Below are 109898 nucleotides of genomic sequence, written 5' to 3'. Positions count from 1 at the left end.
GCGGCTGATCCCGGTGAGCGAGATCAGGTAGCGCCCGTCGCCGGTCTCGGCATATTGCGTGATCCGGCCGGCGCAGCCGACACGGTAGAGCTTCGGGTTCAGGCCGCCCGCATTCTCCGGATCGGGCTGGATCATCCCGATGATCCGGTCGGTCCGCATCGCGTCGTCGACCATCGCCAGGTAGCGGGGCTCGAAGATGTTCAGCGGCATCTGTCCCCGCGGCAGCAGCAGCGCACCCGAGAGGGGAAAGACCGGGATCACCGCGGGGCAGTCCGCCGGGCCCTTGTAGCTCGCATGGGTGCTCATGGCGCCTCCCAGAGGGGCGGACGGGTGGGCCGGAGCGCGAGCCGGCGCCTCACGAGAACAGAAGCGCCGAGAGCTTGCGTCGCCCGCGGATCGTGTCGGGATCCATCACGCCCCAGGCTTCGAAGAATTGCAGGAGCTGCTTGCGCGCCCCGTCGTCGTTCCAGTCCTTGTCGCGCTTGCGCAGCTCGATCAGGTGATCGACCGCCTGACCGCGCTCGCCCCGCGCCGCCAGGGCCAAAGCGAGGTCGAACCGCGCCTGATGGGCATCCGGATCGGCCTCGACCGCCCGCTGCAGGCCCGCGAGATCACCGAGCGAGGCGGCCTGCTCGGCGAGTTCCAGGGCGGCCCGGATGCCGGCGAGCGCCGGGTCATTGGCCTTCGCCTCCGGAACCATCGCCAGCACGCGCTTGGCGTTCTCGACCTCGCCGGCATCGAGCTGCATCTTGGCGAGCCCCGCCAGCGCCGGGACGTTGTCGGGCTGCTGCTCCAGAACCGCCGCGTAGATCTCGGAGGCGCCCGCGAGGTCGCCCTCCTCGATCAGGGCCGCCGCATCCGCGAGCGCGGCCTCGACCGGATCCTGGACCGGCCCGGCCACCCGCCCGATCAGCTCCTTGATCTGGCTCTCCGGCACCGCGCCCATGAAGCCGTCGACCGGCTGGCCCTTCTGGAAGACGATCACCGCCGGGATCGACTGGATGCCGAGCTGACCCGCGATCGAGGGGTGCTCGTCGATGTTCATCTTCACTAGGACGACCGCGCCCGCGGCCTCCTTGACGACCTTCTCCAGCACCGGCGTGAGCTGTTTGCAGGGTCCGCACCAGGGCGCCCAGAAATCGACCAGAACGGGCCGGTTCATCGACTCGGCGAGCACATCCTGACGGAAGCTCGCGGTGGTCGTGTCCTTGATCAGGGCGCCGGTGTCGCTGGCCGGCGGCGTGCCTCCGGCGAGGGTGTCGTTGAGCATCGGTCTGGCTTCGGAACTTTTTTGCTGGAGCCCCTTAAATGGGGCTTCCGAAGCCGTCTGACCAGCCCGGATCGGGTTACCCTGCTCAGCGCGCCGGCGGGGCGGCCGGCGCGCCGGCGGCGGCTTTGGCGGCCGTCACGAAGGTCCCCGCGAAGGCGCGCCCGTCGGCCGCGCGCGCCTCGCAGGTGATCGCCGTGCGCCCCGGTTCCGGCGTGGAGAACCGGCAGGCGCCGATCGCCAGCGTCGGGGCGGCGTCCTGGCCGAGGGTCACGACGTTGATCGGCTGCAGCGGATCGGTCTCCTCGGTGGCCTCCTGCTGGGCACCGTTGCCGCTGAAGCTGAGACTCTGGCCGTCCGAGGTGGTGAAATCGAAGCGCGTGCGGTTGCGGCTGACCGCGTTGGTCAGGACCGGGCTGCAGGCGGCGCTCAGATCCTGCGTGCCGATGACGAGTTTCTCGCAGGTCCCCTCCAGCCGCAGCGCCGCCTGGGCGTGCGCGGCTGCGGGCAGGCTGACGAGGGCGCAGAACAGGGCAAGGCGCAGGCGGGTCGTCATGGCGTGTCGGGCGTCCTCCGGTTGCAGGCCGAACTAGGCTCCGCAGGGCGGACGTCGAGGGCCACGGCGGCGCGGACAGCCGTCGGGCCGCCGGACGGGCACGCCGAGTTATGCCGCGAATCGCAGGGCCCGGTCGTTGGGCGCGGACAAGTCGAGTTCCGGCCCGAGCGGCACGATCCCGGTCGGATTGATGGTCGGGTGGCTCTCGTAATAGTGCCGCTTGATATGCGTGAGGTTCACGGTCGGCGCGACGCCCGGGAGCGCGTAGAGGTCGCGCAGGTAGTTCGACAGGTTGGGATAGTCCGCGATCCGGCGCCTGTTGCACTTGAAGTGGCCGACATAGACCGCATCGAACCGCACCAGTGTGGTGAACAGGCGGATATCCGCCTCGGTCAGCCGGGCGCCGCAGAGATAGCGGCCGCGGTCGAGGCGTGCTTCCAGCGCGTCGAGTTCCGCGAACAGGGCCTCGAAGGCGTCCGCGTAGGCCGCCTGCGCGGTGGCGAAACCCGCCTTGTACACGCCGTTGTTCACCCGGTCGTAGATGCGGGCGTTCAGCGCGTCGATCTCGGGACGCAGATCCTCCGGATAGAGATCGGGCCCGATGCCCCCGAAGGCGCCGTTCAGCATCCGCAGGATCTCGGCGGATTCGTTCGACACGATGGTGGCGCGCTGCCGGTCCCAGAGCACCGGCACCGTCACGCGGCCGGTATAGGTCGGCTCCGCCGCCAGATAGACCTCGTACAGGCGCCGGGCGCCGTGGATCGGGTCGGGCGTCGCGCCCGGCGTGTCGCCGAACACCCAGCCCTCCGCGCCCATATGCGGATCGACCACCGAGACGCCGATCGCGTCCTCCAGCCCCTTCAGCGCGCGGCCGATCAGGGTGCGGTGGGCCCAGGGGCAGGCCAGCGAGACGTAGAGGTGGTAGCGGCCCGGCGTGGCGGGAAAGCCGCCCTCCCCCGAAGGCCCCGGCGATCCATCGGCCGTGACCCAGTTGCGGAAAGCTGAGGCCTGCCGCTCGAAACGGCCGCCCGTGGAGGCGGTGTCGTACCATTGGTCGCGCCAGACGCCGTCTACCAGAAGGCCCATCGTCGTATCCTGCCAGCCCGCGATCCCGCGATCAGATGGGTCTCGCGGCGTTCGCGGGAAGGCGCCGGGCGCGTTTCACGCGGCGCGCGACGCGTTCCCGCCAGCCCGCGATTTCTGCGCAAGGCAGGCTTGCGCGCGCCCTTCTGTTGCAGTGCAACAAAATCCGGCATTCCTCCCCGACCCAGTCGCGGCCGGACCGGTCGCGTGACGCATGTATGGAGGTGGAGTGATGTCGTTCGCGCTGGTGCCCGTCGCCGAGGCGGCCCTGTTCACGTTCGGATGCTTGGTGATCCACGCTCTGAGACGCCACGCGGACGTGGTCACGGCGACGCTGGCCTGCCTCGCCACCCTCCTCGTCCTCATGATCGGGATCGCCTGCGCACCGGAATCCTTCGCCAAGTATCAGGCGGCCGGCATCAACGATTTCGCCCGCCTGGACACGGCGATCTACTGATCGGCGCCCACCCGCGGTTTCAGGCCGTCCCGCCGGATCTGCGCGAGGCGCCCGCCGGTCCCGCGCTGGCCCGCGACCGTGACGTCGAAATCGTCCTTCGGCAGACGCGCCAGGAACCGCTCGGCCACTTCGAAGAGCAGAATGTCGGGGCGCACGCGCTCGATATAGGGCCAGTCCAGGCCCGACGACCAGACGAAGTGAACCTCGCAAAAACTTTCGGCGAGGAGCCCGGTCAGCATGAACGGGTCGAAATGCGCGCAGGAATCGCCGAACAGGACGAGCCGGCGCGGATCGGCGGTGGACGCGTCGTTCCGGTAGACGACATGCGCGCCGACATGCACCTCCCGGTCGCGCCCCGCTGTCTCGTAGGCGGCGAGCAGCGGACCGGTCTCGACCCGGCGTGAGTCGCGCTGCAGCCCGAAGCGCTCGATGCGCTCCCGGGGCCGCTCGCGGAGTTTCTCGCCGAGATCCATCAACTCGTCCGAGACGATCTTCGGGCGTGCGCCGATATCGGCGGGCGGGATCGCTCCGAGCACCCGCATGATCTCGCGATAGGCCAGCAGGCAGCCCTGCGCGGTCCAGTGGGTGTCGGTGCGCAGGTAGAGCGGCACCGGCCCGTTCCGGGCGGCCCGGAGCGGAGCGAGCAGATCGAGATAGGCGGGATGGCGCGCGAGAAGCCGGGCGAGACGGCGGGTCGAGGCCCCGGCCGGATCGTAGCGCAGGCCGTCGGTCCGGTCGTCGTAGACCGACAGCTTCTCCGGCACGATCACGTGGAGGCAGCGGATGCCGAGGCTTTCCGCGCGCCGGGCGCGGGCCCGGATCAGCCGCGCCCAGCTCCGCAGCAGGAGCCAGTGCCGCAGGCCGCCCCGGTAGCGGTCCAGGACCCGGTTGGTGCCCCCGATGAGAAACAACCAGCCGTCGCGGCCGACATGAACGCTCTCCCTGCCTGCAGACATGGCGGTGCTTTAGCCGCACCGCGACCGGGCGACTAGGCCGGACCCGCCGCGTGCAGCCGCGCGTTCGACTGGGATGCCGCCCTCCTCCGTCCTGGCCCTCGAAGAGCCCGTCGAAGCGCCACGCCCGGCCCGCCTGTGGCGCCCGCGCCGGGTGCTGGTGACGCCGGCGGCGCTGGAGCACGCCCACGGCCGGGCGATGCTGGCACGTGCCGAAGCGCTGGGCTTGGCCGTCGAGCGCCTGTCGGCCAACCGCCTGCCGAGCCCGCGCGAGCCGGACCCGCGCCGCGCCTACGCGGCCGCCAAGGCGACCCTCGCGCTGACGGTGGCGCCGCCGACCAAGCTGCGGCTCCAGCCGATCCCGCCCTCCGCCGACTGGCGCTTCGACCTCGCCGAGGGCTGCCCGGCCCATTGTCAGTACTGCTACCTCGCGGGCTCGCTGCAGGGGCCGCCGGTGACGCGCGCCTACGCCAATCTCGACGCGATCCTGGGCAATCTCGACGCCTATGCGGGGCGCGGCGCCGTGACCTCGGCCTCGGCCGAGCGGGCGCAGGAGGGCACCACCTTCGAGGCCTCGTGCTACACCGATCCGCTCGGCATCGAGCACCTCACCGGTTCGCTCTCGGCGGCGATCCGGCATTTCGGGGCCTGGGATGCGCCGGTGCAGTTGCGCTTCACCACGAAATTCGCCGCCGTCGCGCCGCTCCTCGATCTGCCCCACAACCGGCGCACGCGCATCCGTTTCTCGGTCAATGCCCGGCCGGCCGCCCGCTACGAGGGCGGCACCGACACCCTCGATGCGCGGCTCTCGGCTTTGGGCCAGATGGCGCGGGCGGGCTACCCCGTGGGCCTGACCATCGCGCCGATCCTGCCGGTTCCGGATTGGGAGGCGGCCTATGCCGGGCTGATCCGCGACGCCGCCGACGCGCTCGCCGGCGTGCCGGATCTCGACCTCACCGCGGAGCTCATCACCCACCGCTTCACCCCCGGCTCGAAGGCGGTGCTGCGCGGCTGGTATCCGGGCTCGAACCTGCCCCTCGACGAGGCCGAGCGCGTGGAGAAGCGCACCAAGTTCGGCTCGGTGAAGCATGTGTTCCCGAAGCCGCTGATGCAGGCGATGCGCCAGCATCTCACCGCCTGTCTCGCCCGGGACCTGCCGGCGGCGCGGGTGCTGTACTGGACCTGAGGCTCGCGGGCGCCATCTCGGCCCGATGCAAGACGCGGCCCCCCTGATCCTGACGCTGGCCTTCGACGAGCCGACCTTCGCGCGCTTCGACGGCGAGCGCCGCCGGTTCTTTCCCGAGGCGCTGAACGTCATCCCGGCCCACGCGACGCTGTTCCACCACCTGCCGGGGGATCGGGAGCGCGGTGTCATCGAGGCCATTACCGCCCTCGCCCGGACGCTCCCGCCCCCGGAGGTCGCCGTGACGGGCGTCCGCTTCACCGGCCGCGGCGTCGCCTACGCGCTCGAATCCGAGGCGCTGTCGGGTTTCCGCAGCCGGCTCGCGAAGGAATTCGGCCCGCACCTCACCGCGCAGGACCGGCAGGGCTGGCGTCCGCACGTGACGGTGCAGAACAAGGTCGATCCCGCGACGGCGCGGGCGCTGCACGCCGATCTCCAGGCCGGCTTCGCGCCGTTCCGCTTCACCGCCCCGGCGACGCTGCTGTGGCGGTATCTCGGGGGGCCGTGGGAGGAACTGGCCCGCCTGCCTTTCGGTGAGAATGCCTGATGCGACATCCGGAGACCGCGCCGTGAAGGTCCCCGGCACCCTGCGGCACAGCCGCCTGATCGAGCCCGCCACGGCATTCTGGCTGCGGCTGCGCCTCAACGAGGTCGGGCCCCTCGTGGCGCTCCTCGGCCTCAGCATCCTGGGCTACGGCTTCTTCTTCCTCGCCCACGAGGTCGGCGAGGGCTCGACCGCCGCCCTCGACCGCCGGATCCTGCTGGCTCTGCGCAACCCCGCCGATCTCTCCGACCCGATCGGGCCGCCCTGGCTCGAAGAGACGATGCGCGACATCACCGGTCTCGGCAGCGTCTTCACGGTGCTGTTCCTGACCTGCGCGGTGGCAGCCTATCTGGCGGCCGCCGGGCGGCGGCGGATCGGCCTCTACGTGCTCGCCGCGGTGGGCAGCGGCGAGTTGGTCTCGACGGTCTTGAAGCTGTTCTACAACCGGCCGCGGCCGGACCTCGTCCCGCACGGCATGGAGGTGTTCACCGCGAGCTTCCCCAGCGGCCACGCGACCATGTCGGCCATCGCTTACCTGACGCTGGCCACCCTGGTGGCGCGGGTGGAGCAGAACCGCCGCGCGAAGGCCCTCCTGATCGGGCTCGGCGTGAGCGTGACGCTGCTCGTCGGGCTCAGCCGGATCTATCTCGGCGTCCATTGGCCGAGCGACGTGCTGGCCGGCTGGTGCATCGGCGCCGCCTGGGCGTGCCTGTGCTGGTTCGTCGCCCTCCAGCTGCAGCGCCGCGGCAATGTCGAGGCTCCGGATCCTCCGCCCCCGGCGTGACCGGCGCGTCCGCGCGCCGCGGGAAACAGCCTGAAGCCTGGTGGCGTTCTCCGAACGGACGGATCCGCCCATGGCGGTATCCGCCCCCTCCCCGGCGCCCCGGCGCCGCCCCTCCGACCAGCGATACGGCGAGGCCCATGGCGGACGACGACACACGGCTCTCTCGACGCACCCTCCTGGCCGCGGGCAGCGCCCTGGCGGGCGCGGCGATCGGCGGCAACGGCGCCCAGGCGGCTCCGCCGGCGCCCTCGGTCCCGGCCGATACCGGCGCGGTCCAGGGCGGCCGGGTGATGTTCCCGAACTGGCGCGGCTCGGGCGACCGTCCGCCGGCGCCGACCCCCGCGCCGCAGCCCCCCGGCCAGCGCGTCGGCTACTGCGTCGTCGGCCTCGGGCGGCTGAGCCTCGACGAGATTCTTCCCGCCTTCGGCGAGGCCAAGCGCTCGCGGCTCGCCGCGGTGATGTCGGGCTCCCCCGACAAGGCCAAGCTCGTGGCCCGCCAGTACGGCCTGCCGGATGACGCAGTCTACGGCTACGACGAATGGGATCGGCTCGAGGCCAATCCGGATGTCCACGCGGTCTACGTGGTGACGCCGAACGGCGTCCATCGCGACAACGTCGTGGCGGCCGCGGCCGCCGGCAAGCAGGTGCTCTGCGAGAAGCCGATGGCGGTCTCGTCGCAGGAATGCCGCGACATGATCGCGGCCTGCGCCAAGGCCAACGTCAAGCTGATGATCGCCTATCGCTGCCAGTACGAGCCGCACAACCGCGCGGTCATCAAGCTCGCCCGCACCGGCGAGTTCGGCAAGCCGAAGCTGATCCAGGCCTTCAACGGACAGACCACCGGCCTGCCGGAGCAGTGGCGCCTGCGCAAGGCGCTGTCGGGCGGCGGCTCGCTGCCGGATATCGGGCTCTACTGCCTCAACACGACCCGTGCGGTGCTGGGCGAGGAGCCGGACCAGATCCAGGCGCAGATCCATTCGCCGCCCGACGATCCGAAGTACCGCGAGGTCGAGGAGACGGTGAATTTTACCATGCGCTTCCCCTCGGGGGTGATCGCGCAGTGCCAGTCGAGCTACGGCGTCTACGAGGCGCGCAGCCTGACGCTTCACACCAGCAACGCCTCGATCGATCTGCAGAACGCCTTCGCCTATCAGGGCCAGCGGCTGTTCGTGGGCCACCGGGACGGCAAGAATGCGGCCCGGGACGAGAAGATCCTCAGCCCGAAGAACCAGTTCGCCCTGGAGATGGACCACTTCTCCCGGTGCGTTCAGGAGAACCTGCGCCCGCGCACCCCCGGCGAGGAGGGATTGCAGGATCAGGTGTTGATGGAGGCGATCTACGAGGCCGCCCGCACCGGGGCGCCGGTGAAGGTCGGGCCGCCCGTGGGCGCCGGCTCCGGCCTCGACGTCACGCGCGGGCCGGACCCGGAGGAGGCGGGATAGCGAGCGGCGCTCAATGCGACGCCGCGTCGAGGCTGAGCTGGGGAGATTTTCGCAGCTCGGTGCTGATAAGCGTGAAGATCTGTTTGGCTGCCGCGGTCAGGCCTGTCATGTGAATACAGGCGTGCACCATTCCTTCGAGTAATATCAATCGTGTTGCGACGCCGGATCGTTCGAGTTTGCGTGCATAATCGGATCCTTCGGAACGAAGCGGATCGAATTCGCATACGAGAATTGTAGCGGGTGGTAGCTGGTGCGTCGCGGCCCGCCCGGGAACGGCATAGTCGGGTGCGCCATCGTCGAGGCTGCCAAGATATGTCGTCCAGCAGAGTCGCATGATGTCAAGCGTCAGATAATAGCCTTCCATGAATTGCTGATAGGATGGCGTGCCAAAATCAATATTGAGTGCGGGGTAGATCAAGATCTGATGGGCGATCCTGGGGGCTCGGCGGTCTCGCGCCACGAGCGTCGTAGCGGCGGCAAGGTTGCCGCCGGCGCTGTCCCCTGCCACGACGATGCGGTTCGGATCGATGGCCAGTTCGGCGGCGTGCTCGGCCACCCAGCACAAGGCCGCATAGACATCGTCCAGCGGCGCCGGGAACGGATGTTCCGGCGCGAGACGGTAATCGATCGCGAAGACGACGCAGCCGGTCGCGTTCGTCAGGGCGCGGCACGGCGCATCATAGGCGGCCAGCGAGCCGAGGCACCACCCGCCCCCATGGGCGAAAACGATGGCCGCCATGGCTTCGTCCCCATCGACGGGCCAGTAGGCACGGATCGGGACAGGAGACGCCATCGCCGTGTCGCCCGGGCGGAAGTCGCGGACGCGCGCGACGGCTTCGGGCGCCGCTTGCAGCGCGACGAGCGAAGCCTCGGTCTGAGCGCGCAGTTCGGCCAGCGAGTCGGGTGCGGCGCCTGTATCCCGCGCCAGAAATGCGGCGATGTCTGGATCGAGCGCCATCGTAAGCCTAAGCCTCCCTCAGGAACGGCAGAAGTTCTGTACAGAATTCATTCGAGCATTCTTCCATGATGAAATGTCCACAATCAGCGATGATGCCGCCGCGCAAGTCGGCCGCGTGTGGACCAAGCGTCGACATCGGGGCGTCCGCCGTGGCACAATCGGCGCCAAGCGCAAGAACTGGCATGCTTAATGGCCGTTTTGCGCGCTCGACATTCTGTCGAATCGTCTCGGGAATCGCGCGGTAGTAGGAGAGCCCCGACCGAATTCCGCCGGGGCTGGCATAGGCTTGAACATACACGTCAACGGCCACGCGGTCACGGCGGTGGGCCCAATTATCGAAAATGAACTCCAAGTATCCTTTTTCCCGTCCAGCGATCAAGAATTCCGGCAGGTCACGAACTTGGTTGAACATGAAATGCCAGAGGAAGATGTTTTCGGCCGGGGACGCAAAGATCGTCGGCGCTGAAGCAAGACCGGGAATGACCGCTTCGGTCAAGGCGAGACGGCTCACGGCGTCCGGATAGTCGCTCGCGAGGGCATAGCCCACCCACATGCCGACATCGTGACCGACAACCTGATAGCGTTCATGCCCGAGCGCCTGCATCAGCCGATGGAGCTTCGAAGCGGCCGCACCTGTGTCGTAGCCGGCATCCGGACGGCTCGAAGAGCCGGTGCCGACCGGATCGACCGCTATGGCCTCGAAGCCGTTCGCCGCGAGAACCTGCATGATATGGCGCCACGCATACCAAGTCTGTGGCCACCCGGGGATCAGCAGAACCGGCCGCCCGTCGCCCAGGATGGCACAATGCAAGCGCGCATCGTCAATGCGAATATAGCAATGCTGCGCGGATTCCGCCTGTAACTCTGTTTTCATGTCGAAGATCCTCCCTGATCAGGCGATGCCGAGCAGCGTGTTCACGCCAGCCGGGTCGAGCGGGGTGCCCGCAAAGTCATCGAAGATCCTGTCGGTGACCCGGATGATGTGGTCCTGGATGAAGTCCGCGCCTTCACGCGCACCATCGTCCTGATTCTTCAGGCAGCATTCCCATTCGAGGGTCGCCCAACCGCCGAAGCCGTACTGCGTGAGCTTCGAGAAGATGCCCTTGAAGTCGACCTGTCCGTCGCCGAGCGATCGGAATCGTCCGGCCCTGTTCGCCCAGGATTGATAGCCGCCGTAGATTCCCTGGCGGCCGGTTGGAATGAACTCCGCATCCTTCACATGGAACATGCGGATTCGCTCGCGATAGATGTCGAGGAAATCGAGGTATTTGAGCTGCTGCAGGACGAGATGACTGGGATCGAAGAGGATCCCGCAGCGGGGATGGCCGCCGACACGGTCGAGCAGCATCTCGAAGGTCACGCCGTCATGCAGATCCTCACTCGGATGGATCTCGTAGCAGAGATTGACGTCCTGCTCGTCGCAGACATCCAGGATGGGCCGCCATCGCCTAGCTAATTCGTCGAACGCTGCCGTGACGAGACCTTCGGGACGTTGCGGGAACGGGAAGACGTAGGGCCACGCGAACGATCCCGAGAAGGTGCCCATCTCGGTCAATCCCAGCCGGCGGGAGGCCCGGGCAGCCAATTGGATCTGATCGAGAGCCCACGCGGTGCGCGCAGCGCTGTTTCCGTGGACGGCCTCCGGCGCGAAGGCATCGCAGAGCGCGTCGTAGGCCGGGTGGACAGCCACCAGTTGACCGAGAATGTGCGTGGTCAGCTCGCTGATCGCGAGGCCATGTTGTGCGACGACGCCGGTGATTTCGTCGCAGTAATCGCGGCTCTCCGCGGCTGTTCGCAGATCGAGCAGGCGCGCGTCCCAAGCGGGGATCTGCAGCGCTTTGAAGCCGCGCTCGGATGCCCATGCGGCCAGCGACCCGAGGCTGTTGAATGGCGGTTGCGCGTCGCTGAACTGCGCGAGGTGGAGGCTCGGACCCTTGATCGTTCGCATAGGCGGACCATTGTTTGTTGATCAACAAAGAATGGTCCGCCTATCTCAGTCCGTCAAGCATGTTGTTTGTCGATCGGAAAAAAATTGGTGGAGCGATGGCGGGTCGGCCACGGGAATTCGATCGGAATGTGGCTCTCGTAAGGGCTCAGCGGGCGTTCTGGACGCGCGGCTACGAGGGGACGTCCATGGCAGACCTCGTGAACGCGCTCGGCATCGCGTCGGCTCGGATCTACGCGGCGTTCGGTTCGAAGGTGGCGCTCTTCCGCGAAGCCGTGGAGCATTATGAGGCCGGCGCCGGCGGCTTCGCGACCCGTGCGCTCGCTGAGGAACTGACGGCTCGGCAAGCGATCGAGCGCCTGCTGCGTGAAGCTGTTGAACTTTACACGCGCGGCGATGGCCCGAAGGGGTGCATGGTCGTTGCGGCAGCGACCAATTGCGCTGCCGAGAACGACGCGGTGGCCGATTGGCTGGCTGAGCGTCGCCGGCTGCGCACGGCGTCGATTGTCGAGCGCCTGGAGCGCGCGGTCACCGAGGGTGAGTTGCCATCCAGTTCCGACGCGGCAGCATTGGGCGACCATTACGCCGCCCTGCTGCACGGATTGTCGGTTCAGGCCCGCGATGGGGTTCCGCGGGAGCGCCTGCTCGCTCTGATTCCCCCGGCCCTGACCCTTCTCGGACCGACGACACCGGATCCGATATGACGGCGATCATGCCGACGGAGGCCCCTCAGAACGGCAGCAAAATATCCACGATCTGCTGGCCGTAGCGCGGCTGCTGTACGTCGGTGATCTGGCCGCGGCCGCCATAGGCGATGCGGGCCTGGGCGATCTTGGCCGAGTCGATGGTGTTGTCCGACTCGATGTCCTCCGGCCGGACCACGCCGGCCACCACCATCTCGCGGATCTCGAAATTCACCCGGATCTCCTGCTTGCCCTCGACCACGAGGTTGCCGTTGGGCAACACCTGGGTGACCACCGCGGCGACGTTCGTCGTCACGGTCTCGGCCCGCTGGACGGAGCCGGCCCCGTCGTTGGCGGTCGCCGAGGTGGCGGAGAGCAAAGCCGTGCTGCCGACGCCGAAGGACTTGCCGACCGCGTTGTTCTCCAGCCCCAGGGCGTTCGGCAGGCCGAAGCTCTCGGTGTTGGCGCGGCTCCGCTTCGTTTCGTTGCTGATGTTGGCCTGATCGGTGACGTTGACCTTCACGGTCAGGATGTCGCCGAGCCGGGCGGCGCGCTGGTCCTTGAAGAAGGCGCGCGAGCCGGTGCGCCAGAGCGAGTTCGGCGCGTAGGAGACCGGCTGCACGTCGGGCATCGGCATCCGCACCGGTTTGTAGCCGGGCTGCGTGGTCGGGTCCTCGATCGCCGACAGGGCCGGGGTCGCGCCGACCTGCGAGAGCCGGTCCGCGGTGTTGCAGGCGCCGAGCGCACCGGCGATCAGCGCGGCGGCGAGGGGCTTGAAGGCGGTGCGAGGGGCCATCGGGGTACTCATGAACGCGTGCGGAACGGGCGATCAGCGCAAGGACGCGGTCGCCTGGATCGGGGTCGCGGAGGCCTGCTGCAGGGGCGCGGGGCTGGGGCCGACCGAAACCCGGCCGGGGCCGACCACGGTCGCCTGAAGGACCTTCTGGGAGGCGGTGTTGACGACGTTGACCACGGCGCCGAGGCGGCCGCCCTGGTTGGCGAGGCCGCGCATCGCGAGGCTGATGCTCGGCGTCTCGTACACGATGGTCACGCTCTCGCCCCGGACTACGAGCTCGGGCGGGGCGGTGTCGCTGATCCGGAGCACCGTGCCGGCCGCCAGCGCGTGCTGGGCGACCTCGCCGACGGCGCCGGCGCTCGCCTGCGCGTCCGACGGGACGGTTTCGCGCGGCCGGCGTTCCAGGGCGAAATCGCCCTCCTTCATCGTCTCGCCGCGGTCGAGGGACCGGGTGAGCACCGCCACGTCGCGCATCTCGAGAACGATTCCGGAGACGCGCAGCGAGGCCTGCCGCTCGCCGATGCTGACGAGGCCCGCGACCCGGCGGGAGCGCGCATCGTAGGTCAGGTCGAGGGCCGCGGCCTGTCCCGCAAGATCGGCCGGCGCCAGCAGGGTCGGGCCCTCGCCGTCGAACCGGATCGACACATTGGCCGGGGCGAGGCCGTAGCCGGTCTCCAGCCCGCGCTTGAGCGCGGCCTCGATCTCCGGCGGCCCGATGCGGCGGGCGGCGCGCTGGACGGCGATCTGCATCCGGCCACCGGTCTCCAGGCCGGTCAGGCCGAGGGCTGCGGCGGCCTCGACGATCCGGCGGCTCTGGATCGTCCCGGTGGCGCCCAGGGCCGGCGAACGGAACAGCGGCCGCCCGGCGAGGCCGGCCGGCGCCCCCTCCACGAGGTCGGCGAGGGTCAGGATGTCCCCGCGGGCGGTCACGTCGCCGCGCAGGCGCAGGCCGTCCGCCCGCGCCATGGCGGGGATCGCCAGCGCCCCGAGCGTCGCGAAGGCCAGCACGGCCAGCAGCGTCCGGAGCAGCACGGCCATGCCGAGCGGCGCCACCCGCGGCCGGGGCCGGCGGACGATCGGGCTGAGGTCGCTCTCGTCCGCCGCCGTGCTGACGAGCGGCAGGACGGAGGTCTCGAAGGCGGAGTCCACGGAGGCGGAATTTTGGGGCAGGCCGGCATACATCGTCGGAAATCTCAGCGGCGCGCTTAGCTGCGGAACATCTGCGAGGCGGTGGAGAGCATCTGGTCGGCGGCGGTGACGACCTTCGAGTTCATCTCGTAGGCGCGCTGCGCCGCGATCAGCGACGAGATCTCGGTGACGGCGTTCACGTTGGCCTCCTCCAGGTAGCTCTGCTGGAGGTTGCCGAAGCCCTCCGACCCCGGCAGCGCGCTGATCGCCGGGCCGGAGGCGGCGGTCTCCACGAACAGGTTGTCGCCGATCGATTCGAGGCCGACCTTGTTGATGAAGCGCGAGAGCTGGAACTGGCCGAGCGCCTGCGGCGCGGTCTGGCCCGGCAGCGTCGCCTGCACGGCGCCGGTGGCGCTGATCGTCACCGAGGTCGCGGTCTGCGGCACGGTGATCGCCGGATCGAGCAGGTAGCCGTCGCGGGTGACGAGCTGGCCCGAGGCCGAGAGGTCGAAGGAGCCGTCCCGCGTGTAGGCGGTGCGCCCGTCCGGCATCGTCACCCGGAAGAAGCCCTCGCCGCGGATGGCGACGTCGTAATCCTTCTCGGTCGAGGTGAGCGTGCCCTGCGACATCACCCGGGCGGTGGAGGTCGTCTTCACGCCCGAGCCGATCGCCAGCCCCGCGGGGAGCTGCGTGTTCTGCTCGGAGGTCGAGGATCCGGCTCGGCGCAGGTTCTGGTAGAGCAGATCCTGGAAATGCACCTGCTGGCGCTTGTAGCCGGTGGTGCGCAGGTTCGCGATGTTGTTGGAGATGACCTGAACGTTCAGTTCCTGGGCCGCCATGCCGGTGGCGGCTGAGTAGAGGGCGCGCATCGCTCAAGCCCCCTTACGCGACGTTGGCGAGGCGGCTGATCGCCGAGCCCCGCAATTCGTCGAGGCGCGAGATCATGCTCGACACCATGGTGTAGGTGCGGTTCACGTCCATCAGCCGGGTCATCTCGATCACCGGGCGGACGTTGGAGCGCTCCAGCGCCCCGGATTCCAGGCGTCCCTCGAAACCGGCCGGGCTGCCGGCCTCCTGCGTCGCGTAGAGGTTGCCGCCCTCGTTGGTGAGCCCCTGCGGGTTGGCGAAGGTCACGAGCTTGATCCGGCCGCGGATGCCGAGATTGGTCGAGACCGTGCCGTCGCTGCCGATGGCGAGCCCGGTTTCCTGCGCGTTGATGGTGATCGGGCCGCCGTCGCCCGCCACGGGATAGCCGTCGCTGGTCACCAGCGTGCCCTGCGGATTGATCTCGAAGGCGCCGTTGCGGGTGTAGCGCTCGCCCTGGGGCGTCTGCACGGCGATGAAGGCCGAGCCCTTGACGGCGACGTTGAGCGGGTTGCCGGTCTGCTCGATCGGGCCCTGGCCGAGGTCGAGGGTGGTGCCCTGGTCGATGACGTAGGAGAGCTTCCGGTCCGGACGGGCGAAGGAATCCGCGCTCGCCACCGGCATCAGGTATTCCTGGAAGCGGCTGCTGCGGGACTTGAACCCGTTGGTCGAGACGTTCGCCATGTTGTTGGCGATCACGTCCAGCTCGCGCTGGAGCGCCACTTGGCTCGACACGCCGATGAAGAGGGCATTCTGCATCGTGAACTCTGGGACTCGCCGCCGCGGTGGCGGCAACGATCCGTTCAGCATGCGCCGTGCCAGCGGTGCCGGGGCGGATTTCGTTATAAATCTGAATGGTTTGGCGAGGGATCCGTTTGCCCTTCCCGGGGGCCGTGACTGCGTTGCGGCAAACATGGCCCGGCAGGAATTGCCCGCTTAACGGCACGTTAACCGTGATGCTTCGATATCGGGGCGTACCCGAGCGCGGATATCCGCGAGAGAGCATTATTCCATGGCCAAGAAGCCCAAGAAGGCCTCTGCCGAGGAGGGCGAGGCCGGAGCCGACAGCGCCCCGAAGGGCAAGAAGAAGCTCATGATCATCGTGGCCGTCGCGGTCCTGGCGCTCGCTGGCGGCGGCGGTGCGTTCCTGCTGATGGGGCGTGGCGGCCACGGCGACGGCGCCGAGGCCTCCGCGGGTGGGCATGGCGGCGGCCACGGGGGCGCCCATGGCGACGCCGCCACCGGTCCGGACGGCAAGAGGCCCGTGGTCTTCGTCGACGTCCGCGAGATGCTGCTGAACCTCAGCCCCGACCTGCCGCAGGACAAGACCAAATACGCCAAGGTGCGGCTCGCCCTCGAACTGAAGGATGCCAAGGTCGAGGAGGAGGTGAAGCCTCTGATGCCGCGCGTCGAGGATGCGCTGCAGGTCTACATGCGCGAGCTGCGCCCGAGCGACCTCACCAGCTCGCTGGGCCTGTTCCGGCTGCGCGAGGAACTGCTGCGCCGCGTCAACATCGCCCTCTATCCGGTCCGGGTCGAGGCCGTGCTGTTCAAGGATGTGATCGTCCAGTGACCCGCCCCCTTCCCGTCACCGTTTCGGCGCGCGTCTGATGGATCCCGAGGACGAACTCCCGGAGGACGATTGGTCGGCGGCCCTGCTGGAGCAGGGGGCCGAGGGCGGCGATTCCTCGCTCGCCGAGGAATGGGGCGCGGCCCTCGCCGAACAGGGGACCACGCGCAACGCAGGCGACGTCGCTGCCGAATGGGCGACGATGATCGAGGACGGGGAGAGCGACAATCTCCCCGAACTCGCCGGCAACGACCGGGTGCTCAACCAGGACGAGATCGACAGCGTCCTCGGCTTCTCCATGCGCGAGCTCTCGGCCTCAGGGGCCGGGGGTGTGCAGGCTATCGTCGATTCGGGCGTCGTCCAGTACGAACGCCTGCCGATGCTGGAGATCGTCTTCGACCGGATGATCCGGTTGCTGTCGACCTCCCTGCGCAACCTGTTCCAGGACAACGTCGAGGTGACCCTCGACAACATCACCTCGGTGCGCTTCGGCGACTATCTGAACGCGATCCCGCTGCCGACCCTGCTCGGCGTGTTCCGGGCCGAGCAATGGGAAAATTCCGGCCTCGTCACGGTCGATTCCAACCTCGCCTACGCGACCTTCGACCTGCTGCTCGGCGGCAAGCGCGGCGGCACGTCGAGCCGCCTCGACGGGCGGCCGTTCACCGCCATCGAGATGACGCTGGTGCGCCGCCTCGTGGAGATCGTGCTGGGCGATCTGGAGCTGTCGTTCCAGCCCCTCTCGCCCGTGACCTTCGGCATCGACCGGATCGAGACCAACCCGCGCTTCGCCACCATCACGCGGCCGGGCAACGCCGCGATCCTGATCAGCCTGCGCCTCGACGTCGACGGGCGCGGCGGCATGCTGCAGATCCTGTTCCCCTACGCGACGATCGAGCCGATCCGGGAACTGCTCACCCAGAGCTTCATGGGCGAGAAGCTCGGCCGCGACCAGGTCTGGGAGGGCCACCTCGCCACGGAGATCTGGCAGGCCGACGTGACCATGGAGGCGGTGCTGCACGAGATGATGCTGCCCCTGAAGCAGGTCATGAGCCTCAAGGTCGGCGAGACGCTGATGTTCGACGCCAAGCCGTCGGACCTCATCACCGTGCGCTGCGGCGACTGGGCGCTGACGCAGGGGCGGATGGGCCGGGTCGACGGCCACATCGCCGTGCAGGTCACCCGTCCGCTGCGCCGCTCGCGCACGACGATCCAGGCCTACGAGGCCTCGATGAACAACCGTTCGGACAGTTAGGGCCGATGAGGGTCGCGTCATGAGTCTCTTCGTCACCCTCGCCGCCGACATCCTGGTGGCGGTCCTGCTGGCGGCCACCATCGTCTCCTCCCTGCGGCTGTCGCGCCGGATCGGCCAGCTCAAGGGCGACGAGGCGGCGCTCCGCCAGACGATCGGCGATCTGATGGTCGCCACCGGCACCGCCGAGCGGGCCATCGCGGGCCTGCGCGCCGCGATCGATGAATCCGATCGCACCCTCAACGCCCGCCTGGAGGCGGCGAGCGCCCGCGCCGCCGAACTGACCGAGCAGGTTGAGGCCGGCGAGACGGTGGTGGCCCGGATCGGCGCGATCGTGGCGCAGATGCGTGCCGTGCCGGCCCGGCAGGAGCCGGCGCCCGTCGCACCGGCGGCACCGGAGCCGGCGCCGTTCCGGCCCGAGCCCGTGAGCCCGAACGGGGAGCGCCTCGGGGCCGCCGCCGCGGCCGCGCTCGCCATGAGCGAGCGCGCGCTGGCCCGCGTCCGGGCGCGCGCCGCGTGACCGGAGTCAAGGCCCCGAAGATCCCGCCCCCGAAGCCGGATCCTGAGGAGAAGCTGCGCCGCGCCGCCATGGCGCGGCGCAGTGCGCCCCCCACCCCCAAGCCGGCGCGGCCGATCCGGCTGCGCCTCGTCGACGCCGTGGCCATCGCGGCCGGCGGGCTCCTCGTGCTCAAGCTGCTCAGCCTGCTGCAGGCCGGACTGCCGGAAAGCGGCGCGCTGCCGGAATTCGGACGGGCGGTGGCCCGGGCCCGCACCGGCTTCGACGTCCCCGACCCCGTCACCACGGGATCGGTGGGCGCCAAGGAGGACAAGGCTGCGCCTGCCGAGGCTCTGTCCGAGAAGTCTCCCGAGAAACCCCCGGAGGCGCCGCCCGCCGCGCAAGGGTCGGGCTCGCCGACCGAGCGCGTGCTCCTCGAAAAGCTCGGCGCCCGGCGGGACGCCCTGCGCCAGAAGAGCGACGAATTGGATCTGCGCGAAAAGATGCTGGGCGAGGCCGAGCGGAAGCTCGAGACCGGGCTCGGCGACCTCAAGAAGGCCGAGGACAAGGTCGAGTCGGTCGCCAAGGCGAAGGAGGAGGCCGAGAAGCAGGGGCTGAAGAACATCGTCACGATGTACGAGGCGATGAAGCCCAAGGACGCGGCCCGGGTGTTCGATAGGCTCGGCCATGACGTTCTGGTGCCGATCGTGCTGGCCATGAACCCGCGCAAGATGGCCGAGGTGCTGGCGGTGATGCAGCCCGAGGCGGCCGAGCGCCTGACGGTGGCGCTCGCCAACCGCGCCCGCGGCACGGCCGGCGCGCAGGCTCAGGCCGGCGCGGGTCTGCCGGCGAACGAGCTGCCGGCGATCGATCCGGGAGCGCCGGGGCGGTAGGGCGAAGCGCTCCGCCGACCGGGCTCGCGGTACACCTTTGACCGGTGGTGCCGATTTGTCGGCGCGGTGTAGAATCGGGCGCAAACACAGATGCCGCCATTCCCGAGCGGCGCCCTGGGAGACGCCGGATGTCCGAACTCGCAACCCTGCGCGGCCTCTCTGGCCTCAGCCGGGAGCCCGCCCCCCTGAAGGGCTCGGCGCTCGTGCTCATCGACCTGCAGCAGACCTACCGCGCGGGAATCATGCGCCTCGACGGGGTCGAGCCCGCGATCCGCGAGGCGGCGGATCTGCTGGTCCGGGCGCGGCAGGCCGGGATCCCGGTCTTCCACATCCGCCACGATGCCGGGCCGGGCTCGCCCTACGACGTGACCGCGCCGATCGGCCAGATCAGCCCCGAGGTGGCGCCGCAGGGCGAGGAGCCGGTGATCACCAAGGCCTATCCGAGCTCCTTCTTGGGCACCGACCTCCAGGCGCGGCTGGAGGCGGCTCGCGTGAAGGACGTCGTCCTGGCGGGTTTCATGACGCATATGTGCGTGAATTCCACCGCCCGCAGCGCCTTCAATCTCGGCTTCCGGCCGACCGTCGTGGCCTCGACCACGGCGACGCGGGACCTGCCGGGGCCTGACGGGTCCGTGGTGCCCGCCGCCCAGCTCCAGGCCGCGAGCCTCGCTGCCCTCGGCGACCTCTTCGCCGTGGTGGCGCGCCGGCAGGCCGACATCCCGGATTGAGATGAGCAAGGCGGTGACGGTGGCTGGACTCAGGCCGTCATCTGCCCCAGCGCGGCGACCACCTCCGTCAGGACCGGCCGCCGGATCGGGTCGGGCTGCGTGCAGGCCTGCTCCAGCGACCGCAGCTCCACGGACGGCGCATCGCAGCGGTCGAGGAGTTCACCGAGCAGGGTCCCGAAGGCCCGCGCCTCGATCCGCGCCAGCGCCGCGCCTTCCGGCCCGTCCGGCAGCGCCGAGGCGGCCCCGAAATCGCTGAGCACGGCCGCGCCGGTCTCGGCATCCCAGAGCGTGTTGTGGGCGTAGAGATCGCCGTGGATCAGGCCGCGCCCGTGCAGGTGAGCTGCCGCCTCCGCCACGGATCGCGCGATCCGCAAGGTCCGCGCCGGATCGAGCCGGAGATCCGGGTCGTAGACGTCGCGGCTGCAGCTCGCGAGGCTCGGCGGGCCGGCGAGCACGGTCCAGTGCGGCGGCAGGAGCCGGAGCAGGAGACCCTCCGCACTCTCGGGGTGGCCGTCGAGCCGGCCGACCGCCCCGGTCAGCGCCGGATGCGTGCCGGCGGCGAGGCAGGCCTCCATCTCGCGCGCCGGCAGGCCGTCGCTCGTCATCGCGCCCTTGAACAGCTTCAGCGCCACGGCCTGCCCGCGCCAGACCGCCCGGTGGACCCGGCCCGAGGCCCCCTCCCCGAGCAGGTCGCCGACCTCCAGTTCGGCCCAGGGCACCCGCGCCGCCGGGGCCGGCTCCGTCGCCGGCTCGGCAGGATTGCCCGCATAGGCGGTCCAGGCGAGGCGCGGCAGGCGCGTCAGCCAGGGCGGCAGCGCGTCGAGGCGGTTGCAGGCGAGCCGGATCAGTTCGAGGTTGCCGGCCGCCGACAGGCTGTCGGGCAGGGCCGCGATCCGGTTGCCGGCCAGCATCAGTTTTTGCAGCAGCGGCCGCTCCCCGAGGGCCGCCGGCAGGGTCTCGATCCGGTTGTCGGTCAGCGTCAGCCAGCGCAGGTCGCGCGGCAGCGACTCCGCCGGCACCGCCTCAATGCCGCAGCCGCGGAAGCCGAGCTGGCTCAAGCTCGGGCAGTCGCCCAGCACCGGCGGCAGGCGCGGGAACGGGTTGCCCGAGGCGAACAGCACCCGCAGGTTGCGCAGCCGCCCGAGATCGGCCGGCAGGTCGGTCAGGCTGCCCCGGCCGAGATCCAGAACCTCCAGCGTGTCGGCGAGCGCGAAGACCTCCGGGGGTACCTCGGTGAGCCCGTCGGGCAGGCGCAGCTCGCGTGCGCCGGCGAGGTCGCCGCGCCGCAGGGCGGCCAGCGTTTCGGTCCGGTCCAAGCCTCAGCCCCGCTTGAAGAAGGCGTCGGCCGCCCCCTGCGCCGCCTGCTTGGCCGCCCGTGCCGCCTCAATCCGGGTGATTTCGGCCCGCAGCAGCGCGATCCGCGCGTCGAGGTCCGAAAGCGAGAGCGTATCCAGCGGCTGCCCGATCTCGTGGGACACGGCCCTGCGCGGCCGGTCGTCGTCGTCCCGCATATGTCCTCCTACAGGAAGGGTCGTCCGGCGCCGTCCCAGGGCAGGCCGAGATGGGCCGCCAAGGTGGCGCCGATATCCGCAAAACTGTCCCGCCGGCCGATGGCGCGCCCCGCCATTCCGGGGCCGAAGGCCAGGACCGGCACCTGCTCGCGGGTATGGTCGGTCCCGGTCCAGGTCGGGTCGTTGCCGTGATCGGCGGTGATGAGCGCGAGGTCGCCCGGCCGGAGCGCCGCCCGGATCTCGGGAACCCGCGCGTCGAAGGCTTCGAGTTCGGCGGCGTAGCCCGGCACGTCCCTTCGGTGGCCGTATTCGGTGTCGAAATCCACGAGGTTGACGAAGATCAGGCCGCCATCGGGCAGGTTCTTGAGGGCGTCGAGCCCGGCCGTGAGGCAGGCCGCGTTCGGCCCCGGCTTGATCTCGCGGCCGGTGGCCCGGTGGGCGAAGATGTCGCCGATCTTGCCGACGCTCACGATGCTGCGGCTTGCCGCCTCGGCCCGGTCGAGCAGGGTGCGGCCGGGGGGCTCGACCGCGAAATCCTTGCGGTTGCCGGTGCGGCGGAACCCCGCCTCCGCCGAGCCCACGAAGGGCCGGGCGATCACCCGGCAGACCCGGTAGGGATCGCACAGGCGCCGCGCCACGCGGCAGAGGTCGTAGAGCCGCTCCAGCCCGAACGCTTCCTCGTGGGCGGCGATCTGGAAGACGCTGTCGGCCGAGGTGTAGCAGATCGGCTTACCCGTCCGGACGTGCTCGGGACCAAGGTCGTCGATGATGGCGACGCCCGACGCGTGCCGGTCGCCCAGGATGCCGGTCAGGCCGCCCTCGGCGATCAGGGCCTGCGTGAGTTCGGGTGGGAAGGTCGGCCGCGTCTCGGGGAAGTGGCCCCAGGGCTGCGACAGGGGCAGGCCGGTGATCTCCCAATGGCCCGACGGCGTGTCCTTGCCGGCGGCCGTCTCCACGGCATGGCCGTAGGCCCCGTCCGGCTCGCCCGCGGGCGCGAGGCCGGGCGGGATCCGGCCCGAGGCGCCGGCGGCCGCCAGCCCGAGCCCGAGGGATGCGAGGTGCGGCAGGCGCAAGGGGCCGGCGCGCAGGCCATCCCGGTCGCCGCGGCCCGCCGCGCAGGCTTCCGCGATGTGCCCGAGCGTGTCGGAGCCGGCATCGCCGTAGGCTTCGGCATCCGGCGCCCCGCCGATGCCGACGGAATCGAGGACGATGAGCAGGGCGCGCGGCACGGTCAGGCGGGCTCCAGCTCTGCGGCCAAGTCGCTGTCGAGGGCGAAGGCGGCCTTGAACAAGGCGCGGGTGTAGGCGGTCTGCGGCTCGGAAAAGATCGTCTCGGCGGGGCCTTCCTCGACCACCCGGCCGTTCTGCATCACCATCACGTAGTTGGCGAGCGCCCGGACCACCTTCAGGTCGTGGCTGATGAACAGGTAGGCCAGCCCGCGCTCCCGCTGGAGGTCGCGCAGCAGCGTCACGATCTGCGCCTGGACCGAGCGGTCGAGCGCCGAGGTCGGCTCGTCGAGCACGACGAAGCGCGGGTTCAGCACGATGGCCCGGGCGATGGCGATGCGCTGGCGCTGGCCGCCCGAGAATTCGTGCGGGTAGCGGTCCATGGCGGCCGGATCGAGCCCGACATCGGCGAGCGCCTTCGCGACCACGGCCCGGCGCTCGGCCCGGGAACGCACGGCGCCCTGCACCACCAGCCCCTCGGCCACGATATCGGCCACCGACATGCGCGGCGAGAGCGAGCCGTAGGGATCCTGGAAGACCACCTGCATGTCCTTCCGCAGCGGCCGCATCTGCGCCACCGTAAAACCGTCGATCGCCCGGCCCAGGAACACGATCGGCCCCTCGGAGGCCGTCAGCCGCAGCAGGGCGAGGCCGAGCGTCGTCTTGCCCGAGCCGGATTCGCCCACGACCCCCACGGTCTCCCCGGCGCGGACCCTGAGCGAGACCCCGTCCACGGCCTTCACGTGGCCGACGATCCGCCGGAGCAGGCCGGCCTTCAGGGGGAACCAGACCTTGAGCGGACCGGCTTCGAGGAGCGGCGCGGCGTCGGGCGGGACCGGATTGGCGCGGCCCTTCGGCTCGGAGGCGATCAGGCGGCGTGTGTATTCGTGCTGCGGATTGGCGAAGACCGCTTTGGTCGCGCCGGCCTCCACGATCTTGCCCTTGAGCATCACGCAGACCCGGTCGGCGATCCGCTCGACGATGCCGAGATCGTGGGTGATGAACAGCATCGCCATGCCGAGCCGCTTCTGCAGATCGGCGAGCAGCGCCAGGATCTGCGCCTGGACGGTGACGTCGAGCGCCGTGGTCGGCTCGTCGGCGACGAGCAGGTCCGGCTCGCAGGCCAGCGCCATGGCGATCATCACCCGCTGGCGCTGGCCGCCGGAGAGCTCGTGCGGGTAGGCGCCCATGCGGCTCTCCGCGTCGCGCAGGCCCACGAGATCGAGGAGTTCGAGGATCCGGCGCTTGGCCGCCTTGCCGGTCAGCCCGCGATGGAGACCCAGCACCTCGCCGATCTGCCGCTCGATCGTGTGAAGCGGGTTGAGCGAGGTCATGGGTTCCTGGAACACCATGGTGATGTCGGCGCCGCGCACGTCGCGCATGGCGCGCTCAGGCAGGCCCACGAGGTCGCGGCCCTTGAACAGGATCCGCCCGTCCTGGCGCGCCGCCCCGTCGAGGAGTCGCAGGATGGCGAGCGCCGTCACCGATTTCCCGGAGCCCGATTCGCCGACCAGCGCCACGGTCTCCCCGCGCCGGATGGTGAAGCCGATACGATCGACCGCGCGAGTCTCGCCCTCCCGCGAGCGGAAGGTGACGGACAGATCCTCGACGGCGAGGAGCGGCTGGGTTTCATCCGACGTCATGCGGCCCTTATAGCGCGCCGGGCCGGCGGCCATAGTCTATCCTGCAGCCACGAAGGTCCGCCCGGCTCCGGGGACCGCAGGGGAGATCGCGATGACGGCCGGTGCCCACGCTTTCGCTGCCCGGATCTGGCGGGCGCTCGACGGGCCGTCCGGCGCCCTGGATGCTCTGCGTGTCACAGGGACGGGCGCCCTGCCCTCCGCCTTCGCGGTGAGCGACCTCGCGGCCGGTTCGGTCGGGGCCGCCGCACTGGCGCTGGCTGAAGTCGCGGGGTGGACGGGTCCCGTCACCGTGGACCGGCGGCTCGCGTCGTTCTGGTTCGCGACATCGCTGCGGCCCGAGGGCTGGCGCGTGCCGGATCCCTGGGACCCGGTTGCGGGCGATTACGAGACCCGGGACGGATGGATCCGCCTTCACACCAACGCGCCGCATCACCGGGCGGCGGCCGAGCGCGTGCTCGGCCCGCAGGTCGATCGCGCCGGCATGGCGCGCGCCGTGTCGGGCTGGACCAAAGCCGAGCTGGAGGAAGCGATCCTGGCCGCGGGCGGCTGCGCGGCCGAGATGCGCGGGCTCGCCGAATGGGCGGTGCATCCGCAGGGACGTGCGGTGGCGGCCGAGCCGCCGGTCCAGGTCGATCCGAGCGGCGACCGGTCGGGATCGCAATCTGAATCCCTTTGGGCACCCCGGCCCGGGCGACCGCTCGCCGGCCTGCGCGTGCTCGACCTGACGCGGGTGATCGCCGGGCCGGTGGCGACGCGCTTCCTCGCGGCCTTCGGGGCGGATGTGCTGCGGATCGACCCGCCCGACTGGAACGAGGCCGCCATCGAGCCGGAGATGACCCTCGGCAAGACCTGCGCCCGGCTCGACCTGCGCCGCGACGCCGACCGGGCGACCTTCGAGCGGCTTCTCGCCGCGGCGGACGTGCTGGTCCACGGCTATCGGCCCGGGGCGCTGGACGGGCTCGGATACGGCGCGCAGGCCCGGCGCGCCCTGGCGCCCGGCCTCGTCGAGGTCTGCCTCGACGCCTATGGCTGGACCGGACCCTGGGCCGGACGGCGCGGCTTCGACAGCCTCGTGCAGATGAGCACCGGCATCGCGCAGGCGGGTCAGGACTGGCGGCAGGCCGAAAAGCCGGTGCCGCTGCCCGTCCAGGCCCTCGACCACGCCACCGGCTACATGATGGCGGCGGCGGTCCTGCGGCTGCTGGCGCGCCGGCTCGCGGACGGAGCCGGCGGCGGCGCGCGGCTCTCCCTCGCGCGCACGGCGGCGCTGCTGGTCGAGGCCGGTCCCCCGGAGCCCGAGCCCCCCTGCCCGGCCGGCGTGCCGGAGGATCTCGCCCCCGAGATCGAGGCGACGTCGTGGGGACCGGCCCGGCGGCTGCGGCCGCCGGTGGCGATGGTCGGCATCCCGATGCGCTGGTCGCGGGCGGCGCGCTGCCTCGGGGACGACGCGCCGGAATGGGCGGCGGACGGTGCGGCGACGTGACGGTGCCGCTGCGCGGCGCTTTTCGTGCTGGGTCCCGGGACGCATTCTGCTGGCGCTGCATGCGCCCGGGAAGGGGGCCGTCTTATCCGGAACCAGCCCATTCGCGGACAGGTGGAGCGTCAGAGGAACCTGATCCGGGACCCGGCACAAGAACAAATCGCGCCAGCAGCCCGACTGGACCACCTGTCCGAGCCTCGTGCGGCAACCGGGATCAATGGATCCGCAACCGAAGATCGCTACAACGCCGGTGTGAACAGCTCACGCCTGCGCCGTGCCGCGCTCCTCACCCTCCTGCTCGTCGCGGCGCGTCCGGCCATGGCCGTCCCGTCCGAGGGGGCGACCGAGACCGTGGAACAGGCCCTCTGCCGCCTGATCGATGCGTCCGCCAAGGCCCGAAACCTGCCCATTCCGTTCCTGACGCGCCTGATCTGGCGCGAGAGCAGTTTTCGCGTCGGCGTCGTGAGCCCCGCGGGCGCGCAGGGCGTCGCGCAGTTCATGCCCGGGACCGCCCGGGAGCGCGGGCTCCTCGACCCGTTCGACCCCGAGCAGGCGATCCCGCACGCCGCCCATCTGCTGGCGGACCTGAAGAACCAGTTCGGCAATCTCGGCCTCGCGGCGGCGGCCTATAACGGCGGCGCGGGGCGGGTGAGCAAGTGGCTCGCGGGCGATGGCGGCCTGCCCGAGGAGACCCGCGCCTACGTGGCCGCCATCACGGGCGTCCCCGCCGAGGATTGGCGCACCGGCCCCGCCAAGTCGATCGAGTACCCGGAGGGCGGCGCGCCCGCGAAGCCGGACGCGAAGGACGGCAAGGAAAAAGAGGCCAAGGGGGAAACCAAGGGGGAAACCAAGGGGGAGACCAAGCCGGCGCCGCCGCAGACCTGCCTTCAGGTCACCGCCAGCCTGCGCATCCCGTCCCGCGGCGACCGCTTCGCCCTGGGACCGAACGAGGGCCCGGCCGCGCCCTGGGGCATCCAGCTCGCCGGCAATTTCTCCAAGTCGCTGGCGCTCCAGAGCTTCAACCGGGCGCGCAGCGCCTATGCGGGGGTGATCGGCGAGGTGCGGCCGATGATCATCGGGACGCGCCTGCGCAACCGCGGCACCCGGGCCTTCTACCGGATCCGCATCCCGGCCCAGAGCCGGCAGGCCGCCGACGACCTGTGCGGCCGCATCCGGAAGGTCGGCGGTGCCTGCATCGTGCTGCGGACCTGATTTTTCGCGCTCTGCCGCGCCGCCGTCATCAATCCGCCCCGAGAACGGTGCCGTATGCGCCGATCGCGACAACCGGACGGGATATGACACGACTCCTCACCGCGCTGGCGAGCCTCCTCTGCCTCGGGCTCGCCGCTTTCGGCTTCAGCGCGGCCTCGCCGCTGGCCCTGTTCGACGCGATCGGCCCGCGCGATCCCGGCGGGCGCCTCGCCGCGAAGGACGAGCCCTTCGGCGAGGGCTCCCGGCGGCGCCTCGACGTCTACGTTCCCACGGCGGGCGCCGAGAACGCCCCGGTGCTGGTGTTCTTCTACGGCGGGTCCTGGCAGAGCGGCGCGAAGGACGATTACGCCTTCGTCGGCCACGCGCTCGCCGCGCAGGGCTTCGTCACCGTGCTGCCGGATTACCGGCTCTACCCGGAGACGGCGTTCCCGGGCTTCCTCGAAGACGGGGCGGCGGCGCTCGCCTGGGTGCGCGACAACATCGCGGCTTATGGCGGCGACCCGCGCCGGATCGTGCTGGCCGGCCATTCCGCCGGCGCCTACAACGCCGTGATGCTCGCCCTCGACCCGCGCTACGTGACGGCGGCCGGCGTCGATCCCAAGGTGATCAAGGCGGTGGCCGGCCTGTCCGGCCCCTACGACTTCCTGCCGCTCGATCAGGATACGACGATCAAGGTGTTCGGCAAGGCGCCCGATCAGGCGGCGACCCAGCCGGGGCGCTTCGTGGGTCCGCTTTCGCCCCCCGCCTTCCTGGCGACCGGCGATGCCGACACGGTGGTGAAGCCCCGGCACACGGTGAGCCTCGCCGCAAGGCTGCGCGCCGAGCACGTGCCGGTGCAGGAGCGGATCTATCCGGGCCTCGACCACAAGGACACGCTGCTCGCCCTGTCGGTGACCTTCCGCTCCAAGGCGCCGGAACTCGCCGAGATGGCGTCCTTCCTGATGCGCCAATCGGCCGGCCGCTCGCAGTACACGATGCGGCGCTGAGGCAAGCAGCCCTTCGTCAAGGTTATCGCGCGATCGCTGGGCGCAACTTTTGATTTGCCGTCGCCCGGAGCACAGGCGCAGCTAAGATGAGGATGCGGCTGACCACGCGGCTCACGACGGGAGCGAGGAGCGTCCAACCCAATCCCCTCATCCTGAGGTGCCGGAGCGCAGCGGAGGCCTCGAAGGAGACCTCCAGCAACCACTGCGATCCCTTGAGCCCTCCTTCGAGGCCCGCTGACGCGGTCACCTCAGGATGAGGGGAATGGGTGGGATCACCCGGGCGCTCTGCCGGAACCGCGCGGGTCGCAGGCTCGGCGGTGGAACACGACATGGCTTCTGCGGACGCGGCGATCGGCATCCCGGCTGACGGACGGCAGCGCGGCCTCGCGGGCCGCGACGTGCCGGATGCGGTGCGCGTGCTCCTCAACGGGGCGGTCTTCGTCCTGCTCTGGAACCATGTCTGGCTGAAGGACCTGTCCGACCGGTCGATCCTGGCGGCCTCCGAGGACGGGAGCCTGCTGACCCAGGTGCTGTTCCTCGCCGCCGGCACCGCCATGGCGCTGGCGATCCGCCGGATCGGAATCCGGCACCTCCAGCCGCTGATGACCCGGCCGCTCCTGCTCTGCGCCGTCTGGCTCGGCCTGACGACGCTGCTCTCGATCGAGCCGAGCCTGTCGCTGCGCCGGCTGGCGCTGTTCGGGATCGCCGCGATGCTCTCGGCGGGGGTGCTGATCGTCGCCCGCTCCCCGCGGCAGCTGGCGCTGAGCCTCGCCGGGGCGGCCCTGGTGATCGTGCTCTCCTCCTATCTGGCGGTCGCCTTCGTGCCGAGTCTCGCCATCCACTCGGCCTTCGACGTCAATTCCGACCCGAGTCATCCGGGCCTCTGGCGCGGGATTTTTCCGCAGAAGAACGAGGCCGGGGCCGCCATGGTGATCCTGGTGATCGTGGGCCTCTACGTCGCCACCGCCGCCAGCCGGGTGCTCGGCTGGGCGATCGTGCTCCTGGCGGCGGGGTTCCTGCTGGCGAGCGGCTCCAAGACCGCGATCCTGCTGCTGCCGGTGATCCTCGCCGTGACGGGCCTCTGCCAGGTGCTGAAAGGTGGGTTCGCCCGCGGCCTGCTGCTCCTCGGTCCGGTGGCCGGGTTCTCGCTGATCTCCATCGGCTCCGTGCTGGTGCCGCCGATCCAGGAGGCTGTCGGGGCGCTGCTGACCGACGCGACCTTCACGGGCCGCAGCGAGATCTGGCAATTCGCCATCGACAACATCCTGATCCGCCCCTGGCGCGGCTGGGGGATCGGCGCCTTCTGGATGACCGAGCGGACCATGTATGCCGGCTCGGAGGAACTGACCTGGGTCAACACCGTTGACCACGCCCACAACGCCTATCTCGACACGGCGCTGATCGGCGGCCTGCCGTTCCTCGTGCTGACCGTGGTGGCCTTCGTGCTGGCGCCGGTGCGCGACCTGCAGCGCGTGGCCGGCGGCGGCCGGCTCGACGCGGAGACGATGCTGTTCCTGCGCCTCTGGTTCCTCGGGCTGGTCTCGGCCTCGTTCGAGACGGTGCTGTGGAACGGCAACAACGCCACCTGCTGCATGTTCATGATGGCGGTGTTCGGCCTGCGCCTGCGGACGCGCTACGCCCTCGCTGCGGATTGAGGGGGAGCCGGCGCCCGTGTGTAACCCGCCGTCATCGCAGATGCGGCGAAGCGCGACGGCTGCAGCCCTGTCTCGACCCGTTCCACCGCCCTTGCTCGGTCGGTCAGGTCACGGGCGCCGTCTCCCGTGCGAGCCAATCGATGACCGCCTTCAACGCCACGCCCTCGCTGGCACCGCCGTCCAGGGCGCCGGTGTAGGCCGCGAGCTGGCCTGCTGCACTGGAGCCTTTTCGCGCGATCACCTTGGCGTGCGCCACCTGCGCCGTGCAGCCCAAAGCGGACGCGTCCTCGGCGATCAGGTCGAGCAATGCGTCCAGGGCGTCGGTTACGGGAACGGCGCGCTCGGTCGCCTCATCGATCAGCGAAGCGGCCGTGCCGTCGCGCTCGGCCCGCCACAGGTTCTCCATCACGAACCCCCGTGAGGCGCCGGTCAGGCCGGCATGGATGTCCGGCCGCCGGTCGAGCAGGCGGACGAGGCAGCGGTAGAGCTGGGCGACGGTCAGGGTGTCGTCGAGCCGCGTGCAGCTGTCGGCGACGCGCAGCTCCAGGGTCGGGTATCGGATCGAGGGGCGGATGTGCCACCAGAAGTACGTCGGATCGGGCACGGCGCCGGCCGCGGTCATGACCCGGACATACCGGCCGTAATCGCCGTCGTCATTGAACAGCTCCGGGAGGCCGGTGCGCGGCAACTCGGCGTAGGCCCGCAACCGGTAGCCGTGGAGGCCTGTGCGACGGCGATCGTAGAACGGCGAGGACGTCGAGAGGGCGAGCAGCAGCGGCAGGAACGGGTAGATCCGCCGCATGATGTCGACCCGTTTCTCGGGATGCGGCACCTCGACATGCACGTGCATGCCGGCGACCACGGAGCGACGCCCGGTGATCTGAAGGTCGTCCATCATGCCGCGATAGCGCGGTTTGTCCGTCTCCTTCTGGATCGACCAGACGGCGGTGGGGTGCGTGCCGGCGGCGAACAGCTTGAGACCGTGCGCGCGGGCGGTCGCCTGGAGCTTGTCGCGCAGATCGCCGAGCGCCGCCCGTGCCGCGTCGACGCTTTCCGTCGGCTTCGAGCAGATCTCCACCTCATTCTCGAGGAGTTCCCGCTCCACCGAACCCAGGCGTTTGGCCGCGTCGTGAAACCCCTGGATCGACATGCGCGGCGCGCTCCGCGAGCGGGCGCTGGCCAGGAAGAACTCTTCTTCGATGCCGAACTTGAAGTCGTGTCCCGACCGCTGCGCCATCGTGTGGTTCCAATCCCTGGACGTGCGGCCGCCAGCCACGCGCGCCTCGGACCGGCACCGCTGCGAAAGCCAGATCGACCGTCACCATGCGCGATCCGGGCCAACTTGTTAGGCGGCGATCCGCGGACCTCAACGGGAATGCCGCAATCGACTCCGCGGTCTGAATCTCTCAGGCGGGGCAAAGGCGGATTTGCATCGCCGGCGATCCGGCTCAGATGCCGCTCACCTCCGGCGGTACCGGCCGCGGGCGGCGGTCCTCGCCGATCGCCACGAAGGTGAAGGTCGCCTCCGTCACCTTCATGGTCGCCTCGCTCGCCCGCTCGCGCCGCCAGACCTCGACCTGGATGCGCAGGGACGAGCGGCCGACCTTCACGAGCCACGCGTAGAGACTGACCTCGTCGCCGACGAAGACTGGGTGGTGGAAGGTGATGGCGTCGACCGCGATGGTGGCGCAGCGCCCCCGCGCCCGCCGGGCCGCGACGTTGCCGGCGGCGAGATCCATCTGCGCCATCAGCCAGCCGCCGAAGATGTCGCCGGCCGGGTTGGTGTCGGCCGGCATCGCGATGGTGCGGATCACCGGCGGTCCGCGATCCGTCGGCTGGGAACCGGCAACCCCGCCTTCCGTGCTCTGCACGTCTGTCATCGTCCCGAAGAGCCCCCGCCACCGGCTGGAACCCTTCCCGTCAAGCTCGGCCACGGTCAATCGGGCAGCGTGAAGACCAGCAATGCGTCGCCGGTGCCGAAGCCCGATGCCTTCGTGTAGGACGCGCCGCCCGCGGCCACCGCCACGTACTGCTTGCCGTCCAGCGCGTACGTCATGGCCGGCCCGCTGATGCCGGCGCCGCATTGGAAGCGCCAGAGCACCCGGCCGTCGCTTGCATCGTGGGCGTCGAGATGGCCGTCCGCCTCGCCGGAGAAGACGAGCCCGCCCGCGGTCGCCAGCGTGCCGCCGGAGAGCCGGCTCGCCGCGCGGACCGACCAGGCGATCCTGCCGCCTCCGTCGAGATCGACCGCGGTGAGCGTGCTGAAGGCGGGCTCGCCCTTCGCCTCGCTGGTCTCGGTGTAGCGGATCTCCGGCCGGCCCGCGGCGGCCGGCACGGTCTTCACCGTGTAGGTCGTGGCCCCGTGGCGGACCTGGACGTAGGCGAGGTGCCCGTCATAGGCGGTGGGCGGCCACGACACCGCACCGAGGGGGCCGGGCGCGACCACCGTGCCCTGCGGCGTCGGCGGGGAAAACAGATTCTTCTGGTCGAGGAGCGGCGCCGAGCGTTCGAGGAGTTTTCCCGTCGCGCGGTCGTGGACGTAGATCCAGCCGGTCTTGCTCGCCGAGGCCACCGCCTTGGCGCCGCCCGGCATGTCGAGCAGGAAGGGCGGCGCGGCGACGTCGTAGCCCCACTCGTCATGCGGCACCTGCTGATAAAACCAGCGCAGCGCGCCGGTCTTCACGTCCAGCGCCACGAGGCTCATCGTGTAGAGGTTGTCGCCCGGCCGCGAGAGGCCGAAATTCTGCGGCGCCGGGTTGCCGGTGCCGAGGAAGATCAGGCCGAGATCCGCGTCGTAGGCCGGCGTCATCCAGAGCGACCCGCCGCCGACCCGCCACGCGCCGCGATTGGCGGGTGCGGCCGCCTTCTCGGCGGCGATGTCCCGGTGGAGCGGCGTGCCGTCGGCGGTCTTTTCGACAAAACCGCCCTCCCAGCCCTCCGACGGCGTGACGTACCAGCGCCAGCGCTCGGCGCCGGTCTTCGCGTCGTAGGCCGCGAGCCAGCCGCGCCTTCCGTAGCCGCCCTCGATCCCGACCACCGCGCCGCCGTCGAGGCCGCCATGCGCGTCCGCGATATGGAGGCCGTAGCCCGCACCGGTGACGCCGACGATCACCAGCCCGTCCGCCACCAGCGGCGGCATCTTGAAGCCGAGCCGGCTCGATCCCTGCACCGGCTTGCCGCCGAGCGTCGCCGCCAGTCCCGAGGCGGTCTCGGTCTCGCCCTCCTCCGGGCGGACCGCCTCCCTGTCCCAGACGATCCGACCGGTCTTGGCGTCGAGCGCGATCAGGCGCCCATCCATGGTCGCCTCGAAGACGAGGCCGCCGGACACCGCGACCCCGCGATTCGAGGGCGGCCCGAAGATCTTTTCCGTGCGCGGCGTGTGCGTGTAGGTCCAGAGCGGCGTGCCGGTCTTCGCGTCGAGGGCCGCGACGTTGTTCTGCGTGGTGGAGAGGTAGAGCGTCCCGTCCACCATGACGGGCTGGGCCTGGAAGTAGCCGGTGATGCCGGTCTGGAACATCCAGGCGGGGCGCAGACGGGCGACGTTGCTACGGTCGATCTGGGTCAGCCCGGAAAAATTGCGGTTGCTGGGGTCGTGGCCGAAGGCCGGCCAGGGGGTTTCCGAGGCGAAGGCCGCGTACGGCGCCGCGATCAGCGCCAAGCAAGCGAAAGATCGTCTCGTTTCCTTACGGATGGCGTGAGACACGGCGTTTCATCTCCCTGGTTCGTGCGGCTGCTCGGTCTCGGGACCGATCAAAGTCCACGGCGGCGTCCGGTGTCTTGATACAGTTTGTATCTTATGGGATACCGTCGCGTGCCGCAGATCGTGACCACGGCGGAGTTCGAGCGATGGATCGATCATCTGCGCGACCGGGTCGGCCGAGCCAGGATCCTCCGGCGGATCGTCCGGTTTCAAGAGGGCAATCCGGGTCGGGTGGCACCTGTCGGCGGTGGGATCAGCGAGATGAAGATCGACACCGGTCCCGGCTACCGGCTCTATTTCGCCCGGCGCGCTGACGGCACGATCGTGATCCTGCTGTGCGGCGGAGGCAAGAGTACGCAGGCCCAGGACATCGCACGCGCCCGCGAACTCGCGCAGACGCTGTGAGGAGGTTGCACATGGCCGGATCCACCATCCAGACGCGGCCCTTCGATGTCGCGCGTCACCTTCGCTCGCCGAAGGATGCGGCTGCCTATCTGTCGGCAGCCCTGGAGGAGAACGACCCTGCCGCCTTCCGCAGGGCCCTCGGCGATGTGGCCCGGGCCCGAAGCATGGCGACGGTGGCCGAGGCGAGCGGCCTCGGCCGCGAGAGCCTCTACAAGGCCCTCTCCCCGGCCGGAAACCCGAGCTTCGATACCGTGCAGCGTGTGATGTCGGCGCTCGGCCTCACGCTGACCGTGATGCCGTCAGACGATGCAGCGGCCGAGCACGGCTGACCTCACGGCGACGGCCGCCCCGCCCCATCGAGCTGCCCCGGCGTCGCCTGCGCGCCCATCGCCCTTGCCATGTCGGCGGCGGTCTGGCCGGAGGCGTCGCGCCGGTCCGGGTCGGCCCCGTGCTGGAGCAGGAGCTCGACCATCTCGGTCCGGTCGAACATCGCGGCGGTCATCAGGGCGGTGCGGGTGCCGTTGCCGGTCCCGTCCACCGCGGCCCCGTGCTGGAGCAGCAGCCGCGCCATCGCGAGGTCGTTCTTGAAGGCCGCGCCGGCCAAAGGCGTCTGTCCGCGATCGTTGGCGAGTTCCGGGTCGCCGCCGGCTTCCAGGATCACCCGGGCCGCCTCGGCCTGACCGTTATAGGCGGCGAGCATGAGCAGGCTGTCGCCCTTGTCGTTGCGCAGGTTCGCCGGCAAACCCTGCCCGAACAGGTCGGCCAATTCCTCCGCGTGGCCCATCCGGGCGTACTGGAAGACCTTGGCGGCAAAGGCCAGGGTGTCGTCGTCGAGGGTGGGGGGCGCGTTCGTGTCTGAGGCCATCGGGTGCTCGTCTCAAAACCGGATCTGATCCGTGCCGATGCGGTACCGCGGTTGGGCGTTCGCGGGAACAGTTTTGGCGCGACGCTCGTTCCAGGCCCCTACCGATGCCGGAAGACCCGGCATCTCGGGAGTGTAACGATGCCCCGACCGTTCGAGCCCTATGCCGACGCGCTGCGCACCGCCCGCGAGATCGTGCGCGAGCAGGCGGGGGCCATCGTCGAATCGGCCGTTCAGGCGAATCCGCAGGCTTATGACGAGGCCTGCAACGTCCTCGTCGTCCGGATCGCGCAGGCGATCGTCGATGCCGGCGAGGTCGCCGCCTTGTATCGCCGGGACCACGAGGCCGCGTGAAGCACCGGCGGCGCTCATCCCCGCCGCCGTCCCCCGCCGCCCTTGTATTTCGGCTTCTGCCCGCCGAGCCCCTGGGTCGAGCGCGGCTTCGGCCGCTCCTGCCACGGCACGGCCCCGGCCGGCAGCTCCCGGTCCGTCCCAGGCCCCATATTGTCGAGGTCGGGCTTGGCGATGCGGCTGCCCCCGGCCGCGCGGGGCGGCTTCCGGCCGAACTTGCCGGCCTCGCGCTCGACATCCCCCTGCCGGGCCATCGGGTCGTCGGAGACCAGCAGCTCGGTCGCCTGGAGGCGCTTCAGCTCGTCGCGCAGGCGTGCCGCCTCCTCGAAGTCGAGATCGGCGGCGGCCGAGCGCATCCGCTTCTCCAGATCGGCCATCACGGCCTTGAGGTTGTGGCCCACCGTGATGGCGTCCTTGGCCAAGCCGGTATCGACCTGCACATGGTCGCGCTCGAACACGCTGCTCAGGATGTCGGCGATGCCGCGCTTCACGCTCTGCGGCGTGATCCCGTGCTCTGCGTTGTAGGCGAGCTGCTTGGCGCGGCGGCGCTCGGTCTCGGCCATCGCCCGCTCCATCGAGCCGGTGATGGTGTCCGCGTACAGGATGCAGCGCGCCTCGGCATTGCGGGCGGCGCGGCCGATGGTCTGGATCAGCGAGGTCTCCGAGCGGAGAAAACCCTCCTTGTCGGCGTCGAGGATCGCCACCAGGGCGCATTCCGGAATGTCGAGGCCCTCGCGCAGCAGGTTGATGCCGATCAGAACGTCGAAGGCGCCGAGCCGCAGGTCGCGGATGATCTCGATTCGCTCCAGCGTGTCGATGTCGGAGTGCATGTAGCGCACCCGCACGCCGTTCTCGTGCAGGTACTCGGTCAGATCCTCGGCCATGCGCTTGGTGAGCGTCGTCACCAGCGTCCGGTAACCGGCCTGGGCCACTTCCCGGACCTCGCCCAGCAGGTCGTCAACCTGGCTGCGGGCCGGGCGCACCTCGATCACCGGATCGACGAGACCCGTCGGGCGGATCACCTGCTCGGCGAAGACGCCGCCGGTCTGCTCCATCTCCCACTTGCCGGGCGTGGCCGAGACGTGGACGGTCTGCGGGCGCATCGCGTCCCACTCCTCGAAGCGCAGCGGGCGGTTGTCGAGGCAGGAGGGCAGCCGGAAGCCGTATTCGGCGAGCGTCGCCTTCCGGCGGAAGTCGCCCCGGTACATGCCGCCGATCTGCGGCACGGTGACGTGGCTCTCGTCGGTGAAGACCAGCGCGTTGTCGGGCAGGTACTCGAACAGGGTCGGCGGCGGCTCGCCCGGTTTCCGGCCGGTGAGGTAGCGGGAATAATTCTCGATGCCGTTGCAGGCGCCGGTGGCCTCGATCATCTCGATGTCGAAGGTGCAGCGCTGGTCGATGCGCTGCGCCTCGATCAGGCGGCCCATCTTGGTCAGCTCCTCGATCCGGCCCTTCAGCTCGTGCTTGATGCCTTTGATCGCCTGCTGCAGCGTCGGGCGCGGCGTGACGTAGTGCGAGTTGGCGTAGACCTTCACGAACTTCAATTCGGAGATGGTCTTGCCGGTGAGCGGATCGAACTCGACGATGCTCTCGACCTCGTCGCCGAACAGGCCGATCCGCCAGCCGCGATCCTCCAGGTGAGCCGGCCACAGCTCGATCGAATCGCCGCGCACCCGGAAGGTGCCGCGGGCGAAGTCGGACTGGATCCGCTTGTATTGCAGGGCCACGAGATCGGCGATCAGCTGGCGCTGCTCGATCCGCTCGCCGAGCGAGACCGTGAACGACATCGCCGTGTAGGTCTCGACCGAGCCGATACCGTAGATGCACGAGACCGAGGCGACGATGATCACGTCGTCCCGCTCCAAGAGGGCGCGGGTCGCGGCGTGGCGCATCCGGTCGATCTGCTCGTTGATCGAGGATTCTTTTTCTATGAACGTGTCGGAACGTGGAACATACGCTTCAGGTTGGTAATAATCGTAGTACGATACGAAATACTCGACCGCGTTGTCGGGGAAGAACGCCTTGAACTCGCCGTAGAGCTGCGCGGCCAGCGTCTTGTTGGGCGCCAGGATCAGGGCCGGGCGCTGCGTCTCCTCGATGATCTTGGCCATCGTGAAGGTTTTTCCGGAACCGGTGACGCCGAGCAGGACCTGATCGCGCTCATGGGCCTGCACCCCGGAGACCAGTTCGGCGATGGCCTTCGGCTGGTCGCCGGCCGGCGTGAACTCGGATTTCAGCGTGAACCGGACGCCGCCCTCGGATTTCTGCGGCCGCTCGGGCCGGTGCGGCGTCCAAGTCTTGCCGTCCTTGAACAGCGGGTTGCCCTCGGTGAGCAGCCGCTCCAAAGCTGCCACCGTGGCCGAGGCGCCGCCATCGCCGCCGGGATCGGGCAGGTCGGCACCCTCCGGCGCGGGGCCGTCCTCCGGCGGGGTCAGGCCGAGCGCCTGGGCGAGGCGCGGATCGACATCCGCCGCGTCGCCCAGCGCGAAGCCGGCCTGCGGCGCCTCCGCGAAGCCGTCGCGGGCGAGCTCCGCCCGGCGCGTGGCGGCCGGCGTGGTCCCGCCTTTGCCGCCCCGTGCCTTGGGCTTGCCCGGGCGCGCCGACGGCTCGGGCGGCGCTTCGACCGGCGCCAGCCTGTTGCGGTTGAGCGCCGGGTTCAGCAACGCGGCGAGATAGGTGTCGAGCGGCTTCAGCTCGGGCTTCGACGCCTTGGCGGACGAGGCCGAGACGGAGGCGGCGCGCGATTTCTTCGGAGCGGGCATGACCGCAATATGGGCCTGTGGGTCGCCGCGAGAAACCCTGTCGCGCCGGGAGATTTGCCGCGTCGCGCCCATCGGACCGTCGGCCGGAGGCTCCGTCCGGCTCTGGTGATGCCGCCACTATCGCGGGCGATAATTATTGGAATACCACCTTTAGGTAGTCTTCGCGTCATTTCAGGCTGGATGCGCCGGTCTCATGTCTGGAGAACCTGCTGAAGAGCCGGGCGAATTGGCTTGCGACGGACTGAAAGGGCCGTTACTTTGCAACGCAAAGCACGATGCAGCCCCGGGGCGTGAGGCGGATGCAGGACCTGGACAAGGCCTTGGCCGACATCGTGGCGATCCGTTCGCAGATCGCCCGGGACACGACGTTTCGCGGCGTGGGGGCGGCGACGATCGCCGCCACCGGCGGCCTCGCCCTGGCCTGCGCGGCCGGACAGGCCCTGTGGCTCGGCGATCCGGCGGTCCGGACCGGTCTGTTCTTCGGACTCTGGGTCGCGGCCGCGCTGGCGGCCTTCGCGATGATCGGGATCGAAGCGGTGCGGCGGACGCGCCGCCTGCATTCCGGCCTCGCCGACGCCATGGTATGGAACGCCATCGAGGTCTTCCTGCCGGCGGCCGGCGCGGGGGCCTGCCTCGCTCTGGTGATCGCCCGGTTCGCGCCCGAGGAGGTCTGGATGCTGCCGGGCCTCTGGCAGGTTCTGGTCGGCCTCGGCCTGTTCGCCTCGGCGCGCATCCTGCCGCGGGGCGTTCAGGGCGTGGGGGCGTGGTATCTGCTCGCCGGGCTCGGCGTGCTGGCCCTCTCGGCGGAGACGCGCCTCCTCTCACCCTGGGCCATGGGCCTGCCCTTCCTGGTCGGTCAGACCTGGCTGGCTGCGATCCTTCACCACGGCGCCCGGGCCTGCGATGACGGCCTCTGATCGCGGCGATGGCCGCTTCTCCTACGAGGGGCTGGACCGGATCATCCACGAGCGGGCGCGGCTCTCCGTGCTGACCTCCCTGGTGGCCCATCCCAAGGGGTTGCCCTTCCCGGATCTGAAGCGCCTGTGCGGCCTGACCGACGGCAATCTCAGCCGCCATCTCGCGGTGCTGAGCGAGGCCGATTTCGTCACCCTCCAGAAGGGGTTCGCGCAGAACCGCCCGCAGACGGTGTGCCGCCTGACCGCGAGCGGCCGCCAGCGCTTCATCGGCTATCTCGGCGTCCTGGAGCAGGTCGTCCGCGACGCCGCGGAGGCCGCCGAAACCGGGCCGGAATCGGGCCGGCATGGCCTCGATCCGGCCACCAAACCGGCGTGAGACCGTTAAAGCATTCCAAGACTGTTAATGCCGCTCCGTTAAACTTCACCGATACGCTCTGGCCGGGAGACTTTATGATGCAAAGTGAGGCGGCGCCGAAGGCCCTGCACGCCGCGATCATCATGGACGGCAACGGGCGCTGGGCGACGCAGCGCGGCCTGCCCCGGCTCGCCGGGCATCACCGCGGCGTCGAGGCGATCCGGCGGACCGCCGAGGCCTGCCCGGATCTCGGCATCGGCACGCTGACCCTCTACGCCTTCTCGGCCGACAACTGGCAGCGCCCGGCCGAGGAGGTCGGCGGGCTGATGCGGCTCCTGCGCTCCTACCTGCGCAACGAGACCCAGCGTCTCGCCCGCACCGGCACGCGGCTCAGCGTCGTGGGCCGCCGCGACCGGCTTCCGGCGGGCATCCCGGAGGCGATCGCGGCCGCCGAGGCCGCCACCGAGGCGGGGACGCGCCTGCACCTGCGGATCTGCGTCGATTATTCAGCCCGCGACGCGATCATCGCGGCGGCGCAGCGCCTCCAGAGTGAGGCGGCCGTGACGCGCGAGGATTTCGGGGCGCTGGTGGCGGGCCCGATGCACGGCTCGCCCGTGGAGGTCGACCTGCTGATCCGCACCGGGGGCGAGCAGCGCCTGTCCGACTTCCTGCTCTGGGAGGCGGCCTATGCCGAGCTGCACTTCACCGAGCGGATGTGGCCCGATTTCGGTCCCGAGGACCTCGCCGGGGCCATGGCGGAGTTCCAGCGCCGGGACCGCCGGTTCGGCGGCCTGAAGACGGCGGCGGTTCCGGCGGCGGCCTGAGCGGCGCTTGACGCGCACGCCGAGCCGCGCAGAGGGTTTCCTCTATGAATGAGACCCTCGCCGGCCGCCGTGTTCTCCTCGTCATCGGCGGGGGCATCGCGGCCTACAAGGCCCTCGACCTGATCCGGCGCCTGCGCGAGCGGGGCGCCAGCGTCTGCCCGGTCCTGACCGCGGGGGCGCAGGAATTCGTCACGCCGCTCGCCGCCGCCGCGCTCGCCGGCGAGCGCGCCCATACCGACCTGTTCGACCGCGCCAGCGAAGCCGAGATCGGCCACATCAAGCTCGCCCGGCAGGCCGACGCCGTGGTGGTGGCGCCCGCCACCGCCAATCTGATGGCCCGGATGGCGGGCGGCCACGCGGCCGACCTCGCCACCACCATCCTGCTGGCCACGGCCCTGCCGATCCTGATCGCCCCGGCCATGAACGTGCGGATGTGGGCGCATCCGGCGACCCGCCGCAACCGCGCGACCCTGGCGGGCGACGGCGTCCACATCGTCGGCCCCAATGCCGGCCGGATGGCCGAGCCCGAGACCGGCCCCGGCCGCATGGCCGAGCCCCACGAGATCGCCGACGCCCTGGAGCGGATGCTGGGCATCGGCGTCGATCGGCCCCTCGCGGGCCGGCACGTGCTCGTGACCTCCGGCCCGACCCACGAGCCGATCGATCCGGTCCGCTACATCGCCAACCGCTCCTCCGGCCGCCAGGGCCACGCCATCGCGCAGGCCGCCGCGCAGGCCGGCGCCGCCGTGACGCTGGTCTCCGGGCCGGTATCGATCCCGGATCCGCCGGGCGTCACCGTCATCCGGGTGGAGACCGCCCGGGAGATGCTGGCGGCGGTCGAGGCGGCGCTTCCGGCCGATATCGCGATCTTCGCCGCAGCGGTGGCGGATTGGCGCCCCGAGCATGAGGCCGGCGCCAAGAAGATCAAGAAGGACGGTACCGGCCCGGCCCCGCTGGCGCTCGCCGAGAACCCCGACATCCTCGCCACGATCGCCCGCCGGTCCACGGGGCGCCCGGCCCTGGTGGTCGGCTTCGCGGCGGAGACCGATACGGTGCTGGACCATGCCCGCGCCAAGCTCGCCCGCAAGGGCTGCGACCTGATCGTCGCCAACGACGTCTCGGCGGAAGGCGCGGTCATGGGCGGGTTCGAGAATGCGGTCCACCTGATCCAGCGGGACGGCGCGGTGGAATCCTGGCCGCGCCTCGGCAAGGACGAGGTCGCCCGGCGGCTGGTTTCATGTCTGGCCGCGAGGCTGGCCGGCTGAGACCGGGCACGCGGGCCGCGGATGCGCCTTCGCCGGACTACCGCTGTCGCAGGCTCCGCTGAGCGATCCTGGGCGCTTGCGATTCTGCGAATCACCTGAGGCGACGCCGGCGCGCCCTTTCGGGGAGGGGCGGACGCTATTTTTGCCGGCTTATCGATCGATACTTTGGAATGCTTCAAATATTCTCGGAATGAGTGCGTCTTCGTGCGCTCTGCACTCGGAATAGATATTCAATATAGACGATAAAGTTATAGCCGTATAGATTATTTTTGCGTAATCGGTGATACATTTAGAGATTATATATGTAGTTTAGGGTTACAACAACAATTATGTTCCTAAAGAAATAATAAAATATACTTGCGCTTCAGGAAAAAATAAGAATTATCTCAGGTGAAGGACAAAAATTTCTGGTGTCTGAAACAGCGTCATGTTGAGAAAATGCATTTCTGTTTTCTCCGGGCTCGTGCTCGCCGGTTCGCTTGTGATGCCGGCAACGCGTGGTGCCGCGCAGCCATTTCAAGCTGCCGGGACTGATGCTCCCCCGAACCTGCCGAGTCCGACTGCGCCGGAGCGTCCGCCGCTGGTCCGGCCCTCGTCGCCCGCTCCCGAGACCCGCCCCGCGGCCGGTTCCGCCGACACGCAGAACCTCACGCCGCATTTCGGCGTTCTCGGATCCATGGGGGGCTTGCGCGATCTGCTGTGGGAGCGCGGCGTCCTGCTGAACCTCGATTACGTGTACGAGGCGGCGACCAATGTCGCCGGCGGCGCCCGGGGGCCCCTCGTGCGCGGTGCGGGGCAGTTCGCGGTGCGGGGCATCTTCGACTTCGAGCGCATGCTCGGTCTGGAAGGCGCCTCCGCGACCGTCACGCTCAGCCAGAGGCACGGTCGCGACGTGACGCTCGATGCCAAGCTCGGTACCCAGACGAGCGTGGAGGAAATTTATGGCCGCGGTCGGATCTGGAGACTGAGCCAGTTCTGGTATGATCAGAGGTTCGGCCCGTGGGTCGATCTGAAGATCGGCCGTATGCCGACGAGCGACGATTTTGCGGCCTTCGCCTGCGAATTCCAGCTGAATGCCCTGTGTGGCGCGGTGGCTGGAAAGATCGCTGGAGCCTACATTTTCCAGTTCCCGGTGAGCCAATGGGCCACGCGCCTGCGCGTCGGGACTCCGGACACGGCCTATCTCCAAGTCGGCGCCTACCAGATCAATCCCGCCAATCTGCTCGACGGCTTCAGTTTCGACGTCAGCCAGGGAATCGGCGCCCTTATCCTCTCGGAGGCCGGCTGGTTCCCGAAATTCGGGCCTGACGGGTACGCGGGGAGCTACAAGCTCGGCGGCTGGTACGAGACCAGCGGCGGCTTCGACGTGGTTCTGAACGAGGCGCGACTGCCGATGGCCCTGTACAAGGGGCGTCCGCTCTATCAGGACGATCGCCACGGCCTCTACTTCGTCGGCGTTCAGGAGGTGTACCGTCCCGAGCCCGCCAACCCGAAGCGGACCGTCTCGGCCTTCCTGCGGGCGGTCGCGAGCGAGGAGGCCACGGCCGCCTATTCGCAGCAGGTGACGTCCGGCTTCATCTACAAGGGCATCTGCCAAGGACGCCCGAACGACTGGATCGGTTTCGGCGTCGGCCAGACGCGGCCCAATCCCAGATTGGTCCATGCCGTCGCCCTGGACGGCATCTTCGCCAAGACGTCGCGGCGGATGCCGACGCAGGAGCGTTTCCTCGAGGCGTTCTACAGCATCGACGTGGCCGACGACATCGTCGTCCGGCCCAACATCCAATACATCACCCGGCGCGGGAGTCCGGACCCCAAGCCCGACGTGGTCGTGTTCGGCGTGAAGTCCGTGGTGACATTCTGAGGCCGTGTCCCGTGGGCGGCCCCCGCGTCGCAGACCGGTTCCGGGCGGTCTGCGCCATCCCGGCTCGACGATCCTCGGGCGAGACCGGCCACCCCCGATGCCACCTGCGATCCGCGCGCTGCGGCCCCGATCCGCCGCCATGCGATCGCGGGCGACGCGTGAACGGAAGGTCCTCGCCGGTGTGCGATGGGAACGCCGCGCCTTGTGACGTGGAAGTGCCTGTATTCCGTACCAATCTGGCGGAAGAAGGCAATCGACGATTGACGTACTGGGAATGATGTTATGAACGTGCTTGGAAAATTGTCGATCCGTGCGACCATGTGCGCGGCAATATTCGCGATGGCACTGATGTTGCTGGCTCATACGACGGGTTCCCTGGTCGAGGCGCGCATGCAGGCCCGCGAAGCGACGGAAGCCGTCACGCTGGCGCAAGCGAGCCGGGCTCTGCTGAAGACCATCCTGCCGCTGCGCCTCGAGCGGGGCGCAGCCCTGGCCCTCGGCGGGGAAGGCGCTGCGGAACCCGACATCCTCTCCGGGATCGCGACGAGCCGGGAGGCGATGCGCGCGAGTTTCCGAACGGCCCGCGACCTTCTGGGCGCCCTGGACGTGCCGAGCGTGTCGGCGACGCTCGGCCGGTTGAACGCCGCGCAGGAGGCCATGCAGGCCCTCCGCCCCAGGATCGACGAAGCCTTGCGCGTGTCGAAGGCGCAGCGTGATCCGAAGCTCCTTCCCGCCACCTTGGCGGCCTTCCAGGATCTGCTCGACGCGCTGACCGGCACGATGGACGCCGTGGAGGCCGCCATCCCGCGCGCAGACGCGGTGCTGCAGCGCTACCTCGCGCTCAAGCGCGCGGCCTGGGCGACCCGGATCGCGATCGGGAACGTCGCCCTGCGGGTGCAGACCTCCCTCGCGGCCGGGACCACATGGTCCCTGCCCGAGATCGTCGCGGCCGCCGAGGAGCGTGCCCGGGTTCAGACCGCCTGGACGGCCACCACCGAGGCCGCCTCCGGCGTCTCGGGTCCCGTGGGGGCCGCCTTCCTGAAAGCCAAGGCCAGCAACTTCGACGACGAACCCATTCGGATGGCCCGAGCGGTCTTCGATGCGCTGAGCCAGCGGACGGCCTTGCCCTACACGTTCCAGGAACTCCGGCGGCGCAACTCCGTCGATCAGATGACGATCGTCGACCTCGCCTACGCGTCCCTCGACGCGATGGTGGCGCGTGCCGAGACCCTGGCCTCCGAGGCCCAGGCGACCCTCATCCGGAACGCCGCCGCCCTGCTCGCCGTGACGCTTCTCGTGGCCCTCGGACTGCTCTGCCTGTTCGGCGGGGTGCTGCGACCCATCCGGACGATCTCGACGACCATGCGGCGCCTGGCGGCGGGCGACACGGCGGTCGAGGTGCCGGTGCGCGCCTACCGGAACGAGTTCAGCCCGATCGTGTCCGCCGTCCAGGTGTTCAAGGAGAACCTGATCCGCACCAGGACCCTGGAGGCGGAGGCGGAGGCGGCGCGGCACGCCGCCGAAGACCAGCGGCGGACCGGGATGCGCCAGCTGGCCGACGCCTTCAAGGCCGCCGTCGGCGACATTATCGGGCAGGTTTCGGGCTCGGCCTCCAAGCTGCAGGTGACCGCGCAGAGCATGACGACCACGGCGGGCCAGACTGCCGCCCGGTCGACCACCGTCGCGGCCGCGGCCGAACAGGCGGCCGGCAACGTCAGCACCGTGGCGGCCGCCGCGGAGGAGCTGGGGACCTCCGTGCTGGAGATCGGCCGGCAGGTGCAGGGGTCGGCGGAACTCGCGAAGGCGGCCGCCTCCGAGGCGGACCAGACCGCGTCGCTGGTGCAGGAGCTGAGCGGCGCGGTGGCGCGGATCGGCGACGTGGTCGGCCTGATCTCGACCATCGCGGGCCAGACGAACCTGCTGGCGCTCAACGCCACCATCGAGGCGGCGCGCGCCGGCGCGGCGGGCCGCGGCTTCGCGGTGGTGGCGAGCGAGGTGAAGGCTTTGGCCGAGCAGACCGCCAGGGCCACACAGGAGATCGCCGATCAGATCGCCCGGGTGCAGACCTCCACGGGGCAGGCGGTGTCGGCGATCGGCGCGATCACGGCGCGGATCCAGGAGATCAACGGGGTGGCGGCCACGATCGCCGCGGCGGTCGAGGAGCAGGGCGCCGCGACCCAGGAGATCGTTCGCAACGTCGGCCAGGCGGCGCAGGGCACCGCGGAGGTCACCGACAATATCGCCGGCGTGGCGGGTGCGGCCGAGGAAACCGGGCGGGCGGCGGAGCATGTGCTCGGCGACGCGTCCGTGCTGTCGCGTCAATCCGACTATCTCTCGACCGAGGTCGAGCGCTTCCTCGCCGGCCTCCAGGCGGCTTGAGCCCGAGCGCTCCGCATCGACCCGGCTGCCGGTCGGTGCGGAGCGCCCCCGGAGGGGCTCGAAGCTGTGGCCGAGGGCGGCGCGACGGGAGCGGCTCCGATCCTTCGACCGGATCTCCGGCGGCCTCCCTGGCCTGCCGCGGCCCGAATCGCTAGAAGGCGCGCGACGGCCGGCGCGCACGGCGCCGGTTTCGGGGAGAAACCATGCCTCGCCTGTCCCTCATCGCCGGAGCCGCGTTGATCGCCATGAGCACTGCCGCCAGCACTGCCGCCACTGCCGAGACCGTCACGCTGCCCTCCGGGCTGAAGTATCAGGACGAGGTCGTCGGGACCGGGCCGGAGCCCAAGGCCGGTCAGCAGGTCACCGTCCAGTATACCGGCTGGCTCGACGAGGGCGGCAAGAAGGGCAAGAAGTTCGACTCCTCCCGCGACCGCAACCAGCCGTTCTCGTTCCCCCTCGGCGCCGGCCAGGTGATCAAGGGCTGGGACGAGGGCGTCGCCACCATGAAGGTGGGCGGCAAGCGCACCCTGATCATCCCGCCGCAGCTCGGCTACGGCGCCCGGGGCGCCGGCGGCGTCATCCCGCCGAACGCCACACTGATCTTCGACGTCGAACTCCTCGGCGCGAAGTAAGGTCACGGCTGCGCGACGGCGAAAGTCCCCAAAACATGCTGTTCGCGCAGCTGCCCGACGAGCTGTTCAAGCCGCTGGCCTCCCCGAGCCGCGGCTTCAACGCGGCCCTGCTGCTGCACCTGCACCGGCGCGTCCTCGGGGCCGAGCCGGTGCGCAAGGCCGAACTTTTGGCCGAGATCGGCGACTTCGCGGCGGGCTGGAGCGATCCCGAGGTCAGCGGCGACGAGCCGATCTCGGCCGATCCCACGGAGCGCCGCACCGCCCTCTACCGCCGCCTGCTCGACACCGGCTGGCTGATCGAGCGCCGCGAGCGCTACGTGCCGGTGGTGGAGTTCGACCCCGAGGCGCGGCTCCTCCTCGAGGAACTGTCCCGTCTCGAACGGGGCGAGACCCGCTCCTACGGCGGCGCCGTGCTGGAGGTGCTGGGCGGGCTGGAGAGCGCCCTGTCGGATCCCGGCAGCCGCTCCGAGGCCCTGGCCAACGCAGCCCGGGCGTCGGCCGCCTTCCTGGCGCATGTGCGCGGCCTCGCCGCCGGCATGCGCAAGGTCGAGGAGCGCATCCTGCGCGAGCCCGACCGGGCCAAGACCTTCCGGCTGTTCTTCGAGGATTTCGTCGAGCGCCACCTGATCAGCGACTACCGGACGCTGCACACGCGCTTCAACCCGTTCCGCTTCCGCGCCAGCGTGGTCCGCGAGGCCGGCCGGGCCCTGCGCGACGCCCTCACGGTTCGGGCGCTGGCCGAGGGCCTGATCCGCGAGGGCCGCAGCCCCGATCTCGACGCCGCGCAGCGGGCGGTGCGGGCCGACCTCGCCCAGATCCTCACGGTGTTCGAGGGGCTCGACAACCATCTCGACGCGGTCGATGCGGTGGTGGCGCGGCTGGAACGCCGGATTGCCGCCGCCCTGCATGTCATGGACCGGCCGGATCCCGGCGGCGTCGAGCGCGCCGCCGCGATGCTGCGCGCGGTCGGCGGCTCCGAGATCGCCCCCGACGTGCCGACCGATGTCGCGCTGCTGCGCCCGCCGATCGGCCACGCGCATCTCCAGATGCCGCGGGCGCGCAAGGCGGCGATCGACATGGAACCCCTGCCCGACATCGAGGACGATCCCGTGGTCGACGCCTTCGCGGCCGCCAAGGCGGAGTTCCGCCGCCGCACCACCGTGACGCCGGAGAGCATGACGGCCTTCGTGGAGGCCCGCCTCGGCAAGGCGGTGCGGCTGCGCGGGTCGGAAATCACGATCGCGGGCGTCGACGACTTCATCGTGTTCCAGCGTCTGCGCGAGATCGACGTGCTGTTCGACGCCAAGCTCGGCGAACGCTACGCCGTCACCCGCCTGCCTGAGCGCGTCGCCAACGGCTGGCTCGACTGCCCGGATTTCCTGCTGGAGCGGCGCCCCCGTGCTTGAAGGTTTCCGCGCCATCATCGACGGCGACGAGCCCGCGCCCCCCGGGGCCCGGGCGCCGGACGCCGAAGAGCTCAGCCGCGCCCTCCAGGTCCTGCTGAAGGGGCAGGTGATCTATGCCGACACACCGAATATCGGCCGCTCCTACGAGCTCGCCCGGCACTACGCGCCGTTCTTCACCGATTACTTCGCCTGCCTGGGCTACGCGCTGACGGTGTCGCACCGCGACCAGATGGTCTCGCTGAGCCCCGCCGCGGACGCGCCGCGGCACGACATCATGTCGGAGCGCCTGCGCAAGGACGAGACCCTGGTGCTGCTGGCGCTGCGGCTCCTCTACGAGGAGGGCCTGCGCGACCACCGCGTCGGCACGGACGGGATCGTCGAATGCACCACCGACGAGATCGTGGAAAAAATCCGGACGGTCGCCCGCAACGAGCCCCCCGAGGAGGGCCGGCTCGCCGACATCCTGCGGCTCTACGCGCGGCGCGGCGGCCTGCGGCTCGGCGAGCGCGACCGGGTCGAGCGGGTAACGCCGCTCGCGCTGCTGCCCGGCGTGGTGGTGCTGGCCTCCGACGCGTGGCTGGAGCGCCTGCGGGCGTGGTCGGAGGCCGGGGAGGCCTGACCGGACCGATCAGGCCGCCCGAACGGTCGCCAGAAAATGCTCGACCTCGCTCCCGAGCCGGGCCGCCTGCTCGGCCATCTCGGAGGCCGCGCGCAGCACCTGTCCGGCCGCCGCGCCGGTCGCGTCGGCCGCGCCGGCCACCTCCGTGATGTTGGCCGTGACGGCGCTGGTTCCGGCCGCCGCCTGGGCGACGTTGCGGACGATCTCCTGCGTGGCCGCCCCCTGCTGCGCCACCGCGCTGGCGATCGTGGTCGCCGTGGCGTCGATCTCGCGGATCCGCCCCGCGATGCCGTCGATGGCGCGGACGGCGTGGTCGGTCGAACCCTGGATCTGGCCGATCTGCCGGCCGATCTCCCCGGTCGCCTTCGCGGTCTGCTCGGCGAGCTGTTTCACCTCGGCGGCGACGACCGCGAACCCCTTGCCGGCATCGCCGGCCCGGGCCGCCTCGATGGTCGCGTTGAGTGCCAGAAGGTTGGTCCGGTCGGCGATCTGCGAGATCAGCGTGACCACCTCCCGGATCGACCGGGCTCCGGTGCTCAGCGCCTGCACCAGATCGGTGGTCGCCCCCGCCTCGCGGACCGCGACCTGCGCCAGATCCGCCGAGGCCACCACCTGACGGCCGATCTCGTCCACCGAAGAGCCGAGTTCCTCGGCCGCCGCCGCCACGGTGTTGACGTTGGCGGCGGCCTCCGCGGCGGCCGCGCGCGCGTCGCCGGAGCGGTCGGCCGTCCGGGTCGCCGTCGCGGTGAGCGCCTGGGCGGTCGCCTGGAGCTGCGTCGCCGCCGCCGTGACCGTGCGGACGATGCCGCCGATGGCGGTCTCGAACCGCTCGGCGAGGTCGCCCATCGCCTGCCGGCGCTGCCCCTCGGCCTCCGCGCGGGCGCGGGCCGCTTCCGCCTCCAGGGCGCGGGTCTGGATCAGGTTCTGCCGGAAGACCTGCACGGCCGCCGCCATGGCGCCGATCTCGTCCCGGCGCCCCGCATAGGGCACCGCCGAGTCGGTATCGCCGCCCGCGAGCCGGCGCATGGCGTCGGTCATCACGGTGATCGGCCGCGAGACCCCGAGCAGCGCGTACAGCATGGCGCCGAGGCCGATCACCAGCATGGCGGCCAGGATGGCGATGGTCGTCGAGACCGCGCTGGCCTGGCTCTCCCGGGCGGACTGGCCGGCCTCCGCGACGGCCCTGACATGCCGGTCCACCAGGGCGCGCGCGGCGTTCGCGACATCCTGGTAGCGGGCGTTCATGGCCCCCCGGTAATAGGCCATCGCCGCCTCGCGCTGGTTGAGGCTCATCCCGCGCAGCCGCTCCCAGGCGTAGTGCTGGGCCTTCAGCTTGGCGACCAGCGTGTCGTAGAGGACCTGCTCGTCCGGCGCGGTGATCCGCGCCTTGTAGGCCTCGACCCGGGCCGCCTGATCCTTGAGCATCTCCTCAACCGCCGCGCGGCCCGCCTCGCGCTCGGCCTCCGTGTCCGCCGTCGCGAACCGCACCTGCAGCAGGCGCGCTTTGACAGTCAACGCGCTGATGGTTTCGACCGCATCCAAAGACGGCAACGCTCTATCGAGCAGTCCGGTCAATTGAAGGTCGACCAATCTCATCCGGGCGATCGTCATTCCGCCCTGTATCGCGGCCGCGATAAGCAGAAACAGGAACAAGCCGCCGAGTTTTGCTTTTACGGTTGCGCGCATGTTCTTGTCATATACCTGCCCTTTAGCCACGATACCGGGGGAGTACCCGTGGGCAAGCTGGCGGTTCGCGCAGAACTTGATTCGTCACGGCCTCTGTCACCGGCTTGCATACGCTGCCGAGTCCGGCCAACTGAGCCGGTTGATTTTCGATTCCGGGCCGGCTCACCGACATCGTGTACGTCCTCACCGATATCGCCATCTCGAACTGGTATCTGATCCGCCGCGAGCAGATCCGGTTGCGGGGGGCTGCCGCGCTCGTCGGGCCGACCGGGGCCGGCAAGTCGACGATCTTCGACGCGGTCGGCACGGTGCTGGCCGGCAACAACGCGAGCCGCCTCGCGCTGAACGCCTCGGCCTCCGGGCGCAGCGCCCGCACGGTGCGCGACTATTGCCTCGGCTGGATCAGCGATCCCGCGGAGGGCGGCCGCCCGACCCGGGAATCCTGCGAGACCGTGCTGGCCCTGGTGTTCGAGAACCCGGCCTCCGGCCGCGTCGTCACGGTCGGGCTGGCGCTGGCGGCCCGGGCGGTCGAGCCGAAGGAGACCGTGCTGTCGCGCTTCATCGCGGTCGGGCACCGGTTCGAGATCGCCGATTACGCCCGCACCGCCCCCGGCGGCACCTACACCGCGCCCTGGAGCGAGATCGCCGGGGATCTGCGGGCGCGGGCGGCGAGCTTCACCGAGTACCGGACCTCCGGCGAGCGCTTCACGGCCGATGTGCTGGCCACCCTGCGCGAGGGCGCGCCGGCGCCGGAGCCGCGCCACTTCCTGCGCAGCTTCGCCAACGCCGTGGCGTTCAAGCCGATCTTCGACACCAGCGCCTTCGTGCGCGCCTTCGTGCTGGAGCCGGAGCCGCTCGACGTCGACCGCGTGCGCCAGTCCATCGCCAATTGGCGCCGGCTCCTGGAGACGATCGCCGAGCTGGAGAGCCGGCTCGCGCGCCTGCGCCGCCTGAAGGACCGCTACGAGGCCTGGAGCGAGTCGGTGCTCGCCGCGGCCGCCCACGAGCTGAACGCGGCCTGCGCCGAGTTGCGCCGCCGCAGCCTCGACCTCGTGGCGGTGCGCACGCGCCTGCGCGAGGGGGCCGACGCCCTGCGCATCGCCCGGGAGCGCGTGGCGGCGAGCCGCGGCTTCGTGCGCGACATCGACGGGGAGATCGCCGAGAAGAAGGCGCTCGCCGCCGCCAGCGCCGCCGAGGGGCGGCTCGCCGCCTCGACCCTCGGCCTCTCCATGCTGGAGCGCGACCGGAAGGAGCTCACCGGGCGGATCGCCGATCTGGTCGGGCTCGTCGGCCAGATGGGCAAGCTCCAGCCGGTCGCCCCGATCCTGCGCCAGGGCTGTCCGCAGGCGGCGCGCTTGGCCGAATCCTGCGCCCGGGCCGGGCTGCGCCGGGAATCACCGCCGGAGGAAATCCTGCGGCCCGAGGGGTCGCTCGCCGAACTGGTCGACGGGCTGGCGCGGCTGCCCGAGTTTGACGAGATCCTGGAGCGGGCCGCCGAGGATGCGGCCTTGAAGGCCCGCGCCCAGGAGAGCGAGGCTGAGCGCACCGCGCCCCGCACCGGCGCCGGCCCGGCGGCGCGCCTGTCCTCCGACACGGTGGCGTTCCGCGGCGAGCTGGAGCGGCGCGGTATCGACGCCGTGCCGATCTGCGAATTGGCCGAGATCGTCGATCCGACCTGGGGGCCGGCCCTCGAAGGCCTGCTCGGGCGCGCCCGGGAGGCGCTGGTGGTGGCGCCCGACCGGCTGAACGAGGCGCTCGGCGTGCTGCAAGCCGGCCGCGACCGGTTCCACCGCTGCATTCTCGTCAAGACTACGGACACCGCCAGGCAGCGCGCCCGCCGCTACGATGACGGGCCGCTCACGGTGATCGAGACCAGCGACCCGCACGCCGAGGCGTTCCTGGGGGTGCGCCTCGGCGGCTACGATCTCGCCAAGGATGACGCCGAGCTCGCCCGCCTCGCCCGCGCGGTGGCGCCGAGCGGGCGGACCACCGCCGGCATGGCGTATTCGGTGACCCGCAGCGTCGATCTGCTGATGACCCGCGGCCATCGCGGCCCGACCGTGGACAGCCGGCGCGTCCACGAGGCCGCGGTGGCGGAGGCGCGGCGCCTGCGCGGCGAGGCGGCCGTGCTGCGCGAGGCCGCCCGGACCGCCGCTTCGATCCGGGCGCGCATCGCCCGGGGCCTCGACGACATCGACACGCTCCGGGCCGAGCTCGACGGGCTCGACGGGCGGCGGCGAACCCTCCAGACCGAGCGCGAGGGGATCGAGAAGCGCGACACGGCCGGCCTCACCGCCGAGATCGCGGCGCTGACGACGGAGCGGGTCGCCTACCTGCGCGAGCTGTCGGAGGAGCTGGAGCCGAAACTCGACCGCCTGCTCGCCGACGAGGCGGCGCTCCGCGCCCGTTTGGTGACCATGCGCGAGGCCGCCCGTGCCGCCCTCTCGGCCCGGCGCGCGGCCCTGCGCCAGCTGATGGGGGGCGATGCCGCCCGGGTCCGCGTCGCCCGCTCCGAGGCGTTCGACGTCGGCGTGATCGCCGCGGCCCGTCAGGCGCTCGTCGGCCTCGACGCCAAGGCGGCCGGATCCCGCGCCACGGCCGAGCGGGGCCGCGCCCGGGAAGCCGCCGAGGCGGCGCGCTCGCACGGGCGGATCGCCGAGCGCGAGCTGGCCGAGGCCTGCGCCGCGTGGCGGGTCGAGAATCCCCTGAACCAGGGCGATGCGCCGGCAATCGACGGCTTCGCCTGGGTCCGGCGCGAGTACGAGGCGGTCGAGGCCCACGAATTGCGGCGCTACCGGGCCCAGGCCGAGCGGGCCGAGGTCGAGATGCGCCGCCTCATGACCGAGGATCTGCTGACCCGCCTCGCCGACCGGTTCGAGCGGGTCCAGGCCCGGCTCGAGGCGCTGAACGAGCGGCTTTCGGCTCGCAGCTTCACGGGCCAGACCTACGCGTTCGAGGCGGCGGTGGACCGGCGCTACGCCGCGGTCCACGCGCTCGCCACCGAGACCGCGCGCTCGCCCGAGGCCGCGCAGGCGCTGCTCGACGGCGCCGCCGAGGGTCCGATGGCGTCGGCGCTTGCCGAGATCACCGCGCTGATCGCCGGCGAGGAGGACGCGGCGCGGCTCGCCGATTATCGCAATTACTTCGTGTACGAGATCGGGATGCGCGACCGGGCGGGCAACCGCACCACCATGTCGGCGCGGGCTTTGCGCGGCTCGGGCGGCGAGGCGCAGGCGCCCTTCTACGTGGCGATCGCGGCCTCGCTGGCGAGCGCCTACTATCCCGGCGACCGGCCGGGCGACGAGAATCCGGGCCTGGGCTTGTGCCTCCTCGACGAGGCCTTCTCGAAGCTCGACGTGCGCAACAGCCAGGCGCTGGTCGATCTCTACCGGGCCTGGGGCCTGCAACTCCTGATCGCGGCGCCGGAGGACAAGCGCACGACGCTCACCGAGGTGATGGACACCATCGTCACCGTCTACAAGAGCCCGGACCTGACCTCGGTCCGGATCGAGGCCGAGCACCCCCTCGAGGCGGCCCGGCGGGCGCTGCACGCGATCAACCCGGATCAGATCGGGATCGAGGGGTTCCGGCAGGCGGACGCGGCGGAGTGAGGGTGCGGGTGAGCGGGCTGGCGGCTCCGCTTACCGCCCACCCCTTTTGCGGGGAAGGGAACGTTAGGTGCGCTTCACGCCCCCAGCGCCTTCAGCACGTCCCGCGCCGCGCGCTCGCCGTCGAGCGTCGCACCGCCGACCGTCATGGCGCCGCCGCCGGCCAGGGCCTCCCCGGCGAGGAACACCCGGCCCCCCAGCGGCGCGCGCAGGCGATCGCGTGCCTCCGCGTGGCCCGGCGACACGATGGCGTAGGAGCCGTGCGCGTAAGGATCCGTCCACCAGGAGGCGAGCCGTCCCCCCAGCACCGCGCCCCGCGCCTTGCCGCCCAGGATCGCGCCCAGGCGCTCGGTGGCCAGCGCGACCGCTTCCGCCTCGCCGGCGCGGCACAGGTCGCGGGCGCCGTCGCCCCCGAGATTGGCCACCGCGAGCGGCCGCCCGAACGGACCCATCTCGAAGTAGAGCGTCGGGCCGCCGGTCGCGATCGAGACCGCGTCCCCGAACGCCGCGGGGTCGATCTTGCCCGGGTCGAGGCGCAGGCCGATCTTGGTGTAGGCCCCCATGTGCAGCCCATCCAGCGCCGCCCGGTGGGTCTCGGTCAGGTCGGGCGTGAACCGGAGGGCGCCGCCATGCAGCACGCCCACCGGTACCGTCACGATGACGGCCGCCGCCGTCAGGGTGCCCCCCGCCGACTCAACCCGGACCTCCGGCCCGGACCAGTCGATCGCCTGCACCGGACAGCCGAGCCGCACCGGCACGTCGGCGAAGTGGCGCGCCACGAGGGCACCGTAGCCGTCGACCCAGAGATCGGTGCCGGACCAGAGCCGGTCGTAATCGACCGCCGAGACGCGCTCGGGATCCTCGCCGAGCGACAGCCGGCTCAGGCCCGCCGCGGCCTGCTCGGCGCTGGGACCGCCGGCCCGGGCCGCCTCGGCGAGTGACGGATCGCCGTTCTTGGGCTGCAGCAGCGCGTCGAGGCCGGAGAACCCCACCCGCCGGGCCGCCCGCTCCGCGTCCGTGGCGGCGCGGCCGTCGATGGTGAGGGTCCGCGCCCAGCCGTCCTCGCGGGCGAACCGGGCACCCGCGGCCCGGGCGATCGGCGCCCAGGGATTGTGCTCGGCCCAATGGATGTACTCGGCGCCGGCATCGAACGGGCAGTCCGGACCCAAGGCCGTGTCGGTGAAGGCGCGGCCGCCGATCCGGTCCCGCGCCTCCAGCACGGTGACGGTCTGGCCCGCATCCCGCAGACGGGCCGCCGCCGCCAGACCCGCGGATCCGGCGCCGACCACCACCACGGTGCCGCGACGGGCGCTCGCACGCAGCGCCGGGGTGGCGAGCAGCGGGGCGGCCAGGATCGCGCGTCGGGTCGGTTGCATGGCGGCTCCTCGGTCAGGTCCCGGAGCCGCCCGAGAGGGCGCCGCGTGCTAGCCGCGCGCGCCCGGGTTGCTCGAGCGCTTCTCCATCATCGCCTTGACCTGCATCAGCTGGTCCCAGACCTGACCCGGCGAGGTGCCGAAGAAGTCGAAGCTTGCGCTGACGCCCAGGTAGATGCCGACGCAGATCAGCGGCACGAGAAACCAGGCGAGGATCTCCTCGCCCCGCTTCCGGCGGCGGCGGCGCAGACGCCGCTCCTCCCGCCATGTCGGCTTCCTGGGGGGCGCCTGCTGCGTGACGGGGGACAGGGGTCCCTCGTGCAGGTTGTCGGTCATCGGGCGCCTCCTCGCCGCGGCGCTGTCGCGTCGCGGCGGTCATAGACCGGCGCCCCCTACTCCGGAAGGCCGCCGGACGGCGTGTGCACCATTAGGCGCGCACGAGTGGCACCTTCGGCACGGTCCGGACGCCGCCGCCCGAACCGCCGCCACCGCCCTTGTCGTCCTTGGGCGTCCTCTTTCGCGCCGCCGTGCGGGGCTTGGCCCGCTTGTGGCGCTTGGCGGCGTTGGTGACGTCCTTCTCGGGCTTCGGTGTCACGGGACCGGCCGGGAAGTCGAAGCCGAGGCTGTCCTTGGCACCGGCCTTCGCCTCCGCGTCCTCGGGCTTGCGCACCACGACCCGGACCGCGCCGCCATCCTTCAGCTTGCCGAACAGCACCTCGTCGGCGAGCGGCGTCTTGATGGTCGACTGGATCAGCCGGGCCATTGGGCGGGCGCCCATCGCGTCGTCGTAGCCGTGCTCCACCAGCCAGTCGCGCGCCTCGTCCGAGAGCTCGATCGTGACGTTGCGGTCGGCAAGCTGCGCCTCGAGCTGGAGGACGAACTTGTCCACCACCTTGGCCACCACGTCCTTCGGCAGGTGGCCGAACGAGATGATCGCGTCGAGACGGTTGCGGAATTCCGGCGCGAACAGCCGGTTGATCGCCTCCACGTCGTCGCCGGAGCGCTTGGACTGGGTGAAGCCGTAGGCGGCCTTGGCCAGATCCGAGGCGCCCGCATTCGACGTCATGATGATGATGACGTTGCGGAAATCGACCTGCTTGCCGTTGTGGTCGGTCAGCTTCCCGTGGTCCATCACCTGCAGCAGGATGTTGAACAGGTCCGGATGCGCCTTCTCGATCTCGTCGAGGAGGAGCACGCAGTGCGGGTGCTGGTCGATCCCGTCGGTGAGCAGGCCGCCCTGGTCGAAGCCGACATAGCCGGGGGGCGCGCCGATCAGGCGGCTCACCGTGTGGCGCTCCATGTACTCCGACATGTCGAACCGCAGCATCTCGACGCCGAGCGAGGCGGCGAGCTGCTTGGCGGCCTCGGTCTTGCCGACGCCGGTCGGGCCCGCGAACAGGTACGAGCCGATCGGCTTGTCCGGGTCGCGCAGGCCGGCCCGGGCCAGCTTGATCGCCGAGGTCAGCGCCTCGATCGCGCTCGGTTGGCCATAGACCACCCGCTTCAGGTTCTCGGTCAGGTGCTGGAGCACCACCGCGTCGTCCTTCGAGACGGTCTTCGGCGGGATCCGGGCCATCGTGGCGATGGTCGCCTCGATCTCCTTGATGCCGATGGTGCGCTTGCGGCGCGCCTCCGGCACCAGCATCTGCGAGGCGCCGGTCTCGTCGATCACGTCGATCGCCTTGTCGGGCAGCTTGCGGTCGTTGATGTAGCGGGCCGACAGCTCCACCGCGGCCTTCACGGCCTCGGTCGTGTACTTGAGCTTGTGGAACTCCTCGAAATACGGCCGCAGGCCCTTCACGATCTCGATCGTGTCGGGGATCGACGGTTCGTTGACGTCGATCTTCTGGAAGCGGCGCACCAGGGCGCGGTCCTTCTCAAAGTACTGGCGGTACTCCTTGTAGGTGGTCGAGCCGATGCAGCGCAGCGTGCCCGAGGCGAGCGCGGGCTTGAGCAGGTTCGACGCGTCCATGGCGCCGCCCGAGGTCGCACCGGCGCCGATCACCGTATGGATCTCGTCGATGAACATGATCGCGTTCGGGTGCGCCTCGATCTCCTTCATCACCTGCTTGAGGCGCTCCTCGAAGTCGCCCCGGTAGCGGGTGCCGGCGAGCAGCGTGCCCATGTCGAGGGAGAAGACGGTCGCGTCGGCCAGAACCTCCGGCACCTCGTGCTGGATGATCTTGCGCGCCAGACCCTCCGCGATCGCGGTCTTGCCGACGCCCGGATCGCCGACCAGCAGCGGGTTGTTCTTCTGCCGGCGGCAAAGCACCTGGATGGTGCGCTGGACCTCGCTCTCGCGGCCGATCAGCGGGTCGATCTTGCCGTCGCGCGCCTTCTTGTTGAGGTTGACGCAGTAGGCGTCGAGCGCGTCGCCCTTCTTCTTGGCGCCGCGGGGATCGCCGTCGTCGCTCGGTCGCTCGGCGGCGCCCTCCTCCTCGGCGCCGCGCACCGGCTTCGACTCCGAAGCCCCGGGCCGCTTGGCGATGCCGTGGCTGATGTAGTTGACCGCGTCGTAGCGGGTCATGTCCTGCTCCTGCAGGAAGTAGGCGGCGTGGCTCTCGCGCTCGGCGAAGATCGCCACCAGCACGTTCGCCCCCGTCACCTCCTCGCGCCCGGAGGACTGGACATGGATCACCGCGCGCTGGATCACGCGCTGGAACCCGGCCGTGGGCTTGGCGTCCTGCCGGCCGTCGCCGGTGAGGTTGGAGAGTTCCGTGTCGACGTAGTCGATCAGGCTGCGCTTCAGCGTGTCGACCTCGACGTTGCAGGCGCGCATGACCGCGGCCGCATCCTGATCGTCCACGAGTGCGAGCAGGAGATGCTCCAGCGTCGCGTATTCGTGCCGGCGCTCTCCCGCGAGCGCCAGGGCGCGGTGGAGAGCTTGTTCTAGGCTGCGTGAGAAGCTTGGCAAAGCTGGCCTCTGTCCTTCGTGCCTACCGCGAGCGGCGCCTATTTCTTTTCCATAACGCACTGGAGAGGATGTTGGTGTTTGCGCGCGAAGTCCATGACCTGCGTCACCTTGGTCTCCGCCACCTCGTAGGTGAAGACCCCGCACTCGCCGACCCCGTTCTGATGCACGTGCATCATGATGTGGTAGGCGTCCTCGTGGCTCTTGTTGAAGAACCGCTCGACCACCAGCACGACGAATTCCATCGGCGTGTAGTCGTCGTTCAGGAGCAGGACCCGGTAGAGGCTGGGACGTTTCGTCCGGGGCTTCGTGCGGGTGATGATCGCGGTGTTGGACCGGTCGTCGCCGCCCGGCGCGCGCGAGCCGGAGGCCGTGGCCGGCCGCTCAAATCCCATCGAACCTGCGGTGCCCTGTAGGGGGACCTGTGTCATGTGCGTCGAACCGATCCCTCGATTGGAGCGGGCGTCGCCGATCCTGGCGGGCGAAGCTGTCCTGGCCCTGCCCGGAGCAACGCGCGGCTCCGCTGCCGTTAATCTACAGACGGTGAGCCGACTTCGCCAGACGCCTGCGCGCACTTGTCCGCCCCGCTGAGCTTGCGTCTGGCGCACGGCGGTTGCCCCGCTAATGCGCCCGGGCCGCGGGTGGTGCCGGCGGTGGCCGCAGCAGATCGGCGGTGAGCGCCGTGATCAGGTCGGCGGTCACCGCCGACCGCGCCGACAGGCGGGCCCCGGCCCGCTGGAGATAGGCGGACTGGATGGCCAGGATCTCCGCCGGGTTGCGGGACGCGGCCAGCGTCCCGGCCGTGGCGGCGATGTCGTCGAGGCCCTGCTTGAGGGAATCGGCCCACTCGATGCCGAGGGTCTGGGCGGCTCGCCCGGCGACCCCGAGCCGCCGCCACGGCGTGCCGAAGCCGGCCGGGTACGGGAAAGGCGGGAGGGCATCGCGTGTTGGCATGGCCGATCTCCAGGCCGCCGCCGGGCCGGTCGGGCTCGGACGACGGTATCGGATCCGGAGCCGACTGTGTGCGCCGCATCAGGACGCGTCAAGCGGTCACGGTTCGGTTGAGGTGGGGTCTTGGCGGGACGCGCATACCCCCCGCAGAGGGGAGAGAGAGTGCCGCGGAGGCGTTGGCGCCTGATCTTCAGGGAAAGGCAGGCCCCGCTCCCAGCCATCATCAACCCCCAGCAGAAACGCCACAAACCGTTACGCGCGGCGATCGCATTAACGGGCCTGTAACTGCACTTGCCTAACTCTCCGATGATGCAGCGGGGCCACGCGACCGGTCCCGCTCCGCTCAAAAGGACACGACCGGCGCGTGCCGGTCTCGCGAGGCAATCAGGCGTGATGCGTAGCGTAGTAGGCCGCTCCCGGACGATTCCCGCGCTGCCGGCCGCCATCCTGGCCGCCGCGGTTCTCTCCACCCTCGCCTCCCCGGCCGACGCCCGGCGCGGGCGGCACCATCACCACGCCCATGCGGCCGGCGGCGGGTACAACCCGCCCTACGCCGCCATGGTGGTCGACGTGAAGAGCGGCAAGACCCTCCACGCGGTCAACGAGGATGCGCTCCGCCACCCCGCCTCGATCACCAAGGTGATGACCCTCTACCTGCTGTTCGAGCAGATGGAGCGCGGCAAGTTCGCCCTCGATTCCGAGCTGACCATCTCGGCCCATGCCGCCGCCCAGGCGCCCTCGAAGCTCGGCCTGCGCCCCGGCCAGACCATCTCGGTCGAGGACGCCATCAAGGCGATCGTGACCAAGTCGGCCAACGACGTGGCCTGCGCCATCGGCGAGAACATCGCGGGCTCCGAGGAGCGCTTCGCCCAGATGATGACCGCCAAGGCCCATGCGCTCGGCATGAGCCGGACGCATTACGCCAACGCCTCGGGCCTGCCCGATCCCGACCAGCTCACCACGGCGCGCGACCTGACCGTGCTGGCCCGGGCGATCCAGGACCGCTTCCCCCATTATTACCGCTACTTCCAGACCCGCTCCTTCGCGTTCCGCGGCCGGGTGATCGGCAACCACAACCACCTGCTCGGCAACGTCCAGGGCGTGGACGGGATCAAGACCGGCTACACCCGGGATTCCGGCTTCAACCTGATGACCGCGGCGAAGTCCGAGGGTCGCCAGATCGTGGCGATCGTGCTCGGCGGCAAGTCGGGCGCGAGCCGCGACCGGATCATGGTCGACCTCGTCCGCTCCAGCCTGCCGCGGGCCTATGCCGGCGCCCGGATCGCGCCGCCGGTTACCGAGGTCGCCGAGCGCGCACGGCCCGCGGTCGTCGCCGACGCGGTGTCGCGGACCCGCACGCAGGTCGCCTCGGCGGACGAAGAGGATGTCGAGACCACCGGCACCACCGGCGAGCCCCTCGACCTCTCGCCCAAGGGGACCACGACGACGCCCGGCGGCAAGTACCCGCAGGAGACTTGGAAGGTCGGACCGCAAGGCATCCCGAAGGCCGCCCAGGCCTATGCCGGCACGAGCAGCGCCCAGGCGCCCTTCCCCGGGGCCACGAAGTCGACCGCCCGCGTCGCCTCGGTCGAGCGCGACGAGCCGCCGAAGGCGGTCTCCGGCGCCCGGGTCGTGCCGACCGCCTGGGTGATCCAGCTCGGCGCCATGGACGACGAGACCAAGGCCCGCTCGATGCTCTCCGAGGCCCGCGCCAAGGTCGGCGGCAGCCTGTCGAAGGCCGCCCCCTACACCGTGAAGGTCGAGCACGGCGGCACCACCCTGTTCCGCGCCCGGTTCTCGGGCTTCGCCGAGCAGGATTCCGCCCAGGAGGCCTGCACGGCCCTCAAGCGCAGCGGCTTCAGCTGCTTCGCCACCCGGAGCTGAACCACCGGATCAGACCTTCGCGCCGCGGCTGTGTTCCGTCGCGGCCGAGACATCCTTCATCCCCTGACAACGCGCGTGGAGTATCAGCGATGTCGGTTCAGAAGCCTGTCCCGGGCGGCGTTGACGCGCGCCGCACCCTCGGCGCTGCCCCCCTGGTCGGGGTGGGCGCGCTTCATCAGCGACCGGTGGGCCGTCCGGATCTGCTCAGCGGTCGCCCCGCGCTGAAGCCCCAGGATCTGGTACGCCTCCTCCTGCGTCATCGCCCCTGGGTTCGGCGCGCGGCGCGGCCCCGGGTCACGGTCTCGCTCAGCGTCTACACGCCATCCGGGCGCCCGGCGGTCGAGATACGGCTCTAGCAGGGCGAAGCCCATCGGATCGCGCACGCGGCAGAGCCGCAGCAGACCGACCACGGCCTCGTTCGGCATGGCGTCGATCCATGCCCCGGCCAGGGGTCCCGCGGTCACGCGGCCGGTGCGCAGGCTGCCATCCGGGCGCAGATGCGCTTCGATCAGCGTCGTGCGGAAGCGGCGGTCCTGGGACTGGTAGGGATCCTGGGGAGCCGGGGGAGCCTGTGGAGCGTGGGAATCCCGGGGATCCCGGGACTTTTGCGAATCCCTTGGCCGGCCGGCGGTCGCCGGCCGGATCATGCGGCGCAGCCGGGCCGTCATCGAGTCCTGCCCCTCGATCATCCAGACGCCGCTCAGGCCGAGCAGCGCCGCCAGGACGAGGTTGCCGTGCAGCAGCAGGAAGCCGCCGGCCAGCAGCGACACCGCGCCGAGCGTGCGCGTCTGGGTTCCGCCGGTCACGGCGCCGACGCCCTGGCCGAGGGCGCGTTTCAGGCGCCGCCCCAGGCCGTTGCCGTTCTTCGACAGCCACCAGAGCGTCAGGCACGCGAGCAGGCCGGCAAACAGCGCCATGCTCAGCGCCGCACGCCATATTCGGCGGAGGCGCGGCCGCCGATCTGAAGCGTCGTGCCGTCGCCGAGGTCGTAGACCCCCTGCCGGCGCGTCGGTGGCGTGCGGGCGGTATCCGTGCAGCCGGGCTGCGGCGGCAATCGGACGCCCTCGGGCAGGTTCTCCGGGCAGAGGCGGGCGCGCGCGGGCTGCCCGGCGGCGTGGGCGGCTCCGGCGGTCAGCACGAGAAGGAGCGCGAGGCGGACAGGCATGCTCATTGGCGGTTCTCCGCGACATCCGCGGTGGTGATCCGGACCTGTCGCACCCTTCCGTCGCGCTCGACCTTGAGGGCCACGGCCGCGCCGAGTCCCGCCTCCTCGATCGCGGCGGTGAGGTCTGCAAGGCGGTGAACCGGATTGCCATTGGCCTCCACGATCACGTCTCCGAGATCGCCGGTCTGCGGATCGACGCCGCGCAGCCCGGCCTTCGCGGCGGGCGAGCCGGGCAGGACCCGCACGATCACCACCCCGTCGATGCCGAGCCGCGCCGTGGCGGCCTCCTGGGCGGCGATGATGCCGATGCCGGGGTTGCGCACCCGGCCGACCTTGATCAGTTCCGGCACGATCCGGTTCACCACGTCGACGGGGATCGCGAAGCCGATGCCGGCGCTCGCCCCGGAGGGCGACACGATCGCGGTGTTGACGCCGATCAGCCGGCCGGCGGAATCGAGCAGCGGCCCGCCGGAATTGCCGGGGTTGATCGCCGCGTCGGTCTGGATGACGCCCGCCACCTCCCGCCCCTCGCTGGTCGGCATCCGCCGCCGGACTGCGCTGATGACGCCGGTGGTCAGGGTATGGTCGAGGCCGAACGGGTTGCCGATCGCGAAGGTCGATTGCCCGACCTTGAGGTCCGCCGAGGTGCCGATCGCCAGCGGCGGCGGCATGTGCGTCACCCGGCCGAGCCGCAGGACCGCGAGGTCGTAGGACGGCGCGAGCCCGACCAGGGTCGCGGGCACCACGGTCCCGTCGCTCAGCCGGACCGAGACGGAGCCGCCGCTCTGCGCGGCGTTCTGCACCACGTGGGTGTTGGTGACGATGTGGCCGGCCCCGTCCCAGACGAAGCCGGTGCCGGTCTGCGTGCCGCCGCCCTGCTCGCCGCCCTCGTCGTCGAGGTCGAGGAGGTCGCGATTCTGCGCGGCGCCCTGCGCGAAGACGTGAACCACGGACGGGCTCGCCTGCTCGAACAGCCGGATCGTGGCCTGCTCGGACTGCGCGAGATCGCCGCGGGCGGTCACGGCCCGGGGCGTGTCCGCAGAATAGAGCAGCGGCTGCAGGTAGGGTTGGGCCACGTAGAGCGCCAGCAGGACCAGGACCGCGGCGAGCACGAGGCGCACGGTACGATCCGGCACGGATGTCTCCGAGAGAGGGCCGAGGGATAAGGTCGGCGGGCGCGGGCCTTAAGTGCGCGTTCAGGATCGAAGCGTCAACACAGGTGCGTACCGCCGCCGGTGGGTCTCGGGTGTGTTCTGGCGCACGCCGGCGGGCGGAACGAACTGGCTAACGGAATGGTCATCATTCGAGGGCCACAATTCTCGTAAGTTCTCGGCAGCCCGTACGCGCTCAATACGGATTGGTAGAACGCGACCACTGCGTCCATCGTGCTTTCGCGAGAAGCGCTGGTTTCGGAAACCGCCCGAATTGATCGCAAAGCCGCCGCAGAGATGCTTGCTTTGACGCTCAGACCCTCGATCCCCGCGCCGACCTCGCTCAGGCTGGCGGCGGGTATCTGAACGGTCGCACACGGTTCGGAAGGACGAGTACCCATGGAAACCGAAGCTCTGGAACGGCCCGCCGATCTGACGATCTGGCGCACGGCCCCGGCCAGCGCCCCGCTGGCGCAGCCCGAGCGGTTCAACACCCTGCGCGAGGCGATCAACGCCGCTGCCGGTGCGCTCAGCGACCCGGCCAAGCAGCCCTGGATCATCACCGAGGAGGGCGAGATCCTCTCCCCGAACTGGATCCGCACCTACCTGAACTGACGGCTTCGCGTCGCCGAGAGCGGGGATACCGGGGATAGGGGCATGACCCCTCTCCGGTCCCTTCCAGGAACTCGGCTGAGCGCGCCCTTTCCCGGTCAGGTGGAGCGTCAGCGGAACCTGATCCGGGACCCAGCACACGAAATGCCGCGCCAGCGGCACAGGTTGATCCAGATCGGCGCTTCGCGACGTCGTCTGCCGGATCCCGGATCACCTTCCACCGCGTTCCAGGCGTCCGGGAAGGCCGGCGCACAACGAGCGCGATGCGAAAGCATCCGATCCGCGCAGATCATTTGAAACGGTCTGGTTCCGCCCGCTTCCGCCGCCGGATCGCCGCGACGGCGAGCGGCGCCTCCCGCCCGCGCAGGGTGTGGGCGCCGAGATCCTCCGCCACGAGATCGGCGGGCAGCGTCCCGATCCGGTCGAGCAGATCGGTCGAGACCAGCACGGGGACGCCCAGCGTCTTGGAGAGCGCCTCCAGCCGCGCGGTCGTGTTCACCGTATCGCCGAAATACGCGATCTTGTGCCGCTCCAGCCCGATCTCGGCGGTGACCACCGGGCCGCAATGCAGCGCCGCCCGGAATTCCGGCACCTGCCCGAAGCGGCTCCGCCAGGCTTCGGCCTCGGCGGCGAGGCGCGCTTGGAAGTCGAACACGCAGGCCAGGCAGGCGGCATCGCGGATGCCGCGTTCCATCGTCCAGGTCACCAGCGCCAGATCACCGATATAGTCGTCGATGGAGCCCCGCGCCCGGGAGACCGGCAGCGCCAGGGCGTTGAACACCTGCCCGAGATAGGCCTGCGCCGCCCGGTCGCCGTGCCGGTCGGCGAAACGCGTCGAGCCGGTCACGTCGAGGAACAGGAAGATCCGCTCCTCGCGGATCGGCCGGTGGTAGCGTCCGATCAGCAGGTTCGCGAACACGCCGGGACCGATCAGGTCGCGGACGCGGAACACGAACACCACGATGCCTGAGATGGCGAGCGCGTAGAGCAGGCCGGTATCGGTCATCAGCATGGCGTTCCGATCGCTGTACATGAAGCGGAACAGGCGGTTGAGCACCGTGCTGGCAAGCGCGTTCCCGGCCACGATCAGGCCGATGTAGAGTGCGACCGTCGCGACTAGGAACAGGGGCGTGGCGAGGCTCCGGATCCGCTCCCGCAGGGCGGGGACCAGGAGCCGGCGCTCGTACAGCATGATCGGCGTGCCGATGATCGCGCCGCGGATCGCCGCGCCGGTCAGGGGGCCGACGTCGAAGATTGCCCCGTAGAGCAGGCCCGCGAGCGCACCGAGCGCGGGGGCGACGAGGATGAACCAGGGCGGCCGGACCCCCATCGTCCGGGCCGCCCCGATCCTCAATCCAGCCGCAGGGCGTGGACCGAGAACAGGCCGTCCGCGTCCGTCCAGACCTGGATCCACCGCCAGCCGGCCCGCTCGGCCAAAGCCCGGAAGGTCTCCACCGTGTACTTGTAGCTGCTCTCCGTGTGGATCGTCTCGCCCGCCGCGAACGCGAACGTGTCGGAGCCCACCGCCACGTCCTGCGCGTCGCGGGCGACGAGATGCATCTCGATCCGCGAGGCTTGGCGGTTGAACACCGCCCGGTGGGCGAAGGCGTCGAGGTCGAAGCGGCCCGCGAGTTCGCGGTTGATCCGGGTCAGCAGGTTGAGGTTGAACGCCGCCGTGACGCCCTCCGCATCGTCGTAGGCGGTCTCCAGGGTGGCGGCGTCCTTCACGAGGTCGACGCCCACGATCATGTGAGCGCCCGAGCCCAGGATCCGGCCGAACCGGGCGAGCAGCGCCTCCGCCTCCTCGGGCTCGAAATTGCCGATGGTCGAGCCCGGGAAGAAGCCGGCCCGGGGCAGGCCCGCGAGGTTCTCGGGCAGGTCGAAATCCCGGGTGAAGTCGGCCACCACCGGTTCGACGCGCAGATGCGGGAAATCGGCGCTCAGGGTCTCGGCCTGCGCGCACAGGAACTCGCCGGAGACGTCCACCGGCACGTAGGCCGCGAGCTTGTCGAGGTGCCGCAGCAGCCGGCGCAGCTTCACGGTCGAGCCGCTGCCGAACTCGACCAGGGCGGCGCCGGCCGGCAGCAGCGCGGCGATCTCCGGTCCCCGCCCGTCCAGGATCCCGATCTCGGTGCGGGTGGGGTAATATTCCGGCAGCCGGGTGATCTTCTCGAACAGGTCCGAGCCGGCAGCGTCGTAGAAGTATTTTGGCGAGAGCGCCTTCTGCGGGCGGGAGAGACCCGCGCGCACGTCGTCCAGGAAGTCCGGGGCGACCGGCTGCGCGTCGGAAAAGGTCGGGTTGATGGTCAAGGGTCGCTCCGGGGCGCGTCAGGCGGCGTCGGCGAGGCGCAGGCCCGTGAACTGCCAGCGCTGGTGCGGATAGAAGAAGTTGCGGTACGGCAGCCGGGCATGGCCGTCGGGCGTAGCCACCGAGGAGCCGCGCAGCACGAACTGGTTGTTCATGAACTTGCCGTTGTACTCGCCCAGGGCGCCCGGCAACGGCCGGTAGCCCGGATAGGCGACGTAGGCGCTGCGGGTCCATTGCCAGACGAGGCCGAAGGCGTCCGGCAGGCCGCCGTCGCGGGCCGCGACCTCCCACTCGAACTCGGTCGGCAGGAAGCGGCCGGCCCAGCGGGCATAGGCGTCGGCCTCGTAGTAGCTGACATGGGTGACGGGCGCGTCGAGCTCCACCCGGCGCTCGCCGCCGAGCGTCATGGTGGCCCAGCCGTCGCCGGTCCGGCGCCAGTAGCCCGGGGCCTCCCAGCCCTCGGCCGGACCGGCATACCAGCCGTCCGACAACCACAGCTCGGGCTTGGCGTAGCCGCCATCCTCCATGAAGGCGAGCCACTGGCGGTTGGTCACCAGCGCCCGGTCGATCCGGCCGGGCTGGATCAGCGTCTCGTGGCGGGGCGATTCATTGTCGAAGGAGAAGCCCGGTCCCTCGTGCCCGATCCAGGCGATGCCCCGGTCGAGCCGGGTCTGGCCCGGCTGGGCCGCGGCCTTGGGGAAACGCCAGTCCGGGTCGTAGGCCGGGTTCAGCGGATTCTGCGCGAAGGCGTGCAGGATATCGGTGAGCAGAAGCTCCTGATGCTGCTGCTCGTGATAGAGCCCGATCTCGAGGATCGGCAGCACCGCCTCCAGGGCGCGGTCCGAAGCCTGACTGAGCAGCGCCTCCACCGCCCGGTCGACATGGGCCCGGTAGGCCGTGACCTCCGCGAGGGTCGGGCGGGTGATCATGCCCCGCTGGATGCGCGGCTGCCGCGGCCCGGCCGCCACGTAGTACGAGTTGAACAGGTAGTGCAGGCGCTGATCGTAGATCGCGTAGCCCGGCAGGTGTTCGCTGAGAAGGAACTGCTCGAAGAACCACGTCACGTGCGCCCGGTGCCACTTGGTCGGGCTGGCATCCGCCATGGACTGGACCTGCTGGTCCTCTGCGGAGAGCGGCGCAGCCCGGCGCTCGGTCTCGCCCCGGACCTGCCGGTAGGCGGCGATCCAGGCGGCCCGGTCGATCGGGCGGGCCGAGACGGGCGGCGGCGGGAAAGCCGGTACCCTCGGATCGCGCGGGTCGTCCGCGCGCAGTGCGGCCGTCGCTGCCATGACGATCGTTCCCTTTTTCGGGCCTTGCCGGGAACTGTTTCCTTGCCCCCGTGCGGCGCGCAGAAGATATGTCTCGGCCTTGGTCCGACAACCTCCACAGGCGGAGTCCGCGGGACCGGTGTTGCCGGAGGTGTCTTCGCCACCGCGGCGGCGCGGTTAACGCGGCGGGTTGGGAATCGTGGGCCTTTCTGTCGCCGCAGTGAGGCGGCCTTAACCAGCGATGCCGAATCTCGGGACCCTCGCGAGGAGTCCGGAAGTCTCATGCGGATCGATCTGATGGCCGGGGCCAGCCTCTCTGCCGCGGCTCTGCGCTGCGCCGCCGAGCCGACCATCCTGGTCTTCGATTCCGGGCTCGGCGGCCTCACCGTGCTCGACGCCGTGCGGCGCGCGCGGCCCGATGCCCGCTACGTCTATGTCGGCGACGATGCCGCCTTCCCGTATGGCCGGCTCACCGAGGCGGCCCTCGTCGCCCGGGTGCTCACCGTCATGGACCGCCTGGTCGCCACCCATCGCCCCGACCTCGTGGTGATCGCCTGCAACACCGCCTCGACCGTGGTGCTCCCCGCCCTGCGGCAGCGCTTCACGACCCCGTTCGTCGGCGTGGTGCCGCCGATCAAGCCGGCCGCCGCGGCCACGCGCTCGCGGCTCGTCTCCCTGCTGGCGACCCCGGGGACGGTGGCCCGCTCCTACACCCGCGACCTGATCGCCACCTATGCCGGCGCCTGCACGGTCACCCTGGTCGGTGCCCGGAACCTCGCCGGCTACGCCGAGGCCGAACTCGCCGGCGCCCCCGTGGACGACGCCACCCTCGCGGCCGAGATCGCGCCCTGCTTCGTCACCGACGCGGACGGGCGGCGCACCGACGTGGTCTGCCTCGCCTGCACCCATTACCCGCTGCTGCTGCCGCGCCTCGAAGCCCTCGCCCCCTGGCCGGTGACCTGGATCGATCCGGCGCCGGCCATCGCCCGCCGCGTCGTGCAGCTGATCGGCGCCGCGCCGCGGGAGGCGGAGCGGCACGACGCCGCACACGGGACCGCGCACGGGGCCTTCACGGCCGGGACCTGCCTGACCGAGCCCCTGCGCACCGCCCTGGCGGCCCACGGGATCGGCGAGGTCGCCGTCGAGGCGATCCCGCTGCCGCTGCAATAGGACGGCCCTAAACTCAGCCGAGCTGACGATCGCGTGAAAGCGGCCGCGCCGACTGGACGGCCTTCCTGGAAGCGCTCAAGGCACATGGGGGGAGAAGGCGGTGGTCGCCTCGTCGCGGCGCGATCCGAAGGCGGCGGCGACCGCCCTCGACAAGGCCGGCGGTGCCCCACCGCCGGGTGAATGAAGGCTCGGACCGCCGATCTACGGCTGCGGGCTATGCAATGCGGCCGGCACCGCCTTGCCCGAATCCGCGGAGGCGTCGGCGGGCACGATCAAGTGGACGAACAGCATGCCGGCGGCGACGATCAGCGCCAGCGCCACGATGCGCCACGGTTCCAGGATCGGGCCCTGCGGCTCGGTCGTCTCGCTCGGCATCGCATCCTCGTTCAGGCCTCTGAGGCTCGAATGGGACACCCCGAGGATGAACGCTTCGTAAATCGTGTCGGGACGCGCCCCCGGCGATGCCGGGCGTCTCCCTCTGGACACAGGGTCCGCGCGTTGCAGGCGACGAAGCTCGGCGTCCCCGCGCGCAAGATGGCTCAGCAGAAGAACCGGCCGCCGTTCATGATCTTGATCCGGTAACGATCCGGGCTGAGAACGTGACCCAGGGGATCGATGATCTGCACCGACTCGTAGCCGGCGGCGATCCAGGTTCGGGCCAGCACGACCGCGCTCGCGGCCCGGGCCCTGGTCTGCCGGACATCGCCCTTCTGCCCCCGGGCGGTAATGACGTATTGCGATGTCTGGGTGCCAGCGCTTGTCATGGGTCCGGAATCCCATGGCAGCCGTCGAGTTGCTCTATCCTAAGTTAGACCAAGATCGAATTTCCCGCACGAAGAGCTTGGGATCCGCGAGATCAGTCTCGGCCGGATCGACGCGCGACAGGATTGATGTGCGCGGGCGTGCGCACGCAAAAGAGCCCGGCACGAGGCCGGGCTGCAAGTCTTCGTTTGCACGAGGGTGGTTCGATGGCCTCGGTGCCGAGAGCGCCGGGGCCGTTTTCCGATCGCCAATGGTGATCAGAAGTCGCGCTGGACGCGGAAGCGGACCTGGGAGACCGAGTCCTTCGAGGCCGTGGCCACGGCGAAGCTTCCGTTGTTGATGCCAGCGATGTTCGCGTAGGCGGTCGGGCTCTTGTCGAGGTCGATCGCCCGGCCGCTCTTCAGGCCGATCTGCGTGTAGAAGGCCTCCACGCCGATATCGAGATCCTTGACCGGCGACCAGATGATGCTGCCGCCCGCCACGAACTGGTAGGTGTCGCGCAGGGCCTGGCTCAGCTGGAAGAACCGGGTGCCGGGCGTGCCCACCGCGTTCGAGCCGAACGGGTTGCTGCCGGACAGGCCGCTCACGAGGCCGTAGAGCTGACCCTGCTGGTAACGGGCGGTCGCCGAGAAGTCCTGCTCGCCGTAGGAGCCGAAGAAGGCCGAGCGCCATTCCGGCGTCCAGTAGTGCAGGTACGAGGCCGTGACCGTGAAGCTCTGCGAGGTCTGTAGCTGACCGGTATACGGGTTGACGGTCGCGTCCGAGAAGTACTGGTTGAACTTCTGGCCCTGAATCGTCTGCGTGCTCTGCGTGTAGCAGCCCGTATACGCGCAGTAGCCGGTGTACATCTGCGCGCCGTCGCCGTAGGCGCCCTGCAGGTAGAGGGAGTCGCCCGGGGCGATGAACGGCGTGTTGATCTTCAGGCCACCCTGAACGGCCCAGCCGAACACGCTGTTGGTATGGGCGGGCGCCACGATGGAGCCCGTCCCGGTGCTGGCGGCGGTCGAGAGGTTGCCGATGTTCAGCTCGTGGGTCGCGGCGGAGAGCTGGGCCGAGCCCCAGGCCTGGTCGAGGCGCACGACGCCGACGAAGTCGGGCATCCGCTCGCGCTCGATCGTGTCGACGTTGCCGTAACGGGTCGGAACGCCGTTCGTGTAGCCGACGAAGACCGGGGTCGGCTGGTTGGTCACGCCGAAATTCGACACGCTGCCGGTGTTGAGCGTGGCGGCGACGTTGAACGGCGAGAAGATCGGGGTCCGGCGGAAGACCGGGTCTTCGATCGAGATCGTCGCCGACAGGCCGTTGCCGATCGTGGCGGTGTAGGCCAGCAGGTTCGTCGAGAACACGTCAGAGCCGAGCGTCGCGCCGGCGAACTCGAAGTCGTGGGCGTAGAAGTCGAAGAACGAGGAGGCGCGACCGGCGGTGAGCCCGGCGAACTGGATGAACGCCTTGTCGACGTTGGCGAATTGCTGGTCACGGCCGAAGCTGTCGGTGCCGATGCCCGGGTAGGCTTGGCCGATGCGCTGCTGGGTACCGGAGGTGCCGACGCCGGAATAGCCGGTGCGGGCGCCGGCATCGAGACGCACGAAGGCGCGCAGCGTGCCGTAGGCGGTCTGGGTGCGGGCATCGAGGTTGATGCGCATCCGGCCCTGATAGCCCGACGTGTCGCCGACGTTCGGACCGGCCTGACGCGAGTAGCTGGTCTGGTACGCCCCCTCGAACCGGGCGCGACCCGAGATGCGCAGGCAGGTGTCTGTGCCGGGGATGTAGAAGAAGCCCGCACCGTAGGCGTTACAGACCCGGACATACTCGACCGGCACGGCCTTCCTGACCGGCAGATCGGCGGCGTGCGCGGCGCCCACCGCCGCGAACGCGGCAGCCGACCCGAGCAGCGAGCTCTTCAAGAGCTTCATCGATATCTCCAAAGCTTCGAGACCCAATGGAGCGGACACGCCCGGTTCTCCGGGTCTCTCCGCGTTTCGTGTGTTCGGTCCGCGTCTTGAGCGGCGGGCTCATCCGGCCCGCGCTGCGCGGTTCCTGAAGGCGCTTCCATCATGCGCAGGCAGCGGCCGTGGAACAATAGAATTTGGATCCAAGAGGCTATTGCCGCTGATCAATGTGATTTTTGTGCCACGAAATACCGTAGGTTGGCCGAGGTGTTTTCAGAAATACAAGAAATATTTCGAAATGTATCCTGAAATCTGGAAACAAAGAGCCCCTCGCGGCAGCACGATGCTGCATTTCTGCGCAGGGTGCGGAACTCTTGTTCACCGCCCCCTCCCGCGATTCGCGCGCGCCGGAATCGCGCCGCGACGGCTGATGCGTTCGCCGGGGCGCGGGGGAGCGACCGGATGGCGCCCTCGCGGCTTCGCCATGCGGGGCCGCCGGATCGGGCTCCGATTCCCGCGGTCAGGCCGCGCGATGCCGAGCCGGCGCGCTATGTTTCGCCGCTATCCACAGTCCGACGCCGAAAGATCTTCTGCGGATGCCCCCGATCAACAATCGTCCAGTTTCGACAGAAATTGCTGATCGTGTAATATCGGCGCGGCGAAAATCCTCGCCGGGGTCTGCGCGATGTTCGAGAACCTGTTCTGGGGCGCCACGCTGATTGCCCTGATCGGCGTCGCCGCCCTGGTGGCGGTCGGCGCGGCGTACCGGCCCAGGGTGGTCCGGCGGGACATGGAAACGGCTCAGCCCGATCCGCGCCGGTCATTCGGACGGAAGCGGGGCTGGCGCCGCCTCCCCGCGGCGGCACGGCGGACGGGATTCCTGCGACAGCGATAGGCCCCTGCCCCATCCGGTGCCCGCGATGGGCTACAGGTGCTTGAGCCCGTAGCTGTCCAGCAGCGGCAGCAGCTCGTTCCGGGCCCGGATGCGATGCTGGCGCGCAGCGTCGAGGGCCGCGTCGGCGGTCCCGGCGCGGATGGCCTCCGCGATCCGCCGGTGCTCCGCGATCGAAGCGTCCAGAGTTCGTCTGAGATTCAGCGTCAGCATCCGCGCCCGGTGCGACTGGTCGTTGATCGCCTGCACGATGCGGCTCATCCGCCCGTTCCGGGCCTGCGCGATCAGCGCCGCGTGGAAGGCCGCGTCGGCCAAGCCCCAGCCCGGCAGGTCGCCGCGCGCATGCGCCGCCGCCATCGCATCCGTGTGGGCGTCGAGCGTCTGCGCGGCCGCCAGTCGCGCCGCCTCGGGAAGCGCCGCCACCAGTTCGGCGGCCCGTCCCTCCATGGCGATGACGACATCGTAGATCTCGCGCATGTCGTCGGGCGCCAAAGCGAGGATCAGGATCCCCTTGCGCGGCAGGACGCGCACCAACCCATCCTCCTGCAGCCGGATCGCCGCCTCGTGGACCGGCGTCCGGCTCATGCCGAGCCGCAGGGCGATCTCCTGCTCGGAGGCCTGATAGCCCGGGGCGAAGCTGGCGTCGCGGATCGCGCTGCGCATCGCCGCGTAGGCGTCGTCGACGAGGGAGCCGCGCTTCTCGCTCTCCGCGGCGCCCTGCACCTCCGGATCCCCATTGGGCCGCGCCCGCGCCATCGACCGTCTCCCCTTCGCCGGCCGGACTTACCGCGTCCACCTCGGCCACGGAACGGTCGTTGACACGCCGCAGCCCCGGATCTACCCGTATTCAAGCTTGCATGGAAGATGGCGCGCAATGGACGCGCCGATCCGGCGGCGGGAGGACACGATGGAGCGCTCGCTCGAGCAGGCCACCATGCGTCGGGTGGCGTGGCGCCTGATCCCGTTCATCTGCCTCCTGTACTTCGTCGCCTTCATCGACCGCGTGAATATCGGCTTCGCGGCCCTGACGATGAACAAGGATCTCGGCTTCTCCGCGTCCGTCTTCGGTTTCGGCGCCGGCATCTTCTTCTTCGGCTACTTCCTGTTCGAAATCCCGTCGAACATCATCCTCGACCGGGTCGGCGCCCGGCTCTGGATCGCCCGCGTGATGATCACCTGGGGGCTCGTCTCCGGCGCCTTCGCGTTCATCCAGGGCGAGATGAGCTTCTACGGCCTGCGCTTCCTGCTCGGCGCCGCGGAGGCCGGCTTCTTCCCCGGCATCATCCTCTATCTCGGTTCCTGGTTCCCCATCCGCTACCGGGCCGCGGTCGTGTCGCTGTTCATGGCTGCGGCGCCGGTCTCGGTGCTGCTGGGCTCGCCGCTGTCGAGCGCACTCCTCGGGATGGAGGGTATCCTGGGCCTGCACGGCTGGCAGTGGATGTTCCTCATCGAGGCGGTGCCCGCGGTGATCCTCGGGCTCCTCGTGCTGGTCTACCTGACCGACCGGCCCGAGATGGCGACGTGGCTCGCCGACGACCAGCGCGTCTGGCTCGTGGACGAGATGAAGGCCGAGCGGGCCGGGCGGCGGGTGCAGGCGCGCCACGATCTGCTGGGCGGGCTCACCGACCTGCGCGTGCTGGCGCTCGCCCTTGTCTATTTCGGCACCTCGGCCGGGCTCTACACCCTCGGCATCTGGGCGCCGCAGATCATCAAGGGGCTGGGCCTGTCGACCATGGCGGTCGGCCTGCTGAACGCGGTGCCGCCGACCGTCGCGGTGGTGGCGATGATCCTGTGGGCGCGCCATTCCGACCGGAGCGGCGAGCGCACGTGGCACGTGGTGATCGCCTGCCTCGCCGCGTCGCTGGGCTTGATGCTCGCCGGCGGCGCCGCCTCGGTGGTGGCGGTCATCGCCGCGTTGAGCCTCGTCAATGTCGGGATCAGCGCCGCCAAGCCGCCCCTCTGGGCGATGCCGACGCTGTTCCTCTCTGGCCCGGCCGCGGCCGTCGGCATCGCCACCATCAACGCGGTGGGCAATCTCGGCGGCTTCGTCGGCCCCTGGATGATCGGCTGGATCAAGGACCGGACCGGCAGCTTCGCGGGCGGCCTGATGTTCGTGGCCGCCCTGCTCCTGCTTTCAGCGATCCTGACCCTCGTCGTTGCCCGCGCCGGGCGCCGCACGGTGCAGGCTCCCGTCGCTCTGCGCTGATATCCTTTCCTCGGAGACCCACCATGAAGACCTACACCATCGCGGCCATTCCGGCGGACGGCATCGGCGTCGAGGTCATCGCCGCCGGCATCGAGGCGCTCGACGCCCTGGCCGAGAAGACCGGCACCTTCCGGTTCCAGTTCGACCATTTCGACTGGGGTTCGGACTACTACAAGACGCACGGCGTCATGATGCCGGCGGACGGCCGTGACCAGATCCGCAACCACGACGCGGTCTTCTTCGGAGCGGTCGGCGCGCCGGACGTGCCCGACCACATCACCCTCTGGGGCCTGCGCCTCGCGATCTGCCAGCCCTTCGACCAGTACGCCAATGTCCGCCCGACCCGGATCCTGCCGGGCATCACCAGCCCGCTGCGCAACGTCTCGGGGCCGGAGCTCGACTGGGTGATCGTGCGCGAGAACTCGGAGGGCGAGTATGCCGGCGTCGGCGGCCGGGTCCACCAGGGCCATCCCAACGAGGTCGCCACCGACGTCTCGATGATGACCCGCTCGGGCGTCGACCGGATCATCCGCTACGCGTTCGAGCTCGCCCGGTCGCGTCCGCGCAAGCTGCTGACCGTGGTCACCAAGTCGAACGCCCAGCGCTACGCCATGGTGATGTGGGACGAGATCGCCGCCGAGGTCGCCCGGGACTTCCCCGACGTCACCTGGGACAAGATGCTGGTCGACGCCATGACCATGCGCATGGTGACGAAGCCCGAGACCCTCGACACGATCGTGGCGACGAACCTCCACGCCGACATCCTGTCGGACCTCGCGGCGGCGCTTGCCGGGTCGCTCGGCATCGCGCCGACCGCCAACATCAACCCCGAGCGGACCTTCCCGTCGATGTTCGAGCCGATCCACGGCTCGGCCTTCGACATCACCGGCAAGGGCATCGCCAACCCGGTGGCGACCTTCTGGACGGCCTGCCAGATGCTGGAGCATCTCGGCGAGACGCCGGCGGCCCAAAGGCTGATGCGCGCGGTCGAGCGCGTGACCGCGGATCCGAACCTGCACACGCCCGATCTCGGCGGTCAGGCTACCACCCGGCAGGTCACCGACGCGGTGATCGCGGCGATCCGGGGCGATAACGCCTGAGGCAGGCCGCGATCGGAGCGCGCGGGCCTTTCCGCGGCGGCGCTGAGGGACCGGGGAGCCGGGCCAGGGTCGAGCCGAGCCAATCCCCGCGCGGCGCGGGCGAGCGCCGCGGTCCGGAGCCGGAAACCCCGGCCACCAAAGCCGCGCTCGCGCGTTGTCCGCTTCGACCGATCCCGCCCGGAGCGCCCGATGCTCGCCCGATCCGCCCTGCTCGTCCTCGTCCTCACGACCGGCGCAAAGGCCGCCGCCTTCGACGACCTGAAGGGCTATCTCGCCTCCTGCCTCCGGTTCGAGCTGAGCGGCGCACCGGCGCCGCGGGGTGCGCCCCTGTCGGCGCGGGTCCGCGACGCGCTCGGCCGGTGCTCGGACGACGTCGCGCGCCTCGACCGGGCAGATGGGCGCCGCCTGCGCGGCGATGGCGGCCTCAGCCCGTCCACCCGGGAGGTGATCCGGAGCGTCGTCGGCCGGAGCGGCGGCGGCATCGCCAACGTCCGGTACTGAACCCGCACCCGGGTTAGGCTCGCCAGATACCGTTTTAGCGGGCCCAAGAGATCCATTTCGACGCCCGCTTAAGTCCCAAAAAGACGCTCTTAAGCCAATCTTTACCCAGCTCGCCGAGCCTTCACGTCTCCCGCGCGGGCCTCTGCCAGCGGGGACGATGCGGGGAGCAGCATGGAGCCGAGCGAGGTCGAGCGGTTCGCCCGGGTCGCCAGCGAACTGAGCGCCCTCCGCCCCAATGCGGATGCACCGGCGCGCGATCCGCGCCCGATCGCCATCGTGGTACCGGTCTTCAACGACTGGGCCGCCTTCCGCATCCTGGCCCAGGCGATCGACACCGTCCTGGCGGCGGCCGATCTCCATGCCGAGCTCATCGTCGTCGATGACGGGTCCTGGCAATCGGGCGAGCGCGCGCTCGCCGAGGTCGCGGCCGAATCCTGCCGCTCGTGGCTGCGTCCGGTCGTGCTCGCCACCAACCTCGGCCATCAGCGCGCGATCGCGGTCGGCCTCGTGCAGGCGAGCCTGCGGGCGAAGGCCTACCGCGCGGTCGTCGTCATGGACGGCGACGGCGAGGATCCGCCGGAGCAGATCCCGCTTCTGGTCGCGGAAGCCGAGGCCCACCCCGACGCCGTGATCTGCGCCCGGCGCCGCCGTCGCTTCGAGGGCGCGCGGTTCGCCCTCGGCTACGGGCTGTTCAAGCTCGTCTTCCGGCTCTGCACGGGGCGGCGCATCGATTTCGGCCATTACTGCGCGATCCCCCCGGCGCATCTGTCCCGGCTCGTCCATGCTCCGGCGCTGTGGAGCCATTTCGCCGCGAGCCTGATCCGCTCCGGCCTGCCGCTCCGCCGCATCCCCCTCGACCGCGGCCAGCGCTACGCCGGGCGCTCGACCATGAACGCGACGGGTCTGATCCGGCACGGGCTCAACGCCATCGCGGTGTTCGAGGATGTCTGCCTCGTGCGCCTCCTCGTGCTCCTGGCCGTGTTCGGGTGCGGGGTGATGCTCGCGATGATCGGCGTGGTGCTCGTCCGCTTCTGCACCGACCTCGCCATGCCGGGCTGGGCGACGAATGCGGGCGGGCTGCTCCTGGTCGTGCTGTTCCAGGCGGCGCTGCTCGCCGCGACGGCGGCGGCCGCCCACCTCAACCGGCGCGCCCTGCCCGAGATCGTCCCGGCCCGCGATGCGCACTGGTTCCTGCACGCGCCCGCCGCACCCGAAGTCGAGCCCCAAGTCGGGTCCCAAGTCGGGTCCCAAGTCGAGCCCCAAGTCGAGCCCCGAGACGGAGACGCGAAGTGGCCAGCGGATCAGCGCGCGGCGTAACCTCGGCGCCGTCCGAATACGTCGGGACCGAACTCGAACTCTTCGCGGCGGCCCGCAACTGGAAGCGCTACTGGTCGGACGCGATCGCGCCGTTCGTCGGCGGCCGCGTCCTCGATGTCGGTGCGGGGCTCGGCGCGACGGCCGACATCTTCGCCAAGCGGACGGGCATCGAAGCCTGGACCTGTCTGGAGCCGGACGGACGCTTCGCCGCGCACCTCGCCGCGCGGATCGCCTCGGGCGGGCTGCCCGCACGCACGCGGGCGCGGCGGGGAACGCTGCGCGACCTCGACCCCGCCGAGCGTTTCGAGACCATCCTCTACATCGACGTGCTGGAGCATATCCGCGACGATCAGGGCGAGCTCGCGCGGGCGGCCGGGCGCCTCGCGCCGGGCGGCCACCTCGTCGTGCTCTCGCCGGCCCATCCGGTCCTGTTCTCGCCCTTCGACGGCGCGATCGGACACGAGCGGCGCTACACCCGGGCGAGCCTGCGCGCGGCCGCGCCGGAGGGCCTGCGGCCCGTGCGGCTGGACTACCGCGATGCCGCCGGGTTCGCCGCCTCCCTCGGCAACCGCCTTCTCCTGCGCAGCGCGATGCCCACGCCTGCGCAGATCGCCGCCTGGGATCGGCTGCTGGTGCCCATCTCGCGCCACCTCGATGCCTGGCTGGGGTTCCGGGCAGGCAAATCCGTCCTCGGGATCTGGACGCGATGAGCGCCGGGCTCATCGCGGGTGCGGCAGCGCCCGTCGGTCTCACGCGCGGCGGCGAACTCGGCTGGGGCCTGCTGACGGCGTGTCTGGCCGTCGCGACCGCCGCGGTCCCGCTCGCCCACACGCCGACCTTCTACTTCACGGACGATTACCAAGCCTATTTCATGCCGGGGTTCCTGGAGATCGCCCGGCTGATCAAGGCGGGGGAGCTGCCGTTCCTGTCGCCGCGCCTGTTCCAGGGCGGGGCGTTCCTCGCCGAGTACCAGTACGCGCTGTTCAACCCCGTCAGCCTGCTGCTCTACCTCGTGCTCGACGGGTTCGCGCGGCTCGATCACGCCGCATCCTTCTTCGCCCTCGTGCATGTCGGCCTGCTCGCCGGCGGCACGCACGCCCTGGCGCGCCTAGTCGGCGTGAGCCGGCCGGCCGCCGTGCTGGCCGGGCTGACGGCCGCGACCAGCGGGTGGATCATCTACTGGGGCGCCACCAACTGGATCCCCGGCCTCGTCAGCACGGCCTGGCTGACCTGGGCCGCCGCCGCGCTGATCCGCGCCTATCGCTCACCGGGCTCCGTGCCCATCGCTGCGGGCGCCGTCTACCTGACGATCGCGAGCGGCTGGCCGTTCTCCGACGCGGCAATCATCGCCGGCCTCGGCGCCGGTCTTCCGCTGGCCTTCTGGGCCGGGCGCGACGGGCGGTCCTGCGTGCGCACGGCCGTCGCGGCCGGGCTCGGCGGGCTGCTCGCCGCCCCGTCCTGGATGCCCCTCGCCGCCGCGATCGGCACGAGTTCCCGCCAGCCCGAGGTGCTGTTCCACGACATGCTGTCGACGCCGCCCGCCGTGCTCCTGGCGATGGGCGTGCCGGTCTGGCCGGAGACCTGGCTCGGCTTCGACGGCCTGAAGATGCATGTCGGGCCGCCGGCCCAGTACGTGTCCTGGTGGGTCCCGGCCGCGCTGATCAACGCCTCCCGGGCGCGGCTGAACGCGCCGGAGGGCCGGGGCGTCGCCCTGCTGCTGGCCGTGACGGCGGTGATCGCGCTGCTCGCGATCTCGCCCGGCGTGTCGCAGCTGCGCTGGCCGTTCCGTTTCCTGCCCTACGTCCAGATCGGCTTCACGATCGTGGCGGCCTGGTGCGCGACGCGCGACCGCTGGGCGCCCGGCCGGACGCTGATGCTCATCGCGATCGGGGGCGCGGTCGCGCTCGCGCGCGATCCGGACCTCCTCACGCTCCAGCTCCTGCTGACGGCGCTCGTCGGCGTGGCGGCCGTGCTGGCGCTGCGGGCCGAGGGGACGACGCGGCTCGCGCTCATCGCGGCGAGCCACGCTTGCATCTTCGCGATCCTCACCACGGTCATGCCGGTCAACGAGCAGGTCGGCACATGGCCCGCGCCGATGGAGCGCGCGGCCTACCGCGCTCCGTCCCTGCCCGCGGGCGACACGATGCTGGTCCTCCACGACCCGGATTACCACCGGACCCCGATGGCGCCGGAGGTCTGGAATGCCCTGTTCACCGAGCTGCCGCATTCCAACACGCCGCTGCTCACCGGAACCGCCGTGGTCGGCGGCTACTCGCCCATGCCGATGCGGGGCTTTCGCGCGATCTGCATGTGGCGCGGCGGGGCGACCTGTCCAGAGGCCGCCGGGCGCCTGGCGCACCCGGATCCCGTGACCGGCGCCAGCACCCTCGATCTCGCCCGCGTGGTGCGGGTCGCGGTGGAACGCGGGCCGCGCGCGGACGGCTTCGCGGACGTGGCCGGACCGGGCTGGACCCGGCGCAGCGGCGTGGCCGCGGAGCTGTTCGAGCGGGTGGGCGGCGGTTCCGCCCTGCCTGGAACGCTGTCGGCCGGGCCGCCCGGCTTCGCGGTCGGCGCGGCGGCCGAGGGAGCGTCGTCGGGGCGCTACGCGGTCTCTTCGCCGGAGGGTGGTCGCGTCGTCTGGGCGCGCGCGTGGTACCCCGGCTACGCAGCGTCCTGGAACGGCGCGCCGCTGACCGTGGAGATCGTCAACGACTTCCTCGTGTCGGCCGTCATTCCGGCCGGAGGCGGGGTGCTGAGCCTGCGCTACGTGCCCGCCGGTCTCGTGCCCGGCCTTGCCGTCGCGGCGCTCGCCGCGATCGCCCTTGCCGGCCTCATGATGAGGCATCGGCGCATGCGCGCCTGACCGCACACGCAGCCCCGCCAGAAGCGCGCACGTTTGAATCCCCTACGGCTCGGTCAGGGCCACAGGCGGAACCCGGCGCCGCCACTCGTGCGCCTGCTCGTACCGGTGCGCGAACCGGAGCAGCATGGCCTCGGCGAAGGGCCGCGCGGCGATCTGGAGGCTGATCGGCAGGGACCGCCGGTCGAAGCCGCAGGGCAGCGCGATCGCCGGGAGCCCGGTCAGGTTGAACGGGTAGGTCAAGCGCCAGGACGCGGCGAGGACGCTCTCCTGCCGGCCGGCGATCGTCACGGACGTCTCGTCGGCGCGCCACGCGGTCAGCGGCGCGGTCGGCGTGACGATCACGTCGGCCTCCTCCAGCACGGCGGCCACCTCGGCCATGATCAAGGCCCGGGCCTGCTCGGCCCGCAGGTAGTCCGGGCCGGTCACGAACCGGCCCATCTCCACGAGGTCGCGGACATCCGCGGCGAAACCCGCCACGTGGCCCTGCGCGAGGTTGCTCTCGTGGTAGGCCGTCGAGGAGGCCAGCTCGATCGCGTAGATCGCGCCGAGCCCGTAGCGCAGCGACGGCACCGCCACATCCCGCACCGAACAGCCCTGCCCGGCGAAGAACCGGATCGCCGCCTCGACGGCCCCTGCGACGTCGTCGTCGACCGCCTCGAAGAAGTGGTTGCGGATCACCGCCACCCGCAAGCCGTGCAGCGTCTCGCCGAGCCCGGCCGCGTAATCCGGCACGGGGGCCGCGGAGGCCGCCGGATCGGCCGGATCGGGGCCGGCGAGGGCCTGGAGCAGGAGCGCCGCATCGGCCACAGTCAGGGTCAGCGGCCCCGCATGGTCGAGGGACCAGGAATGCGGGACGATCCCGGAGCGGCCGATCCGGCCGAAGGTCGGCTTGAGGCCGACGATCCCGCACAGGGCCGCGGGGATGCGGATCGAGCCGCCCGTGTCCGAGCCCAAAGCCGCCGGGCAGAGCCGGGCCGCCACCGCCGCACCGGAGCCGCCGCTGGATCCGCCGGGCACCCGGTCGGGGTCCCAGGGGTTGCGCGTCGGCGGCGTGACCATACCCCAGGCAAATTCGTGCATGCGCGTCTTGCCGAGGATCACCGCGCCGGCCGCCCGCAGCCGCGCCACGGCGTGGCCGTCCTCCTGCGGGAAGGTCAGGCCCTCCACCGCCGTCCCGGCCCGGGTGGGCAGGTCGGCCGTGGTGTAATTGTCCTTGATGCCGATCGGGATGCCGTGGAGCGGACTGCGCGGGCCTGTCTTGGCGATCTCCGCGTCGGCGGCGCGCGCCGCGTCGAGGGCCGTGGACGACAGGCAGACGAAGCTCTGAAGGTCGCCGTCCAGGCGCCGGATCCGGTCGAGCGCGGCGCCGACGAGTTCGACGCTCGACAGGTTTCGCGCCGCGAGCCGGCGGGCCAGCTCCGTGATCGGCAACTGCCACAGGGCATCAGTCATGGATCACCCGGCGATAGGGCAGGCTCGGATCGAAGATGACCGGGGGATGGACCTGCGTGAGGTCGAGGTCGCGCAGGGTCCGGATCTCGGCCAGGATCGGCGCAAACTGCGCCTGCAGGTGCGCGATCCGTTCGGCCGATCCCGGAGGCAGGCCGTTGACGTCAGGCGCCGGATCCGGTCCATCGGCCGGCGTCGCACCGGGCCTCTCTCCGGGCGGCCGGAGCAGCATGGCGGAGACCGCCTCCGGCAGCGCGCCGGCGGGCCCGTCCCGGCGCGGCATGCCCGCCACGAAGGGCACGAGCTGGTGCCGGGCGATGCCGAGGATCCGGCGGAGTTCGGCGACGGGCGCGGCATGCTCGTCGACCCGCAGGTCGAGGCAGGGATAATCCTCTCCGGCGACGATCCTGAGGGCCGCAGCCTGCTTGCCGCGCTTGTCGCCGCCGGCCGCGTCACCGGCTTCGAGGGTGCGCATCAGCCGCTCGTCGAGGTCGCATCCGGCACTGCCCTCGAAGGTCTCCGCCATGGCGTCGAGCACGCCGGGGCCGGTCAGCATGTTGCCCTGGACGGCGTAGCCCGGCCCGGTGCGGTGACCGGCCGCCGCCGTGCAACCGGCGCCGGTCCAGGCGGCGGCCCTTCCCTGCCCGTCGACCAGGCCGAGCTGGCGCAGGTCCGACCGGTCGTCGGTGGCGAGCGCCGCCGCCAGCGCCGCCTCGGGATCCAGCCCGGCACCGAGCCCGTCGAGGATGCGGGCGGCGAGGTAAGGATTGACCCAGGACTGGGTGCTGACGGCCCCGATCCCGGCCCGGAGATACGAGCAGAGCCCGCCCACCGCCGGGACGGCGCTCGCCACCGCGACGCCGAGCTGCCCGGTCCGCGGACAGCGGGCGGCGATCGAGAAGGTGTTGAGTTCGCTCATGATTCACACCGCCAGATGGTCGATGACGCGCGCCTGCGCGTCCGGCGCCCGGGTGGAACCGCTGTCGACGATCTCGCCGAGCTTCAGCACGGCGTAGCGGTCGGCCAGCCCCAGCGCGAAGGCGACGTGCTGCTCCACCACCAGCATGGAGGTGCCGGCCTCCCGCTCGGCTAGGAGCACGCCGCGCAGCCGCTCGACCATCGAGGGCTGCACCCCCTCGGAGATCTCGTCGATCAGCAGGAGGCGTGGGCGCAGCATCAGGGCGCGCCCGAGGATCAGCATCTTCTGCTCGCCCCCCGAGAGGGTGCCGGCCCGCTGGGCGAGGCGGTCCTTCAGGAACGGGAAGTGGCCGAACAGCCGCTCCAGCGCCTCCGGCAGCATCCGGTCGGCGGGCACCGCGAGGCGCAGGTTGTCGCGGATCGACAGGTCCTGGAACAGGGGCTGCTCCTGCGGCGCGTAGCCGACGCCGAGCGCGACCAGCTTGGCGGGGGTGAGGCCGGAGAGCGCCTGCCCGCCGATCGTGATCGCGCCGCCGCGCAGGGCCACCATCCCCAGGATGGTCTTGAGCAGGGTGGTCTTGCCCATGCCGTTCTTGCCGAGCAGCGCCACGATCTCCCCCGGCCCGACCGACAGGGACACGTCCCTCACGATTGAGACGGCACCGTAGCCGCTCGATACGCCGTCCAGGGCGAGGGCCGCCTCCGCCGGCTCGGCTCGCCGCGCCGCCTCAACCATGGCCGCCTCCCGCATAGATGGTCCGGACCAGTTCGGAGCCGACGACCGCCTCCACGGTGCCGTCGAGGACGAGCCGGCCCTGGTGCAGCACCACGATCCGCGACGAGATCTCGCGCACGAAGTCGAGGTCGTGCTCGACCAGAACGGCGGCGATCCGGCCCTCGGCGGTGAGCGCCTTGAGCACGGCCCCGATGGTGGTGCGCTCGGCCTTGGTCAGGCCGGCGGTGGGCTCGTCGAGCAGGATCAGCCGCGGCTCCAGCGCCACCACCATGGCGAGTTCCAGCGCCTGCTTCTGGCCGTGCGACAGGAGGCGCGTCGGCTGCGTCAGCAGGCGGTCGAGGCCGGTCATGCGGAGCACGTCGAGGGCGGCCTGCGGCAGGCCCAGCGTCTCCGCCTGCCCGACCGGGCTCAGCCCGTCATGCGCCGCCCGGGCGAGGCGCAGGCAATCGGCCACCGACAGGCTCTCGAACACGCTCGCCACCTGGAACTTGCGCCCGACCCCGAGGCCGACGATCCGGTTCGGCGTCAACCCGGTGATCGGCGTGCCACCGACCGCGATGGCGCCCCTGAACGGCTCGGTGCCGTCGCTGAGGCAGCGCATCAGCGTGGTCTTGCCGGCGCCGTTGGGCCCGACGAGGCTGACGAGCTCCCCCGCCCGGATCTCCAGATCGATGGCCTCCAGCACCGTCAGGGCGCCGTAGGCCTTGGCGAGGTTCTCGACCTTGAGGATCGGGATTTCGGTCCCGGTCGCCTCGGTCCCGGTCGCCTCGGTCGCGGCCGCCCGCGCGACGAGGCGCGGCGGCGCGGGCCTGCGACGGCCGATCGGCAGCACGCGCCAGAGGCGGCCGACGAGGTCGGCGAGGCCGCCCGGCAGCAGGATGATGATGACCACGAAGGCCGTGCCCAGGAGGAGCTGCCACAGGAACGGCAGGTCGCCCGAGAGGTTCGCCGCGAGGTAGTCGATGGCGATGGTGCCCAGCACCGGGCCGAGCAGGGTGCCCCGGCCGCCGAGCGCCACCCAGATCACGAGTTCCGTGCCGAACAGGAATCCGGCATTCTCCGGCGCGACGACCGCCGAGGCGTTGGCGAACAGGAAGCCCGCGAGGCCCGCGACTCCGGCCAGCGCCGCGGTCAGCCGGATCTGCAGGCGCCGCGGGTTGAGGCCGAGATAGGCGCAGCGCGCCTCGTTGTCCCGGAGCGCCACGAGGGCGCGGCCGGCATCCGAGCGCACCAGGATCCAGGCCGCCAGCGTGACGACGATCAGGAACAGGGCCGCGAGGCGGAAATAGCCCTCGATCTCGAAGGGCAGCACGTCGAAGCCGACGAGGCCGCTGCTGGAGCCGGTCCATTCCCCGCCTGCGTAGATGAGCTGCACCACCACGATCGGGACGACGAGCGAGATCACCGAGGCGTAGAGCGGGGTCGAGCGGTGGTAGAAGGACAGCCAGCCGACCGCGAGGCCGAGCACGACCGGCGCGACGAGCGAAGCCGCGACCGCCGCGGCGATCCCCAACGGCGTCGCCCCGTAGGCGGTCAGGATCATCGCAGTGGCGTAAGCGCCGACGCCGAAGAACGCCGCCTGCCCGAAGGTCAGGATCCCGGCGAAGCCCCAGAGCAGGTCGACCGTGACGGCCAGCACCGCGTAGATCATCGAGCGGGTCAGGACGTTGACCGCGAAGGTGTCGAGGACGAGCGGCGCGAGCCAGAGGGCCAGCGCCGCCAGGGCCGCGACCACGAAGGGCGCCGCACGGGACAGGCGGCGTCCGCGGGGTGCCGCAGCGGCGCGCTCGGCGACGGGCAGGGTCTCAAGCACGGGAGAAACCTTTCGGGCTGATCCGCAGCACGAGCGCGGCGAGCACCGCGACGGCGATGCTGCCCAGGATCGGGCTCACGAAGGTGCTGATCAGGACCTGCGCAGCCCCGAAGACGAGGCAGGCCGCCGCGAGCGCGAGGTACGAAGCGTCGGCGACCATCACCAGCATGAAGGCGCCGATCAGCCAGGAGACGCCCATGTTGGGATCGACGCTGGTGAGCGGCGTCAGCAGGACGCCGGCCAGCGCCGCGAAACCGGCGCCGATCATGAACACGACGAGGCGCACGCGCCCCGTGTCGATGCCGAGGCTGCGCGCCAGGGTCTCGTTCATGATCACCGCCCGGGCCGAGAGGCCGAGCCGGGTCCGCTCGACGGTGAGCGCGAACAGCGTGCCGATCGCCAGCGCGATGCCGAGCGCCACGAGGCGGTAGGCGGAATAGTCGACGCCGAGGATCTCGACGGTGCCGGCATAGAGGTTCGGGGTGAGCTGGACGTCCCGGCCGAAGGCCAGGGTGATGAGCTGCCCGACCACGATGCCGAGCCCCCAGGTGGCCAGGATCGCGTCGAGCGGCCGCCGGTAGAGCGGGCGGATGATGACGTGTTCGGCGAGGCCGCCGAGCGCCGCGCCGATGACGAAGGCGAGCGGCAGCGCCGCCCACGGGTTGAGCCCGAGCTTCGCCGTCACCACAGCGCAGTAGGCGCCGACCGTCAGCCACGCCCCGTGGGCGAAGTTGATGATCTTGAGCACGCCGAAGATCGCCAGGAGGCCGATCGAGACGATGAACAGGATCGCCGCGGTGGTCAGGATGTCGAGGGTGAGCAGCATCGATGATTCCGGGTGCGCGGGATCGGCGAAGGATGCGGTGGGCGACGCTGGGCCCCCTGCCCCGCAGAGGCGTCGATGTTCACACAGTGCGGGCCGTGGCGTTCTCTCCTCCCCCTTGCGGGGAGGAGTTGGAGGTGGGGGTGGTGCAGGATCGAGTGCAGCGGCTCCTTCCGAACCACCCCCACCCCTGGCCCCTCCCCGCAAGGAGGAGGGGAAAAGCGCCCTTTTTCTCAGAGTGTTGAGCCAGGATCAGACATGTGAGTCCGGTAGCACCCAGACAGGGCGAGAGAGGCGTCGCGTCCCTCCCCTCGCCTCATTGCAGCTTCGGGCACTGCGCGCCGGGATCGACATCCTTGAAGGTGCCGGCGACCTTCACCGAGCCGTCCGTCTGGATCTGGCCGAGATACATGGTCAGCGGCGCGTGGTGCTGCTTGCTCATGCGGATCGTGCCCCGCGGGCCGGTGAAGCTCACGGCCGGCAGCGCCTCCAGCACCTTGGCGGTCTCGGTCCCGCCCGCTTTCTCGACGGCGGCCTTGTAGAGGTAGATCGCCTCGTATTCCGGCACCGAGAGGTCGTTCGGCGTGCGCAGCTCCGCGCCGAACTTCTTCTGCATCGCCGCCAGGAAGGCCTTGTTCTCGGCGCTGTCGATCCCGGTGACGTAGGAGGCCGAGAGATAGACGCCCTCGGCATCCGCGCCCATGCTCTTGGCGGTGCCCTCGTCCAGCGCGAGGTTGGCGAAGGGCAGCGATACGCCCGCGCCGCGCAATTGCTTCGTCAGCGTCACGTTCGGCGCGCCGCCGGCCGTCGAGGTGATCAGCGCGTCGGGCTTGGCCTCCTTCAGCTTGGAGATGACCGCCGTCCAGTCGCTGCCGTCCATCGGCAGGTATTCCTCGCCCAGAACCTTGCCGCCGGTCTTCTCGACGTAGCTCCTGGTGAAGCCCAGCATGCCGCGGCCGAAGGCGTAATCGCTGCCGATCAGGAAGTAGGTCTTGGCGCCCTTCGCCTTGAAGGCGTCCACCACCGGCGGCACCTGCTGCTCCGGCACCCAGGCATCCACGAACAGGTTCCTGTTGCAGGAATGGCCCTCGTAGAACGAGGTGTAGATGTACGGCACCCGGCCCTTGGTGACGGCGGGCAGGCCGGCATTGCGGGCCGCGCTCGTCTCCATGGAGATCAGGACGTCGACCTTCTTCTGATAGATCAGGCTGTCGAAGGCCTTCTGGGCGCCGGCCGCCCCGGAGGCGTCGTCGGCGACTTCCAGGGCGAGCTTGCGGCCGAGCACGCCGCCCTTGGCGTTGATCTCCTCCACGGCGAGTTCGGCCGCCTGCACCACGGACGGCGCCACGACGCTGTTGGCGCCCGACAGGCCGACGGGCACGCCGATGAGGATCGGCTTGGATTCGGCGGCCTGCGCGGCCGTGGCGGCGAATGCCAGCGCCGTGGCGCCGAGGAGGGACCATTTCACCATGAACGAACTCCTTGTGACGATGCGGGAATGGCGGCTCAGCCGTAGATGTCGGTGCGGCGGTCGCGCAGGAGGGAATTGAACGTGTTGAGGTCCTTGCGCCCGGCCTGCGCGAGGTCGACCATTGCCGAGAGGGTCTCGGTGCGGTCCCGGCTCGCCGGGCCGGCGAGCGGCCAGCCCTTCGGGCCGATGATCAGGCTCTGCCCCTCGAAGGGCTGGCCGCGCTCGACGCCGACCCGGTCGGCGCAGGCGATGAAGATCCCGTTCGAATGGGCGGCGGCCCGGTGCAGGGTGTTGGCCATGGCGGCCTCGCCCGCCGGCTGGTCGGGCATCGGCACCCAGTTGGTCGGGATGCAGACGATCTCGGCGCCAGCGAGCGCCAGCTGCCGGAAGGTCTCGGGGAACCAGCCGTCGTAGCAGATCGCCACGCCGACCTTGCCGAGCGCCGTCTCGAAGACCGGGAAGCCGAGATCGCCCTTGGCGAAGAAGACGTTCTCCTGATCCCAGAGATGCGCCTTGCGGTAGGTGCCGATATAGCCCTCCGGCCCGACGATCACGGCGGCGTTGTAGAGGATGTCGCCGGCGGATTCGGCGATTCCCGCCACGATGTGCACGCCGAGTTCCGCGGCGAGCCTCGCCCAGGCCCGGGTGGTCGGGCCGTCCGGCACCGGCTCGGCGAGGGATCGCGCCTCGGCCTGGGATTCGAACACGTAGCCGGTGCTGGCGAGTTCCGGCAGCACGATCAGCTGGCTGCCCTCGGCGGCGGCCGCGCGGACGAGATCCGACGCGCGGGCCATATTGGCGGCGACGTCACCGATCAGCGGTGCGAACTGAAGGCAGGAGACCCGGATCGGCGGGCGTGCGGGATCGTTCGCTTGGACCATGGAAGCTCCAAAACGCAAAAAACCCCTGGGCACGGAAATAATCATCCGCGAACCAGAGGCTTCAAAGCCGAGATGTCATGCAGCAATGCTGCTGCGGGGCAACCTTGCCCGGTTCGACTACGATACGCCGCAAGCGATGGACGGCAAGACCATAAATGCGGCAGGCTGCTGCGATCAGGTCTTTTCCGCCAGCGCGATGCGCAGGCCGAGGCCGCTCATCGCCTCGTGGGCCGCGACTACGCTCTCGGCGACGCTCGCCATCGGCACACGGGCGGCGGTGGCCCGGTCCCGGAGCATCTTGTAGGCGGCGTCCTCGTCGATCCGGTTGAGGTCCACCAGCAGCCGGACCGCCCTCTCGACGGTGCGGCGGCCCTTCATGGTCTCCTCCAGCCGGTTGATCTTGCTGGTGAGCCGGCCCTCGTAGCCGCGCCGGTAGCGGGCTAGCGCGAACTGGGTGAGCACGCCCCGCGGGTGGAGCGGCTTGTTCAGCACGCCATGGGCGTTCACGTCGGCGATCGCCTTCAGCGAGGTCGGGCTCTCGTAGGCCACGATGGCGATGACGGCCGGCTCCGCCTCCTCGATCGAGGGCAGGAGATGCATCACCTGCGCGTCGTCGAGCTGGATGAACAGGGTGTCGATCTCCGGCGGCAGGGCGGCGGGCGGGGGCCAGACCAGGGCGACCGCGCAGCCGAGGCGGCGGAGCTGCTCCAGGAGCGCGGCGCCCTCCTCGTCGCGGGGGTGGATGACGAGGGCGCGCGCCCGCCTCAGATCGTCCAGGATCTTGCGGGCCGGGGCGCTCACGCGGCGATCCCTTCGTCCAGCCAGTTCGTCTCGAAGCGCGACCACGCGAGGTAGGGATCGGGCCGCACCGGCCGGCGGGCCCGCCAGACGACGTCGAACTGCCCATCCGCGCGCGCGACCCCGATGCCGGGGGTGAGCCAGATGTGCCGGGTCTCGCCGTCGAAGGTCAGTTCGCCCTCGGGCGCCGCGAGCCGCTGGCGCAGGGCCGCCGCGCCGAGGCGGTCGGCATCGAGCGTCCCGGCCTCCGCCAGCGCCCGGGCGAAGAGATGCACCTGCGCGTAGGCAGTCTCCGACCACATGCTGGTCGGCCGGTCCCGGCCGAACCGGGCCGCGAAGGCCGCGACGAAGCGCGCGTTCTCCGCGCCCGGCAATGCGGCGAAATACGGTGCGGCGAGGACGTGGCCGGTGCAGCTTTCGGGGCCGATCGCCCGGATCTGCCCCTCCGCCAGGGTCAGGCTCGCGATCGGGCAGCGCGCCCGGTCGATCCCCGCCTCCGCGTAGGCCCGGTAAAGCCGCTCGGCCCCGCGGCCGACCACGGTGGAGAATACCGCATCCGGGGCGACGCGCCGGATCTCGGCGACCATCGCCCCGTGGGCGGCCTCATCGGCATCGAGGGGGGCGTAGAGCTCGCCCACGATGGTGCCGCCCTTCGCCTCGATCAGGTCGCGCATGACCCGGTTCGACTCACGCGGGTAGATGTAGTCCGAGCCGATCATGAAGATCCGCGGGCCATGCTCCTGCATCAGATAGTCGGCCAGGGCGAAGACGTTCTGGTTCAGGGTCGCGCCGGTGTAGATGATGTTCTCCGAGTACTCGAAGCCCTCGTAGATCGACGGGTACCAGAGCAGGCCGTTGTGCCGCTCGACGGTGGAGAGCACGGATTTCCGGCTGGCCGAGAGCGAGCATCCGAACACGACCTCGGCCCCGTCCTCCGCCAGCATGCGCCGGGCCAGGGCGCGGTACGCGTCGTTGTCGCCTGCAGGATCGTAGCAGATCGGTTCGATCGGGCGCCCGAGCACGCCGCCGGCCGTGTTGATCTCCTCGATCGCGAGCGCCGTGCCGAGGAAGTGCTCGGTCTCGGTGATGCCGCTGACCCCGCTCCGGGAGAACAGGACGCCGACGCGCCAGGTCGCTTCGTCCTTGACCGCCATGGCATCCTTCACCCTTGCCGGAGAGTCGCTCGCCGGCCCGTCGAGCGAGACGCTGTCCTATCTCAGGGGCCTCCCGCCTTGAAAGCAAGGGGACGGCGAAAGCCCGCATCGGCGCCGTGGGGCATGAACCGGGCTCGAGCCGCCATCGCGCGGCTGGGAGAATCGACGTCGCCGCGTCGGCCGCGAAGCGCGCTGTCCCGGCTCGGCGCGGGAGGCGCGGACAAATCCCGCCCCGCTGCCCCAGGAATCCACGCCTAGAAAAGATAAAGCCCGCCAACGATTTGGCGGGCTCACATCCGTCAATTGGTGCCCAGGAAAGGACTCGAACCTTCACCTCTCGCGAGACTGGTACCTGAAACCAGCGCGTCTACCAATTCCGCCACCTGGGCAAATCGCCGGCTATCGGCCGGCGACGGCTTCGTTTAGGCAACCGAGCCGCCGCCGTCAATCGGGATTTCACCCCCGCGGCCATTCCCGGATGTCGACGAACCGTCCGGCCACAGCCGCCGCCGCCGCCATGGCGGGCGAGACCAGATGCGTGCGTCCGCGCGGACCCTGCCGACCCTCGAAGTTGCGGTTCGAGGTCGAGGCGCAGCGCTCGCCCGGCCGCAGCTTGTCCGGGTTCATGCCGAGGCACATCGAGCAACCCGGCTCGCGCCAGTCGAAGCCCGCCGCCTTCAGGATCTTGTCGAGACCCTCGGCCTCGGCCTGCGCCTTCACGAGGCCGGAACCCGGCACGATCATCGCCGAGACGCCCTCGTGCACCTTGCGGTCGCCAACCACCCGCGCGACCTCGCGCAGATCCTCGATGCGCCCGTTGGTGCAGGAGCCGATGAAGATCCGATCGAGGGTGATGTCGGTGATCTTCGTGCCCGGGGTCAGGCCCATATAGGCCAAAGCCTTCTCCTTGGACCGCCGCTTGTTCTCGTCGGCGATCTCGGACGGGTCCGGCACGCGGCCCTGGACCGAGATCACGTCCTCGGGGCTCGTGCCCCAGCTGACGATCGGCGGCAGGTTGGCGGCGTCGAGGCGAACCTCGCGGTCGAAGAAGGCGCCCTCGTCGGTGACGAGGCTTTCCCAGTAGCGCCGCGCCGCCTCGAAGGCCGCGCCCTTCGGGGCCTTCGGCCGGTCCTTCACGTATGCGAAGGTCGTGGCGTCGGGCGCCACCATGCCGGCCCGGGCGCCGCCCTCGATCGACATGTTGCAGATCGTCATCCGGCCCTCCATCGACAGGGCGCGGATGGCCTCGCCGGCATACTCGATCACGTGGCCGGTGCCGCCCGCCGTGCCGATCTCGCCGATGATCGCCAGGATGATGTCCTTGGCGGTCACGCCCGGCGGCAGGGTGCCGTCCACGGTGACGCGCATGTTCTTGGCCTTGCGCTGCACCAGCGTCTGCGTGGCGAGCACGTGCTCGACCTCCGAGGTGCCGATGCCGTGCGCCAGCGCCCCGAAGGCGCCGTGCGTCGAGGTATGGGAATCGCCGCACACGATCGTCTGGCCGGGCAGCGTGAAGCCCTGCTCCGGACCGATGATGTGGACGATGCCCTGGCGCCGGTCGAGGGCATCGTAGAACTCGACGCCGAAGTCGCGCACGTTCTCGGCCAGTGCCTCGAGCTGGATCCGGCTATCCGGATCGTCGATGCCCTTGGTGCGGTCGGAGGTCTGGACGTTGTGGTCGACCACCGCCAGCGTCTTCTCCGGATGGCGCACCTTGCGGCCAGCCGCGCGTAGGCCTTCGAACGCCTGCGGGCTCGTGACTTCGTGAACGAGGTGCCGGTCGATGTAGAGGAGGCTGGAGCCGTCCGGCTGGACATCGACGACGTGGTCGTCCCAAATCTTGTCGTAGAGGGTGCGCGGGCTGGTCATCGGTCTTCGTCTTCGGAGATGGAGCGGTACAGAACTCTCGTGATGGTGCCGCTTCCTTAGTAGGCATCGCGTACGGTTTGCGAAAGAGGCGAGCCCTGCCCCTGTCAAATGGCCGACCGGCGCCGGTGGATGGATGTCACCGGCCGCGCCGTATCCCGCTGGCGCTGCACCCCGCCGAAGCCCTATGCCTGGGCGGGGAACCGGCCGCAGCACCGAACGGCCGGAGGTGGGAGTGAGCGATGCCTGATGCGCCGGCCGAGATCCTGTTCCTGCGGAAGATGCACCCGCTGGTTGAGGCAGCCTTCGAAGGGCGGCACGTGGTCCATCGGCTCGCGGACGCTGCGGATCCCGAGGCGCTGCTCACGGAGGTCGGCCCGCGGGTCCGGGGTCTGGTGGTTGGCGGTGGGGTCGACGCGGCCCTGATGGACCGGCTGCCGAAGCTCGAACTCATCGCCAATTTCGGTGTGGGCTACGACGCGGTCGATGCCGTGGCGGCGCGCGCGCGCGGCATCGTGGTCACCAACACGCCGGACGTGCTGACCGACGAGGTCGCCGACCTCGCGGTCGGGCTCACCCTCGCCACCCTGCGGCGGCTTCCGCAGGCCGACCGCTACCTGCGCGCCGGTCACTGGCCGAAGGCCCCCTTCCCGCTCACCGCCTCCCTGCGCGGGCGGCGCGTCGGCATCCTCGGGCTCGGCCGGATCGGGCGGGCGATCGCCCGGCGGTTCGAGAGCTTCGGGGTCGCGATCGACTATCACGGCCGCCGCCGGCAGGCGGACGTGCCCTACACCTATCACGACAGCCTGATCGGCATGGCCAAGGCGGTCCACATCCTGCTCGTGGTCGCGCCCGGCGGCCCCGAGACGCGCGGGCTGATCGATGCCGCGGTGCTGGAGGCGCTGGGGCCTGAGGGCATCCTGATCAACGTGGCGCGCGGCACCCTGGTCGACGAGGCGGCGCTCACCGCGGCGCTGAAGGCCGGCACGATCCTGGGGGCCGGCCTCGATGTGTTCGAGAACGAGCCGCACGTGCCGGAGGACCTCGCCGCCCTCGACAACACGGTGCTGCTGCCGCATGTCGGCTCGGCCTCCGAGCACACCCGCGCGGCGATGGCGCAGCTCGTCGTCGACAACGTCGTCTCGTGGTTCGAGGGACGGGGCCCGCTGACGCCCGTCGCCGAGACGCCCTGGAGCCCGAAATCGTGAAGCCGGCCTCGGCTGCCCTGCTCGCCGCCCTGCTGATCCCTCCAGCCCTGTCGCCGTGGCCGGCCGCGGCGCAGGATGCCCCGCAGGTGCCCACGGCCCCGGAACCCGCGGCGTCGGAGACGCCGGCGGCACCCCCGGCTCTGCCCAGCCTCCCCGAAAAGCTCGGCGAAGTCCCGGGCACCTGGGACCTGTCGCGGGACGGCACCAACCGGCGCTGTGTGATGACGCTCGTCCTCGACAGCGGCGAAGCTGGTCGGCGCCTGCGCTTTCCCGCGGGTTGCCGCCGGGCGCTGCCGATCATGAACGGGATCGCCGGATGGCTGTTCGTCGATGGCGGCCTGCGCCTGGTCGACAGGAACGTCCGCCCGATCCTCGAATTCACCCGGCGTCCCGACCAGCGCAGCCTCGTCGCCACGCAGGAGAGCGGCGAGCACTACAGCCTCGTCCCGCTGGACATCGTGGCGATGCGTCCGGCCGTCGCGGCGTCCGAGGCCGAGCCCGCCGCGCCGGCGCCGACCCCCTCCCCGTTCCAGACGGCGGCGCCGCTCCCGGCCGAATTGCAGCCGGCTGCAACTGCCACGGCCGTTGCGCCGGGCCCGGCACCGGGAATCTACGCCCTCGATCGCTTCCAGGAGCGCGACACCTGCCGGATCACGCTGGATGCGGCCGGTGGCAACGTCCGCATCGTTCCCGGCTGCCACGACGGCGGCCTGGAGGTGTTCGATCCGATCCGCTGGCGCTACGCCAACGGCCGGATGACCCTCACGGCCAAGCGCGGCCACAGCATCGATCTCGTGCCGAGCGGTGACGGGCGCTGGCGGCGCGATCCGGAGGTCGGCACGACCTTCGTGCTGCGCCGCGTGGAGTAGCGACCGGGATTTGTTCCGGCCGACGGACCGGCAGCATCCGCTCCGGCAGGCCGTCACGGCGGCTGATGAGGTGCCCCGCGGCGATGTGCAGGAGCGCCGGAGCGTAGGCGAACCCTTGCCGACGCCGTGGATCGATCCGGCGATTTTCCGGGGGCCTCGTCCTTGGCCGGGTCCGGGTCGTGAACAGCCGGAACTACGGCTTGATCGGGACGATCGCGTCGAGCAGGCCGTGGTTGACGCGCCTGATCGGCGTCAGGAACCGCGGCGCCCGGGGATCCGGCGGCGCGGGTCGGATCCTACATCAGACGATCGGCAGCACGACGATCGCCGGGATCGTCAGGCCGGCCGACCTGTGCAGGGTGCCCTTGGCGGACGCGGGCGGCACCCGCATGGACTTACGGATTCACACATCTCCCTTGGAGGGGTGCAGGCGACTCCGCACGTCTCCTTTCCAAGAGAAAAGTGTGAATCTGAAAGCCCGCACGGGAAAGGGGGGCTGTCGAGCTCGGTCATCAGCTGCGTTCCTCCAAACCTGACTGTCGCGTCCCGTGATCCCCGGATCCGGGACAAGGCTCACCGCGCGTCGAGGACAGCCACGTCGACCGGGCGCGCCACGTCGATCAGCGCTGCGAGCTCCGCCGCCGCCGAGCCGAGCCGGGCCGCGACCGTCGGGTCCAGGATCTGGCCGTCGGCCATGTCGTCCGAGCCCGCATAGACCGAGGTCGGCGCCACATGCGCGGCGAAGAAGCCGAACAGGGGCCGCAGGCTGTGCTCGACCACCAAAGCGTGGCGCAGGCCGCCCCCCGTGGCGGTGATCGCCACCGGCATCCCCGCCATCCGGGCCGGATCCACGAAGTCGAACACGTGCTTGAACAGCCCGGCGTACCCGCCCTGATAGACGGGCGTTCCGACGATCAGCGCATCCGCCCCCTCGATCGCCTCGACCAGGTGCGCGGCCGATTCCGACAACGCGTCGCGCTGCGTTGCCCCGAGACCCGGGCCGGCATCGATCAGGTCGTAGACCGTCAGGTCGATCCGGCGCAGGCGGCCGAGCTCGGCCCCGAGCGCTTCGACCAGGATGCGGGTCCGGGACGGGCGCTTGGCGCTCCCCGAGAAGGCGACGACGCGGGCGGGATGCGGCATGGCGCTCGACGGCTTGTTCATCGGATAACCTTCCGCGGCGGGACGCCCCGAATCGGAGCGTCGAACGATCTGGCGCCTGCCCGACACGCCGCGTAGGCCACATCGAGGGTAGCGCATTTCGGTCCCGGAAGAACCCTCGGCGCGCCCGTGCGCCGCATGGGGGTGAAACGTTCGAGGCGGATGTTCCGGACGGGGCTCATGGCCGCAACCGCCAGACGTGGCTGCGCTTGATCTCGGCATCTTCCAGGGACCGCGAGACGGGAACCGTGTAGGTCGCCAGGCACTCGAGGCGTTCGCGCGGCAGGTAGGTCCGGCCCGGATCGCCGATCAGGACCTGCACGCCGCGCGCCTGCAAGCCGAAGAGCCAGGCCGTCACCGCCTCGGCAAGGTCGCGCTCGTAGAACACGTCGGCCGCCAGGATGAGATCGACCGCGGGTTGTGTCTCCAGGAGGTTGCCGGAGACCGGCTCGATCGCGCCCGCCACGCCGTTGGCGGCGGCGTTCAGGCGGATCGCCGCCATGGCGAAGGGATCGAGGTCGCTGGCGGTCACGTGCCGGGCGCCCGCCTTCGCCGCGGCGATCGCCACGAGGCCGGAGCCCGAGGCGAAATCGATGACCCGGGCGCCGGCGACGAGCGCCGGATTATCGAGGATGTAGCGGGCGAGCGCCTGACCGCCCGCCCAGGCGAAGGCCCAGAACGGCGGCGGCAGGCCGATCGCCTCCAGCTCCTCCTCGGTCTTCTCCCACAGGGCGGTCGCCTCGTCGGCGACGTGGAGGCTGATCTCGGGCGCGTGCGGCACCGGCAGCAGGCGGGTATTGACGCGGATGAAGCCTTCGGGATCGTCGGGCGGGCGCATCCTCAACCCTCCAGCAGGTCGCGCCAGAGGGCGCAGACGGCCTCGGTGACCGCGGCCTCGGTGAAGCCCCCGGCCTCGATCCGCGCCCGCGCCGCCGCGCCCAGGCCGGCGACGAGGGCGGGGTCGCGGCTCAGCCGAACCAGGGCCTGTGCCAGGGCCGGCGCGTCGTCGGCTGGGACGAGCAGGCCCTCGACGCCGTCGCGCACGAGGCTACGGCAGCCCGGCACATCCGAGGCGACGAGCGTCCGGCCGCAGGCGGCGGCCTCCAGCAGGGTGCGCGGCAGCCCCTCCCCGCCCCGCGACGGCAGGCAGGCGACGTGGTGGGACGCCCAGACGGCGGCCACATCGGCGGTGGACCCGTGCCACGCGACGCCGTCGCGGCTCCAGTCCCGCAGCGTCGCCTCGGCGATCGCGCGCCGGTTCGACGGGTCAGGCGCGCCGTAGAGATCGAGCTCGACCGGTGCTCCCTGGGCGCGGGCGAGGCGGACCGCCTCCACGGCGACGTCGATCCCCTTCGACCACAGCATGCGCGCGACCAGGGCGACCCGCAGGGGCAGCATCGGCGGCAAGGGCTGCGGCCGGTAGGCGGCCGGGTCCACCCCGGCGCCGCCGACCACGGTGACCGCCTGATCCAGGGGATCGAGGCCCAGCGCCCGGGCATCGTCCGGGTTCTCGAACAGGAAGCGGGTGCGCGACGAGGCGAGCGGGCCGCGGATCAGCGTCCGCAGGCCGAGCCGCGCCGCGGAGCCGAGCCGGTCGCTGCGGGCGCCCACGAGGCCGAGGCCGGTCAGGGCGTAGACCCGCGCCGGGATGCCGGCCATCGCGGCGGCCGTGCCGCCGACCAGAATCCCGCGCAGGGCGATGCAGTGGACGATGTCGGCCCGGAGCGCCTTCAGGATTCCGGCGAGCTGCCCGGCCGCGTAGCCCGCCGCCATGGGGTTGAGGCTCGACCGCTCCGCCTCGAGCGGCACGACCCTGGCGCCCGTCGCCTCGATGGCGGCGCGGTGCGCGCGCACCCGCGTGACGACGGCGACCGACAGGCCCATCGCGATGGCGGCCCGCGCCATCGGCAGGAAATGCGAGGCGAAGAACCAGTCCTCGGTCACCACGAAGGCGATCCGACGCATCGGGGCGGGCAGGTTTTGCGGGTCTGCGGGGGTCATCGCAGCCCTCTAGCACGGCGCGGCGGTTCGGCCTGCGACGGATGCGCAGGCGAGGACCAGAACTCGGAACAGCGCTCGCGCGCCGCCGGTTGACCAGAGCCTTCTCGCCGGGCGGGCACCCGGCGGCGTATGCGGGAGGAACGGGCGATGGCGGCTGTCGAGTCGGAAGAGGGCGGCAGGAACCTGCGCGAGGCGGCGGAGGAGGCCGGGCTTGCCTATGTCGATGACAGCCGGCCGGGCCTGACCCGCAAGCGCAGCGGCACCGGCTTCCGCTACCTCGACGCGAAGGGCGCGCCGGTGCGCGACAAGGCGGTGCTGGCTCGCATCAAGGCGCTCGCCATCCCCCCGGCCTACACGGATGTCTGGATCTGCCCGCGCCGGAACGGCCACATCCAGGCGACCGGCCGGGACGCCAAGGGGCGCAAGCAGTACCGCTACCATCCGGATTTCCGGCAGGCCCGGGAGGCCAACAAGTTCGCGCGGATCATGGCCTTCGCCGACGCCCTGCCGGGTATCCGCCAGCGGGTCGATGCCGACATGAAGCGGCCGGGCCTCTCCCGCGACAAGGTCCTCGCCACCGTCGTCCACCTGCTGGAGACGACCCTGATCCGCGTCGGCAACGACGATTACGCGCGCACCAACAAGAGCTACGGGCTCACTACCCTGCGCGACCCCCATGTCCGGATCGCGGGCTCCGCCCTGTCGTTCCGCTTCAAGGGCAAGAGCGGCAAGACCTGGGACGTCTCCCTGAAGGACCGCCGCGTCGCCCGGATCGTGAAGGCCTGTCAGGACCTGCCCGGGCAGGAGCTGTTCCAGTATCTCGACGCGGACGGCACGCAGCGCGACGTCACCTCCTCCGACGTGAACGCTTACCTGCGCGAGATCACGGGCGAGGATTTCACCGCCAAGGATTTCCGGACCTGGGCCGGCACGGTGCTGGCCGCCCTGGCGCTGCGGGAGTTCGAGAGCTTCGACAGCGACGCGGCCGCCAAGCGCAACGTCCGGGCGGCGATCGAGAGCGTGGCGGGGCGGCTGGGCAACACGCCGACCATCTGCCGCAAGTGCTACATCCATCCGCAGGTCCTCGACTGCTACATGGAGGGGGGGCTGCTCCTGCACGTGAAGGATGTGGTGGAGTCCGAGCTGAGCGAGGATCTCTCCAGCCTCCGCTCCGAGGAGGCCGCCGTGCTGGCGCTGCTCCAGGCGCGGCTCGCCGCCAGCGAGGGCGAGGCCCGGGACGGCAAGCCGGTCAAGCCGGCCGCCAAGCGAACAACGAAGCGGAGTTCGCAGGGGCGGAAGGCTGGCCGGACGGCATCGGCGGCGAAGTCGAAACGCCCGCCGCGTGCCGGAGCTGACGCGCGGATCGGTGCCGCCTGAGGGGCGGCCACCACCGCGCGGTCTCCCCGGATCCCGGTCAGTGCCGCGACTGGCTGTCGTTGCCCGCGGACCGGCGGTCGGCGTTGCGGCGGACCTGATCGGCGGTGTCCAGGACCGGGGCCAGCCCGAGCTGGCGCGCCAGGGACACGAGGTCCTTCAGCCGGCCGGTCTGCGTCTTCCGGCGCAGGTTGAGCCGGTGCGTCTCCACCGTGCGGACGCTGAGCGCGAGGCGCCGGGCGACTTCCTTGTTGCTGAAGCCCGAGCTGAGGAAGCGCAGCACCTCCGCCTCGCGCGGCGTGAGCCCGAGGCTGTCGGCCGGCTCGTTCGCCAGGGCCAGGGGCTGCTCCGGCGGCACGAGGCAATCGGAGCCCTCGGCCAGGGCGAGGAGTGCCGCCGCGAGTTCGCGCGGGGCTTTCGAGCGCGCCACGAAGGCGTCGGCGCCCGCGGCCAGCAGGGCGCGGAGATCGTCGGCCGTCAGCGCGCCGAACACCACCAGGGTGCGCAGGTGCGGCTGCCGTTCCTTGAGATCGACGAGGCGCGCGATCCCGTCCGCCAGCCGGATCTCGTCGAGGAAGACCAGCGCGACCGCGTGGTCGGAATCGGCCAGTTCCAGATCGGCTTCGCCGATCGTGTGGAATTCCGGCATGTGCTCCAGGGTCGCACGGACTGTCGCGCTCAGGTCCTGCGGCTCATCCAGGATCAGGACGCCAACGGCGGTACTCATTGCCTCGCACTCCGCTCTCCCGGCTCGATACAGGCGACCGGGATCGGAGACTAAGTTCCAAGAACTGTTCCAACACGAATTGAGAAATATTAAGCTTTATATCGGCATATATGCCGCCAAATCATATAAATTGTGTCAGCCCGCGTCCCGTTCAGGGACCGGATCGGGTCATGCTTAATGCCGATGTGCCGTTTCGGGTCAGTGCGGCGGGTTCATTTCGCGACGACTGGCACCGCGTCGCGCGGAGACGCCACGACGCGGTTCCGCCCGCCGCTCTTGGCTGCGTAGAGGGCGACATCCGCGCGCTTGATCAGCGCTTCGACGCTGTCGCTGTCTGTCCAACTACTGACCCCGAAGCTGCAGCTCAGCGTGACGGTGGCGTCGCCCGCGCGGATCCGCAGGTCCTGCACGTCCGCGCGCAGTTGCTCGGCCCGCGCGGTCGCGTCCGCCATGCCGCATCCCGGCAGGATCAGGGCGAATTCCTCGCCGCCGAGCCGACCGCCAATGCCGTCCCGGGCGATCAGATCGGCCACGGCCGTGATCGCGCGGTCGCCGATATCGTGTCCGTGCTGATCGTTGATCCGCTTGAAGTGATCGATGTCGGCCAGGATCGCCGAGACCCCGCCCGGACGACCATTCTGCTCAGCGGCGATGCGAGCCCGGTTGAAGAACGCGCGCCGGTTCAGGGCGCCGGTGAGCGGATCCGTCTCGGCGAGGCGGATCAGGTCTTCCTGCAGGGTGGTCAGGCGTTCGGCCGCGCGCAGCCGTGCGTTGAGTTCCTCGGCGCTCGGCGGCTTCTCGATGAAATCGTCGGCACCGCTGTCGAGCGCCTCGGCCAGGCTGCGGACGTTGCGGGCCGAGGACATCGTGATGACGTGCAGCGGGCCGCGTTCCTCCGCGAGCAGCCGGGCCGACCAGCACAACTCGAGCCCGCAGAGCGGCCGGACCTCGAGGCTGGTGATGAGGACGCGGATGTCGGGCGCCGACTTGAGGAACGCGAGCGCCTCCGCCGAATCCGTGAAGGCATGCACGGCGTGGCCCCGGGGCTCGATCAGGGACGCGATGATCTGGAGAACGACGCGGCTCGAATCGACGATGACAATCTGCATGGCGTGACCTGGAAACGATATCCGCAGTCTAGCGCACAGGACTTAACTCACTACAAACGGGCCGTGTAATCTTATGAGCTTGGCAATAACTACCCCGGACCGACGCTATATCATTGTCCGCGGCCGACTTTGGCGCTGCGCGGACCCCGATCTCTCGCCGGATCGTCGGACGGGTCTGGTGGCCGATCTGATGGCGGCCCGCCGCGCGGTGAAGGCGGCCAAGCAGGCCGGGCGCGATGGCGTTGCGGGCGCCGCCGAAGCCCTGAAGGCGGCCCGGGCCGCGGTCGATACCGCCAAGGTCGGGCTCGGCGAGCGCGGCCCGGTCTGGTGGCGGGACGGGGCGCCGGATCTCAACCGGCATCTGGTTCACACCACGCCCTATGCGGCGTGGTACGCCGCCCTCAGCGACGGGGAACCCGAACCGAAATGACCTGCGCGCCGGCCGTCTGTCCCTCGGCCACGGCCCCGAGGCGCTGGCGTCCCTTCGGACCGGTGCCCTGAATCACCGTGAGCGTCGGCCGGGCTGTCGGGGCAGAGGCGATCCCGCTGACGGTGGGGATGCCGTAGGTGCCGTAGCTCCAGGGGGACGGGACGATCCGGGTCGGGCTCGGCACCGCGGTCAGGGGGGCGCCGATATAATCGCCGCGCACGAATTCCCCCGCGAAGCCGTACCCGTCCGCGTAGGTCGGCGCGTAGGGAAGCGGCGCTCCGATCGTCTGGGCTGAAGCCGGTGCGGCCAGAATGAGGGTCGCGAACAGCAGACTTGTCCGGGTCGCCATAGGCCGGTTTCACTCCGTCGGCGCGCACGACTGGCGCAGGATGCTGGGGAACCGACCCGACCTCACGCCGTTCCGCGGCTCCAGTCGCGAAGACTGCGTAACGTAGCCGGTCCGGGCCGGGAGCCGGCGCCGGATCAGCGGCAGGTGGTGATGCGTCGGACGACCCAGCCCTCGCCCTCGATCCACAGGCGGCGCCGTGCCCGGCTGCAGCTCGCCTCGTCATCCCGGTCGGCGCTGGCGGTGGCGTGCACCTGCGGGCCGGCATCGGCGACCTTGGTCTCGGCGGGGCCAGCCGCAGCCTGGGCCGCCGCGGTCGCAAATAGAAGCGCGGCGCCGGCTGCGCCGAATACGGTGGTGCGGAGTGTCATGATGAAGGGAGCGCCCTGCGGCCGTGCTTGGGGGATTGGTGCAGAAATGCGCGGGCTGCCGCTTCGGTTTCACGAAGGGCGGTGGATCATGTGCGGCGGCGCGCATCCGAGGACGGCGCTTAGACTTCCCGGCATTCGCCGGTAAGGAGATCCGGCCCGCATGCGGAAAGCGGCCGGGGCCCCGCAGACGCCCCGTCCTTTCCACGAAGCACGCGTCCAGAAGCCAGGTTGATGAGCAAGCCGAAACCGCCGACCAACGCGCTTCTGACGCCTGAGAAGCGGGCCGATGACGCCGATCAGACGATCCGCCCCCTGAGCCTGTCCGAGTTCATCGGCCAGCGCGCGGCGCGGGCCAACATGCAGATCTTCATCGAGGCCGCCCGCAAGACCGGCCAGGCCCTCGACCACGTGCTGTTCGTCGGCCCCCCCGGGCTCGGCAAGACGACGCTCGCCCAGATCGTCGCCCGCGAGCTCGGCGTGAACTTCCGCTCCACGTCCGGCCCGGTCATCGCCAAGGCCGGCGATCTCGCCGCCCAGCTCACCAATCTCGACGAGCGCGACGTCCTGTTCATCGACGAGATCCACCGGCTCAACCCGGCGGTGGAGGAGATCCTCTACCCGGCCATGGAGGATTACCAGCTCGACCTGATCATCGGCGAGGGGCCGGCGGCGCGCTCGGTCAAGATCGACCTGCCCAAGTTCACGCTGGTCGGCGCCACCACCCGCGCGGGGCTGCTGACGACGCCCCTGCGCGACCGGTTCGGCATCCCGATCCGGCTGGAATTCTACGCCATCGACGAGCTGGAGCAGATCGTGGCCCGCGGCGCGCGGGTGCTGGGTCTCGGCATGTCGGCTGAGGGCGCCAACGAGATCGCAAGGCGGGCGCGCGGCACGCCGCGGATCGCGGGGCGTCTGCTGCGGCGGGTGCGCGATTTTGCGGTGGTGGCGGAGGCCGAGACGGTGACGCGGGCGATCGCCGACCGGGCGCTGAAGCTGCTGGATGTCGACGAGGCGGGTCTCGACGTGATGGACCGCAAGTACCTGAGCCTGATTGCGCGCGCGTTCGGGGGCGGTCCTGTCGGGATCGAGACGATCGGGGCGGCCCTGTCGGAGCCGCGCGACGCGATCGAGGACATCATCGAGCCCTACCTGATCCAGCGCGGCTTCGTGCAGCGTACCCCCCGCGGGCGCGTGCTCACCCGTCATGCCTACAAACACCTGGGTCTCGCCGAGCCCCGCCAGGATCCCAAGGACCAGCCGAATTTCCTAGATGAGAACGGCGACTGATCACGTCGCCGTGCGCACCTATGCGCCCGGCTCGTTTCAGCACTTCTTGAGATTCATACGTAGCGCGCACGGGCTGATCATGACCGTTCCAGCCCATGCTGCAGCGCAACGGCGACAACATCCTTCCACGGTTGGCTTTTTCCCGGGCGATCTTCTTCCGTAAAGCCAAGCTTGTCGGCGCGTACTTAAGCAGACAAGGCGGCAAAAAAATGTGCTGCGCGATGGAACAGGGCCGAAACGCGCCTGTTGTGGAGGCGACCGCGCCAAATCGATCTGGCGCCGGCGAGGCTGTCGCAGCCGCGGCTCCGTCCCACGGCGCGCGACAGATCTTCGAGCCCTCAAGAACAGCATCAGGATAGACTTTCGCCATGAAGAAGATGACGCTCGCCGTCCTCGGCCTCTCCGCCGCCCTCACTGCTCCGGCCTTCGCGCAGGACGCGCTTCCGATCCGCGTGCTGCCCTTCGCCCAGCAGGACGGTGTCGGCGCCGCCGTTACCGAGACTCCGGTCTTCCGGGCCGAGGCCCTGCGTTCGGATGCCGCCAGCATCGAGGCGAGCCGGATCGCCCTGCAGCGCTCGCGCAACCCGCAGGTCCGCAACTACGCCAACCGCGTCCTGGTCGAGCGCAAGGCGACCACCGACGCCCTGCTGCCGCCGAACACCTCTCTGTCGCGCAACGGCACGATCGTCTCCGACAACCAGGGCTTACGGACCGATCTGAGCAATCCGGTCGGCCTCGTGCTCGCGCCGGTGACCGTCGCCGCGAACCTCGGCACCAGCATCGTGGGCGGCGCGCTCGGTGCGGTCGGCATCGTCGACAACAGCCCGGCCGAGCCGGGTCGCCGCGTGGCCCTCGGTGCGCGTGGCCAGGCGCGTCTGGCGCAGCTGCAGTCGGCGCCGAACGGCCGTTCGTTCGACCGCACCTACATCGACCAGCAGGCCCGCTCCGACGCCCAGACCCTGGCGCTGTACGATGCCTACGCGAAGTCGGGCGACAATGCCCAGGGCCGCAAGTTCGCCACCGAGGCTCTGCCTTACATCGCCGACGAGCATGCGCATTCGGCGAGCATCGCCGACCGCATCGGCGGCTGATCGAACCCGCTCAAGACCCGCCATCGCGAAGGCCGTCCTCCGGGGCGGCCTTCGCCGCGTTGCACCCCAAGGCGGCCGGCCGTTAAAGGACCGGCATGAGCGCATTCGACCCCGCGATCGGCACCCCCAGGGCAGAGGACGCTCCGCCCCATCAGTTGAGCGTGCGCGTCTACTACGAGGACACCGATTTCTCGGGCTTCGTCTACCATGCGAGCTACCTGCGCTTCCTGGAGCGCGGCCGCACGGAACTGCTCCGTGGCCTCGCCGGCGACCAGTCCGAACTCCACCGCGCGGCAGAGGGTCTCGTCTTCGTCGTCCGCCGGATGAGCCTCGATTTCGTGAGCCCGGCTCGGATGGACGATCTCTTGACGATCCTCACGCACACGAAGGCGCTTCGCGGCGCCTCCATGCAGCTCGCCCAGGAGGTGCGCCGGGGCGATGCGCTGCTGGTCGCCGCCGACGTGACGGTGGCGTGTGTCCGCGAGGGCCGTGCGGTCCGCCTGCCCGACGCCCTGCGGCGCCGGCTCGCCCCGGCGGAGTAGGCCTCAGCCCGCCCGGGACGGGTCGGCCTGACGCAGCAGCCGCGCGAACGCCTCCGCGATGGTCATGGCGTCGTATTCGATCGATACCAGCTGGAAGCCCATCGCAACCATCTCGCGTGCCCGGGCCGCCGAGGGCGCGAAGGCACAGGGCAGCTTGCCGGCCGCCAGGGTCTTGCGGACGATCTCGCCCAGAGCCGCCGTGACGGCCGAGCCCGACGGATCGATGGCCGCGCCCTTCGACAGGGCGATCGAGAGGTCCGCGGGCCCGACCAGGATGCCGTCGATGCCCGGCACCGCCAGGATCGCCTCCAGCGCGGCAATCGATTCCACCGTCTCGCACATGGCGATGGTGAGGGCACGCGCGTTGCCGACCGCGAGATACTCCGCCCCGTCCCGCAGGCCGGACAGCACGATCGCCCGGTCGGGTCCCCAGCTGCGCTCACCGACCGGCGGGAACTTGGCGGCGGCGGCGAGCGCCTCGGCCTGCGCCACCGTGTTGATCATCGGTGCCACGATCCCGGCCGCGCCCGCATCCAGCATCCGCGACACCATGGCGAAGTCGCCGACCGGCACGCGCACCAGAGCGGGCTTGCCCGCGAGCGCCACCTCGGTGATCGCCGCGCAGCTCGACCTGTAATCGTAGGCGCCGTGCTGTTGATCGAGCAGCACGGCATCGAACCCGGCCCGCGCCAGGGCCCCCGCGATGGCGGGGTCGGCGATGCAGGACCATCCGAGGAACCGGGCGTGACCCGTGGGTAGGAGTTCCTGAAGACTGGGAACGGGAAGTGTCATGCGCTTCCTGTGCTGGTCTCGAAGTGACGCGCGACTCGGCGCGGCTGCCTGCGACCATAAGGGAGGCGGTTCTTGCAGGTCCACCCCGCCCTCGTTCGAACAGCCGGGCGCCTCAGGATCGCCGGGATCGAAACCGATCCTTAACCCTGCCGCGCCCTTAACAGAGCCGCTGCCACGGCGGGGCGCGGGGGCCGCCGACGGCCCTTACTTTCGACAGATTCGCGGGCGACAGCCTTGATATCGCTCACGGATCCGGCGGACGCGGGCCTCGCCCGGCGCAGCGCGGTCCGGAGCAGGAGACCTCGACGGATGAACCCAGCCGACGCGATGCAGGCCGCGCCTGTCGCCGATATGACGCTGCTCGGTCTGTTCCTGCAGGCCCACTTCGTCGTGAAGATCGTGATGATCGGGCTGCTCTCAGCCTCGATCTGGTGCTGGTCGATCATCGTCGACAAGACTCTGCTGTTTCGCCGCACCAAGGCCGAGATGGACGCGTTCGAGGACGCGTTCTGGTCCGGCCGCTCCCTGGAGGAGCTGTTCCGCTCGTTCAACGACCGCCCGGCCACGGGTTTGGCCGCGGTGTTCGTCGCCGCCATGCGGGAATGGAAGCGCTCGTTCGAGGGGTCGGGCCGCCAGATCCAGTCCCTGTCGCAGCGGATCGAGAAGCAGCTCGACGTCACCATCCACCGGGAGGTCGAGCGGCTGGAATCCCGCCTCCTGTTCCTCGCCTCGATCGGCTCGGCGGGTCCGTATATCGGCCTGTTCGGCACGGTCTGGGGCATCATGACCGCCTTCACCTCGATCGCGGCGTCCAAGAACACCTCGCTCGCCGTCGTCGCCCCCGGCATCGCGGAGGCTTTGTTCGCCACGGCCATCGGCCTGTTCGCGGCGATCCCGGCGGTGCTCGCCTACAACAAGCTCCAGGCCGAGGTGACCAAGGCGCAGTCGCGGCTCGAGGGCTTCGCCGACGAGTTCTCCGCCATCCTGTCCCGCCAGATCGACGAGCGTCTGCCGCTCGCCGCCTGAGGCCGATCCGGAGGAGACACCACCATGGGCATGGCAGCGGGCGCATCACAGGGCGGCGGCAAGCGCCGCCGCCGGGGCCGTCGCGGCGGCCCGATCAACGAGATCAACATGACGCCGTTCATCGACGTCGTGCTGGTGCTCCTGATCATCTTCATGGTGGCGGCGCCGATGATGACGGTCGGCGTGCCGCTGGACCTGCCGCAATCGAAGGCCTCGCCGCTCAATTCCGACGTGAAGCCGGTCACCCTGTCGATCCGCCAGACCGGGCAGGTCTTCCTCGGCGAGGACGAACTCACCGACGACACGATCGTGCCGAAGCTCATGGAAACCGCCAAGACCGGAACCGAGGAGCGCGTCTTCGTGCGCGGCGACAAGCGGGTCGATTACGGCCGCGTGGCGCAGGTGATGGCGATCGTGACCGGCGGCGGCTTCAAGAAGGTCGCCCTCGTGACCGAGCCTGAGCATCAGTAGGGCGTTGGCCGTGGAGTTCCGCTTCGACCGCAAGGAACCGGGTGTCTGGATCTCCGCCGGCACCCATGTGGCGCTCCTCGCGCTGGCGCTGTTCAGCGTCGCGGCCCCGGCCCTGCCGGAGGCCCAGGAGGGCGTGCCCGTCGAGGTGATCACCGAGAACCAGTTCTCCGAGATCACCAAGGGCGAGCGGCAGGCCGACAAGCCGATGCCGAATGCGACCTCGCGGGCCGACCGCAAGGCGGAGAAATTCGAGGATCGCGAGCCCGAGAATTCCAAGCAGGACGCGCCTACCGCCCCCACCCGCACGGCCGATATGAAGCTCGCCAACGCGGAGGAGATGCCGCTGCGCGCCGAGCCGGACCCGCAGGAGGCGGCCCAGGCCGCCAAGGCGGCACAGGAAAAGCGCGACGCCGAGAAGGCGGCTGAGAAGGCCGCGGAAAAGGCTGCCGAGAAGGCCGCCAAGGCCGCGGCCGAGAAGGCGGCCGCCGAGAAGGCTGCGGCCGCCAAGGCTGAAGCCAAGGCAAAGGCGGATGCGGCCGCGAAGGCCGAGGCCGAGAAGCGCGAGCAGCTCGATAAGTTGATCGAGAAGCAGGAGGCCGAAGCCGAACTGGCCGCCCAGAAGGCCGCCGCCGCGAAGGCGAAGGCCGAAGCCGCCGCCAAGGCGGAAGCCGCCAAGGAAGCTGCCAAGAAGGCGGCCGACGCCAAGGCGAAGGCCGAGGCCGAAGCCGAGCGTCAGAAGGAACTCGCCGAGGCGAAGGCCGAGGCCGAGCGCGAGAAGGCGGAGGCCGCTGCCAAGGCCAAAGCGGAGGCGGCCAAGGCCGAAGCCGCCGCCAAGGCCGAGGCTGCCGCCAAGGCGAAGGCCAAGGCGATGGCGGACGCGAAGGCCAAGGCCGACGCGGAGGCCAAGGCGCGCAAGCAGGCCGAACTCGCCAACAAGTTCAACGCGGGCGACATCCGCTCGATGCTCGCCTCGAAGGCCCCGTCGCAATCGACCGGCGCCACCGGCCACACCGTGCAGAAGGTGGCGGCGCTCGGTGCCGCGACCGGGAATGCCCAGCGCCTGTCGCCGTCGCTGCGCGATGCCCTGGTCGGCCTGCTCCAGCAGCAGATCGAGCGCTGCTACTCGGCGCCCCCCGGGGCGGCCCAGGGCGTGGTCCTGCCCGTGCTCGACATCCGCCTGAACCCGAACGGCTCGCTCAGCACCGAGCCGCGGATCATGCGCGGCGGGGCGAGCGCGGTGGATCAGTCGATCGCGCAGGCCGCGCTCCGGGCGGTCCGCCGCTGCGCGCCGTACAACATTCCGGCCACCTACGCGCCGTATTACAACGACTGGAAGGCCATCAACGCGGAGTTCGAGTTCACGGCGACTTGACGCCCTCCAGCCCTTCTTCCGCCCTGATCCAACCGCCTCGTCAGATCGTCACTCGGATCCGACTCACCATGCTGCACTTGCCCTCCGTCGGGCGCCGCCCGACGTCCTTCGCCGCGCGCCTGATCGCGGTCTTCACGCTGCTGACGGCCTTCCTGGCCGGGCCCGCCCAGGCGCAGCTGCAACTGCGCATCGGCGGCGGCAACTTCCAGCCGATGCCCATCGCCATCGCGGATTTCGGCGGCGATCCGAGCCTCGCCGGCCTCGTCTCCGGCGTGGTGACCAACAATCTGCGCCGCTCGGGCTATTTCACGCCCCTCGATCATGCCCGCTTCCCGGAGCAGCCGAATTTCGACGCCGCGCCGAACTTCGAGAAGTGGCGGGCCACCGGCGTCCAGGGGCTCGTCACCGGCCGTGTCGTGCGCGAGGCCGGCCGGGTCAAGGTCGAGTTCCGGCTCTGGGACGTGACCTCCGGCCAGCAGATGACCGGCCAGCAATACGGCACCGACGCCGCCAATGTCCGGCGCACCGGCCACCTGATCTCGGACGCGGTCTACACCAAGATCACCGGGCTCGGCCCCTGGTTCGACAGCCGCATCGCCTTCGTGGACGAGACCGGCCCGAAGGAGAACCGGCGCAAGCGCCTGATGGTCATGGACCAGGACGGCGCCAACGTCCGTGCGATCACGAGCGGCGAGATGTCGATCGTGGCGCCCCGCTACTCGCCAGCCACCCAGGACATCGCCTTCATGGCCCAGGCCACCGGGCACCAGCCGCGGGTGCAGATGATCAACCTGGAGACCGGCTCGCGGCAGGCGCTCGGCAACGTCGATTCGATGAGCGCGAGCCCGCGCTTCTCCCCGGACGGCCGCAAGATCGTGATGAGCGTCCAGCAGGGCGGCAACGCCGACATCGTGACCATGGACATCGCTTCGAAGGCGCAGCATTCGATCACCAACGGCATGGCGATCGACACCTCGCCGACCTACTCGCCGGACGGCACGCAGATCGCCTTCGAGTCGGATCGCGGCGGCTCGCAGCAGGTCTACGTGATGGGGGCGGATGGCTCGAACCCGCACCGCATCACCTTCGGGCCGGGTTCGGCCTCGCAGCCGGCCTTCTCGCCCCGCGGCGACCTGATCGCCTATACCCGCCAGCGCAACGGCGGCTTCGCGATCTGCGTCTCGAAGCCGGACGGGTCCGGCGAGCGCGTCCTCACCGAGGGCTTCCACAACGAGGGTCCGACCTTCGCGCCGAACGGCCAGTACGTGCTGTTCTTCCGCGATCCCGGCGGCCAGGGCGGCGGCAAGCTGTTCATGGTCGACATCACCGGCCGCGTCGAGCAGCCGGTCCCGACCCCGGCCTACGCGTCGGATCCGACCTGGTCGCCGCTGCTCGGCGGGCGCTGAGGGCGGCCGGGAGCCCGGCTCACCAGTCGGGCTCCAGCCGATCTGACGCGCCACTGCCGCTCGGTTCCGCGGGAAGAAGCGTGGCCGCTTGATTGCGGAGCGCGGCCGGCAGCGCCGTAAGTGCCGGATCGTCGAAGCTGAGATGCGGCAGGTAACGGGCGACGAGATCGGCGATCACCTCCGCCTGTGCCCGGTCGCGGCGGCGCTTCTCGACGTTTCGATCCGGTCTCTGCGCCAACCAGGCCTTGTGAAGGGCGAAGGCCCGCGGGTCCGCGATCGTCATCTCTGCTGGGTAGCCGCGCAGATCGAGGATCGTGACCCGGACCTTCGGACTATTCACCAGCCAAGCCAGCCCAGCGATCTCTACGGCCACGAGATCGTCGCGGTCGCGCCCGATCCGGAGGTCACCGCCACTCCGGAGTGGATCCCTCGGAGCCGGCGTGATGAGATCGACAATGTAGCCGTCGCGGTTGGCGGCGCGGTAACTGCGCCGGCCCAGCATCTCGAAGGACGAGTCGACTTTGCGCAGAACGCCGACGATGCCGGAGGCCGCCGCATCGGGCACGACCAGCTTCAGGCTGGCGCGCGCATCGTACAGGAGGTCGAAATCGGCTGTTTCGGGGATCGATGCGTCGATCTGCACGCCGGCCATTCGCTCGTAGCCATACAGCGCGTTCGTACCGACCGTCGCGAGAACGGGTTCCGTCAGGCGAGCCTCTGAGAGGGCGCGCAGGATCCGCGCGGCGATGACCGGCATCCGTCCCAGGCGGTGAGCCCGATTGAGAGCCGCAACTCGGTCTAGAGCTATTCCCGCCTATGTAGCGACGGCCAAGTCATCTTCGTAACCAGCAGCAGTGAGACTGTTTCGGCACTCGTCTGGTGTGAAGCGGGTGAAGGCATCGCGGATGGCCGCCCAGAGGTCGGGCACGGTGCGGGCGACCGCGGTTCGTAACAGGTGCTTCAGCTTGGCGAAGATTTGCTCGATCGGGTTGAACTCGGGACTGTAGGGCGGAAGGTAGAGGACCCGCGCGCCCACCGCCTCGATCGCCTCGCGCACCCCGGCGACCTTGTGGGCCTGCAGGTTGTCGAGGATCACGGTGTCGCCGGCTCGCAGCACCGGGACGAGGCTGTCGGCGACGGTGCTGCGGAAGCG

107 protein-coding genes and 1 tRNA gene (1 of these 108 running past the window's edge) are annotated in these 109898 nt (G+C 70.5%); 49 read left to right on the top strand and 59 right to left on the bottom strand.

What is annotated here, in order from left to right; all coding sequences use genetic code 11:
* From FVE89_RS28935 to FVE89_RS28920, 4 genes are all read right to left on the bottom strand, one after another.
* A protein-coding gene (locus FVE89_RS28935) for an LON peptidase substrate-binding domain-containing protein (protein WP_161393605.1) crosses the window boundary here: on the bottom strand, nt 1-306 show its 5' portion. The gene continues 360 nt to the left of window position 1, outside the view; only the first 306 of its 666 coding nucleotides appear in the window; the start codon lies at nt 304-306; the stop codon falls past the left edge of the window.
* Nucleotides 307-355: 49 nt separating this feature from the next.
* A complete protein-coding gene (gene trxA, locus FVE89_RS28930) occupies nt 356-1342 on the bottom strand; it encodes a thioredoxin (RefSeq protein ID WP_342390088.1) in 987 nt (328 codons plus the stop codon).
* A gap of 13 nt (nt 1343-1355) precedes the next feature.
* The gene (locus FVE89_RS28925; RefSeq protein WP_161393603.1) at nt 1356-1823 is read right to left on the bottom strand and encodes a hypothetical protein; all 468 of its coding nucleotides are present in this window, start codon (nt 1821-1823) and stop codon (nt 1356-1358) included.
* Nucleotides 1824-1931: 108 nt separating this feature from the next.
* Nucleotides 1932-2909, bottom strand: coding sequence for a glutathione S-transferase family protein (locus FVE89_RS28920; RefSeq protein ID WP_161393602.1), 978 nt, complete (start codon nt 2907-2909; stop codon nt 1932-1934).
* A gap of 229 nt (nt 2910-3138) precedes the next feature.
* Between FVE89_RS28920 and FVE89_RS28915 the strand changes: the two genes are divergently transcribed.
* Nucleotides 3139-3363 (top strand): hypothetical protein, encoded by a 225-nt coding sequence (locus tag FVE89_RS28915; protein WP_161393601.1) that lies wholly within the window; start codon nt 3139-3141, stop codon nt 3361-3363.
* Here FVE89_RS28915 and FVE89_RS28910 read toward each other — a convergent pair.
* On the bottom strand, nt 3357-4319 hold the full coding sequence (locus FVE89_RS28910) for a hypothetical protein (RefSeq protein WP_161393600.1): 963 nt from the start codon (nt 4317-4319) through the stop codon (nt 3357-3359). The genes FVE89_RS28915 and FVE89_RS28910 overlap by 7 nt on opposite strands.
* A 73-nt stretch (nt 4320-4392) precedes the next feature.
* On the opposite strand from FVE89_RS28910, the gene FVE89_RS28905 reads away from it, so the two are divergent.
* From FVE89_RS28905 to FVE89_RS28890, 4 genes are all read left to right on the top strand, one after another.
* Complete coding sequence (locus FVE89_RS28905; protein ID WP_161393599.1) at nt 4393-5502, top strand: spore photoproduct lyase family protein; 1110 nt, start codon at nt 4393-4395, stop codon at nt 5500-5502.
* Between the two features lie 25 nt (nt 5503-5527).
* A complete protein-coding gene (locus FVE89_RS28900; protein ID WP_161393598.1) occupies nt 5528-6046 on the top strand; it encodes a 2'-5' RNA ligase family protein in 519 nt (172 codons plus the stop codon).
* A 22-nt stretch (nt 6047-6068) separates the two neighbouring features.
* Nucleotides 6069-6827, top strand: a complete 759-nt coding sequence (locus FVE89_RS28895; RefSeq protein ID WP_161393597.1) for a phosphatase PAP2 family protein — start codon at nt 6069-6071, stop codon at nt 6825-6827.
* 137 nt (nt 6828-6964) lie between these two features.
* On the top strand, nt 6965-8269 hold the full coding sequence (locus tag FVE89_RS28890; RefSeq protein ID WP_161393596.1) for a Gfo/Idh/MocA family oxidoreductase: 1305 nt from the start codon (nt 6965-6967) through the stop codon (nt 8267-8269).
* 10 nt (nt 8270-8279) lie between these two features.
* Here the strand turns inward: FVE89_RS28890 and FVE89_RS28885 are convergent, their stop codons facing one another.
* The 3 genes from FVE89_RS28885 to FVE89_RS28875 are packed head-to-tail and all read right to left on the bottom strand — an operon-like array spanning nt 8280 to nt 11175.
* Nucleotides 8280-9227 (bottom strand): alpha/beta hydrolase, encoded by a 948-nt coding sequence (locus FVE89_RS28885; RefSeq protein ID WP_161393595.1) that lies wholly within the window; start codon nt 9225-9227, stop codon nt 8280-8282.
* Nucleotides 9228-9234: 7 nt separating this feature from the next.
* Nucleotides 9235-10101 (bottom strand): alpha/beta hydrolase, encoded by an 867-nt coding sequence (locus FVE89_RS28880; RefSeq protein ID WP_161393594.1) that lies wholly within the window; start codon nt 10099-10101, stop codon nt 9235-9237.
* An 18-nt stretch (nt 10102-10119) separates the two neighbouring features.
* Nucleotides 10120-11175, bottom strand: coding sequence for a sugar phosphate isomerase/epimerase (locus tag FVE89_RS28875; RefSeq protein WP_161393593.1), 1056 nt, complete (start codon nt 11173-11175; stop codon nt 10120-10122).
* A gap of 59 nt (nt 11176-11234) precedes the next feature.
* On the opposite strand from FVE89_RS28875, the gene FVE89_RS28870 reads away from it, so the two are divergent.
* Nucleotides 11235-11876 (top strand): TetR/AcrR family transcriptional regulator, encoded by a 642-nt coding sequence (locus tag FVE89_RS28870; protein WP_281409027.1) that lies wholly within the window; start codon nt 11235-11237, stop codon nt 11874-11876.
* A gap of 25 nt (nt 11877-11901) precedes the next feature.
* Here the strand turns inward: FVE89_RS28870 and flgH are convergent, their stop codons facing one another.
* Genes flgH through flgF form a run of 4 tightly spaced genes read right to left on the bottom strand, consistent with a single transcriptional unit; the run spans nt 11902 to nt 15402 of the window.
* A complete protein-coding gene (flgH, locus tag FVE89_RS28865) occupies nt 11902-12651 on the bottom strand; it encodes a flagellar basal body L-ring protein FlgH (protein ID WP_161393592.1) in 750 nt (249 codons plus the stop codon).
* Nucleotides 12652-12684: 33 nt separating this feature from the next.
* Complete coding sequence (gene flgA / locus FVE89_RS28860; protein ID WP_161393591.1) at nt 12685-13833, bottom strand: flagellar basal body P-ring formation chaperone FlgA; 1149 nt, start codon at nt 13831-13833, stop codon at nt 12685-12687.
* 23 nt (nt 13834-13856) lie between these two features.
* Nucleotides 13857-14648 (bottom strand): flagellar basal-body rod protein FlgG, encoded by a 792-nt coding sequence (gene flgG / locus FVE89_RS28855; RefSeq protein ID WP_161393590.1) that lies wholly within the window; start codon nt 14646-14648, stop codon nt 13857-13859.
* A gap of 13 nt (nt 14649-14661) precedes the next feature.
* Nucleotides 14662-15402, bottom strand: coding sequence for a flagellar basal-body rod protein FlgF (flgF, locus tag FVE89_RS28850; protein ID WP_161393589.1), 741 nt, complete (start codon nt 15400-15402; stop codon nt 14662-14664).
* Between the two features lie 253 nt (nt 15403-15655).
* Here flgF and fliL point away from each other — a divergent pair, with 253 nt between their 5' ends.
* The 5 genes from fliL (at nt 15656) to FVE89_RS28825 (ending at nt 19582) form a co-directional block, all read left to right on the top strand.
* Nucleotides 15656-16216, top strand: coding sequence for a flagellar basal body-associated protein FliL (gene fliL, locus FVE89_RS28845; RefSeq protein WP_161393588.1), 561 nt, complete (start codon nt 15656-15658; stop codon nt 16214-16216).
* Nucleotides 16217-16250: 34 nt separating this feature from the next.
* Complete coding sequence (gene fliM / locus FVE89_RS28840) at nt 16251-17468, top strand: flagellar motor switch protein FliM (protein ID WP_161393728.1); 1218 nt, start codon at nt 16251-16253, stop codon at nt 17466-17468.
* 19 nt (nt 17469-17487) lie between these two features.
* Nucleotides 17488-17985 carry a DUF6468 domain-containing protein gene (locus FVE89_RS28835; protein ID WP_161393587.1) on the top strand — a complete coding sequence of 166 codons (498 nt, stop codon included), beginning with the start codon at nt 17488-17490 and terminating at the stop codon, nt 17983-17985.
* Nucleotides 17982-18854 (top strand): hypothetical protein, encoded by an 873-nt coding sequence (locus FVE89_RS28830; protein ID WP_342389951.1) that lies wholly within the window; start codon nt 17982-17984, stop codon nt 18852-18854. The genes FVE89_RS28835 and FVE89_RS28830 overlap by 4 nt, the downstream gene beginning before the upstream one ends.
* 128 nt (nt 18855-18982) lie before the next feature.
* Nucleotides 18983-19582 carry a cysteine hydrolase family protein gene (locus FVE89_RS28825; RefSeq protein ID WP_161393586.1) on the top strand — a complete coding sequence of 200 codons (600 nt, stop codon included), beginning with the start codon at nt 18983-18985 and terminating at the stop codon, nt 19580-19582.
* Between the two features lie 29 nt (nt 19583-19611).
* Here the strand turns inward: FVE89_RS28825 and FVE89_RS28820 are convergent, their stop codons facing one another.
* Genes FVE89_RS28820 through FVE89_RS28805 form a run of 4 tightly spaced genes read right to left on the bottom strand, consistent with a single transcriptional unit; the run spans nt 19612 to nt 23962 of the window.
* Nucleotides 19612-20898 carry a leucine-rich repeat-containing protein kinase family protein gene (locus tag FVE89_RS28820; protein WP_161393585.1) on the bottom strand — a complete coding sequence of 429 codons (1287 nt, stop codon included), beginning with the start codon at nt 20896-20898 and terminating at the stop codon, nt 19612-19614.
* 3 nt (nt 20899-20901) lie between these two features.
* On the bottom strand, nt 20902-21093 hold the full coding sequence (locus FVE89_RS28815) for a DUF1192 domain-containing protein (RefSeq protein WP_161393584.1): 192 nt from the start codon (nt 21091-21093) through the stop codon (nt 20902-20904).
* A gap of 8 nt (nt 21094-21101) precedes the next feature.
* Nucleotides 21102-22322 (bottom strand): phosphopentomutase, encoded by a 1221-nt coding sequence (locus tag FVE89_RS28810; RefSeq protein WP_161393583.1) that lies wholly within the window; start codon nt 22320-22322, stop codon nt 21102-21104.
* Nucleotides 22323-22324: 2 nt separating this feature from the next.
* Nucleotides 22325-23962 carry an ABC transporter ATP-binding protein gene (locus FVE89_RS28805; RefSeq protein ID WP_161393582.1) on the bottom strand — a complete coding sequence of 546 codons (1638 nt, stop codon included), beginning with the start codon at nt 23960-23962 and terminating at the stop codon, nt 22325-22327.
* Between the two features lie 91 nt (nt 23963-24053).
* Between FVE89_RS28805 and FVE89_RS28800 the strand changes: the two genes are divergently transcribed.
* From FVE89_RS28800 to FVE89_RS28785, 4 genes are all read left to right on the top strand, one after another.
* The gene (locus FVE89_RS28800) at nt 24054-25445 is read left to right on the top strand and encodes a CoA transferase (protein WP_161393581.1); all 1392 of its coding nucleotides are present in this window, start codon (nt 24054-24056) and stop codon (nt 25443-25445) included.
* A gap of 315 nt (nt 25446-25760) precedes the next feature.
* Nucleotides 25761-26654 (top strand): lytic transglycosylase domain-containing protein, encoded by an 894-nt coding sequence (locus FVE89_RS28795; RefSeq protein ID WP_246731235.1) that lies wholly within the window; start codon nt 25761-25763, stop codon nt 26652-26654.
* 83 nt (nt 26655-26737) lie between these two features.
* Nucleotides 26738-27640 carry an alpha/beta hydrolase gene (locus FVE89_RS28790; RefSeq protein WP_161393580.1) on the top strand — a complete coding sequence of 301 codons (903 nt, stop codon included), beginning with the start codon at nt 26738-26740 and terminating at the stop codon, nt 27638-27640.
* Nucleotides 27641-27969: 329 nt separating this feature from the next.
* A complete protein-coding gene (locus FVE89_RS28785; RefSeq protein WP_161393579.1) occupies nt 27970-29295 on the top strand; it encodes an O-antigen ligase in 1326 nt (441 codons plus the stop codon).
* Nucleotides 29296-29398: 103 nt separating this feature from the next.
* Here FVE89_RS28785 and FVE89_RS28780 read toward each other — a convergent pair whose 3' ends face one another.
* From FVE89_RS28780 to FVE89_RS28770, 3 genes are all read right to left on the bottom strand, one after another.
* Nucleotides 29399-30532 (bottom strand): carboxylate-amine ligase, encoded by a 1134-nt coding sequence (locus tag FVE89_RS28780; RefSeq protein WP_161393578.1) that lies wholly within the window; start codon nt 30530-30532, stop codon nt 29399-29401.
* A 211-nt stretch (nt 30533-30743) separates the two neighbouring features.
* Nucleotides 30744-31175, bottom strand: a complete 432-nt coding sequence (locus FVE89_RS28775) for an acyl-CoA thioesterase (protein WP_161393577.1) — start codon at nt 31173-31175, stop codon at nt 30744-30746.
* A 56-nt stretch (nt 31176-31231) separates the two neighbouring features.
* A complete protein-coding gene (locus FVE89_RS28770; protein WP_202131157.1) occupies nt 31232-32953 on the bottom strand; it encodes a PQQ-binding-like beta-propeller repeat protein in 1722 nt (573 codons plus the stop codon).
* A gap of 153 nt (nt 32954-33106) precedes the next feature.
* On the opposite strand from FVE89_RS28770, the gene FVE89_RS28765 reads away from it, so the two are divergent.
* Both FVE89_RS28765 and FVE89_RS28760 read left to right on the top strand, forming a co-directional pair.
* The gene (locus FVE89_RS28765) at nt 33107-33400 is read left to right on the top strand and encodes a type II toxin-antitoxin system RelE/ParE family toxin (protein ID WP_342389950.1); all 294 of its coding nucleotides are present in this window, start codon (nt 33107-33109) and stop codon (nt 33398-33400) included.
* An 11-nt stretch (nt 33401-33411) separates the two neighbouring features.
* A complete protein-coding gene (locus FVE89_RS28760) occupies nt 33412-33729 on the top strand; it encodes an addiction module antidote protein (protein ID WP_161393574.1) in 318 nt (105 codons plus the stop codon).
* Nucleotides 33730-33731: 2 nt separating this feature from the next.
* Here the strand turns inward: FVE89_RS28760 and FVE89_RS28755 are convergent, their stop codons facing one another.
* A complete protein-coding gene (locus tag FVE89_RS28755) occupies nt 33732-34265 on the bottom strand; it encodes an ankyrin repeat domain-containing protein (RefSeq protein ID WP_161393573.1) in 534 nt (177 codons plus the stop codon).
* A 138-nt stretch (nt 34266-34403) separates the two neighbouring features.
* Here FVE89_RS28755 and FVE89_RS28750 point away from each other — a divergent pair, with 138 nt between their 5' ends.
* On the top strand, nt 34404-34616 hold the full coding sequence (locus FVE89_RS28750) for a hypothetical protein (protein WP_161393572.1): 213 nt from the start codon (nt 34404-34406) through the stop codon (nt 34614-34616).
* Nucleotides 34617-34630: 14 nt separating this feature from the next.
* Here the strand turns inward: FVE89_RS28750 and uvrB are convergent, their stop codons facing one another.
* Nucleotides 34631-37375, bottom strand: coding sequence for an excinuclease ABC subunit UvrB (gene uvrB / locus FVE89_RS28745; RefSeq protein ID WP_161393571.1), 2745 nt, complete (start codon nt 37373-37375; stop codon nt 34631-34633).
* 299 nt (nt 37376-37674) lie between these two features.
* Between uvrB and FVE89_RS28740 the strand changes: the two genes are divergently transcribed.
* The 9 genes from FVE89_RS28740 to FVE89_RS28700 all read left to right on the top strand — a co-directional run bounded on the left by FVE89_RS28740 (nt 37675) and on the right by FVE89_RS28700 (nt 47636).
* A complete protein-coding gene (locus FVE89_RS28740; RefSeq protein ID WP_161393570.1) occupies nt 37675-38292 on the top strand; it encodes a hypothetical protein in 618 nt (205 codons plus the stop codon).
* Complete coding sequence (locus FVE89_RS28735; protein WP_161393569.1) at nt 38279-38668, top strand: transcriptional regulator; 390 nt, start codon at nt 38279-38281, stop codon at nt 38666-38668. Before FVE89_RS28740 ends, FVE89_RS28735 begins: the two co-directional genes overlap by 14 nt.
* A gap of 77 nt (nt 38669-38745) precedes the next feature.
* Nucleotides 38746-39471 carry a di-trans,poly-cis-decaprenylcistransferase gene (locus FVE89_RS28730; RefSeq protein WP_161393725.1) on the top strand — a complete coding sequence of 242 codons (726 nt, stop codon included), beginning with the start codon at nt 38746-38748 and terminating at the stop codon, nt 39469-39471.
* Nucleotides 39472-39515: 44 nt separating this feature from the next.
* The gene (gene coaBC / locus FVE89_RS28725) at nt 39516-40736 is read left to right on the top strand and encodes a bifunctional phosphopantothenoylcysteine decarboxylase/phosphopantothenate--cysteine ligase CoaBC (protein ID WP_161393568.1); all 1221 of its coding nucleotides are present in this window, start codon (nt 39516-39518) and stop codon (nt 40734-40736) included.
* A gap of 685 nt (nt 40737-41421) precedes the next feature.
* The gene (locus FVE89_RS28720) at nt 41422-42600 is read left to right on the top strand and encodes a carbohydrate porin (RefSeq protein ID WP_161393567.1); all 1179 of its coding nucleotides are present in this window, start codon (nt 41422-41424) and stop codon (nt 42598-42600) included.
* 282 nt (nt 42601-42882) lie between these two features.
* Nucleotides 42883-44979, top strand: a complete 2097-nt coding sequence (locus FVE89_RS28715; protein WP_161393566.1) for a methyl-accepting chemotaxis protein — start codon at nt 42883-42885, stop codon at nt 44977-44979.
* 203 nt (nt 44980-45182) lie between these two features.
* Nucleotides 45183-45611 (top strand): FKBP-type peptidyl-prolyl cis-trans isomerase, encoded by a 429-nt coding sequence (locus FVE89_RS28710; protein WP_161393565.1) that lies wholly within the window; start codon nt 45183-45185, stop codon nt 45609-45611.
* Nucleotides 45612-45646: 35 nt separating this feature from the next.
* Nucleotides 45647-47017 (top strand): Wadjet anti-phage system protein JetA family protein, encoded by a 1371-nt coding sequence (locus tag FVE89_RS28705; RefSeq protein ID WP_161393564.1) that lies wholly within the window; start codon nt 45647-45649, stop codon nt 47015-47017.
* On the top strand, nt 47010-47636 hold the full coding sequence (locus FVE89_RS28700) for a DUF4194 domain-containing protein (RefSeq protein ID WP_161393563.1): 627 nt from the start codon (nt 47010-47012) through the stop codon (nt 47634-47636). The genes FVE89_RS28705 and FVE89_RS28700 overlap by 8 nt, the downstream gene beginning before the upstream one ends.
* A 9-nt stretch (nt 47637-47645) precedes the next feature.
* Here FVE89_RS28700 and FVE89_RS28695 read toward each other — a convergent pair whose 3' ends face one another.
* Nucleotides 47646-49322 (bottom strand): methyl-accepting chemotaxis protein, encoded by a 1677-nt coding sequence (locus FVE89_RS28695; protein WP_161393562.1) that lies wholly within the window; start codon nt 49320-49322, stop codon nt 47646-47648.
* A gap of 173 nt (nt 49323-49495) precedes the next feature.
* Between FVE89_RS28695 and FVE89_RS28690 the strand changes: the two genes are divergently transcribed.
* Nucleotides 49496-52933 (top strand): SbcC/MukB-like Walker B domain-containing protein, encoded by a 3438-nt coding sequence (locus FVE89_RS28690; RefSeq protein WP_161393561.1) that lies wholly within the window; start codon nt 49496-49498, stop codon nt 52931-52933.
* A 74-nt stretch (nt 52934-53007) separates the two neighbouring features.
* On the opposite strand, the gene FVE89_RS28685 is transcribed toward FVE89_RS28690, so the two are convergent.
* From FVE89_RS28685 to phaP, 5 genes are all read right to left on the bottom strand, one after another.
* Nucleotides 53008-54306: an NAD(P)/FAD-dependent oxidoreductase gene (locus FVE89_RS28685; RefSeq protein ID WP_161393560.1), complete on the bottom strand. Its 1299-nt coding sequence runs from the start codon at nt 54304-54306 to the stop codon at nt 53008-53010.
* Between the two features lie 48 nt (nt 54307-54354).
* Nucleotides 54355-54639, bottom strand: a complete 285-nt coding sequence (locus tag FVE89_RS28680) for a hypothetical protein (RefSeq protein WP_161393559.1) — start codon at nt 54637-54639, stop codon at nt 54355-54357.
* Between the two features lie 91 nt (nt 54640-54730).
* Entirely contained in the window at nt 54731-57217 is a 2487-nt protein-coding gene (gene clpA, locus FVE89_RS28675) for an ATP-dependent Clp protease ATP-binding subunit ClpA (RefSeq protein WP_161393558.1), read from the bottom strand.
* Between the two features lie 38 nt (nt 57218-57255).
* A complete protein-coding gene (gene clpS, locus FVE89_RS28670; protein WP_161393557.1) occupies nt 57256-57609 on the bottom strand; it encodes an ATP-dependent Clp protease adapter ClpS in 354 nt (117 codons plus the stop codon).
* A 226-nt stretch (nt 57610-57835) separates the two neighbouring features.
* On the bottom strand, nt 57836-58168 hold the full coding sequence (phaP, locus tag FVE89_RS28665) for a TIGR01841 family phasin (protein WP_161393556.1): 333 nt from the start codon (nt 58166-58168) through the stop codon (nt 57836-57838).
* 390 nt (nt 58169-58558) lie between these two features.
* On the opposite strand from phaP, the gene FVE89_RS28660 reads away from it, so the two are divergent.
* Nucleotides 58559-60049, top strand: a complete 1491-nt coding sequence (locus FVE89_RS28660) for a serine hydrolase (protein ID WP_161393555.1) — start codon at nt 58559-58561, stop codon at nt 60047-60049.
* Between the two features lie 83 nt (nt 60050-60132).
* Here FVE89_RS28660 and FVE89_RS28655 read toward each other — a convergent pair whose 3' ends face one another.
* From FVE89_RS28655 to FVE89_RS28645, 3 genes are read right to left on the bottom strand one after another with little or no spacing between them, the layout of a single operon-like run.
* On the bottom strand, nt 60133-60966 hold the full coding sequence (locus tag FVE89_RS28655; RefSeq protein WP_161393554.1) for a DnaJ domain-containing protein: 834 nt from the start codon (nt 60964-60966) through the stop codon (nt 60133-60135).
* A 2-nt stretch (nt 60967-60968) separates the two neighbouring features.
* Nucleotides 60969-61220: a hypothetical protein gene (locus tag FVE89_RS28650; protein ID WP_246731224.1), complete on the bottom strand. Its 252-nt coding sequence runs from the start codon at nt 61218-61220 to the stop codon at nt 60969-60971.
* Nucleotides 61217-62350, bottom strand: coding sequence for a trypsin-like peptidase domain-containing protein (locus tag FVE89_RS28645; RefSeq protein ID WP_161393553.1), 1134 nt, complete (start codon nt 62348-62350; stop codon nt 61217-61219). The genes FVE89_RS28650 and FVE89_RS28645 overlap by 4 nt, the downstream gene beginning before the upstream one ends.
* Before the next feature lie 414 nt (nt 62351-62764).
* Between FVE89_RS28645 and FVE89_RS28640 the strand changes: the two genes are divergently transcribed.
* A complete protein-coding gene (locus FVE89_RS28640; RefSeq protein WP_161393552.1) occupies nt 62765-62980 on the top strand; it encodes a hypothetical protein in 216 nt (71 codons plus the stop codon).
* Between the two features lie 286 nt (nt 62981-63266).
* Here the strand turns inward: FVE89_RS28640 and FVE89_RS28635 are convergent, their stop codons facing one another.
* The 3 genes from FVE89_RS28635 to egtB are packed head-to-tail and all read right to left on the bottom strand — an operon-like array spanning nt 63267 to nt 66574.
* Nucleotides 63267-64307: an adenylate/guanylate cyclase domain-containing protein gene (locus tag FVE89_RS28635; RefSeq protein ID WP_161393551.1), complete on the bottom strand. Its 1041-nt coding sequence runs from the start codon at nt 64305-64307 to the stop codon at nt 63267-63269.
* Between the two features lie 20 nt (nt 64308-64327).
* Nucleotides 64328-65287 (bottom strand): L-histidine N(alpha)-methyltransferase, encoded by a 960-nt coding sequence (gene egtD / locus FVE89_RS28630; protein ID WP_161393550.1) that lies wholly within the window; start codon nt 65285-65287, stop codon nt 64328-64330.
* An 18-nt stretch (nt 65288-65305) separates the two neighbouring features.
* A complete protein-coding gene (gene egtB / locus FVE89_RS28625; protein WP_161393549.1) occupies nt 65306-66574 on the bottom strand; it encodes an ergothioneine biosynthesis protein EgtB in 1269 nt (422 codons plus the stop codon).
* Nucleotides 66575-66835: 261 nt separating this feature from the next.
* On the opposite strand from egtB, the gene murI reads away from it, so the two are divergent.
* Nucleotides 66836-67723 carry a glutamate racemase gene (murI, locus tag FVE89_RS28620; protein ID WP_161393548.1) on the top strand — a complete coding sequence of 296 codons (888 nt, stop codon included), beginning with the start codon at nt 66836-66838 and terminating at the stop codon, nt 67721-67723.
* A 201-nt stretch (nt 67724-67924) separates the two neighbouring features.
* Here murI and FVE89_RS30735 read toward each other — a convergent pair whose 3' ends face one another.
* From FVE89_RS30735 to FVE89_RS28600, 5 genes are all read right to left on the bottom strand, one after another.
* Entirely contained in the window at nt 67925-68098 is a 174-nt protein-coding gene (locus FVE89_RS30735) for a hypothetical protein (protein ID WP_202131156.1), read from the bottom strand.
* Between the two features lie 164 nt (nt 68099-68262).
* A complete protein-coding gene (locus FVE89_RS28615; RefSeq protein ID WP_161393547.1) occupies nt 68263-68487 on the bottom strand; it encodes a hypothetical protein in 225 nt (74 codons plus the stop codon).
* A gap of 255 nt (nt 68488-68742) precedes the next feature.
* The gene (locus FVE89_RS28610) at nt 68743-70398 is read right to left on the bottom strand and encodes a porin (RefSeq protein WP_161393546.1); all 1656 of its coding nucleotides are present in this window, start codon (nt 70396-70398) and stop codon (nt 68743-68745) included.
* Nucleotides 70399-70980: 582 nt separating this feature from the next.
* Nucleotides 70981-71166 (bottom strand): hypothetical protein, encoded by a 186-nt coding sequence (locus FVE89_RS30775; RefSeq protein WP_210254076.1) that lies wholly within the window; start codon nt 71164-71166, stop codon nt 70981-70983.
* Between the two features lie 133 nt (nt 71167-71299).
* On the bottom strand, nt 71300-72022 hold the full coding sequence (locus tag FVE89_RS28600) for a GntR family transcriptional regulator (RefSeq protein WP_161393544.1): 723 nt from the start codon (nt 72020-72022) through the stop codon (nt 71300-71302).
* Nucleotides 72023-72173: 151 nt separating this feature from the next.
* Between FVE89_RS28600 and FVE89_RS28595 the strand changes: the two genes are divergently transcribed.
* The 6 genes from FVE89_RS28595 to FVE89_RS28570 all read left to right on the top strand — a co-directional run bounded on the left by FVE89_RS28595 (nt 72174) and on the right by FVE89_RS28570 (nt 79253).
* Nucleotides 72174-73472, top strand: a complete 1299-nt coding sequence (locus tag FVE89_RS28595; RefSeq protein WP_161393543.1) for an MFS transporter — start codon at nt 72174-72176, stop codon at nt 73470-73472.
* 23 nt (nt 73473-73495) lie between these two features.
* The gene (locus tag FVE89_RS28590; RefSeq protein ID WP_161393542.1) at nt 73496-74572 is read left to right on the top strand and encodes a tartrate dehydrogenase; all 1077 of its coding nucleotides are present in this window, start codon (nt 73496-73498) and stop codon (nt 74570-74572) included.
* A 189-nt stretch (nt 74573-74761) separates the two neighbouring features.
* The gene (locus tag FVE89_RS28585) at nt 74762-75073 is read left to right on the top strand and encodes a hypothetical protein (protein ID WP_161393541.1); all 312 of its coding nucleotides are present in this window, start codon (nt 74762-74764) and stop codon (nt 75071-75073) included.
* 171 nt (nt 75074-75244) lie between these two features.
* Nucleotides 75245-76390 (top strand): glycosyltransferase family 2 protein, encoded by a 1146-nt coding sequence (locus tag FVE89_RS28580; protein ID WP_161393540.1) that lies wholly within the window; start codon nt 75245-75247, stop codon nt 76388-76390.
* Nucleotides 76363-77100 carry a class I SAM-dependent methyltransferase gene (locus tag FVE89_RS28575; RefSeq protein ID WP_161393539.1) on the top strand — a complete coding sequence of 246 codons (738 nt, stop codon included), beginning with the start codon at nt 76363-76365 and terminating at the stop codon, nt 77098-77100. The genes FVE89_RS28580 and FVE89_RS28575 overlap by 28 nt, the downstream gene beginning before the upstream one ends.
* A complete protein-coding gene (locus tag FVE89_RS28570; protein WP_161393538.1) occupies nt 77097-79253 on the top strand; it encodes a hypothetical protein in 2157 nt (718 codons plus the stop codon). Before FVE89_RS28575 ends, FVE89_RS28570 begins: the two co-directional genes overlap by 4 nt.
* Before the next feature lie 42 nt (nt 79254-79295).
* Here FVE89_RS28570 and FVE89_RS28565 read toward each other — a convergent pair whose 3' ends face one another.
* The 11 genes from FVE89_RS28565 to leuC all read right to left on the bottom strand — a co-directional run bounded on the left by FVE89_RS28565 (nt 79296) and on the right by leuC (nt 91165).
* Entirely contained in the window at nt 79296-80705 is a 1410-nt protein-coding gene (locus FVE89_RS28565; RefSeq protein ID WP_161393537.1) for an amidase, read from the bottom strand.
* Complete coding sequence (locus tag FVE89_RS28560) at nt 80698-81621, bottom strand: DUF1028 domain-containing protein (RefSeq protein ID WP_161393536.1); 924 nt, start codon at nt 81619-81621, stop codon at nt 80698-80700. Before FVE89_RS28560 ends, FVE89_RS28565 begins: the two co-directional genes overlap by 8 nt.
* A 3-nt stretch (nt 81622-81624) precedes the next feature.
* Complete coding sequence (locus FVE89_RS28555; RefSeq protein ID WP_161393535.1) at nt 81625-82356, bottom strand: ABC transporter ATP-binding protein; 732 nt, start codon at nt 82354-82356, stop codon at nt 81625-81627.
* Nucleotides 82349-84169 (bottom strand): ATP-binding cassette domain-containing protein, encoded by a 1821-nt coding sequence (locus tag FVE89_RS28550; RefSeq protein ID WP_161393534.1) that lies wholly within the window; start codon nt 84167-84169, stop codon nt 82349-82351. Before FVE89_RS28550 ends, FVE89_RS28555 begins: the two co-directional genes overlap by 8 nt.
* Nucleotides 84162-84995: a branched-chain amino acid ABC transporter permease gene (locus tag FVE89_RS28545; protein WP_161393533.1), complete on the bottom strand. Its 834-nt coding sequence runs from the start codon at nt 84993-84995 to the stop codon at nt 84162-84164. Before FVE89_RS28545 ends, FVE89_RS28550 begins: the two co-directional genes overlap by 8 nt.
* Nucleotides 84996-85308: 313 nt before the next feature.
* Complete coding sequence (locus FVE89_RS28540; RefSeq protein WP_161393532.1) at nt 85309-86463, bottom strand: substrate-binding protein; 1155 nt, start codon at nt 86461-86463, stop codon at nt 85309-85311.
* 35 nt (nt 86464-86498) lie between these two features.
* Nucleotides 86499-87344 carry a nitrilase family protein gene (locus tag FVE89_RS28535; protein ID WP_161393531.1) on the bottom strand — a complete coding sequence of 282 codons (846 nt, stop codon included), beginning with the start codon at nt 87342-87344 and terminating at the stop codon, nt 86499-86501.
* Nucleotides 87345-87518: 174 nt separating this feature from the next.
* A complete protein-coding gene (locus FVE89_RS28530; protein WP_161393530.1) occupies nt 87519-88145 on the bottom strand; it encodes an ANTAR domain-containing protein in 627 nt (208 codons plus the stop codon).
* Complete coding sequence (locus tag FVE89_RS28525) at nt 88142-89296, bottom strand: transporter substrate-binding domain-containing protein (RefSeq protein ID WP_161393529.1); 1155 nt, start codon at nt 89294-89296, stop codon at nt 88142-88144. The genes FVE89_RS28530 and FVE89_RS28525 overlap by 4 nt, the downstream gene beginning before the upstream one ends.
* A gap of 304 nt (nt 89297-89600) precedes the next feature.
* Nucleotides 89601-89685: transfer RNA gene (locus FVE89_RS28520), tRNA-Leu, on the bottom strand.
* A gap of 67 nt (nt 89686-89752) precedes the next feature.
* On the bottom strand, nt 89753-91165 hold the full coding sequence (gene leuC, locus FVE89_RS28515) for a 3-isopropylmalate dehydratase large subunit (protein WP_161393528.1): 1413 nt from the start codon (nt 91163-91165) through the stop codon (nt 89753-89755).
* Between the two features lie 239 nt (nt 91166-91404).
* Between leuC and FVE89_RS28510 the strand changes: the two genes are divergently transcribed.
* Together FVE89_RS28510 and FVE89_RS28505 are read left to right on the top strand one after the other, a co-directional pair.
* Nucleotides 91405-92370, top strand: a complete 966-nt coding sequence (locus FVE89_RS28510; protein WP_161393527.1) for a 2-hydroxyacid dehydrogenase — start codon at nt 91405-91407, stop codon at nt 92368-92370.
* Entirely contained in the window at nt 92367-93239 is an 873-nt protein-coding gene (locus FVE89_RS28505) for an AprI/Inh family metalloprotease inhibitor (protein ID WP_161393526.1), read from the top strand. The genes FVE89_RS28510 and FVE89_RS28505 overlap by 4 nt, the downstream gene beginning before the upstream one ends.
* A gap of 573 nt (nt 93240-93812) precedes the next feature.
* Here the strand turns inward: FVE89_RS28505 and FVE89_RS28500 are convergent.
* From FVE89_RS28500 to FVE89_RS28490, 3 genes are all read right to left on the bottom strand, one after another.
* Entirely contained in the window at nt 93813-94403 is a 591-nt protein-coding gene (locus tag FVE89_RS28500) for an NAD(P)H-dependent oxidoreductase (protein WP_246731223.1), read from the bottom strand.
* A 175-nt stretch (nt 94404-94578) separates the two neighbouring features.
* Nucleotides 94579-95238 carry a 50S ribosomal protein L11 methyltransferase gene (locus tag FVE89_RS28495; RefSeq protein ID WP_161393525.1) on the bottom strand — a complete coding sequence of 220 codons (660 nt, stop codon included), beginning with the start codon at nt 95236-95238 and terminating at the stop codon, nt 94579-94581.
* A 2-nt stretch (nt 95239-95240) separates the two neighbouring features.
* The gene (locus tag FVE89_RS28490) at nt 95241-96401 is read right to left on the bottom strand and encodes a glycosyltransferase family 4 protein (protein WP_161393524.1); all 1161 of its coding nucleotides are present in this window, start codon (nt 96399-96401) and stop codon (nt 95241-95243) included.
* A 147-nt stretch (nt 96402-96548) separates the two neighbouring features.
* On the opposite strand from FVE89_RS28490, the gene FVE89_RS28485 reads away from it, so the two are divergent.
* Entirely contained in the window at nt 96549-97778 is a 1230-nt protein-coding gene (locus tag FVE89_RS28485; protein WP_161393523.1) for a DNA topoisomerase IB, read from the top strand.
* 37 nt (nt 97779-97815) lie between these two features.
* Here FVE89_RS28485 and FVE89_RS28480 read toward each other — a convergent pair whose 3' ends face one another.
* Entirely contained in the window at nt 97816-98502 is a 687-nt protein-coding gene (locus tag FVE89_RS28480) for a response regulator transcription factor (RefSeq protein WP_161393522.1), read from the bottom strand.
* Between the two features lie 212 nt (nt 98503-98714).
* Nucleotides 98715-99611 carry a diguanylate cyclase gene (locus FVE89_RS28475; protein ID WP_161393521.1) on the bottom strand — a complete coding sequence of 299 codons (897 nt, stop codon included), beginning with the start codon at nt 99609-99611 and terminating at the stop codon, nt 98715-98717.
* Between the two features lie 73 nt (nt 99612-99684).
* Between FVE89_RS28475 and FVE89_RS28470 the strand changes: the two genes are divergently transcribed.
* The gene (locus FVE89_RS28470) at nt 99685-100041 is read left to right on the top strand and encodes a hypothetical protein (RefSeq protein ID WP_161393520.1); all 357 of its coding nucleotides are present in this window, start codon (nt 99685-99687) and stop codon (nt 100039-100041) included.
* On the opposite strand, the gene FVE89_RS28465 is transcribed toward FVE89_RS28470, so the two are convergent.
* Nucleotides 100013-100390, bottom strand: a complete 378-nt coding sequence (locus FVE89_RS28465) for a hypothetical protein (protein ID WP_161393519.1) — start codon at nt 100388-100390, stop codon at nt 100013-100015. The two genes, FVE89_RS28470 and FVE89_RS28465, sit on opposite strands and share 29 nt — an antisense overlap.
* A gap of 134 nt (nt 100391-100524) precedes the next feature.
* Entirely contained in the window at nt 100525-100758 is a 234-nt protein-coding gene (locus tag FVE89_RS28460; RefSeq protein ID WP_161393518.1) for a hypothetical protein, read from the bottom strand.
* A 231-nt stretch (nt 100759-100989) separates the two neighbouring features.
* Here FVE89_RS28460 and ruvB point away from each other — a divergent pair, with 231 nt between their 5' ends.
* From ruvB to ybgC, 4 genes are all read left to right on the top strand, one after another.
* Complete coding sequence (gene ruvB, locus FVE89_RS28455) at nt 100990-102045, top strand: Holliday junction branch migration DNA helicase RuvB (protein ID WP_161393517.1); 1056 nt, start codon at nt 100990-100992, stop codon at nt 102043-102045.
* 95 nt (nt 102046-102140) lie between these two features.
* Complete coding sequence (locus tag FVE89_RS28450) at nt 102141-102404, top strand: hypothetical protein (RefSeq protein WP_161393516.1); 264 nt, start codon at nt 102141-102143, stop codon at nt 102402-102404.
* A gap of 9 nt (nt 102405-102413) precedes the next feature.
* Nucleotides 102414-103136 carry a DUF4142 domain-containing protein gene (locus tag FVE89_RS28445; RefSeq protein ID WP_161393515.1) on the top strand — a complete coding sequence of 241 codons (723 nt, stop codon included), beginning with the start codon at nt 102414-102416 and terminating at the stop codon, nt 103134-103136.
* Nucleotides 103137-103231: 95 nt separating this feature from the next.
* The gene (gene ybgC / locus FVE89_RS28440) at nt 103232-103678 is read left to right on the top strand and encodes a tol-pal system-associated acyl-CoA thioesterase (RefSeq protein WP_161393514.1); all 447 of its coding nucleotides are present in this window, start codon (nt 103232-103234) and stop codon (nt 103676-103678) included.
* Nucleotides 103679-103681: 3 nt separating this feature from the next.
* Here ybgC and FVE89_RS28435 read toward each other — a convergent pair whose 3' ends face one another.
* Nucleotides 103682-104470, bottom strand: a complete 789-nt coding sequence (locus FVE89_RS28435; RefSeq protein ID WP_161393513.1) for an aldolase/citrate lyase family protein — start codon at nt 104468-104470, stop codon at nt 103682-103684.
* Nucleotides 104471-104779: 309 nt separating this feature from the next.
* Here FVE89_RS28435 and tolQ point away from each other — a divergent pair, with 309 nt between their 5' ends.
* The 4 genes from tolQ to tolB all read left to right on the top strand — a co-directional run bounded on the left by tolQ (nt 104780) and on the right by tolB (nt 108745).
* Complete coding sequence (gene tolQ, locus FVE89_RS28430; protein WP_043349106.1) at nt 104780-105496, top strand: protein TolQ; 717 nt, start codon at nt 104780-104782, stop codon at nt 105494-105496.
* Between the two features lie 24 nt (nt 105497-105520).
* Nucleotides 105521-105967, top strand: a complete 447-nt coding sequence (locus FVE89_RS28425; protein ID WP_161393512.1) for a biopolymer transporter ExbD — start codon at nt 105521-105523, stop codon at nt 105965-105967.
* 10 nt (nt 105968-105977) lie between these two features.
* Nucleotides 105978-107339 carry a cell envelope integrity protein TolA gene (gene tolA / locus FVE89_RS28420; protein ID WP_161393722.1) on the top strand — a complete coding sequence of 454 codons (1362 nt, stop codon included), beginning with the start codon at nt 105978-105980 and terminating at the stop codon, nt 107337-107339.
* A 68-nt stretch (nt 107340-107407) separates the two neighbouring features.
* Nucleotides 107408-108745: a Tol-Pal system beta propeller repeat protein TolB gene (gene tolB, locus FVE89_RS28415; RefSeq protein ID WP_161393511.1), complete on the top strand. Its 1338-nt coding sequence runs from the start codon at nt 107408-107410 to the stop codon at nt 108743-108745.
* 19 nt (nt 108746-108764) lie between these two features.
* Here the strand turns inward: tolB and FVE89_RS28410 are convergent, their stop codons facing one another.
* Nucleotides 108765-109502, bottom strand: coding sequence for a nucleotidyltransferase domain-containing protein (locus FVE89_RS28410; RefSeq protein WP_161393510.1), 738 nt, complete (start codon nt 109500-109502; stop codon nt 108765-108767).
* A 57-nt stretch (nt 109503-109559) separates the two neighbouring features.
* Nucleotides 109560-109898 (bottom strand): transposase (locus tag FVE89_RS28405; RefSeq protein ID WP_202131154.1); only part of this gene is annotated, 339 nt, incomplete at its 5' end.

Source organism: Methylobacterium sp. 2A, assembly GCF_009806555.1.
GTDB lineage: Bacteria > Pseudomonadota > Alphaproteobacteria > Rhizobiales > Beijerinckiaceae > Methylobacterium.
Note: the sequence above shows the minus strand (reverse complement) of the source record. Positions and strands in the feature narration are given on the sequence as shown.

What these genes read in the sequence shown, in the direction of transcription:
- FVE89_RS28925 (WP_161393603.1), bottom strand. Translation starts at nt 1,823, where the DNA reads ATGACGACCCGCCTGCGCCTTGCCCTGTTCTGCGCCCTCGTCAGCCTG.
- FVE89_RS28920 (WP_161393602.1), bottom strand. Translation starts at nt 2,909, where the DNA reads ATGGGCCTTCTGGTAGACGGCGTCTGGCGCGACCAATGGTACGACACC.
- FVE89_RS28915 (WP_161393601.1), top strand. Translation starts at nt 3,139, where the DNA reads ATGTCGTTCGCGCTGGTGCCCGTCGCCGAGGCGGCCCTGTTCACGTTC.
- FVE89_RS28910 (WP_161393600.1), bottom strand. Translation starts at nt 4,319, where the DNA reads ATGTCTGCAGGCAGGGAGAGCGTTCATGTCGGCCGCGACGGCTGGTTG.
- FVE89_RS28905 (WP_161393599.1), top strand. Translation starts at nt 4,393, where the DNA reads ATGCCGCCCTCCTCCGTCCTGGCCCTCGAAGAGCCCGTCGAAGCGCCA.
- FVE89_RS28900 (WP_161393598.1), top strand. Translation starts at nt 5,528, where the DNA reads ATGCAAGACGCGGCCCCCCTGATCCTGACGCTGGCCTTCGACGAGCCG.
- FVE89_RS28890 (WP_161393596.1), top strand. Translation starts at nt 6,965, where the DNA reads ATGGCGGACGACGACACACGGCTCTCTCGACGCACCCTCCTGGCCGCG.
- FVE89_RS28885 (WP_161393595.1), bottom strand. Translation starts at nt 9,227, where the DNA reads ATGGCGCTCGATCCAGACATCGCCGCATTTCTGGCGCGGGATACAGGC.
- FVE89_RS28880 (WP_161393594.1), bottom strand. Translation starts at nt 10,101, where the DNA reads ATGAAAACAGAGTTACAGGCGGAATCCGCGCAGCATTGCTATATTCGC.
- FVE89_RS28875 (WP_161393593.1), bottom strand. Translation starts at nt 11,175, where the DNA reads ATGCGAACGATCAAGGGTCCGAGCCTCCACCTCGCGCAGTTCAGCGAC.
- FVE89_RS28870 (WP_281409027.1), top strand. Translation starts at nt 11,235, where the DNA reads ATGTTGTTTGTCGATCGGAAAAAAATTGGTGGAGCGATGGCGGGTCGG.
- flgH (WP_161393592.1), bottom strand. Translation starts at nt 12,651, where the DNA reads ATGGCCCCTCGCACCGCCTTCAAGCCCCTCGCCGCCGCGCTGATCGCC.
- flgA (WP_161393591.1), bottom strand. Translation starts at nt 13,833, where the DNA reads ATGTATGCCGGCCTGCCCCAAAATTCCGCCTCCGTGGACTCCGCCTTC.
- flgG (WP_161393590.1), bottom strand. Translation starts at nt 14,648, where the DNA reads ATGCGCGCCCTCTACTCAGCCGCCACCGGCATGGCGGCCCAGGAACTG.
- flgF (WP_161393589.1), bottom strand. Translation starts at nt 15,402, where the DNA reads ATGCAGAATGCCCTCTTCATCGGCGTGTCGAGCCAAGTGGCGCTCCAG.
- fliL (WP_161393588.1), top strand. Translation starts at nt 15,656, where the DNA reads ATGGCCAAGAAGCCCAAGAAGGCCTCTGCCGAGGAGGGCGAGGCCGGA.
- FVE89_RS28835 (WP_161393587.1), top strand. Translation starts at nt 17,488, where the DNA reads ATGAGTCTCTTCGTCACCCTCGCCGCCGACATCCTGGTGGCGGTCCTG.
- FVE89_RS28825 (WP_161393586.1), top strand. Translation starts at nt 18,983, where the DNA reads ATGTCCGAACTCGCAACCCTGCGCGGCCTCTCTGGCCTCAGCCGGGAG.
- FVE89_RS28815 (WP_161393584.1), bottom strand. Translation starts at nt 21,093, where the DNA reads ATGCGGGACGACGACGACCGGCCGCGCAGGGCCGTGTCCCACGAGATC.
- FVE89_RS28805 (WP_161393582.1), bottom strand. Translation starts at nt 23,962, where the DNA reads ATGACGTCGGATGAAACCCAGCCGCTCCTCGCCGTCGAGGATCTGTCC.
- FVE89_RS28800 (WP_161393581.1), top strand. Translation starts at nt 24,054, where the DNA reads ATGACGGCCGGTGCCCACGCTTTCGCTGCCCGGATCTGGCGGGCGCTC.
- FVE89_RS28795 (WP_246731235.1), top strand. Translation starts at nt 25,761, where the DNA reads ATGGCCGTCCCGTCCGAGGGGGCGACCGAGACCGTGGAACAGGCCCTC.
- FVE89_RS28790 (WP_161393580.1), top strand. Translation starts at nt 26,738, where the DNA reads ATGACACGACTCCTCACCGCGCTGGCGAGCCTCCTCTGCCTCGGGCTC.
- FVE89_RS28785 (WP_161393579.1), top strand. Translation starts at nt 27,970, where the DNA reads ATGGCTTCTGCGGACGCGGCGATCGGCATCCCGGCTGACGGACGGCAG.
- FVE89_RS28780 (WP_161393578.1), bottom strand. Translation starts at nt 30,532, where the DNA reads ATGGCGCAGCGGTCGGGACACGACTTCAAGTTCGGCATCGAAGAAGAG.
- FVE89_RS28775 (WP_161393577.1), bottom strand. Translation starts at nt 31,175, where the DNA reads ATGACAGACGTGCAGAGCACGGAAGGCGGGGTTGCCGGTTCCCAGCCG.
- FVE89_RS28760 (WP_161393574.1), top strand. Translation starts at nt 33,412, where the DNA reads ATGGCCGGATCCACCATCCAGACGCGGCCCTTCGATGTCGCGCGTCAC.
- FVE89_RS28755 (WP_161393573.1), bottom strand. Translation starts at nt 34,265, where the DNA reads ATGGCCTCAGACACGAACGCGCCCCCCACCCTCGACGACGACACCCTG.
- FVE89_RS28750 (WP_161393572.1), top strand. Translation starts at nt 34,404, where the DNA reads ATGCCCCGACCGTTCGAGCCCTATGCCGACGCGCTGCGCACCGCCCGC.
- uvrB (WP_161393571.1), bottom strand. Translation starts at nt 37,375, where the DNA reads ATGCCCGCTCCGAAGAAATCGCGCGCCGCCTCCGTCTCGGCCTCGTCC.
- FVE89_RS28740 (WP_161393570.1), top strand. Translation starts at nt 37,675, where the DNA reads ATGCAGGACCTGGACAAGGCCTTGGCCGACATCGTGGCGATCCGTTCG.
- FVE89_RS28735 (WP_161393569.1), top strand. Translation starts at nt 38,279, where the DNA reads ATGACGGCCTCTGATCGCGGCGATGGCCGCTTCTCCTACGAGGGGCTG.
- FVE89_RS28730 (WP_161393725.1), top strand. Translation starts at nt 38,746, where the DNA reads ATGCAAAGTGAGGCGGCGCCGAAGGCCCTGCACGCCGCGATCATCATG.
- coaBC (WP_161393568.1), top strand. Translation starts at nt 39,516, where the DNA reads ATGAATGAGACCCTCGCCGGCCGCCGTGTTCTCCTCGTCATCGGCGGG.
- FVE89_RS28715 (WP_161393566.1), top strand. Translation starts at nt 42,883, where the DNA reads ATGAACGTGCTTGGAAAATTGTCGATCCGTGCGACCATGTGCGCGGCA.
- FVE89_RS28710 (WP_161393565.1), top strand. Translation starts at nt 45,183, where the DNA reads ATGCCTCGCCTGTCCCTCATCGCCGGAGCCGCGTTGATCGCCATGAGC.
- FVE89_RS28705 (WP_161393564.1), top strand. Translation starts at nt 45,647, where the DNA reads ATGCTGTTCGCGCAGCTGCCCGACGAGCTGTTCAAGCCGCTGGCCTCC.
- FVE89_RS28695 (WP_161393562.1), bottom strand. Translation starts at nt 49,322, where the DNA reads ATGCGCGCAACCGTAAAAGCAAAACTCGGCGGCTTGTTCCTGTTTCTG.
- FVE89_RS28685 (WP_161393560.1), bottom strand. Translation starts at nt 54,306, where the DNA reads ATGCAACCGACCCGACGCGCGATCCTGGCCGCCCCGCTGCTCGCCACC.
- FVE89_RS28680 (WP_161393559.1), bottom strand. Translation starts at nt 54,639, where the DNA reads ATGACCGACAACCTGCACGAGGGACCCCTGTCCCCCGTCACGCAGCAG.
- clpS (WP_161393557.1), bottom strand. Translation starts at nt 57,609, where the DNA reads ATGGGATTTGAGCGGCCGGCCACGGCCTCCGGCTCGCGCGCGCCGGGC.
- phaP (WP_161393556.1), bottom strand. Translation starts at nt 58,168, where the DNA reads ATGCCAACACGCGATGCCCTCCCGCCTTTCCCGTACCCGGCCGGCTTC.
- FVE89_RS28660 (WP_161393555.1), top strand. Translation starts at nt 58,559, where the DNA reads ATGCGTAGCGTAGTAGGCCGCTCCCGGACGATTCCCGCGCTGCCGGCC.
- FVE89_RS28655 (WP_161393554.1), bottom strand. Translation starts at nt 60,966, where the DNA reads ATGGCGCTGTTTGCCGGCCTGCTCGCGTGCCTGACGCTCTGGTGGCTG.
- FVE89_RS28650 (WP_246731224.1), bottom strand. Translation starts at nt 61,220, where the DNA reads ATGAGCATGCCTGTCCGCCTCGCGCTCCTTCTCGTGCTGACCGCCGGA.
- FVE89_RS28640 (WP_161393552.1), top strand. Translation starts at nt 62,765, where the DNA reads ATGGAAACCGAAGCTCTGGAACGGCCCGCCGATCTGACGATCTGGCGC.
- FVE89_RS28635 (WP_161393551.1), bottom strand. Translation starts at nt 64,307, where the DNA reads ATGGGGGTCCGGCCGCCCTGGTTCATCCTCGTCGCCCCCGCGCTCGGT.
- egtB (WP_161393549.1), bottom strand. Translation starts at nt 66,574, where the DNA reads ATGGCAGCGACGGCCGCACTGCGCGCGGACGACCCGCGCGATCCGAGG.
- murI (WP_161393548.1), top strand. Translation starts at nt 66,836, where the DNA reads ATGCGGATCGATCTGATGGCCGGGGCCAGCCTCTCTGCCGCGGCTCTG.
- FVE89_RS30735 (WP_202131156.1), bottom strand. Translation starts at nt 68,098, where the DNA reads ATGCCGAGCGAGACGACCGAGCCGCAGGGCCCGATCCTGGAACCGTGG.
- FVE89_RS28615 (WP_161393547.1), bottom strand. Translation starts at nt 68,487, where the DNA reads ATGACAAGCGCTGGCACCCAGACATCGCAATACGTCATTACCGCCCGG.
- FVE89_RS28610 (WP_161393546.1), bottom strand. Translation starts at nt 70,398, where the DNA reads ATGAAGCTCTTGAAGAGCTCGCTGCTCGGGTCGGCTGCCGCGTTCGCG.
- FVE89_RS30775 (WP_210254076.1), bottom strand. Translation starts at nt 71,166, where the DNA reads ATGTCCCGCCGGACCACCCTGGGCCGGTACGCCGCGCCGACCGCCACC.
- FVE89_RS28600 (WP_161393544.1), bottom strand. Translation starts at nt 72,022, where the DNA reads ATGGCGCGGGCGCGGCCCAATGGGGATCCGGAGGTGCAGGGCGCCGCG.
- FVE89_RS28595 (WP_161393543.1), top strand. Translation starts at nt 72,174, where the DNA reads ATGGAGCGCTCGCTCGAGCAGGCCACCATGCGTCGGGTGGCGTGGCGC.
- FVE89_RS28590 (WP_161393542.1), top strand. Translation starts at nt 73,496, where the DNA reads ATGAAGACCTACACCATCGCGGCCATTCCGGCGGACGGCATCGGCGTC.
- FVE89_RS28585 (WP_161393541.1), top strand. Translation starts at nt 74,762, where the DNA reads ATGCTCGCCCGATCCGCCCTGCTCGTCCTCGTCCTCACGACCGGCGCA.
- FVE89_RS28580 (WP_161393540.1), top strand. Translation starts at nt 75,245, where the DNA reads ATGGAGCCGAGCGAGGTCGAGCGGTTCGCCCGGGTCGCCAGCGAACTG.
- FVE89_RS28570 (WP_161393538.1), top strand. Translation starts at nt 77,097, where the DNA reads ATGAGCGCCGGGCTCATCGCGGGTGCGGCAGCGCCCGTCGGTCTCACG.
- FVE89_RS28565 (WP_161393537.1), bottom strand. Translation starts at nt 80,705, where the DNA reads ATGACTGATGCCCTGTGGCAGTTGCCGATCACGGAGCTGGCCCGCCGG.
- FVE89_RS28560 (WP_161393536.1), bottom strand. Translation starts at nt 81,621, where the DNA reads ATGAGCGAACTCAACACCTTCTCGATCGCCGCCCGCTGTCCGCGGACC.
- FVE89_RS28555 (WP_161393535.1), bottom strand. Translation starts at nt 82,356, where the DNA reads ATGGTTGAGGCGGCGCGGCGAGCCGAGCCGGCGGAGGCGGCCCTCGCC.
- FVE89_RS28545 (WP_161393533.1), bottom strand. Translation starts at nt 84,995, where the DNA reads ATGCTGCTCACCCTCGACATCCTGACCACCGCGGCGATCCTGTTCATC.
- FVE89_RS28540 (WP_161393532.1), bottom strand. Translation starts at nt 86,463, where the DNA reads ATGGTGAAATGGTCCCTCCTCGGCGCCACGGCGCTGGCATTCGCCGCC.
- FVE89_RS28535 (WP_161393531.1), bottom strand. Translation starts at nt 87,344, where the DNA reads ATGGTCCAAGCGAACGATCCCGCACGCCCGCCGATCCGGGTCTCCTGC.
- FVE89_RS28525 (WP_161393529.1), bottom strand. Translation starts at nt 89,296, where the DNA reads ATGGCGGTCAAGGACGAAGCGACCTGGCGCGTCGGCGTCCTGTTCTCC.
- leuC (WP_161393528.1), bottom strand. Translation starts at nt 91,165, where the DNA reads ATGACCAGCCCGCGCACCCTCTACGACAAGATTTGGGACGACCACGTC.
- FVE89_RS28510 (WP_161393527.1), top strand. Translation starts at nt 91,405, where the DNA reads ATGCCTGATGCGCCGGCCGAGATCCTGTTCCTGCGGAAGATGCACCCG.
- FVE89_RS28500 (WP_246731223.1), bottom strand. Translation starts at nt 94,403, where the DNA reads ATGAACAAGCCGTCGAGCGCCATGCCGCATCCCGCCCGCGTCGTCGCC.
- FVE89_RS28495 (WP_161393525.1), bottom strand. Translation starts at nt 95,238, where the DNA reads ATGCGCCCGCCCGACGATCCCGAAGGCTTCATCCGCGTCAATACCCGC.
- FVE89_RS28490 (WP_161393524.1), bottom strand. Translation starts at nt 96,401, where the DNA reads ATGACCCCCGCAGACCCGCAAAACCTGCCCGCCCCGATGCGTCGGATC.
- FVE89_RS28485 (WP_161393523.1), top strand. Translation starts at nt 96,549, where the DNA reads ATGGCGGCTGTCGAGTCGGAAGAGGGCGGCAGGAACCTGCGCGAGGCG.
- FVE89_RS28480 (WP_161393522.1), bottom strand. Translation starts at nt 98,502, where the DNA reads ATGAGTACCGCCGTTGGCGTCCTGATCCTGGATGAGCCGCAGGACCTG.
- FVE89_RS28475 (WP_161393521.1), bottom strand. Translation starts at nt 99,611, where the DNA reads ATGCAGATTGTCATCGTCGATTCGAGCCGCGTCGTTCTCCAGATCATC.
- FVE89_RS28470 (WP_161393520.1), top strand. Translation starts at nt 99,685, where the DNA reads ATGAGCTTGGCAATAACTACCCCGGACCGACGCTATATCATTGTCCGC.
- FVE89_RS28465 (WP_161393519.1), bottom strand. Translation starts at nt 100,390, where the DNA reads ATGGCGACCCGGACAAGTCTGCTGTTCGCGACCCTCATTCTGGCCGCA.
- FVE89_RS28460 (WP_161393518.1), bottom strand. Translation starts at nt 100,758, where the DNA reads ATGACACTCCGCACCACCGTATTCGGCGCAGCCGGCGCCGCGCTTCTA.
- ruvB (WP_161393517.1), top strand. Translation starts at nt 100,990, where the DNA reads ATGAGCAAGCCGAAACCGCCGACCAACGCGCTTCTGACGCCTGAGAAG.
- FVE89_RS28450 (WP_161393516.1), top strand. Translation starts at nt 102,141, where the DNA reads ATGCTGCAGCGCAACGGCGACAACATCCTTCCACGGTTGGCTTTTTCC.
- FVE89_RS28445 (WP_161393515.1), top strand. Translation starts at nt 102,414, where the DNA reads ATGAAGAAGATGACGCTCGCCGTCCTCGGCCTCTCCGCCGCCCTCACT.
- ybgC (WP_161393514.1), top strand. Translation starts at nt 103,232, where the DNA reads ATGAGCGCATTCGACCCCGCGATCGGCACCCCCAGGGCAGAGGACGCT.
- FVE89_RS28435 (WP_161393513.1), bottom strand. Translation starts at nt 104,470, where the DNA reads ATGACACTTCCCGTTCCCAGTCTTCAGGAACTCCTACCCACGGGTCAC.
- tolQ (WP_043349106.1), top strand. Translation starts at nt 104,780, where the DNA reads ATGAACCCAGCCGACGCGATGCAGGCCGCGCCTGTCGCCGATATGACG.
- FVE89_RS28425 (WP_161393512.1), top strand. Translation starts at nt 105,521, where the DNA reads ATGGGCATGGCAGCGGGCGCATCACAGGGCGGCGGCAAGCGCCGCCGC.
- tolB (WP_161393511.1), top strand. Translation starts at nt 107,408, where the DNA reads ATGCTGCACTTGCCCTCCGTCGGGCGCCGCCCGACGTCCTTCGCCGCG.
- FVE89_RS28410 (WP_161393510.1), bottom strand. Translation starts at nt 109,502, where the DNA reads ATGCCGGTCATCGCCGCGCGGATCCTGCGCGCCCTCTCAGAGGCTCGC.